Origin of the sequence: Bacillus cereus group sp. MYBK245-2 (genome assembly GCF_051916145.1) — a bacterium.
GTDB classification, from domain to species: domain Bacteria; phylum Bacillota; class Bacilli; order Bacillales; family Bacillaceae_G; genus Bacillus_A; species Bacillus_A pacificus.
In genome coordinates this window covers 1-100602 of sequence record NZ_JBQAGB010000018.1, presented here as the reverse complement: position 1 = coordinate 100602, position 100602 = coordinate 1, and the positions used below count along the sequence as shown (strand labels likewise).

Sequence of the window (100602 nt, the reverse complement as noted above, 5' to 3'; positions counted from 1 at the left end):
ATAAGAGCAAGCTCTTAATCCATTCGCTCGACTTGCATGTATTAGGCACGCCGCCAGCGTTCATCCTGAGCCAGGATCAAACTCTCCAATAAAGTTAGTTTGTCTAGCATCATAAAATAAAAATTGACGTTTCACGTTGTTTGTTTCGTTCAGTTTTCAAAGAACTACTTGGTCGCTCATTTGCGACTCCCTTATGTTAACATCTTCGTTTTTCGATGTCAACTAAGTTTTTCAATTTCTTTTTTGTCGTTTTCTGCGTTTCCGCATCAGCGACGGTTATTAATATATCATGGTGAAAAATGAAATGCAACACCTTTTATAAACTTTTTTCAAATTAACTACATTTCTTTTTTCATATCATATACTTAAACGAAATATCCCTTTCATTTCTAAGAGATTCCTACATATATTCTATATAAAGTCACTCTACCCAAAAACATTTCTTTCTATAATAAATGTTTTATTCATATACCATATCATACAAGGAGGAATACATATGGACTATACCGATTTATTAATTAAACTAGGTCTCTCGGCTATTTTAGGATTCGCCATCGGTTTAGAGCGCGAATTAAAACGGAAACCCCTTGGTTTAAAAACATGCTTAGTTATTTCTATCATTAGTTGCCTCCTGACGATTGTTTCTATTAAAGCAGCTTACAATTTACCACATACTGATCATATGAATATGGATCCACTTCGACTTGCCGCTCAAATTGTATCAGGGATTGGTTTTTTAGGTGCTGGTGTTATTTTAAGAAGAGGAAACGATAGCATTGCAGGACTAACGACTGCCGCTATGATCTGGGGCGCATCTGGTATTGGTATTGCTGTTGGAGCTGGATTTTATATCGAAGCAATTTTCGGAATGTGTTTCCTTATGATTAGCGTTGAACTTATACCGTTAACAATGAAATTTGTAGGGCCTAGGTCATTTCGTCAACGTGATATCGCAGTAAAACTTGTTGTGCGAAATATGGACAATATCCCGGTTGTAATTGAAGAAATAAAAGAAATGGATATAAAAGTGAAGAATATGAAACTTAAAACGTTAGAAAATGGTTCTCACTATTTGCATCTTAAATTATGTATCGATCAAAAAAGACATACTGCTGATGTTTACTATGCTCTCCAGCATCTTGAAAGTGTTCAACAAACTGAAGTGGAAAGTATGTAACGTAAAACAAACTCTCTTTTCAATTAGAGAGTTTTTCTTTTTTCTATAATGGTAACAATGAATGTAGTCTTGCAAAGTAAGGAGGAATAGGCAATTGAAATCCCGTCCAAATTTAGTAGATACATTTCGTGATTCCATTATTTTTCGTTTAATTTGCTTTATTATTGTACTTACTGCTTTTTCCGGCTTTCTTATACATAGATTAGAACCATCCCACTTCACTACGTGGTTTGATGGAGTTTGGTGGTCAATCGTTACCATTTTCACTGTTGGCTACGGTGACTTTGCCCCTCATACACTAATGGGCAAACTTATCGGTATAGGTATTATTTTATTAGGAACCGGATTTTGTTCTTATTATATGGTGCTGTTCGCTACTGAAATGATTAGTAAACAATATATGAAGATTAAAGGAGAAGAAGCTGCAACTTCTAACGGTCATATGATTATCGTCGGCTGGAACGAACGGGCAAAGCACGTTGTAAAACAAATGCACGTATTACAGCCGAACCTTGATATCGTTTTAATTGATGAAACACTTTCTTTACTTCCAAAACCATTTCATCATTTAGAATTTATAAAGGGGTGCCCCCATCACGATCAAACGCTATTAAAAGCTAATATTACAACGGCTCACACTATATTAATAACAGCTGATAAAGAAAAAAACGAAAGCTTAGCGGATACACAGTCCATTTTAAATATTTTAACTGCAAAAGGGCTCAACCCAAACATTCACTGCATCGCTGAACTTCTCACTTCTGAACAAATACAAAATGCAACGAGAGCTGGCGTGTCAGAAATTATAGAAGGAAATAAATTAACGAGCTATGTATTTACCGCTTCTCTTTTATTCCCTTCCATTTCAGGTGTACTATTTTCACTTTACGACGAAATCTCTGATAATAAATTACAACTGATGGAGCTTCCCCCATCCTGCACTGGACAAAGTTTTGCAAATTGTAGCTATACTCTTTTAAAGCAAAACATTCTCTTACTAGGTATAAAGCGCGACGAACAATATATGATTAACCCAGTTCATTCTTTTGTTCTCATTGAAAGCGACATACTCATTGTTATTCACCATTAGTAAAATGACGCTCTAGTTCCTGCATGAGCACTTTCCCAATATTGATATATTTTCTTTTTACATCTCCATCTGGATCTTTCGGCTCAGCAAATTGATCCAATCCACTCGTGCCGGCTGTTAACGTATTTACATGATCATCTAGTTCGTCTTGATATACGTGCGAAAGAATATACGGCGTTTCAAGACGGACTATTACGCCTGGCACATCTAATTCACCATTCACTGCTGTAAAGGGCACTCGCAGAAATTGATAGCCATCTTCTTCATCAATTTTATAATCAAAGCATCCTTTATCATAATCCCAATTGCCACCAATGCTATATCCGAGTGGCTTCATGATTTCTTCTAACTTATATAACGCATATGTACGTCCTTCTAAATTTGATTGAATCGGAATCAAGTCCATCCCTCCTAGACTTTTTCCTTAGCATACCCACTCTAGTTTGAATATACTGATGGACTTTTCGATGAAATAATAAAAAGCGGCCGGATCCGGCCGCTTTTTATTATTTTAAACGCTCTTCTAATTCTGCTTTTAATTCTTCAAATCCTGGTTTGCCAAGTAAAGCAAACATGTTTTTCTTGTATGCTTCTACTCCTGGTTGGTCAAATGGATTTACGCCTAATAAGTAGCCGCTCATCGCACATGCTTTTTCGAAGAAGTATACAAGGTAACCAAATGTGTACTCATTTAATTCAGGAATATTTACGATTAAGTTTGGTACTCCGCCATCGCTATGTGCAAGTAATGTACCTTCGTATGCTTTCGTGTTTACGAAGTCTACAGTTTCACCAGCAAGGTAATTTAATCCATCTAAATCGTTTTCTTCTGATTCGATTGTTAGTTCATGTGTAGGTTTACCTACTTTTAGAACTGTTTCAAATAAGTCACGACGACCTTCTTGAACGTATTGACCTAATGAGTGTAAGTCAGTTGAGAAGTTTGCTGAAGATGGGAAAATACCTTTTTGATCTTTTCCTTCACTTTCACCAAATAACTGTTTCCACCACTCAGCGAAGTATTGAAGTGCTGGCTCATAGTTAACAAGCATTTCAATTGTTTTTCCTTTATTGTATAAAGCGTTACGAACTACTGCATATTGGTAAGCTGGGTTTTCTTCTAGTTCTGATGTTCCGAAGTCATCATGACCAGCAGCTGCACCTTTCATCATCTCTTCAATATTTAAGCCACTCACTGCGATTGGTAATAAACCAACTGGCGTTAATACAGAGAAACGTCCTCCAACATCATCTGGAATAACGAATGTTTCGTAACCTTCATTATCAGCTAATGTTTTTAATGCACCACGCGCTTTATCTGTCGTTGCATAAATACGTTTGCGAGCTTCTTCTTTTCCATATTTTTCTTCTAACAACTTACGGAAAATACGGAATGCTAGTGCAGGCTCTGTTGTTGTACCTGATTTGGAAATAACGTTAATAGAGAAGTCTTTACCTTCTAATACATCCATTAAATCTTTCATGTAAGTGGAGCTAATGTTTTGTCCAACAAATAGCACTTGTGGAGTTTTACGTTGTTCTTTAGAAAGTGTGTTGTAGAAAGAATGGTTTAACATTTCAATTGCTGCACGTGCTCCTAGGTAAGAACCACCGATACCTACAACAAGTAAAATGTCAGAGTCATTTTTAATTTTTTCTGCGCATTTTTGAATGCGAGCAAATTCTTCTTTGTCATATTGAAGCGGAAGGTCTACCCACCCAAGGAAATCGTTCCCAGCTCCAGTTTTTTCGTGGATTGCGTGATGTGTTACTTTCACTGCATCACGTAAATAAGTGATTTCATGTTCACCGATGAAGGATAACGCTTTAGAATAGTCGAACGTTACATGTGTACTCATCTTTTTCCCTCCAATTATGGATATGTATTTCTGTATTCACTTTAGCGAAACTGAAGTTGTAAATCAAGCGATTAGCCAATTGTAAACGTAACCAATATATATTTTTTAAAAAAAGTTCATTTTTTGCATAAAAATTCGCATTTTTCGGTATAGATGTATATACATCCTGTTTCAAACATTTTTTATGTATAAAAACAACATAACTACACCATTCTATAAAAGAGTTAATTAACTCATCGCTTGCTCATGCTTCACAATTAAGGGGGGCTTTTTCATGAGTACACTGCAACGTATCGCATTAGTCTTTACTGTAATTGGCGCTGTGAACTGGGGATTAATCGGGTTCTTCCAGTTTGACTTAGTGGCAGCCATTTTCGGTGGACAAAACTCAGCTCTTGCACGTATTATTTACGGCATCGTCGGTATTTCTGGGCTGATCAATCTTGGTTTACTCTTTAAACCATCAGAAAATCTTGGTACTCACCCAGAAACGAACGAAATTCGCTAGTCAGTATGTCCTTACTCACCTTCGACATACGAATATGATTGCATGCAATCATATTTGCAAATATATATCATAAGAAAAAGTAAAAGAGGAACGCTCATATGCGCTCCTCTTTTACTTTGTTAACTCGGACTCTTCAATCCATTCTGTTAGCTTTTCTCGCAGCGTATTAAATCCGTCCTTAGATGGATTCGGTATAAGAATCCGTCCTTGTTTTCTTTTCGCCGCTTTTAACGATAAACTCATTTTTCTGTGTTCTTCATCAATTGAAAGTACTTTTACTTCTACTGTATCGCCGACTTTTAAAAAGTCATGAATATCCTTTACATATCCATTTGTAATTTCAGATATATGCACAAGTCCTTGTGTTTCTGCATCTAACGCTACAAATGCACCGTAATCTTGAATCCCAGTCACTTTCCCTGTTACAACCACTCCTGTTGTATATTGTTCTGACATATGAAACACTCCCATACGTTTACCATTTTCTCTACAATTGTAGATAGCAAAGCAGATGATTTATTGTTAAATATCCGATTAGTTAATACGTACCCTAAGTAAAGCAACTCAAGATACGCATACCTTATATTAGTAAATTATACCACTATGACAGAGCTCATTCAAAATTCATGAAAAAATTTCCTTAAGTAAGTATAATTCTCCAATATTAGGATAGAATACTAACACATGGCTTTCTAGTATTCCCCCCCTTTTATGGACAAAACGTATTGTGTTTTGTCCTTTTTTTATTCTCTATAAACCGCTCCATTCTCTTCATTGCTTCCATAAGCTGTTCAAGCGATGTTGCATACGAACAACGAATAAACCCTTCGCCACTTTCGCCAAATACACTTCCAGGTACAACAGCCACTTTTTCTTCTAATAATAACTGTTCTGCAAATTCCGCTGAAGATAGTCCGGTTGAAGAAATGGAAGGAAAGACATAAAATGCTCCGCCTGGCACATGACACGTTAATCCCATGTCATTAAAAGATGTCGTCATAAAATTACGGCGTTTCTTATAACTATCTCTCATCCGAATTACTTCATCATTCCCCGCACGTAACGCTTCAAGTGCTGCGAACTGAGACATCGTCGGTGCACACATCATAGAATATTGATGAATTTTGAGCATTAATTCTGAAAAATGAACAGGAGCTGCAATCATACCAAGACGCCATCCTGTCATTGCAAATCCTTTTGAAAATCCTGAGATTAAAATCGTATGCTCGCGCATATTTTTAATACTCGCGAAACTTGTATATGCTTCGTCGTATACAAGTTCTGCATAAATTTCATCAGATAATACGATTAAATTGTACTTCTCAACAATCACTGCTATTTCTTCAAGCTCGGACTTGTTTAACATTGCACCTGTTGGGTTATTTGGTGAACAAAGTAAAATTGCCTTTGTCTTCGCTGTAATAGCTGCTTCAATTTGTTCTGGTTGTACTTTAAATTCATTTTCTAAAGTAGTCGCCACAGGAACTGGAACGCCTCCAGCTAATGTCACAAGTGGGGCATAAGAAACGAAACTTGGCTCAATAATAAGTACTTCGTCATCAGGATTTATAATGGCGCGCATCGCTACATCTAACGCCTGACTTGCTCCAACTGTAACAATGATTTCATCGTTTGGATCATAAGAAACTGCAAATTGTTTTTTTAGATACTTTGCTATTTCTTGACGGAGCTCCAATAATCCTGCATTTGCTGTATATGACGTATATCCTTGTTCTAAAGAACGAATACATGCTTGCCTCACGTTCCAAGGTGTAACAAAGTCAGGCTCCCCTACCCCAAGAGATATAACACCTTTCATATTAGCTGCTAAATCGAAAAACTTTCGAATACCAGATGGTTGTAACGATTCTGCCGCTCTAGATAGTTCAAATTGCTTCATGGTGTCACCACAATTCGCTTATCATCATCGTTTTTTTCATAAATAATTCCCTCATGTTTATACTTCTTCAAAATGAAATGTGTTGTCGTAGAAACGACAGATTCAATTGTTGCTAATTTCTCAGAAACAAACATCGCTACTTCTCCCATTGTCTTTCCTTCTAACGTAATAGAAAGATCGTATGTCCCTGACATTAAATACACAGACTTTACTTCTGAATAACGATAAATTTGTTCCGCAACCGCATCGAACCCAACGCCGTGCTTTGGCGTAACTTTCACATCAATCATTGCCGTTAAACCTGTATGTTCTTTCACCTTCGTCCAATCGATATGTGTTACATAATCCACAATAATCTTTTCCGCTTCTAATTTTTCAACCATTTTCTTTACTTCTTCTACTTCTATATTTAACAGCTTCGCTAATGTATCTACAGATAATCGACTACTTTTTTCAAGACAAGCTAATAATTCTAATTCCTTTTCTGTCACCATATAAATCATCCTTCCTTTTCGTTTGTGTCTAAATTATACAAATAGCCTTTCCAGTTTGAAAAGAAGATTTTTTTAGTGAATTATGTCAAAATAAAGTGAAACTTTAATCAGTGGAATACTTCACCACGCTGATTATTAGCCCGCACCAATCGGGCTTTTACGAGCAGTTGATCTCCCACCTCGCTTCTTTGTCTCAACCTTCTTTTTAGGTGGGAGTCTTACTGCTCGTTAAAGCGGGGTAAAGTGAAACTTTAATCAGCGGATAAATGCGTGATAAAGCGAAAGGGGATGGAACCGTGAAACCAAAAGTTTATATTGCTGAACCAGTTCCAACATTTGTAGAAAACTATTTATCAGAACACTGTGATTATGAAAAATGGGAGCAAAATGAGAAGGTACCTCGTGATGTTCTACTAGAGAAAATACAAGATAAAGATGGTTTATTAAATTTCGGATCTGCTATTAATGAAGAATTATTGGAGGCGGCTCCTAACTTAAAAGTAGTAAGCAACATTTCTGTCGGTTACGATAATTTTGATTTACAAGCGATGGAAAAGCGCAATGTCCTCGGAACAAATACACCTTACGTACTAGATGATACAGTAGCTGACCTCGTTTTTGCTCTTATGTTATCTGCTGGTCGTCGTGTTTGTGAACTCGACTCCTACGTAAAAAATGGTAAATGGAATGCGGAAATTGGAAAAGAGCACTTTGGGCTAGATGTACACCATAGTACAATCGGCATTATCGGTATGGGCCGAATTGGTGAAGCTGTTGCAAAACGAGCGAAATTCGGATTTGATATGGATGTTCTTTATTATAACCGTCGCCGAAAAGAAGAAGCTGAACAAAAATTCGATGCTACATATTGTGATTTACAGACGCTACTCAAACAGTCTGACTTTATCGTTCTTCTTACTCCATTAACAGATGAAACGTACCATCTTATCGGAGAAAAGGAATTTTCATTCATGAAAGAAACAGCTATCTTCATTAATGCTTCTCGCGGGAAAACAGTAGATGAAGAAGCGTTAATTCATGCGTTAACAGAAAAGAAAATCTTTGCAGCAGGCATCGATACTTTTACACAAGAGCCGATTCAAAAAGATAATCCGCTCTTATCATTACAAAATGTTGTGACCTTACCACATATCGGATCTGCAACATTAAAAACTAGGCAACAAATGGCTATGACCGCCGCTGAAAATTTAGTTGCAGCGTTACAAGGAAAAACACCACCTAATATTGTTCGCGGGTAATACTGAATATACGAAAGGCAAGATGACATCGTCATCTTGCCTTTTTTTGTTAACATATTTTTTTCTGCCTTGGAAATGATATGAACAAAAATCAATGGAGTGACAAAAAATGAATCACGAATCTACTTGTCCTTATTTCACTTTTTCCACTCGCGGCACTACTGTTCATTACGAATTGTATGAACATGACAATAAAACAGAACGTCCTACTTTCGTACTCGTTCACGGTTTTTTATCTTCCTCATTCAGCTACCGCCGTCTTATTCCTTTATTATCGAAAGAAGGAACAGTCATTGCTCTTGATTTACCACCGTTCGGAAAGAGTGATAAGTCTCATCTATTTAAGTATTCTTATCATAATTTAGCAACGATTATAATCGATTTAATTGAACACTTATCTCTCTCAAACATTGTGTTAGTTGGACATTCTATGGGCGGCCAAATTTCACTTTACGTAAACCGTATACGTCCTGAATTAATTTCAAAGACAATTTTACTATGTAGCTCGAGCTATTTAGCACGCGCAACTTTACCTTTACTGTACTCTTCTTATTTACCGTTCTTTCATTTATACGTAAAGAATTGGATTATACGGCGCGGCATTGTTCATAACTTAATGAATGTCGTTCATGATCATTCATTAATTGACGATGAAATGAAGGCAGGTTACTCTGCTCCTTTTTATGACAACCGTATATTCCCCGCTTTAACTCGTATGATACGAGATCGTGAAGGTGACTTATCTTCAACTGAATTACAAAAAATCGAAACACCTACTCTACTCATTTGGGGTGAAAAAGATCGGGTCGTCCCTGTACATGTAGGTCATCGTCTGCACAAAGATTTACCGAATTCGAAATTTATTTCTTATGAAAATACAGGGCATTTACTACCTGAAGAAAAACCGGAACATGTTTATGAAGAAATTATCGCTTTTTCTGCGCAATAATATCAAAAAGGCTGTCGGAAATTCCGACAGCCTACAATGAACAACTTCCGCCTTCTTTTATTACAAGTAATTCCACAGCTAACTTCTCACATTTTTCAAGCGCAGGTACTTCCTCAAAAGACATAAAGTATATATGTTGAATCTTCTTTGCGATGTATTTTGAATCATCAAACACACTTGCGACGTTCACAACATCGCTCGCTTCTGTTTCATAAAACTCCGGTCCCATTTGAAACGGATCCCAATTCTTCACAACCTCTATCATCTTTTCATATGTACCCATTCGCTTCCCGCCTTTTCACTTTTTAATACTTTTCTTTATCCTATCACATCAGCTATTCTATAAGAAGAGAGAGAACTTTCATAACTTAACGGTTTTACAGAAGAAGGGAGCAAACTTATGCAACTATTTCATAAAGCAGTCAATCGCCGTGGAACTCATAGTACAAAATGGGATACATATAAAAACGAAGAACTTATCCACGCGTGGATTGCTGATATGGATTTTGAAGTACCTCAACCAATTCAAACTGCTTTAAAGCAACGTATCGAGCATCCTATTTTCGGCTATACACTTCCTCCCGAAAATATTGGCGATATTATTTGTAACTGGACAAAAAAACAGTACAACTGGGATATTCAAAAAGAATGGATTGTCTTTAGCGCCGGAATCGTTCCAGCTCTTAGTGCGAGCATACAGGCCTTCACAAAGGAAAACGAATCCGTTCTCGTACAACCACCTATTTATCCCCCATTTTTCGAAATGGTCACAACAAACAATAGACAATTATGCGTAAGTCCATTACAGAAACACAATGATACATATGCGATAGATTTCGAACATTTAGAAAAGCAATTTCAACAAGGCGTCAAACTTATGCTTCTTTGCAGTCCTCACAACCCGATAGGGCGTGTTTGGACGAAAGAGGAATTAACAAAGCTTGGATCTTTATGTACAAAATATAATGTAATCGTTGTCGCAGATGAAATTCATTCCGATATTATTTATGCAAATCATACACATACACCGTTCGCTTCTTTATCTGAAGAACTAGCAGCGCGCACGATAACTTGTATGGCTCCAAGTAAAACATTTAATATCGCTGGATTACAAGCATCGATTATTATCATTCCAAATGAAAAACTCCGTCAAGCTTTTACATCTATCCAATATAGACAAGGCTTTCACGGATTAAATACATTTGCCTATACAGCGATGGTAAGTGCCTATACAGAATGTAACGATTGGCTAAATGAAATTCGATTATATATAGAAGATAACGCTAAGTTCGCTTGTGAATATATGAAAGATCACATACCTGCTCTTTCCGTAACGAAGCCAGAAGGTAGCTTTTTATTATGGATTGATTGCTCTCGCCTACAGCTTTCTCAAGATGAGCGCACTACATTGCTTGAGGAAAAAGGAAAAATTATCGTTGAACCTGGTGAAAAATACGGATTAGGCGGCGAAGAACATATTCGAATTAACATCGGCTGTCCAAGGTCTGTTTTAGAAGAAATTTTAAATAGGCTGCGCCATACATTTTCATAATAAGAAAGGAGGCTATTTGGGACAGCCTCCTTTGTCATATTTTGTCGGTAAGTCGATATATTTTAAAAATCGCCGATATATTTTAAGTTACAGTCGATATATCCCAATAATCGCCGATATATTTTCACTTACAGTCGATATATCCCAATAATCGCCGATATATTTTGAGTTACGGTCGATATATCCCAATAATCGCCGATATATTTTCACTTACACTACACATAAAAGCTACCGCGCACGGTAGCTTTTATTTTTTCTTCATATCCGACGCTTTTTTTACAATAACACCACAAGCAATTCGATCACCTGATTTACCTGTCGGTTGTGTCATACCATCATCAGCATTTTCTGTAATAATAATAGACGCTCCATCTTTTCTATGAATCGTCGTTTTCCCTTCTTCAAGCGTTATATGTGGCGCATCAATTTCTGCTTTAATTTTCCCGGAACCGTCTGCAATTACGTTCGGTAAATCACCGTTTTCTGCACCCTTCGGATTAAGGAGTCCATGCTTTTTATTATCAGGGTTAAAATGATTCCCAGATGATTCAAAACGCGGTGCTTTACACTCACCAATTTCATGTACATGTATGCCGTGTGGGCCAGGTGTGAACCCTTCCCCTTTAATCTTAATTTTTACTCCGCTTGTTTGCTGCACTACTTTCGCAGTCCCCACTTCATCACCTGAAGCATTATGTAATTTCACGTCAATTTCTTTCGGCTTTCCTTGGTCACAACCTGCCATCAGAAATAGTAAACAACAACTGAAAAAAAGCCGTTTTTTCATTTTATTCCCTCCAAAATACATTCTGCCCTTAGATTGTCCGAGCATAGAGAGAAACATACAAAAATGAGTTACTGTTTCTTTTCAGCTAACAGCTTTTCTTCAACTTTCTGTAATCGATCTGCTTCTCGTTTTGATACACGAATGAACATACGCCACGTGGCAACCGCACCAATGATGAATAGAACGCAAACAATCCCTGGAATAATATATTCTGTTTTATCTTCCGGAAAATATAATGGCATCATATAAATCACTCCTTATTATAGGATTCGCAAAACATCAGAATTTTCTGTTATATTAACTTAAATTATAGTGGAACCTATCCACATTCTCAAGGGGGCATTCCGAACGCGAATGATTTCTTTGACTCCTTCTCCTACTTTCCTTACTATAAACTTGAGGTGAAAAATATGAGAGAAACATTTGAAATTGGCGAAATCGTTACTGGTATTTATAAAACGGGAAAATACATTGGCGAAGTTACAAATAGCCGCCCTGGCAGTTACGTCGTAAAAGTATTAGCTGTTTTAAAACATCCGGTGCAAGGTGACTTACATAACGTAAAACAAGCTGACGTACCATTTTTCCACGAAAGACGTGCTTTAGCTTTTCGTGAACAGACGAACATTCCAGAGCAAATGGTAAAGAAGTATGAAGGAGAAATTCCAGATTATACAGATTCACTCAAATTAGCATTAGAAACTCAAATGAATTCATTTTCTGAAGATGATTCACCTTTTGCAGTTCGTAGTCTAGAAACATTAGAGCAATTAAAAAAAGACTACAAACTTTAAAAAAACAAAACGACCAAATTACATACTGTGCAATTTGGTCGTTACTGTGTACTCACTTTCTTTAACACTTTTGAAAAATCAACGAGTTCCCCTAATGTTGGAGGTGCTGGTTTCACTAAATACTCTTTATCTTTTTCTACTAACTTAAAAATATTATACGTCGTCATCGCATCATCTAGCGCACAATGATGCTTACCCGTCCCTACTTTTCCATACGCCTCAATTGCTTTCCACAGTCCTGTTTGATTTCTCTCACCAAAAAACTTCTTATACTCAAGTGATAAATCACGACACTGTCCTTGGAAAGGAAAATCTACTCCCGCTTTTTCACAATTATGCTTCAACACTTTCATATCCATATTTCCCCACGTAACAATGGTCGGTTTACATCTCTTTTCATATTCTGCAAGTTTTTCAACGAGTTCTGGAAACGAAATTCCTTTATCTACGACTTCTTGTTTAATCCCTAAAAATTTCTTACATCGATCGGTTAAAGATGGAAAAGTTTTCGGCCTAACATGAGCTGAATACGTATCTTCTACCTTACAGCCAACAACCGAAACGAGTCCTACCTCAATAATCTCCGGGAAAAATCCTTTTGGTTTTTTTCTGTGCTGGGGCATCGTAAACTCAAAATCCAAAAATAAAAATTGTTGTTCATTCATACGATCCCTTCCTTATCATCTTTGTCATTCCTTTCTATTTGACACTCCTACACGAACAAGCTCGAATGCTAATTCCATTTTAAATATTCAGATTGGATGTATCTTATATATATGTCAAATGCCCGCAAATATTTTTAAAAATAAGAAAAAGTAACCTTTGCAGAAAATATAACAAAATAAGCCCTTTCATTTACATCCGACATTTTTCTACTTTATAATGACGTTATGTGTGTTTCATCTAGTTAATTTTTGACACACTAAGAAAAGTGAATGAAAGGAGATGAGAGTTTTGCACGAAACAACGCAAGAGCTCGCAAACTGGCAGTATTATTTTGCTATCGCAGTCTTTTTAATTACATATGCTATTATTATTTCTGAAAAAATTAATCGCGCTGTCATCGCACTTCTTGGTGCAGCACTCATGGTAATTATGGGGGTTGTTGATTTACACAATGCCTTTACGAAACATATTGAATGGGGAACGATTACACTACTCATCGGTATGATGATTTTGGTGAACATTACGAGTAAATCGGGCGTCTTCCAATACGTTGCCATTAAAGCAGCAAAAGGAGCGCAAGGAAATCCAATTAAAATTTTAATTTCACTTTCCTTACTTACTGCACTTGGTTCCGCGTTTTTAGATAACGTTACAACTGTACTTCTTGTTGTTCCAGTTACTTTATCTATTACGCGCATACTGCAAGTAAATCCTGTCCCCTATTTACTTTCTGAAATTATTTTTTCAAACATCGGGGGAACAGCAACATTAATTGGTGATCCACCTAACATTATGATTGGTTCTGCCAATAAGCATTTAGATTTCAATGCTTTCTTACTAAACTTAGCGCCAATCGTAATTATTATCATTGGTGTGACAGCGACAATACTTTACTTCATGTACCGCAAACAATTAATCGCTGATCCTGTACAAGTTAAAAAATTAATGAGTTTAGATGAAAAGCAATATATTAAAGATCCAGTATTAATGAAAAAATCTTTAACAGTACTTGGACTTACAATTGTAGGTTTCATGACTCATTCCATTTTCCACGTTGATGCAGCTATCATCGCTTTAACTGGTGCTACTGTACTTATGTTAATCGGTGTGAAAGAACATGAAATTGAAGAAGTATTCGCAAGTGTAGAATGGGTAACAATCTTCTTCTTCGCAGGACTATTCGTACTCGTTGGAGGACTTATCGATATCGGTCTTATTAAAATGTTAGCTCAAAAAGTAATTGGCATAACAGGCGGAGATATTTCTTACGCATCTATCCTTATTTTATGGGTATCTGGTATCGCCTCTGCAACAATTGATAACATTCCATTCGTTGCAACAATGATTCCTCTCATTAACGATATGGCTGTCGGATTAGGTTTATCACCTGCTGACGCACAAATCGACGTATTATGGTGGGCATTAGCATTAGGTGCTTGTCTAGGCGGAAACGGAACATTAATCGGCGCTTCTGCTAACGTAATCGTTGCAGGTATCGCAAGCCGAGAAGGACATAAATTTAGCTACATGGACTTCTTAAAAGTCGGTTTCCCAATTATGATCGTTTCATTAATCATTTCTCATATTTATATTTATGTACGCTACCTTATGTAGCACAAAAAGCGCCCTGCTTTCAGGGCGCTTTTTCTATCTCAAATATTACATATGCTACTCGTTATACCTCACCGGCTCATTTCGAATAATGAACAAGTGAATCGGCAAGAACACCGAAAATGTGATGACATGAATAATTGTAAATAATATAGAGTTCGTTCCATATCTGTCTAAGATAGCGTAGATGAGATAAATGGACAACACAATCGATACAGCTGTTGCTAGTATACTTATAATTGGTACGAAATTAAAAATGAAACACGCGACATATATGCCGAATACTTTCCATCCTGCTTCTTCTTTCAAGAAATCTGGTAATTTATCTTTTGCTAAATCGCCCCACGTTTTACTATTTATAAAAGGAATAAAAGCAAGAACCCCATCCGTTGCACCATCATTTTTCGCCATCGTATACAGTGCAAAAGCCGTTAACAAATACGAAATAATTGCCCAAATTATGATAACAAGAATAAACGCAAAACTAAGAGCAAAGAAACCTGCTAGTACGCCTTGATCTTCCATCTTATCCTCTCCTCTCTACTTTCAACATATTTCGTTACATGGCAAGTTATGTTTTAAAATTCAACCAAACTCTCTGTATAATGAAATAAGCAAGATAATAAGAGAGGAGAATGTACTTATGCACCCATTTGTAAAAACATTACAAGAGCACTTCATAGCAAATCAAAACCCAGAAAAAGCAGAACCGATGGCACGTTATATGAAAAATCACTTCCCGTTTCTTGGTATTCAAACTCCCGAGAGAAGACAATTATTGAAAGACGTCATTCAAATACATACTCTCCCAGACCAAAAAGACTTCCAAGTTATCGTACGTGAGCTTTGGGATTTACCAGAACGAGAATTTCAGGCAGCCGCACTCGATATGATGCAAAAATATAAAAAGCATATAAACGAAACGCATATCCCCTTCTTAGAAGAACTCATTGTAACAAAATCTTGGTGGGACACTGTCGATAGCATCGTCCCTACATTTTTAGGTAATATCTTTTTACAACATCCCGAATTGATTTCTGCCTATATTCCAAAATGGATTGCATCAGATAACATATGGTTACAACGCGCCGCTATTTTATTCCAGCTAAAATATAAACAAAAGATGGATGAAGAACTTCTTTTTTGGGTTATTGGACAACTACATTCTTCGAAAGAATTTTTCATTCAAAAAGCGATTGGATGGGTACTTCGCGAATATGCAAAAACAAAGCCCGATGTCGTTTGGGAATACGTGCAAAATAACGAACTTGCCCCGCTCAGCAGGCGTGAAGCAATTAAGCACATTAAAGAAAATTACGGAATAAATAACGAAAAAATAGGCGAGACTCTATCATAGATAGACGCGTTCCTCTATTGAGATTTAAAAAAGAACGTGTTAGAATATGTTCATTATTATTAATATAAGTAGCGATGACGGACTTATAAGTACTTGCACAAAAAGCGATTCAGGGATAGTGAAAGCCTGAAGCCGCAAGGAAACGGCAGTCTCGAGCAATACGTGATAAAGTGGATGCACCTTTTGTGTATCAACTAGGGTGGAACCGCGGGCAAACGCTCGTCCCTAGGCAATAAGGCCTTGGGATGAGCGTTTTTTTATGTTTTTTAAAGCATATACTGCTCGTTTCACAAGTTACCTGAGCACGTCATCGCCAATACGTTAACTTTCAAAAGGAGGATTTTATTATGTATTCAATGGAACAAGTAGTAAACTTAGCGAAACATCGCGGTTTCGTTTTCCCTGGTTCTGAAATTTACGGTGGTCTTGCAAACACTTGGGATTACGGTCCACTTGGAATCGAATTAAAAAATAACGTTAAAAAAGCTTGGTGGAAAAAATTCATTCAAGAATCTCCATACAACGTTGGTTTAGACGCAGCTATTTTAATGAACCCAAAAACTTGGATCGCTTCTGGTCACGTTGGTAACTTCAACGATCCAATGATCGACTGTAAAAAATGTAAAGCGCGTCATCGTGCTGACAAATTAATTGAAGATGCATTAGATGCAAAAGGCATCGAAATGGTTGTTGATGGTCTTACTTTCGACCAAATGGCTAACTTAATGAAAGAACATGAAGTAAAATGTCCTGATTGCGGTAGTGAAGAATTCACTGAAATCCGTCAGTTCAACTTAATGTTCAAAACATTCCAAGGTGTTACAGAGTCTAGCACAAACGAAATCTTCCTTCGTCCAGAAACAGCACAAGGTATTTTCGTAAACTTCAAAAACGTACAACGCTCTATGCGTAAAAAACTTCCATTTGGTATTGGCCAAATCGGTAAGAGCTTCCGTAACGAAATCACGCCTGGTAACTTCACATTCCGTACACGTGAATTCGAACAAATGGAACTTGAATTCTTCTGTAAGCCTGGTGAAGATTTAGAGTGGTTCGCATTCTGGCGTGAAACTTGTAAGAACTGGTTACTTTCACTTGGTATGACTGAAGAAAGCATGCGTCTTCGTGACCACGGTGAAGAGGAATTATCTCACTACAGTAACGCGACAACTGACATTGAATTCAAATTCCCATTCGGTTGGGGCGAACTATGGGGCGTTGCATCTCGTACAGACTTCGATTTAAAACGTCACATGGAACACTCTAACGAAGACTTTAACTATATCGATCCACAAACGAATGAGCGTTACGTACCATACTGCATCGAGCCATCTTTAGGTGCTGACCGCGTAACATTAGCATTCTTATGTGATGCATATGAAGAAGAGCAATTAGAGAACGACTCTCGTACAGTTCTTCGTTTCCACCCTGCTTTAGCACCATATAAAGCAGCAATCTTACCATTATCTAAAAAGCTATCTGAAGGTGCTACTGAAGTATTCGCAGAACTAGCTAAAGACTTCATGGTAGACTTTGACGAGACTGGTTCTATCGGTAAACGTTACCGTCGTCAAGACGAAATCGGTACTCCATTCTGTATCACATACGACTTCGACTCTGTTGAAGACAAAGCTGTTACAGTACGTGACCGTGACACAATGGAACAAGTTCGTATGCCAATTAGCGAACTAAAAGGTTTCTTAGAGAAGAAAATCCAGTTCTAATTATAAGAAAAAGAGGCTGCTCTAATGAGCGCCTCTTTTTTTACTTTTCACGTTTTTCTTTAATTGCTACTGTACATCTTGAAATACATAATAAATCGTCATTCTCATCAATGATACGTACATCCCAAACCATCGTTGAGTTTCCTCTATGTATCGGTGTTCCGATCGCTGTTACAATTCCATCTTTCTTTGAGCGAATATGATTTGCATTAATTTCTAGACCGAAACAGATGCATTTTTCTTGATCAATTAAATTGTATGAACCGACACTTGCTACTGTTTCCGCCAACGCAACAGAAGCACCACCATGTAAAAATCCAAATGGCTGATGCGTACGCTCATCTACGGGCATCGTAGCAACCACCTTATCTTCTGTCATCTCTAACAACTCAATTCCAAGTGAATCCATTAAAGTTTTTGCCATATCGTTTCCCCCTTCTCTTACTTTAATAAAATGTATAATTTTACCTATTTATTTTCAAACTACTTATAACACTTATATAAGGAGGTTTCACCTAAATGAAACAGAAATTTTGTATATTACTGCTTATGTGCTCCTTGCTGACTATTGTACCAAATTGTGCACTAGTAGCCAAAGCATCCAACCTGACAATCGATGTTCAGACTGTCACACAAAAAGGTAAGAAACCTTATATAGAATATCAAATTAACAGACCTTCTTTTCATAACTTTTCCGATTCTAAATTTCAAAATAAGCTCAATTTCTATTACAAAAAATCTACTGACAAATTTAAAACCAAATTAGAAAAAGACGCAAAAAAATATTATAAAGAAACAGAAGGATCAAGTACACCATTTCATCCGTACGTGGCGAATGTTGATTATAAAGTCTCTTTAAATAAACCACCTTTTCTTAGCCTATATTTGAATTACTATCAATATACAGGCGGAGCACATGGTCTTTATACGTGGAAGGCAAACACATTCGATTTAAACGAAAAAAAGTTACTACACTTAGACGATTTATTTCAACAAAAAGATGCATACAAAGAAGTAATTCGTGCTGAGATTGTAAGACAAATTAAACAAAATGAAAGTATTTATTTTCCTGATGCATCTGAAAAAGTCATGAGCACGAAAAAGTTCCACTTCTTTTTAGAACCGGACAATCTCGTCATTTATTTCCCTTTATATGAAATTGCCCCTTATTCAAGTGGAATTCCGCAATTTCGTATTCCTTATACGTTGTTAAGAGACTATTTGAAGCCTTCTTATCAAAATATTTTAATTGACAACAAGTAAATCTTTTCGCTACGATAATGTTAACCTAAAAACAACAGGAGGTTAACATTATGAGAAGATTTCATGTTTTAGATTTAGCATTAGCTGCCATGTTCGTTGCTCTTATGGCCATTGGTGCAAATATTGTATCTTGGGCACCATTCTTACAAATAGCGGGCGTCCCACTATCTATGCAACCATTTTTCGCAATTTTAGCAGGGCTTCTTCTTGGAAGTAGACTTGGTGCATTATCAATGACCGTTTACATGCTTGTTGGAGTAGCAGGTGCGCCAATCTTCGCTAACTTCAAAGCTGGATTTGGAGCACTTTTAGATCCTACTGGTGGCTTTATTATTGCATTTATTATCGTTGCTTACGTATCAGGAAAACTAGTAGAACAAAAAGAACGACCGACATTCAGTACATTTGCAATTGCTTCGTTCACAGGAATCATTTTAACGTATATTATCGGTACTACTTACATGTACGGAGCAGTCAATCTCTTCATGGGTGGTAATATGAGCTATAAAGCGGCTTGGATGATTATGATGTGGTTCGCAGTAAAAGATATTGCATTTACCATTATCGGTGCTATTATCGCACCTCGTATATACTATGCTGTACGTCGTTCCGCTTATCAGCATTCTCATTCGACGATTTCATAAGAAAAAGGAGTTGTTCCTACTGGAACAACTCCTTTTTTATATTAAGACTCTTGATTCGCTTGTTCTTCTAAAATTTTCTTCATCATCGTAACCATGTCATCACGTAATTCTGGGTGTTGCAGTGCCATTTCGATTGTTGTTTGAACAAATCCTAACTTTTCACCTACGTCGTAGCGCTTTCCTTCGAAGTCGTAAGCGAATACACGTTGAATTTCGTTTAAGCTTTGAATCGCATCTGTTAACTGAATTTCGCCACCAGCACCAATATGTTGCTGGTCTAAGAACATGAAGATTTCAGGTGTTAAAACGTAACGTCCCATAATTGCTAAGTTTGAAGGTGCTGTACCTGCTGCTGGTTTCTCAACGAAATTGCGAACTTGGTAACGACGTCCTTCCTGCTCTAACGGATCGATAATTCCGTAACGGTGTGTTTCATCTTCTGGAACCGTTTGTACACCAATAACAGAAGAAAGCGTTTTATCATATTCTTCAATTAATTGACGTAAACATGGTTTTTCAGCTTGAACGATATCATCACCTAATAAAACAGCGAATGGCTCATCACCAATGAATTTACGCGCACACCAAACAGCATGACCTAATCCTTTTGGTTCTTTTTGACGAATATAGTGAATATCCACCATTTTTGAAGAAGCCTGTACTTTTTCAAGTAACTCATACTTTTTCTTTTCTAATAAGTTTTGCTCTAACTCAAATGCATTATCAAAATGATCTTCAATAGAACGCTTCGTTTTACCAGTAACGATAATAATATCTTCGATTCCTGATTTTACTGCTTCTTCTACAATGTATTGGATAGTTGGTTTATCAACAATCGGTAACATTTCTTTCGGCATCGCTTTCGTTGCTGGTAAAAAACGTGTTCCTAATCCAGCTGCTGGGATTATCGCTTTTCTTACTTTTTTCATCACAAAATACCCTCTCTCCTGTCGGAATTCATAGCAATCATTTCCTACATAAAACAAAAGGGAGGTTTCGCTCCCTTTTGTTCCTTACTACTTAAAATTACTTTATATTATAAACGATTCATAATATCTTCTTTAATAGTAAGTAACTTTTGTTCACTATTTTGTAAAGAATTATCTTGAACACCGAAGTAGAACTTAATCTTCGGTTCAGTTCCAGATGGACGTAGGCAGAACCAAGAACCATCTTCTAATTGATATTTTAACACATTTGATTTCGGCAAGTGAATCTCTTCTTTATGTCCATCTTGTAAAGATGTAATCATGCTCGCTTTATAGTCTTCAACTGCTACAACTGTTAAGCCCGCTACTTCTTTCGGAGGATTTTCACGGAATGTTGCCATCATTTCTTGAATTTGTTCCGCTCCATCTTTTCCTTTTAGCGTTAACGATACAAGATCTTCACGGAAGAAACCGTACTTCTCAAACACTTCTAATAGACCATCGTATAACGTTTTACCTTGTGATTTGTAGTATGCAGCTACTTCACATGCAAATAGAACAGATTGTACTGCATCTTTATCACGGCAGAATGGACGGATTAAATAACCATAGCTTTCCTCATAACCGAATTGGAATTCGTATTGTCCGCTTTCTTCATACTGTTTAATTTTCTCACCGATAAATTTAAATCCAGTTAACGTATCAACTGTATCTAAACCGTATGCTTTCGCGATTGTACGACCAATTTCAGACGTTACGATTGTTTTTAATACAACACCGTTCTCTGGTAGTGTTCCGTTTTCTTTCTTTTGAGATAATAAGTAATCAAGCATTAATGCACCTGTTTGGTTACCAGTTAATACTTGGAACTCACCATCGTGATTACGAACTGCTACACCAAGGCGGTCTGCGTCAGGATCCGTTGCGATTAACACATCTGCGCCTACCTTCTCACCGTCACGAATTGCATATTCAAATGCTGCATGCTCTTCTGGGTTCGGTGATTTTACTGTAGAGAAGTTCGGATCTGGTAACTCTTGCTCTTTTACAACTGTTACATCTGTAAATCCAACTTCTTCTAAACCACGGCGTACAGAAATATTTGATGTTCCGTGTAGTGGTGTGAAGACGATTTTTAAGTCTTTCCCAACCTTTTGTACCATTTCTTTATTAATAATGACATTGTTCAATTCTGCAGCATATGCATCATCGACTTCTTGTCCAATAATATGTAATAAACCGTCAGCTTTTAATTGCTCCACATCAGCAACCTCAACTGTTAATTCATCTTCTACTGCGTTTACGTAGCTAATTAATTCATCAGCTTCTTTTGGAGGCAACTGCCCACCATCTTCACCGTATACTTTATAACCGTTATATTCAGGCGGATTATGACTTGCCGTAAGAACGATTCCACTCACTGTATGTAAATGACGAACTGCGAAAGAAAGCACTGGCGTTGGACGTAAGCTTTCAAACACATATGTTGTAATGCCGTGTGCACCTAGTGTAGCAGCAACTTCCATTGCGAACTCAGGTGATTTATGGCGAGAATCATACGCTACAACAACACCACGCTTCTTCGCTTCTTCACCTAACTTTTCAATAAACTTCGCTAATCCTTGTGTCGCTTTACGAACTGTGTATACGTTCAGACGGTTCGTACCAGCACCAAGTTCACCACGCATACCACCTGTGCCGAATTCTAGATTTTTATAAAAGCTGTCCTCGATTTTTTTCTCATCTTGCTTCATGTTTTCTAACTGTTCTTTTAGTTCTGCATCTAACTCTGCATATGAAAGCCAGCGACTAAATTCTTGTTTCCAGTTCATACCTCTATCCCCTCTCGCTTGTCATACCTTTATTATATGAAAAAAACAACCTGTATCTCAATATTTTTTACAATCTAACAGGATTTTACTAGGAATATTTGTATACACTATGATTAAATACTCCACTAAAGGGAATGAGGATTATGCAAGAATGGGGCTTGTCAGAAGAGCTCAAAATACAAACAAAGCAAATGATTGAAATTGCTGAAAAAGAATTATCAATTATGAGGCAAGCAATTGATAAAGAAGATGAATGTATTTTGTGCAAGATGGAAGATATTCATCATATGTTAGCAAATGTACAAACACTGGCAGCTACATACTATATTCAAGCGTATTTATCACCTTATACAGAAAGCTCACAGTTCATTACAACAGCTGTTCAACATTTAAGTGCCAGAAAACATGGTGCTCTTATTGTTGTGGAACGAAACGAGCCACTTGAATCTTGTATTCAAACTGGAACAACATTACATGCTCATTTAACCGCACCACTGCTCGAATCAATTTTTTATCCAGGGAACCCTCTTCATGACGGAGCCGTTCTCGTTAAAAATAACCATATCGTTTCTGCTGCTAATATTCTTCCATTAACGAAAAGTACAGAAGTTGATCCTGAACTCGGAACACGTCACAGAGCTGCAATTGGCTTATCAGAAAAAAGCGATGCACTTATTTTAGTTGTCTCTGAAGAAACGGGCCGCACTTCCTTTGCTTTAAACGGGACTTTATATACAATTTCTCTATAAAGTAAAGTTACATCGGCCGTAACACCATATATCAATAAAAAAGGCTGTTCCAAAATGTAGGAACAGCCTTCTCTTATTATCCTATTCTTCTCCGAAACGTTCAACAAGCGTTGCAAGTGTACGTACCATTGCACCTGTCGCTCCAGCTGGTCCTAAATCATGCGCTCCTGATGATTCAGATGTTCCAGCGATGTCTAAGTGTACCCAAGGTGTATCTTCAGCGAATTCACCTAGGAATGTACCTGCCATAACCGCATGTCCTTCGCGGCCTGGTGAGTTATTTAAATCAGCAAACTTACTGTTTCTCACGCGCTCTTTATCACGATCAAAAATCGGTAATTGCCAAATTGATTCATCTGTTTCCATAGATGCCTCTAGTACTTGCTCGAATAACTCTTCATTGTTTGTCATTGCACCTGTCGTATGATTTCCAAGTGCAACAATTACTCCACCTGTCAATGTCGCAACATCAATAAGGTAGTTTGCACCTAATTTTTTAGCATACGTAATACCGTCAGCTAATGCTAAGCGACCTTCTGCATCTGTATTTAATACTTCAATTGTTTTTCCGCTCATAGATGTGATTACATCGTCTGGCTTAAATGCTGTACCACTTACAACGTTATCTGTTGATGGAATAACAGCGATCACATTTTGCTCTGGGCGAAGTTCACCGATAATTTCCATCGCACCTAATACAGCAGCCGCACCGCCCATATCACCTTTCATACCGACCATGCCTTCACGTGGTTTTAAAGAATAACCGCCTGTATCGTATGTGATTCCTTTTCCAACGAATCCAATAACATCTGTCCACTCTTCTTTTCCTTTATAAATAAGAGCGATCATTTTTGGTGGCTCTACACTACCTTGGTTTACTGCAAGTAGCGCACCCATACCAAGCTCTTCCATCTCTTCTTTCTCAAGAACTTTATAATCCATATCATACTTCTCAGCTAACTCAACGGCATACTCAGCAAGCTTTGTCGCTGTTAATACGTTTGGCGGCATATTTACAAGTGTACGAGCTGAATTTGTTGCACGTCCATGTACGTAGCCAACTGTTAATGCGGCTTCAATTTCTTGTGTATCTTCCGCTGTAATAGCCGTGAACTTCTCTAGCTCCACACGATCCTTTTTATCTGATTTATACGTTTGTAACTCATATGTACCAAGGCCTTGTACTTCTGCTGCGATATGAGCGACATCAATCGCGTCTAATTTCTCTGTTACGAAAGAATCAAGCAAGACTGCTGCATCTTGTACTTTTGCTGCTTGCAATGTTTTAAATGCCTTACCAAGAGCTGCACGTAATGTTTCAGTCGTATAAGATTCTTTCTTACCTAAACCAACGAAATAATAGCGTTTCACATTTGTTTTTCCTAAACTATGTACTTTTGAAATAGCTTTCTTCTTCGTAGAAAGTTCTTTCTCTTCTAATAAAACTTGTAATTGTCCTTCAAACGCTTTGTCCAGTTCTTGTACAAAACTACTCGTTTTCTCTTCTTCAAATAAGGCAACAATCACCGCTTCATGGCTTCCTAATTCTTTTTGTACGTGAAACATGTTCAGACCCCCTAAATTTCTCTACTCTATCTTTATTATAACTTTATTTTCGATAAAATGCGACAATTCTAACTTCTGTTACATCCGATATAAAATTAAAAAAGTCTAGGGTAATTACCACTAGACTATCTTTGTTTTAAATATTGACCACGAAACACTTGCATCGTTTCGTCTTGATTTAACATCGTTAACTCTTCTTCTGAAAACTTACCATTTCCTAGCTTAACTATATACACATTTACTTTTTTCTTACCCCATTGGCTATAAACATCTTTCACCGTATCATAATACAAATCAAGACGGTTTCCTTTTATTGCACCGCCCTTATCAGCTACTACACCATACCCATAACCTGGTATGAATAAAATTGTTCCAATCGGGAATACGCGTAAGTCCGCTGCGATTGTGGAATATAAATCCCGTTTCGCCTTAACACCTGAATATGTAATACCATACTCCGGATGTCCCGGCCTCTTACCAGTTGACTCAATTCCCGATGTATAACCTGTTGCAGTCATTTCAATTGAACGATATTTAGACCAGTCATTTGCCTGCTCTAAAGCATTTATCACTTCTTTACTCGGAGCAACATTTCTCTTAACTTCTGCTGCATGTACTTCTTTTGCACTCGTTCCCTCATATTTCTTTACAATCTCTAATAAAGAAACTCCTGTGAAAGCATTCCATGTTACGCATAATGCGGATACAAGTAAACAAGTCATCATAATGCGAATACAATATCGTTTTAACATTTTTATATTCCACACTCCTTCATCGTTAATCATTCCCTATACGATGAAAGAATATGCAAAAAAATAATCTCCAATTGCATTGGAGATTAAAACATTTGATATCCGCTTTTCCGAAGTTTCTTAATGACGATTCCTGCTAAAACAGCACCAACCAATCCAGTAGATAAAATAAACAAATCTGCTTGTCCTAAATGCGATACACTTGTCCCAAATGAAGAGAATGTTTCTTTTGGCTTTGAAAAATAATCCCACACACTCGCCTTATTAATAATAAGCATACAAACAATCGGATATACAATAACCATTACCCATGTCGCTCGCAATATCATGTTGAGTAAAAATCCAATTCCAAAAAACAAAATGAAAAATAACATCATTGAAATAAGTAATACCGGTATACTCACTCTTTCTCCCTCTCCTTCGTACGTGCCGTAAATACGTGATAGGCTGTATAACCAAATTGCTCTCCTGGATTTAATGTTTTGTCCATTTCAAGATGTAATTCTGATTGTCTTTCTAACAAATATGTAATAAGCACAGACGTATTTGGATCGTCCGCAATCGTATCCGGATGTAGAAACGCTACTTCAGACAATTCCTTCTCCTGTACAATAATCTCTTCCCCTTCAGGCTCCAAAAGGAAAATAATCATATTATCACTAATCTCATTGCGAATCACGCCCGATCTAACACCAATGATCCCCTTCACATGAGCGACAATACCTGTCTCTTCTAACACTTCACGCTTCACAGCTTCATCAACGGTCTCACCTTCATTTACAAAACCAGCCGGCAAAGACCATTTCCCCTTTAATCCACTGTATTTCTTCTTAACGAATAGCCACCTGCCATCTTTTGTAGCTACTAGCCCACTGACAGCTAACCATACTTTTCCTCGCTTCTCCATGATGCAGTACCCTCCTCTATTAGAACGGACAGAATATTCTTTCTTTTCATACATTATACTATATTTTTAAAATGAAAAAAGCAGAAACAGCTCTTAGCCGTTTCTGCTTTTTCTACTATATATTAAAAGAACTTTAATTTACCTTTTTTAAGAACTAATAAAGGTCCACCTAATAAGAATAGGTAACGGTTATCGATAACTTTCTTCATGAAGGAAGCTTTCCAACCTGTTAACTTTTTGCCCATAACAACGCCCATTGCATCGTCATGACCTAAAGAACATACAGATCCTTTATTGTCGAATACGAATTTCTTCATTTCGCCTTTACCACGAACTAACACAGTTAAGTTGTGCGCAATGTTGTAACCTTGTTGAATTGCGATCTGTGCTGTTGGTGGGTATGGACGGTTAATTTCTTCGTTAATGATTAACGCTGCGTCACCAACCATGAATACATCTTCGTATCCTGGAGCGTGCATGTACTCATCAACTTTTACACGTCCGCGCATTGCTTCAAAACCAGACTCTTCCACAATACCGTTACCACGAACACCTGCAGCCCAAACTACTGTTTCAGACTTAATTAATTCAGTGTCATCGCCATTCGCAACGATAATACCTTCTTCAGTTGCTTCTTTAATTGCTGTACCGATGCGGAATTCTACACCTTTTTTCTCAAGTTGTTTCACAGCGTATTCTACTAACGCTGGATCGAAACCTGGAAGTGCTGTTGGAGCAGCTTCTACACAAATAATACGTGCTTTTTCACGTGGTACATTGTACTGTTTACAAAGTTCAGGAACGCGGTTTGCAAGCTCACCTACGTACTCGATACCAGTAAATCCAGCACCACCAACAACGATTGTTACTAACTCATCGCGCTTTTCATCTGCATATTTAGCGAAGCTAGCTTCCATATGCTCACGAATTTGACGAGTTGCATTAATGTTAGCGATTGAGAATGCGTGCTCTTTTAATCCTGTAATTCCGAATGTTTCTGATTCGAAACCAAGACCGATTACTAAGTAGTCATATTCTAACTCGCCGTCTTTTAAGATAATGCGTTTTTCAGCAGCTTTAATTTCTACTACTGTATCTTGTACAAAGTTCACTTTATTTGTATCAATAACGTCTTGAATATCTAGACAGATTTTTTCATCTTGTAATGTACCAGCTGCGCTCTCGTGTAACCAAGTCGCTTGGTAGTGATAGCTGTTGTTGTTTACTAACGTAATTTCAGCTTCATTTACAGATAATGCTTTTTGCAGACGAACAGTCGTAATCATCCCGCCATAACCTGCACCTAAAACTACGATTTTTGGAGTCTTCACCAAATCACAACCCTTTTCTTTATATAATAGTAATGAAAAATAATACCAAGTACTAAAAACTCTATTTGTCAAGAATGTGGAATTTATCACATTCTATATCATAACAAAACGCAGTCAAAAAATCGTACGAATTTTGTCATAGAAATTTAACATAATACTTCCCTATATTAGTCGGTTTTATTCCAGAATTCAAGCGTCTGGAGAATTATCAATATTTTAAAATAACATAGCGTTTTCAAGGGTTTTTCAGCCTTTTTTTCATGTATTTTCCTTTCTGTATATTTTATACAATGTAAAAAACATCTATGCGAAAACTTACACACAATTCAGTCGTTTTCAGAAGTATTATGAACTCAAATATGCTATCATTTATTTGAAAGTGTCATCATTTGCAGGATTTTCGTGTACATATGAACAATATATGAAATCAATATCAAAATTCCATCTATAGGGGGAATGAAAGTGGCAGAAAATCAAAAAGTTTACGACATAACAATTATTGGTGGTGGGCCAACAGGACTATTCACAGCATTTTATGGTGGTATGAGACAAGCAAGTGTAAAAATTATTGAAAGCTTACCTCAGCTTGGAGGACAATTATCCGCGCTCTACCCTGAAAAATACATTTATGATGTAGCCGGATTCCCGAAAGTGCGTGCACAAGAATTAGTTGATAACTTAAAAGAGCAAATGAAGAAATTTGATCCAACCGTTTGTTTAGAAGAAGCTGTTGATACGCTTGAGAAACAAGCTGACGGTATATTTAAACTTGTTACAAATAAGCAAACTCACTATTCTAAATCAGTAATTATTACTGCTGGCAATGGTGCTTTCCAACCACGCCGCTTAGAATTAGAAGGAACAGCAAAGTATGAAAAGAAAAACTTACATTATTTCGTTGATGATATGAATAAATTTGCTGGTAAGCGCGTCGTAGTATTTGGCGGCGGCGATTCAGCTGTTGATTGGACAATGATGTTAGAGCCAATCGCCGACAAAGTTACAATCGTTCATCGTCGTGATAAATTCCGTGCTCATGAACATAGCGTAGAAAGCTTAATGAACTCTCGTGCAGAAGTAAGCACACCATACGTTCCAGTAGAACTCATTGGTGATGACAAAATTGAACAAGTCGTTCTTCAGCATGTAAAAACGGAAGAAAAAATTATCATCGATGTTGATGATGTAATCGTAAACTACGGCTTCGTTTCTTCCCTTGGACCAATAAAAAACTGGGGCTTAGATATACAAAAAAACAGCATTCTCGTGAACTCGAAAATGGAAACAAATATTCCTGGCATTTACGCCGCTGGTGACATTTGTACATATGAAGGAAAAGTAAAACTCATTGCTTGCGGCTTCGGTGAAGCACCGACAGCAGTAAACAATGCAAAAGCTTACTTTGATCCAAACGCGAAACTTCAACCGATGCACAGCTCAAGTATGTTTTAATATAGAAATGAAAAGAACTCCTTTTATGCGAAGGAGTTCTTTTTTATTACGCTATCGTTCCCTTCCAAAATATGTTACAATAAATAAGAACAAACGTTCTATCTAATAAGGGGGATATTTTAAAATGAAAGAACCTACTATCGTAAAAAAAGAAGCTTTCCAAGCAATAGGCATTTCGATTACGACGACCAACGAAAAAGAGGCATCTACTGAAGGAAAAATTCCAGGGCTTTGGAATCGCTACTTCCACGAACAAATCATGCATCACATCCCAAATCAACAAACGAAAGAAACATTCGCTTTTTACTCAAACTACGAATCAGATGAAACTGGTACATATCAATTCACAATTGGTATGCCCGTTTCTTCATTAGAAGACGTTCCTGAAAATATGACAACTTTAACAATACCTGCCGCTACGTATGCGGTATTTACAACGAGAAAAGGACCAGTTGCTGAAGTCGTTTGCGAAGCTTGGGAATATATTTGGAAATGGTCAAAAGAAAACAAACGTGCTTTCACAATAGACTTCGAGCTATACGATGAAAAAGCAACAGATCCAAACAACGCACAATTGGATATTTATATTGCATTAGCCTAAACGACAAAAAAGAAGATACCAAATGGTATCTTCTTTTTTGTCGTTAAATAGCCACTGTGCAAATCCAACATAATTGTCTACAATGAGAAAGTGCAGTATAGAAATATTAGAAACTGTATAAAGTGAAACTATACTCAGTGGTGGGGGGGATTCATCCCCCACCACTGAGTATTAGTTGAACCAATCGGACATTTACGGGCAGTTAGTCTCCCACCTAGCTTCTTTGCTCGAGCCAAATTTTGAGGTGGGAGTTTTACTGCCCGTTAACGCGGGATAAAGTGATTGTTAACAAGTTTTTTAGTTTAAATTTGTCGCATAGAAAGGAAGCAATATGGAGGAACTACAACAAAATAAATCTGCTTTAGAAGGAAGCGGAAAACCGTTATTAAAAAATACGAATTTCCTTTTTCTTTGGGCAGCTACTCTTTTTTCAAGTTTCGCTTTAGCCTTTTTTACTTTTTCACAAACGTGGTACATAGCAAAAACATTAAACCTTGAGGCATCACTCGGTGTTGTTTTCGTAGCTCTTAGTGTTCCAAGGCTTATTTTTATGATTATCGGCGGCGCTGTAGCTGATAAATTCCCGAAAAAAAACATTATGTTTTATTCTAATATTGTTCGTGCTATTCTCGTCGCAACTATCCTTACATGGTTCATCGTAGGTGATGTAACACTATATACATTTGCTTTATTCGCTTTATTCTTTGGACTTGCTGATGCTTTTTTCTGGTCAGCTGATGGATCTATCTTGCCTGAACTTGTCGAAAAAAGCCGTTTAACACAAGCAAACTCACTTACACAAATGACGAACCAAGCATCGGTTATTTTAGGGCCTGTACTTGGCGGCATTCTTATTAAATTTACGAACTATGAAACGATTTTCTCGATTACAATTTTATTACTCATTGTCGCAGCTATACTCGTTCAAAAAATACAATTTACGATGCCAGAGCAGCAAAATACAGACAAAAGCATGTTCACTTCTATTAAAGAAGGAATTTTATATGTAAAGGAATCTCCATTCCTTTCAACTTTCCTTATTTGTAGCGCCTTTCTAAACTTATTTTTAATCGGTCCGATGCAAGTCGGTTTCCCGCTTTTCATTAAAAATGTTCTGCACGGTGATTCGCTTCAGTTTAGTTACTTAGAAGCGTCTGTAGGCGGCGGAATGGCAATAGGCGCTGTCATTGTCGGTTTAAAAAATATTAATCGTAGACGCGGTCTATTTTGCATTATCATGATGCTACTGTCTGGTGTCTTCTTCTTATCCATCAACTTTAGCACTGTACTATGGCAAGCATTATTAGCTGGCATGTTTTATGGTATTACAATCGCAATGGCTATCGTTCCACTGATGGCGATGATTCAATCGACAGTAAAAGAAGAAATGATGGGACGCGTAATGAGTTTGCTTATGCTATCATCAATGGGCTTTATCCCGCTTTCATATGCATTCACATCAATCGCACTTGCAATAGGAATTCCAATCGTAACCGTTATGAAGAGCGGTGCAATCGCCGTTATCGTCTTCGTACTATTTGTAGCGATTCGCGTTCCAGTTGTAAGAAAGTTTGATTAACTATTTGGAGTCATGTATTATACGCATGGCTCCTTTTTAAATGGATCAAATAACGGTATCCCCTTACTTCTTCTCACGGCTGCTCCCCATTCTAATCCAACCTCTAAAAATAAATCCCGCACTGTACTATATAAAAGAGCCTTCACATTTTTACGGATTTCTCCGTATTTATACGCTCTCACAACACTCTTTACTCGCCAAATGAAATTTCCATACACTTCTTCATCAGCTAATATTTGCTCCAGTAAAACACCTTGCTCTAATAATCCGCTCTTTTTATAAGCAAGCTCCACCTTACTCCAAAATATATTAATCTTCTTCGGATTACTCGTCATCGGCAGAAGTGCATATATAAAAGGCTTCGGTATATCGTGACGGCAATACGTCTCATCAAGTTCGTACGTTCCTTTTCTATTCTCTTTTATTTGTGGAAAGTTTTTAAAAAGAACTGTTTCCCCCTCATTTTTTTGCTCATTTTTACTACAGCCAGCTGCATAATCCTCACTTTTACAAGCGGACATTTTCATACGGTCATCCATACGGTCAATTGCAGATATAAGAAAAACATATAAGTTCGCACTATACCCGCCGCGCTTATGTCTTTCTTTTGTTGCGACACGCTTTATAATTCCTAATTCCTCTAACTTTGCAATAGAGCGGCGTACTGTACGAATGCTCTTTCCAACATTCGTCGCAATCGTCTCCATTAACGGACAAGCAACTCCTACTGTTTTCTGTTTCTCATTCACTGCATACTTTCCTAAAAAATGAATAATGGTAGCATCCGTTTTATTTAATTGAAATCGATAATATTTCAAAACTTGTTTTTGATATGTATTAAATTCTTCTTTACTTCGAAATTCACTATATGGTTTCATTAAGTTATATAAGCTTCCCATTTTTATCACCTCACTTATAAATAAGGAGCCGGAAGGGAATTTGGCTTGGTAATTAATATTTTTTATTGGAGATGAAAATATGATTGTAATTAGCGCTTGTTTAGGTGGTATTGCTTGTCGATATGATGGAAATGACAATCTCGTTTCAAAAATAGAGGAACTCCTGCAACAAGAAGATACAGTCCTCATTTGTCCTGAAGTATTAGGAGGATTGCCAACGCCTCGTCCTTCAGCTGAGATTATTGGCGGGAATGGCGATGACGTTTTAGATGGAAAAGCGAAAGTGATGACAAAAGACGGTGAAGATGTCACAGAATCTTTCGTAAGTGGGGCTTATAAAGCGCTAGAACAAATTAAAAATTTGCATCCAGAATATATTATTTTGAAAGAACGCAGTCCCTCTTGTGGTAGTTCTACCATTTACACGGGAGAATTTAACGGGAATAAACAAACTGGTTACGGGGTAACAACTGCTTTATTCAAAAGACACGGATTTACAGTCATTTCAGAAGATGATTTTGAAAATATAAAAAGGAATTGACCCTGTTCGTCAATTCCTTTTTTCTTTCTTATTTTGCACCTAATTTTTCTTTCACTTTCGCAGGAAGCTCGTCTTTCTTTACTTCTTCCCAAGCCGAAACACCTTTTTTATCTGAATGATATACGCGTAGGAATGCATCTTTACGTAAGTTTTTTTGAGCTGTGAATTCTAATTCTTTTTCTTTTCCATCTTTATCGAATCCTTTTAATTTATACTCAAAATATTTGTAAGGCTCTCCGCTATCAGACTTCTCATTTTTTTCAATTCCATCAGCTGTGATTTGAACATAGTACTGATCTTTCCCCATACGGTTAATATCACAACCAACTAACAGGCTTGCGAATACAACTAAAATACTAAACAGTGCAATATATCTTTTCATTTCCTTCACCTCATATGTTTTTTCTTATATTGTTATCTTAAAACCCAAAGCTTAAAGAAGAAATTCAAAAACATGACACGAACATTACACTTTTGTAAGATAATAATTATTTCTTCACTTTAGAAACCTTCATGCCGTCACCAATTGGACTTTTACGGCAAAAGAAAAGACCTCCTTAACGATTGCACTCCATCGCTAAAAAGGTCTTTCTCTATTTCAACTAAAAACTTAGCACTCTTCTGGCTTACCAGCATTCGTCGCTGTACGGAAAGATGATCCACATCCGCATGATGCGATTGCGTTTGGATTATCGATTGTGAATCCCCCGCCAAGCATAGATTGTTTATAATCAATTTTTACTCCTTTAACAATGGGAGCACTTTCTTTATCGATAACAAATTCAACACCGAAAAACTCAAGAACTGTGTCGTCTTCTTTTGGTTCTACTTCAAATCCTAAGCCGTAAGAAAGACCACTACATCCGCCGCCGTGTACAGCAAGGCGCACGTACTTCTCTCCATCTTCAGCATCTTTTAACATATCTTTAATTTGAAAAGCTGCTTGTTCTGTAACTTCAATCATGAAATACACCATCCTTTCTGTTCTCGTTCTATTATACATCTTTACGCTTCTATCTTGTACTCATACACTCCGCGGCAAATTACTTCTGCTGGTCCTTTCATTAACACGTTTCCTTCTTCTGTCCATGCAATCATTAAATCGCCGCCAGCTAAATGAACTGTAATTTCCTTACCACGTTCCATTTTTCCATTTAAAATAGAGGCTACAACTGCAGCACACGCCCCTGTTCCGCAAGCTTGTGTTACACCAGATCCACGTTCCCAAACGCGGAAGTTCATCTCTTCCTCATTTAAGATTTCGATGAATTCAACATTTACTCGTTCCGGGAACATTTCATGTGTCTCAAGGACTGGACCAAGCGTTGTAAGAGGTGCTTGGTCTACATCATCAACAAAAATAACTGCATGCGGATTTCCCATTGAAACAGCTGTAAATGCATAACGATGGTTATTGTATAAGAAGTTTTCACGAATAAATGGTGTTTCACCTTCACCAAGCATCGGTATTTCTGCACGGGTTAAACGAGGTGCTCCCATATCAATTTTCGCTAATGTAACTTTCCCTTCTTCTACCGTTACTTCCGCCGTTACAATGCCAGCTAACGTTTCAATTGTGAAAACTGTATCTTCTACTAGTTTATGCTCATACGCATATTTCGCTACGCAGCGTAAACCGTTACCACAGCTCTTTCCTTCTGATCCATCATTATTAAACATGCGCATTTTCACCGGCGCTACGTCAGATGGACAAATTAAAATCATTCCATCTGCTCCAATACCAGTATTAATATTTGAAACTTTTTCCGCCACAAGAGCTAAATCTTCTTCAGGAATTTGTTCTTCAAACATATTTACATATATATAACTATTGCCAAGACCATGCATTTTTGTAAAAGAAAATTGGCTCATTTGTATTCACTCCAAAAATAATTTGTTATGTTAAGTATAAAATGCACGCTTTTAGAACACAATATGAATGTCCCCCGTTTCTCATATTTGACAACATTTGGCGATGAGCCAGTCTTGCGCAAATTGTGTAAGAAAAAAGCCCTTCTAAAAGGGCCTTTTTTTATTTATATACAATATTATCTCCCTGCAAAAGAAGATTTTATCTCATAAGAAAAAGGTGCTGCCGATTGCAACACCTTAAAACATTGGATTTTCATCCAAATACTCATATACATTATTAACAAGTTCTTCTACTGTAGCACCTTGTACTACTTCACCATTTACAAGTGCAAACGGTCCTTCAAAACAAATGCCACAATATCCTAAACAACCATACTCCATTACATCTAAATTCGGATCTTTTTCTAATTTCTCTAAAGCTGCTTGTGAACCACTTGCAAGGTTACCTACACAAAATTCAATTAATGGTTTAATCAAAATTCTCCCCCCTGTACTACAAAACAAATTACTTTCTGACTTCATCTATAAGAAAAAAACTAAGCTGTTTCTTGTTGTTTTCATTACACCTTCTAAACTATTTAGTTACTTCATTATTTCACTTCAAAATAGATGATTCCTTCTATATAACATGCTATTTACGATGAAATGGTAACTAAATAATACAGATCGTTTACTCTACTTTTCTTCTTATTGTACAACAGAGTATTCATTCATGCATTGTTATTTGTTCACAAATTCGATATAATTTGATTGAGTAAAGTCAAAATATTTTATTAATATAAAATTTTATGATTAGGGGATATTTCAACAGAAAAGGGGTAATCCATCATGAAACACCTCGTAATATTAGGTGGCGGCTACGGTGGAATGAGAATTCTGCAACGGCTACTTCCAAGCAACCAACTTCCAGATGATGTACAAGTGACATTAATCGACAAAGTACCATATCATTGCTTCAAAACTGAATATTATGCATTAGTTGCGGGTACTATTTCAGAAACGCATATTCGTATACCGTTTCCTGAACACCCACGCCTCAATATTCAATACGGCACAGTAACAAATATTGATCTCGAAGAAAAAGCTGTTCATCTCGATGGCGGCGAAGCAATCCAATATGATGATTTAATTATTGGACTTGGCTGTGAGGATAAATACCATAACGTTCCTGGGGCGAAGGAATATACACATAGCCTACAATCGATTGAACAAACACGTAAGACATATGAACAATTAAATAGTCTAGAACCAAATGCAACGGTAGCTGTCGTTGGTGCTGGATTAAGTGGCGTTGAAGTTGCAAGTGAACTTCGCGAAAGCCGTTCTGATTTAAAAATCTACTTATTTGATCGAAAAGATAGAATTCTATTCCCATATCCAGAAAAATTAAGTAGATATGTAGAAGAATGGTTCGTAAAACATAAAGTTACTATTATACGAAACTCTAACATTACAAAAGTAGAGCCAAATATTGTGTACAACCACGATGAACCACTTGAATGTGATGCAATCGTCTGGACAGCTGGTATTCAAGCAAATGAAGTTGTTCGAAACCTTCCAGTTGAACAAGATGGTAGCGGACGGGTTGTTTTAACAAAATATCACAATATTCCAAATAACGAGCACGTATATGTTGTAGGAGATTGTGCAGCACTGCCACACGCACCATCTGCACAACTTGCTGAAGGTCAAGGGGAACAAATTGTCCAAATATTATTAAAACGTTGGAATAATGAACCACTTCCTGACGAACTACCTGTCATTAAATTAAAAGGTGTTCTCGGCTCTCTTGGTAAGAAGCATGGCTTTGGTTTGCTAGCAAACCAACCATTAATGGGACGTGTACCAAGGTTACTAAAATCCGGTATCCTCTGGATGTACAAATATCATAACGGTTAATACTTTACAGGCTGTCTCCTAATTAGGCAGCCTCTTATTCGTTAAAATATAATTATCAGACACATCTTTCTCAATATGAATCATGATTTATTTTTCATTTTCATATTAAAAACTACCAATAAACAGTGTATGCTATTGATAAGTTGTTTTATTTCCTTTAAGGCCGAATTCATTCGGTCTTATTTTTTGTGTTGTAAATACTTTTACAGGAGGCATTTCATTTCACTTATGAACGTAACGAAATTAAATGATCGCATAGAAGCGAAGAAGAAAGAATTGATCTATCTCGTTGAAAAGTACGGATTCACTCATCATAAAGTAATTTCTTTCAGCCAAGAATTAGATCGTTTACTTAACTTATTAATAGAAATCAAGACGAAGAAAAAACGTTGCTCTTTATAACCGTTACCTTCTCTTTTTTGATACGATAGAACTAGAATCAGAAAGGAGCCATCTATGTTTATATTAAAAGACGTTACATATAAAGATATACTGCACATTCCTTATTTACAGATTCAAAAAGAAAAAATCACATGTATTATCGGCGAGAGTGGGAGTGGAAAAAGCACATTGCTCCGTATGTTAAATGATCTACAATCTCCAACATCTGGAACAATTGAATATAACGGAAAATTGATTTCTGACTATCCCCCTATTCAATTACGACGTGACGTAGTCATGCTTGGGCAAACGCCACCTATTTTCGATGGAACCATTAAAAACAATCTATTAATGGGACTTCGTCTTTCTGAAAAACCATTTCCAAATGATGCTGCCTTGCGAAGTGCATTAACGACTGTTAGCTTGGAAAAAAATTTAGAAGACAACGCTGATTCATTATCAGGTGGCGAAAAACAACGACTTGCTTTTGCACGTATCGTACTTATGGATCCACCTGTCTATTTATTAGATGAACCAACTTCGGCGTTAGATAGCGATACAGAACGACGCGTTATGAAGCAATTCACTATGCTAGCAAAAGAAAAGAAAAAAACAGTCATCTTCATCACGCACTCACAACAGCTTCCAGAAGAAATTGCAGACGATATTATTGAGATTAGTAAAGCAAACGGTGCAACTAGAAAGGAAGTGCTCTCAGTTGAAGGGCGTGATTGAACTCCAAATTTGGCAACTTGCCGCTGCATATATTTTTATTCTTATTTTAATCGGGCTCGTGAAATTAAAAGGGATACCTCGCGAAAAACAAATCGCGCTCGCAACGTTCCGTATGACGATTCAGCTCGTACTCGTTGCCTATGTCCTTACATACGTATTTGAAAATAGTAATCCATTTTATACAATTGCTCTCATTACTTCTATTACTACCTTTGCAATTTTTAATATTTATAAACGAGTTAATATCCCAATGTCTAAAGAATTAAAACGAGTAGCCGCCCTTTCCATGGTAGCCGGATCAATTGGGCCACTTCTACTATTTATCTTTGTTATTATCGGACATGATCCGTGGTACGCCCCGCAATATATCGTTCCGATTACCGGAATGTTAGTTGGGAATGCGATGACAGGTGTTTCTCTCGGTGCAAATACGTTCTTAAACAATATGAAATCGCAAAGAGGTCAAATCGAGGGGGCACTTATGCTCGGTGCAACACCGAAAGAAGCCGCTGCCCCGCTCATACGCGACGGTTTTGACTCCGCTATTTTACCAACGATCAATTCTATGGTCGGAATGGGAATTATAAGCTTACCAGGCATGATGACAGGACAAATCTTATCTGGTGTATCACCATTTACAGCCATTCAATATCAAATCGCAATTATACTCGGTATTTCAGGAAGTACCGCTTTTGCGGTTATTATCTTCTTGCAGCTTGGATATAAAACTTTCTTTAATAAGCGGTGTCAGTTGAAGGAGATTGACTATGGCGGACGGTAATCTAGCTTTTTGCTCGGTAAATGATGCACCTTTCTCGGTGAGTGAAATTATATCGACGATTTTTCGAATATATCTATCATAACTCAAAATATATCAACGATTTTTGAAATATATCGACGATTCGACAAGGAATATCGACTTACCGACAAAAAATGACATAATAAAAAGAGGAGGCCTATACGCCTCCTCTTTTTATTTACTTACGCCTTCTTAACGAATTGTGATTTTAACTTCATAGCTCCGAAACCGTCGATTTTGCAATCAATATCGTGATCGCCATCAACTAGACGGATGCTCTTTACTTTCGTACCGATCTTCACAACTGAAGAAGTTCCTTTTACTTTTAAATCTTTAATGACAGTAACAGCATCGCCGTCTTGAAGAACGTTTCCGTTCGCATCTTTTACAACTTTTGCACCATCATTATTTTCAGCTTCTGCTTCTTGGCCCCACTCATGAGCACATTCTGGACATACGAAAAGAACGCCATCCTCATACGTATATTCTGAATTACATTTTGGACAATTTGGTAAAGTAGCCATAAATTCATTTCCTCCGTTCATTATTTATACGTAAAAATCAAAATTGATGTTTACATCTCGATAAATAAAATTTGTACAGCATTTCTTTATAGTGCCATAGTCTCACGTTATTGACAAGCCTACCTGGAATTCTCATTTTTTATTGTATTTTACAAAATTTCAATTCGTATGGTGTTTTACAATAAAAAAGAAGAACCCTCACAAGATTCTTCTTTTCAAAATGGACGAGTTCTCACTAGAACCCCCAACCATTTTCTTCAATGTAAAATTGATATTCTTCTAACTCTTCTTCACTTAACTTCTTATTATTTTCATGTACTTCTTGCCATTCAAAATAGTCTTCACTAAAATAAACAGCAAATTTAATTTTCACGTTCTTCTTCTCTGCATAATCATAACCAGTAAATTCTACTACATCATAATCTTGTTCTTTCTTCACAAACTTCCAAGTTGGATTATCCGTCATAATCTCTAAAGTCACACCTTCACTACTTGAACGAACGACATTTTTAATATTTGGCTCAGTTGGTAAAAGTGAGAGTCCGAACATAGCTCCACCAAACACGATTCCAACTATAACCTGGAAACCAACCATACCAGCAAAACTAGCGCCACCCTTTGATTGTAAGTAATACGCCTTCTCATAATCTGGCATATCTTCTCCCTTATGTAATACACGAACAGCATGCTTATAATATAAACGGTTTCCTTGCCATCCAGTAAATATCATCGTTCCTAACTGAAGAACTAAACTACATGTTAAATAAATCCCATCTGGAATATCTATAAAAGGAGTTACAATGATACTAGGTACCGCTAATAACGTAAGTATAATAAACAACTTATACATTTTACGATAAGCTAACCAAAAAGTTGGGAAGAAAAAGGCTACCCAATTCCACGTATTCCCTTGCGCTGGATTTTCTACTTTGCCCCACTTAAAGTCATAATAAGCTGTATTCTTTTGAACAACTTTATGCAACTCTTGCGGAGAAATTTTTTCTTGTAAAACAGTTTCCTTCACGTACATCATCCTTTTCTCATATCTACATACGTGTATTTTATAGAAATAAAAAGAAGGAATCTAACAAAAAGGACATATATTTCATAAAAATGAACAGAAATCGAATATATTCCTACAATTTACCGTTTATTATTCCATTTTACTTTTAAATATATTAGAATACTTATGAATGATATCTTTAATACACTAAGTTAATTATTTTATATATTCACTAAAAAGGATGCATCAAAATCATTTTATACATCTTTTTTAGTGAATATATACTACTATTTTAAAACAAACATCTCGATTTAAGAGAACTCACAAATTAGCTTTCTACTATTTCAAACATATTTCCACTTACGCAACTAATGAATAATGCATTATTAACTTCCTCAATTGATACAATAAAATCTATTGCTACAACATTTTTAGGCAGTTTAATTATATCTTTTACCTCGCCACATGCAGCATCAAGTATTATCAATTCTAAATTTGAAGTTGCAATATAAATTTCTCGATCTTTATATAACAGAACCTCTGTAATATCATGTAGAGTCGTATTGTTCCAAATCACTTTACCTGTTTGAATATTAATACCACAAATTCTTCCTTCTCCTAAGGACAATACCATCATCTCTCCGATAAGAAATGGAGGCAATTCAATTTCAAAAGGCATATTTACTTCATATAACTTTTGAGCGCTCTTATGGTCATAACATTGTATTTGTTTACTTACCTCTTCATAATCATACTCAGTTCTTGTTAATAATATTTTTGATTCCTGTGATGCAATGTAAGAGTACTGTACCTCATCAAAGGCTTTTTCAAAAATTAAGTTACAACCTTCTTTTCCATATTCCCACTTTTGTAATAAATCTATTGCTACACATATAAAATGTTCATTAGTTAAAGTAACTGGTTCATTTGGATTACAATCTTCCATCATTTGTTTCCATCGTGTAGAAGCATCTAATAATTGAATGGCAATTGCAACGTTACTATATGCATCAACTTCCGCATCTTCATCCAAAGGATTTCCTGCTAACACATAGTAATCTGAGCCAAAATGGCACTGCAACTTCTCTCCTCCAACTCGGACATTCTTTTCCCATACTTTCACTCCACTTTCAAGCTCTAATAAAACATTGTAGCCTTCCTGTGTAATAACTAATAAACGTGGTAATTCTTCCCTCGTAGTTTTTACATCTTGTATAATATGCCCTTCTATTTCTAAATTCCATAGAAACTCCCCAGAACTTGATGAAATAGCGTACAATTTCGCAATATTTTCTCCAAATCTATTCGCATGCCAAATAATTGTGACATCATTCACAGTTATGCAATTACAATATTCTACTAGTGGAAGATGACACTGCCAAACCTCTTCTTTCGTTTCACTATCGAGTTTACGAATTTCGTGGTTGTTTTCCTCCACATAAAAGATACTCTTCTCATTATGAGATAGTACCGGAGTAAATATCGGGTCAACCTCTATCCCCTTTAAATAATTCCAGTTTAATTCATACTTACCACTTGTAGAATGATATGTTCGGTACATAATTGCGTTATTTCCATTTACAAGTTCAGAAAGAAATGGCTCAATTTCTAAAATTCTATGATACGCATCTTTTATTCGGAAAGAATCAACTCCACTTATGTAAATCTGCTCTATCTCCTTTTTAAGAAACGAAAAGATTGCTCGTAAAAATTGCTCGCTATCAACACTAGCTAACTTTTTTCCTCTTTGATTAATAATGAGAAAGTCCCCATCCTTCTTCTTAAACTCTACCTTTTTTTCATATCCATCTAAAAAAATCACAGCACCATCATCTTTAAAACATTCACCCCATGCGTCAAACAACTGACAAATCGGGTCGATTATGTCTGTTTTTTCTTGCAACACAATTCTCTCATCTATACTAATTACTATTTCTCCGGCATTTTCTGTCGGCAGTTTATTTAGTTCGATTTGAAACTTTTTCATTATTTCCTCCCTCTATTGCTCGTTATTCAAACTAACTATAATATATGACATAAGATTCTTAAAACTATTATTTGAGGTGATCCAATATGAAGACTACAATTTGGACAGAAGATGATTATTTAAAACTAGCACCCATTAACGACGAACTAATCAAAAAAGCAGAAGAAGTACTGAACGTAAAGCTTCCGGAATCATACATAAACCTTCTAAAAGAACAAAATGGAGGAACACTGCGCCTTGATGCTCACCCTACTTCAGAGCCAAATTCTTGGGCAGACGATCACGTTAATGTTTCTGGCTTATATGGCATTTCTTTTGATGAAAATGAATCTAGTATTTTAGAGAGTCATTATTTCATTCAGGAATGGGAAATGCCTGAGAATCTCGTACTTTTATCGGGGGACGGGCATACGTGGATTGCATTAGACTATCGAAATGTAGCTGAAAATCCTCCAGTTATATTTATTGATAATGAAGTTGAGCAAATAATTGAATTAGCACCTAACTTTGAAAGTTTCTTACAAAACTTAACTACATATGAATATGACGAAGAGTAAGCCTTATTCTAAAGCGGTACAAAATTCCATTGCAAGTTTACATGCTGCTTTAAAACCGCTTGGATTTAAGAAAAAAAGACATACATTTTGCAAAGCTGAAAACGGATTTTATAAACTCATTAACATACAAAAAAGTCAATTTGGAGATGACTTCTATATACATATAGGAGTTCATCCTATCGGTCTCCCGCAGCTTATCACGGACCAATTACTAATTAAAGAAAACATCTCAATATTCGATTGCATTCTGCGAACGAGAATAGAGCCTATACATATGAAACAGAACCAGTTATTGCATAATGTTTCACATGAAACTATCGACATTCTGAATTATCTTTCTACTATTTTCGACTGGTTTCAAGTGTGGGCATCTTATGAGAATTTAGTAAAAACAAATATACATTCCGTTACTCCGGTACTAGCCGTCGTTCCAATATTACAGGAAAAAGCGTTTTTGCTTCTTACTTGTTTCTCTTTCTACAATTTAAAACAGTACGAGCAAGCTAATCACTACTTACAGCAATATTTGCAATGTGCTGTACATCTGAGTACCGAGGAAAAAGAGCTCGTATTCTTTCACGAAGTTGACATGTATATGAAAAAACTAGTAGAAAACGCAATGTAACTTCACATTGTGCTTTCTGCTAGTGCTTTATCACACTTTTATATCCCTTCCCCCTACAACGCCCAAGTAGTATTCATTTCTTCAAACGACTCTTTACTAACTTTCAGTCCTTCACTATCATCTGTTCCAATCATCGCTACCTCATCTTTAGACAATATAATTTCCTCATTTTCACTTTGGATTTTTCTCTCATACACGATTTGTAAAAGCTCTATTTGTTCCTCTGTTAGCTCATACTCTTCTTCCAATCTTTCCATCGCTGATTCCTTATCAAGTAATGGAATTTCTAATAAGAATCCGCCGTGCTCTTCCATCTCTTCAAATGAATCAATTGAATACGCACCGCTATCCTCAATCCAAAATGCAGTTGTAATAAAAGGAACTGTTTCACCTTCTACTTCTTCTAATACATATTGAAGTGCTTCTTCTTTCGCAATATCTATTACTTCCGAAGGTGCCCCTTCAAAATAATTTTTCGCATCAATCCACTCATCAATTCTCTCACTATTCACATCTTGAAGACATACGATCGTATAATCCGGATGAAACGTAATTGTCCCTCTTCCGCCTTGACTATCTTGCATACTATAGTTACATCCATCCCATGAACTTTCATGTGAGAGATCAGGATCATGTGCTACAGAAATTGCATTTGCAATCGAATTTAAGATGCAGCCTTTCCATAATTGTTCTCTATCTATATGTAATTTATATTTACTCATCGTCTTCCTCCACACACATATTGTTTCTATTATCTTTCCTCTACATAATACGAAAGACGCCCTTTCAAAAAGGCGTCTTTTTTACAGTTGAAAATTTACTAATATAAAAAATACATTGTTTAATACATGAATTCCAATTGGAACGAGTAAATTGTTTGTTTTCTTATAGGTGTAGGCTAAACTTATCCCTATACCCAAAATATATAAAACACTCCCTACTGTAAGGGGATGACCTAAAGTAAATATGAAAGCACTTATAACGGCACTACTAAGTGTAGAGAAACGCTGAGATAATTTCATAAAAAGCATACCTCGGAATACAAGCTCTTCCCAAATCGGTGCGAAAATCGTGAGTACAACTACATATACAATGATTTCATTTTTAGTAGGTTCTATTACTAGATTAGTTTCATCCACACGAAGCCCATGTGGTAAAACTAAATTTAATACCGCAAGATATATAAGCAGTACGATCATCGTCATTATTATTGTTACATAATGTTTTGAGTTATTGAATTGTATTGATTTTAGTAAATGCACACAGTAATTTCTTGCCGGTGCATACATTACAATAATCATACAAAACGTGAAGGGTGAAATGAGATGATTTACATACCACGGATATAATGAGAATTCATATAAAAAGTTCAAATAACCAATTCCATACATTACCCCAAAAATAATTACTATCATACTGATTACTTCGAGCATACTCATTTGTACATTCTTTTCTTTATATGTAACTAATTCCGTGTCCATTATATCCCCTCCAGTATAATTAAACCTTTTAAACCATTATATACCAAATTAAACGTAAAAAAAGACAATACATTCAACTGTATTGTCCATTTTCTTCCCTACCATTTCTCTCTGCATGTTTCAATTAAATGCAGTAAGTACCTCTTCGTCATATCTGCCCTTCTCCACCTTGAGAGCATTCGCTTTTCTTTTGGATTCTGCCGTATTCTTGCTACTTCTTTTAATAAAATCTCCCATTCTTCCCCTGAACGTTCTGACAAGTATTGTAATCCTCTATCTTTTGAAACGATTGTTTTATGATCTAGTGTATATAAAATACGCCCCATCGTAACGACCGCTGATTCTACCCATTCTTCTATAAAGAATAAATATGGCTGCTTCGCCTTCCCGCTCCAGTACTGTTCTACGTTGTATTTCATCGTATTTACTACATCATCCCACCTTACTTGGAACGAAAGGTCTTCTGCTTCTTTCCCGATCACTGTAATACCTTGATTTTTCAATGTCCACCATGTGACTGCATTAATATCCCAATGTCCTATATTCGCCTTACCATCTGCACAATACACGTACTCATTCATTTCATCATTGTATTTTCCTAAATCAGCAAGCGGAATATACATACCATCCATTCTTTTCCCTAACGTACTACCACTAAGTTTCTTATGAAGCTCTACAAGTTGCTGTTTTTCAGCTTCATTCACGGGATCACTTATTACCGTGACAAAATCAACATCGCTCGTTTCTGCATGAAATGCACCGAGTGCGATGGATCCGTAAATATATACCCCGACTATTTTTTCATCTAAAAAAATTTCTTTCAGTCCTCCTATGTACTGCTCCATCAACTGCTCTACTTCTTTCGGTAACGCATGCTTCACTACATTCTCCACATCTATCCCTCCAATAAAAAAAGCCTTTGCAAATTCGCAAAGGCTTCCTGCTTTATAAATATTTCTCGATTTCTTCGTAAACATCCTTCAAACGAGGATTTCCTTCTCCAACAATTTCTCCATTTACAAGAACGACCGGATAAAATAAATCTTCCTCCACTACGCGCTCTGCGAATGCTTTTTTATCTTCATCTTCTTGTTCTTCTTGAAAATCAATATACTCGAAATTAAATTTATTTTCTTGTCCTTCATATTTACGACCAATCGCCGCTTGTAACCACTCAAACGTTTCTGTTGAAGATGGCATTCCAACGCAGCTCGCACAAATTACTTTCGTCCCATACACTTGCACATTAACCATTTCTTCTCCCCCACTTCTTGTTCTAACAGTATATTCAGATACCTTATTACATAAGCACATCATTTTACAAACTCATTCCATACCCCTATACTGAAAAAACACGTTGTAAACATGATAAAAAATTTCGGCAATAAAACAAGAACAGAAAAAATAGATTTTCCCCTCTATCTTGATTATAATAAAACTGATGAAAGGAGTCGATAAAAATGGAAAACCCACATATGCAAGAACAAGTACTAGAAGTATTAGATAAATTACGTCCATTCTTACTTCGCGATGGCGGAGACGTTGAATTAGTAGACATTGAAGAAGGTATCGTAAAATTACGCCTTATGGGTGCATGCGGAAGCTGCCCAAGTTCTACAATCACACTAAAAGCTGGTATCGAACGCGCATTACTTGAAGAAGTACCAGGCGTTATCGAAGTAGAACAAGTATTTTAATTAAAAGCGAAAGCGGCTCGTTCAAAGCCACTTGCTAAAAGGAGACCAAATTTGGTCTCCTTTTTTTATACAAATCACATTTATCCGTTAACATCATAAAACAAAATTGGAAATCCTTCTCAAAAAATGCGATAATTGATACTATATAGTGAATCGTTCACACATATAAAGTAAAAAACATAGGGGGACGACACATGCCAAAAATGGGGAACACGTTTTTAACAATTCAAGAACTAGAAAGGAAAAAAGAGTATTTATTGGACCTTTCATCCGTTATACCGACATGGAATGCGAGCTATCAATTTTTATTTAAAGAAATCCAGCAAGAATTATTGAGTAAAGTAAATGAAAAAATCGAACAACATCAATTCATTTTAAATATATGTGCAGATCAACAGGTAGGGGCGTAATGTATTACATATAATTGTGGTATATAAAAAAGAGACCTCAATCGGTCTCTTTTTTATATTTTTAAGACAGCCAATCTAATTTTCTAATCCCGAGCTTATCAACTGGTAAACGAAGTGAGCCATAAAAATGTTTCATAAATTGCTCAGAGCGGTTCACATCGTGTAAAATGGCTTCTAAGCGATCTCTATATATGCTTTTTTGTTCTTCGTTTCCAGTTTGGTAATATCGTTCGACTGTTTCAAAATAGTGAAGCGGGAACAGAAGCCTTGCAAATAATAGGCGCCACCCAAATGAGGATAGCGAATAGTTCCGTTCATAATCTGTAACAAATTGAACGATTGTTTGCTCCCAGTCTTTCTTTTTTTCAATTATCATATAGCGGATTAATTCTGCTATATCTCGAGTTGGGTGATCATACACCCAATCAAAAGGGAGTTTGAGACGCTTCGTTTGATGCCATAATAAAGGTGTGAATCGTTCTTGGCAAATTGTTGCTGCATCCGTTAGTTGCGGCGTATCATCCATCTCTGTATCAACAACGTATTGAATGGCATTTTCCGCAACTCCTAAGTAATACGGGAAGGATTCAATAAACAATTGATCGAATACGTCTGTAGGGTGGTTCATCACTTGTGACTGCCAAAACTTTTCTAACTGATCGAGCCTTTTTTCCCATAACGCTTTCCATTCACCAATGCGGCTTAATTGCTCAATTTCTTCTGGAAAGAATGCACCTCGTTTATGGAATATAGAAAGCTCACTTCCTAATGACATAGCATGTCGTTCTAACGCGCGCATACCTTTTAATAAGCAGTAATTTTGTTCTTCTATCTCACTTACATAGTAGCCGTGTATAGTCGGAACGAAAGTCGCTACAGTTATATCCCCTTGCTGGTTCATATAATCACTGAGCTTTTTCATCTCTACAAGTACTTCTTCCTCCATTTCTCCAATTGGAACAAGTACATAAATTTTGTTGCGAATCCAAAAGCTTTTATAGGGGCCAAGGGGGATTAATTCTTTAACATGCATATGATAATGCTCATAAATATGATGAATCATCGCAGTCGCCACCTATGGTTTTTCTTTATATATATGAGCTTGTGCTCGCCTTTCATTCCTATGCACATGATAAAGCAACGAAACGTATACAAATACTAAAAAGAAAAAAAGGTGATAAACATGAAAGAATCAAATCAACTACAAGAAAGAGCATTGCAACTATTACAAGAACGCGGTGTAACAATTGATGATATTGCTGAGCTTGTTCATTTTCTTCAAAAAAAATATCATCCAAATTTAGAGATGTCAGAATGCCGTTATAACGTTGAGCGTGTATTATCAAAACGTGAAGTACAGAATGCACTAATTACTGGTATCGAACTCGATGTCCTTGCTGAAAAAGGAATGTTAAGTGAGCCGTTACAAGATATCGTAAAACGTGATGAAGGCTTATACGGAATTGATGAAGTGATCGCACTTTCTATCGTTAACGTGTACGGTTCTATCGGTTTCACAAACTTTGGATATATCGATAAATTAAAACCTGGTATTTTAGAATACTTAAATGATAAATCAACTGGAAAGGTGCATACATTCCTTGATGATATCGTTGGTGGAATCGCTGCCGCTGCTTCAAGCCGTTTAGCACATAGAGCTGAGCATTCGGAGTGAAATATGAAAGACCGTCAGTGTCATACTGACGGTCTTTCGTATTCCATGAGCATAAATTCTCTTCCACAGCTCAAAAAAATAGGACCTTGTTGAAAACCTATTTTTTTATATAGCGTAATCGCTCTTGTATTAAATGTCGCTACGCTAAGTCGAAACGTTTTCGGCTTATATTCTTTCGCTGCAAAGGCTATCCCAGCTTGAAAAAATATTTTCCCCAGCCCTTTCCCTGTTAACTCCGGCTTCATGCCAAGTCCGATATCCATTACATCTTCTCCACTATATAAATGAGCATCTCTTCCACCTGGCACTTGTGCATTTTCCCCAAAACAAAAATAGCCGATAAACTCTCCTTTATCGTCACAACAACCATAATACGTCCCATCTAGCAATTCTTCTATTACTTCTTCCTCGCCTGAAAAGCTATATAAATTATAGGGTTCTTCGTACGTCCACGTATTTATCTCATTTGCTTCTTCTACCGTCAGCTCATGTATTTCCACTTTCTCTTCCCCCTATTATATTTCTACTAACAATATTCGATACTCATCTTATAATTCATCTTTCTCAATATGTTTTTTTAATTTCTCGCTTTATTTTTATGGAAGATTTTTCTTATTATGTTACGATTAAACAGAATCATTTGAAATAAGGTGGTGACAATTTGAATTATTTTTCTTATCTCTCCTTAGAAGAACGTCAAAATTTTTTCTATAAAGAACCTCTTAGTTTTTCAAAAAATATAGAGAAAGAGCAATTAGCGTACGCATTAGGTGCTACACTATATACTCCTGGCACGAAAGAAACGATCGCGGAAGATATAATTAGAAAAAAACATGTGGAAGCTACCTCGATTATTTTTTGTCTAGAAGACTCTATCAGCGATAAGGAAGTAAAGTTTGCAGAGCAAAATATCGTCTTTCAAATACAGCAAATCGCCAACTTGGTCAGTGCTAACATACTAAATCAAGCAGACATCCCCCTTCTTTTTATTAGAGTTCGACAGCCAAGTCAAATGAGGACAATTGTTACTGAATTAGGTAGTGCGGTTCATTGCTTATGTGGTTTTGTCTTTCCAAAATTCACACCCGTTAATGGAAAGTCTTATATCGATCAGCTTGCTTATATAAACAAGCTATATTCATTATCCCTTTACGGAATGCCGATTTTAGAATCCCCAGAAATTATGTATAGAGAAACACGTGTAAAATCATTGTTACAAATAAAAGATCTACTAGATTCCTATCGTGATTACATCTTAAATGTACGCATTGGTGCTACTGATTTTTCAAGCATATTTGGTATTCGGCGTAATAAACACACCCCTATCTATCATATTACTGTTGTTCGTGATTGTATTTCCGACATTATTAATATTTTCTCCAGAGCAACAAATGGATATGTTATTTCAGGATGTGTATGGGAATATTTTTCTAATGATTACGAAGAAGGGCTCATTCAAGAGGTATCGCTTGACCATGCAAATGGATTAATTGGAAAGACAGTCATTCACCCATCTCATATTAAAGTTGTACAAGCAATGCACATTGTTACAATGGAAGATTATTTAGACGCAAGGTCAATTTTACAACATGCAAATACGTATAACGGAGTGCTAAAAAGCAGTTTTGCTAACAAAATGAATGAAGTAAAGCCCCATTATAACTGGGCTCGCAAAACCATTTTAAAATCTAATATTTACGGGGTGCTACATGAAAACAAACAATTCACCGATCTCCTTATTACAAACGCAAAACAACACGTATAACGTTTTGAATAATATAAAGGTTCATGTAGAAGTACGTGATAATCCATATAACTTAGAATTAGACAATCTTTTTCAAATGGCTGCGAGAATCAATAAGAAGCGGAGTTTTTTATTTGTAAGTACAATTCTTGGAAAGCATCTTCCTATTAAACCTGCAGTCTCTCTAGCAAGTGGATTTGCTCTCGCTGCAAGATATATGGAAATACTACATAATACTTTTCATCCATTTCAAAAAGAAATTTTAAATCTTATTTCATTAGAAGTTGATGAAATTCCAGAAGAAATATTTCATTATCAATATCCCTTGCCAGAAGAAGTTTTATTTATCGGATTCGCTGAAACAGCAACAGCACTTGGCCATTCTATGTTTCAATGCTTTCAAAATGCAAAGTATGTACATACAACTAGGGAATCGATACCCAATCTCGAATCTGTCATTACATTTGAGGAAGAACATTCCCATGCAACATCACACCGTTGTTATGTGGATAAAAGCTTTTTTCAAAACAACAATCCAATCATTCTCGTAGATGATGAGATGACAACTGGGAAAACCGCACTAAATATTATCAGGTCTATTCAACAGCAATTTCCACGAGAAGAGTATACCATCGCTTCTTTATTAGACTGGCGTTCTAATACTAATAGAAGACAATTTAAACAACTAGAAGAAGAACTTCAAATAAAAATTCATGTTATTTCTTTATTAGAAGGCCGCATTCACACAACTGGCCAGCCATTGAATATTACAAAAACAGATACTCATATTGAAGAAACAAAACCTTATTTCAAAAAACATACGATTATTTGTCCAGCATTATCCTATACATCAAATTATATAAAATATACTGGACGCTTTGGCATTTCATCATATGAACAAAAGCACATTCATTCTTTTGCTCAAGAAGCAGGAAAAATGTTACAAAGAAAAAGAATTGGAAAACGAACACTCTGCCTCGGAACGGGTGAGTTTATGTATATTCCAATGAAAATTGCTGCTGAAATGGGTGAAAATATTTTATATCAATCTACAACACGAAGCCCTATCCACCCTGTTTCAAATGATGTGAACTACGCCATTCATAATCATTTCTCTTATCCAAATCCCGAAGATTCTACTATTACAAATTACTTTTATAATATTTCACCCCATGAATACGATGAAGTATTTGTGTTTATGGAACGTGATGTAGGAGAAGAAGCCTTATCACCTCTTCTACAGCAGTTACAAACAGTTATTCCTTGTATTCATATCGTCTCATTTTCAAATAGCATAGAAAAGGAAGGTTGATAATTATGGTAAAGGTAAATTCCCATATTAGTAGTTACGATCCAAATGATGCTATTTTTCTATTAAAAGATATTAGTGATTTAATGAAAGAAAGTTCCACAGAAACGAGAGAACAAGCCATTCAAGCTGGCATACATTATTCTGAAATGTTACCAACGGAATATAAACCATCTAAAGCATATATGGATTTATTCTTTTCTTCCCTGCAACATTACAAACACAAACTAGCCATCGCTGTCGGAGTTGTCGCTGAACAAATTATACAGACTAAAGGAACGAATCTCGTCCTCGTCTCATTAGCGCGTGCTGGTACACCTATTGGTATTCTTATAAAACGCTACATACGCTATCAATATAACCTTGATGTACCTCACTATTGTATTTCTATTATTCGTGGACGCGGCATCGATGAAAATGCACTTCACTATATTTTAGAACATCATCCTACAGAAACAATTCAATTCATTGATGGCTGGACTGGAAAGGGTGCAATAAAAAAGGAATTGGAACAGGCAGTACATACATTTAACGAGAGAAATAATACACACCTTTCTCATTGTATGGCTGTACTTGCTGATCCCGGTTACTGTACTTCAATTTACGGTACACGCGAAGATTTTCTTATCCCTAGTGCTTGCTTAAATGCGACCGTCTCTGGACTAATTAGCCGCACTGTACTAAATGACACCTATATTGGCCCAAATGATTTTCATGGTGTTAAATATTATAAAGAGCTAGAACAAGAAGATTTATCAAATTTCTTTATCGATGAGATAACAGATTTATTCCCTTCTGTTCATTCTCATATAGATAATCAATTACATTATATTGCTTCAACATACACCGATCCATCTTGGCAAGGATTAAAAGATATACAATCTATCCAAACTCACTTTGAAATTGATGATATTAATCTAATTAAACCAGGAGTCGGTGAAACAACTCGCGTATTACTCCGGAGAATACCGTGGAAAATTTTAATACGAAAGCAAGACACTCCTGATTTAAAGCATATTTTACTTCTTGCTAAAGAAAAGAATGTCCCTGTTGAAATATATGAGAATATGACTTATTCATGTTGCGGACTCATTAAGCCTCTTAGGGGGAATACGATATGATTTTCGCCAGTGATCTTGATCAGACACTTATTTATTCCCGTAAATCATTTCGTGCTCATATAGAAGATAATTCAATTCAGCTCATTGAAACTTTAGATGGAAAAGAAATTTCTTTCATAACATATAAAACCATTACACTACTAATAAAATTGCAACTGCATTCATATTTTATCCCAGTTACAACAAGAACGATTGAACAATTTCAACGTATTACTTTATTCCAAAATGAAATCATTCCTGAATATGCCATTACAAGTAACGGCGGTAATATCCTTCATAACGGTAAGCAAGATGTTACTTGGAACAAAGAAATAAAAAAAAGAATTTCAGTAGAATGTATAGAGAGGAACGATATACTAAAGGAATTTGAACAAATCGCTCATAAAGATTGGGTTATATCACAAAAAACGGCTGATGATTTATTCCACTATTGCATCATTAAACGAGAGAACATTCCTTATGATGAATTATCATCCTTCACTTCCTGGTTAGACAAACAGGGCTGGAATCATTCACTTCAAGGTAGGAAACTATACTTTGTACCAAAACCAATTAACAAATGGGACGCCGTGCAATATATACAAGAAATACTACAAATGGATACTATTATTACAGCTGGGGATTCTTTACTTGATTTATGCATGCTTGAAAAGGCGAGCTATGCCTTCGCACCACTTCATGGTGAATTAGGGGCAACATATAATCATTTACAACCCCATATTGTAAAAACAGATGCAATCGGCATATATGCCGCAGAAGAAATCGTAAGTAAATCACTTCAAATCATTCACAGTTCATCACCTACCTCATAATTGAAATATGCACAATTGCATACGCACGCCCATGGAACAAATGGTACAATTTATTCGAATCGCTGTTGCTACACTTCTTGATCAAAGAAAAGGCGTTAAAACGGATATTAGCGCCTTATCAAACTCAAGCAATTGGCACATTTTGTCATCTTGAAAGACACTCGAAAGAGTGTCTTTTTTTCTATACCTTACAAGGACTTACTCATTTCAAAGCATAAACACATAAAATAATGTAACTCTTTACACGCATGAATCCCTTTCTAAAAGTTGCGAAGTAGACTCAAAATAAAGAAGCACTCTTGGCTAGAGTGCTTTTTACTTTCAAACAAGGAGGTTACATAATATGGATAGTACTCTCGTATTTAACTTCGGCATTGGTATTGTTATCATTTTATTTGTTTTCTTTGTTCTTTGTATGAGCGGAGTGTAGAAAGACGATTTGAGGCGTCTTTTTATACATATGTATTACTTGACTTTCGTAAAAGAAGTAACAATAATGGTTACAGCGAAACCATTCACATATCCACAAATAGGAGGAAGAACAATGAAACATGTAATCGTTTATGCACACCCAAATACAGAAAGCTTCAACCATGCGATTTTAGAAACGGTAAAAAAGGAATTAGAAGAAAAAGGTCATGAGGTACGCGTTCGCGATCTATACGAATTAAACTTCAACCCAGTATTAGACGCTTCCGATTTCATCTCATTTTCTCAAGGAAACACACCAGCAGATATTAAAGAAGAGCAAGAGCATATCTCTTGGGCTGATAGCATTACATTTATTTATCCGGTTTGGTGGGCGGGACTTCCTGCTATTTTAAAAGGATACGTTGATCGTGTATTTAGCCACGGCTTCGCTTATGCTTACGGTGAAAATGGCATAGAGAAGTTATTAAGCGGTAAAAAAGGATTATTATTATCTACAATGGGAAATACGAAAGAGGCATACACAGCAGGCGGTATGTTTGAAGCAATGAAAAAAACAGCTGATGTTGGTATTTTTGAATTTACAGGCATTGAAACAATTGAGCATACATTCTATACAAGTGTCCCTTCTGTGGATGACAGTGTGCGTAAACAATATCTTGAAGAGGTTAAAGATGTTGTGAATCGTGCGTTTTAAATAACATTATATCAGCGATTTTTTTAATATATCAGCGCAACTCAAATTATATCGGCGATTTTCTAAATATATCGACTTATCGACAAAAAACGACACTAATTACAACTGAATATTAGCCCACACCAATCGGGCTACCCGCAAATATTAGAAAAAAGCTGCTCCAAAGTTTGGAACAGCTTTTTTCATTACATCTTCTCAATCCACTCCGTCAAGTTATGCACAACTTGCGTCGGTTGTACTTCATATTCTGTTAACTTCTCCACAGTTGTGACTCCAGTGTGGACAAGAAGCGTATGCATACCAGCATTTATTCCTGCTAAAATGTCTGTATCGTAGTTATCCCCAACCATTAATGCTTCATTCTTTTCTATGCCAAGCACTTTCAAGGCTTGTTCCATAATGATTGATTCTGGTTTTCCGATAAAGATTGGATCCACACCTGTTGATACTGCTACAACTGATGTTAATGAACCGTTACCTGGTAATAATCCGCGCTCAGTCGGAATGGCAATGTCACCATTTGTAGAAATAAACGTTGCGCCGTTACGCACAGCAAGACAAGCTTTTGCTAATTTTTCATATGTGATGTCACGATCTAAACCAACAACAACGAAATCAGGATTTTCATCTACAAGTTCAAATCCTTTTTCCACAAGCGCATCGTGTAAACCTTCTTCACCAATCATATATACAGTTGCGTCTTGTTTACGTTCATAAATGAAGTTTGCTGTTGCCATACTCGTTGTGAATACTTGCTCTGCTTTCGCTGGAATATCGAAACGAACAAGTTTTTCTGCCACTTGTTCTGGTTTACGAGTTGAGTTATTCGTAACGAATAAATACGGAATGCCGCGCTCTCCTAACGCTTTGACGAAGTCGCTTGCTTCTTCAATTTGTTCTTCTCCGCGATACATTGTACCGTCTAAGTCAATTAAGTAACCTTTATACATCGATTATGTCTCTCCTTCTATGCTAACGTTCTCACCTTATCATACCACTCTTATATTACCCGCTTTTCCAAAAGAAAAAAACGCTTTACCTTAAAGCGCCCCATAACGTTCATTTTTTCTCTTTTATTTGGTAAGAACAACTACAATCGCCCTCGCACATGTTTGCTAGCGTTTTCACATCTGCGTTCGCAAATAAACGATTATACATCTCTTTTTCATCTTCACACACTTGCGGGAATCTCTCTGCAATTTCCTTTAACGGACAGTTTTGTTTTTCAATTACGAAAGAGTTCTCTCCATCTCTCTTGATTTGAACCATATAACCATTTTTCTCTTGCATAGCTGCTATCTCTTGCACTTTATATGCTAAATTCTTTTGATTACTCACTCGCTTTTGCAACTGTTCTTCCATACGCTTCGTTCTCTCTTTTAAAACGTAACGAAGTATTTTTTCATCGCCCATTCGAGCTAAATCTTCTAGCATATCAATCGCAAATTGCTTATACTCTTTCGGAAATGTATCTTCTCCCTTTTCGCTTAATCCATACAAATAAGTTGGTCTTCCGACATGTTGCCTTACCATCTTGGAATAGATGAAACCATCTTTCTCAAGATTACTTAAATGTCTTCGAATTGCCATTTCTGTAATCTCTAAAATTTCAGCTAGTTCCGCTACGGTGTGCTCTCCCTTTACTTTCAACAACTGCACAATTTCATCTTTCGTCGTACGTGCTTCCCCCATGCTTCACCCTTCTCCCTCACATACAATATAAGACCCCCAAAAGGCATTCCCTGGGGATCTTATAAGCATAATTATTCTGGTACAAATGCAGATACAGGTCCTAATTCCTTCTCTAAATAACTGCGAATATTTGCTGGGTATTTCTCTACCACTGCAATATGTTTTTGAATCGTCTTATATAATTCATCATGATTCATTTGAATATAATCTTGCGTAAGCATTTTTCGAAGAAGGATAATTTCTTTCATCCCTTGTCCATCTTCTGTACTTATCACTCGCTCGTCCATTAAAATATCGATAATATCTTCATAACTTCCTGGATCGCGCATAATAAATCCATCAATCATCGCATTCCCTACATCTAATACACAATCAATCATTAGATGAGCTATGCGTTCTAATGCGTAAAATTCAAACTCGGTTTCATATATCTTTTTCTCTTGAAATGTACTTGTTGCTCGTTCTAAACATACTAGCATTTGTTCTATTTTCTTTCTGTCTACAAAATACATGAATGTCACCTACCTGGAAATTAAAGCATTTACATTTTAATTGTAACGCTTTCTTCTGAAAAAATCGACAATTTTTCGAATTCACCTTTTCTCCGTTATTTGTTATAGTTATATTTGTATGATTTTTGAAATTGGAGGAATGGAACCTTGGAACGTGAACTCGCACTAGAAATTGTCCGTGTAACAGAAGCAGCAGCATTAGCATCCGCACAGTGGATGGGCCGCGGAAAGAAAAATGAAGCAGATGATGCAGCAACTACAGCAATGCGTGATATGTTCGATTCAGTAAACATGGCAGGTACAGTTGTAATTGGTGAAGGAGAACTTGATGAAGCACCGATGTTATATATTGGTGAAGAACTAGGAACAGGTAACGGTCCAGAAGTAGATATCGCCGTTGACCCATTAGAAGGTACAAACATCGTTGCAAAAGGTCTTGCAAATGCAATGGCAGTTATCGCAATCGCAGATAAAGGAAACCTTCTTCATGCTCCTGATATGTACATGGAAAAAATCGCGGTTGGTCCAAAAGCAGCTGGTAAAATTAGCTTAGATGATCCAATTGAAAAAACAATTGAAATTGTAGCAGAAGCTAACAATAAAAAGATTCGCGATCTAACAGTTATCGTTCAAGAACGTGAACGTCATCAAGATATTATCGATCGTGTTCGTGCAAAAGGTGCACGCGTAAAATTATTTGGTGACGGTGATGTTGGTGCGTCAATCGCAACAGCACTACCTGGAACTGGTATTGATTTATTCGTAGGTATTGGCGGAGCTCCAGAAGGCGTTATTTCTGCAGCAGCATTAAAATGCCTTGAAGGTGAAATGCAAGCTCGCTTAGTTCCAATGAACGAAGAAGAAGAAGCTCGTTGTCGTGAAATGGGATTAGAAGATCCTCGTCAACTTCTTATGTTAGACGATTTAGTATCTGGTGATGATGCAATCTTCTCAGCAACTGGTGTATCTGCTGGTGAGTTATTAGACGGCGTGAAATTCCTAGGCGGAGATTTAGCTGAAACATACTCTATCGTAATGCGTTACAAAACAAGAACGGTACGATTCATTAAAACGCATCACCATTTAGATCATAAGCCACACTTAAACTTAGATATTTAATAAAAGGAGCCATGTGTATGGAAGAACGTTTCTTTCTGTACGACGACACTGTCGCTACAAAAACTCGTTTCGTTAGCTTTATGGGAGAAAATGAGCGTCATGATTTAGCGCTACTATACTCCGATCGTCATTACGGTAAAACAATTGTCCTTGATATGCAGCGTAATAAATTTGCAATCATCGGCGCCGACGATTTAAACGAACCAGGCTACTTAGAGCACGCATTTTCTATGACTGAAGAAATTGCAGAAGAATTACGCTCATTTTTATTTGAACTTATATAATTTATCGTAGGCACCAGCTTTTTAGCTGGTGCTTTTTCATCATAAGAGTTTTGAATTTTCAATCTTCTATGTTATAATGAAAAACAAATCTATTTGGATAGAAAGGACGTTATCTACGTATGCCAACATTTACTTTGTAATGGACCAGCAATTGGATAGCATTACTCTCAAAAAAGCACCGTGCTTTTTCAAGGGAGTAGTCTGCCCATTCCCATTACAAAGGAACGTATTGCATCTGTAGTATGATGTTTACGGAGGTTCCTAAGGGAACCTCCTTTTATTTTTGTCTTTTCCTCATGTCTTCATACTACAAGACATCCAAATAGCTGTATTACGTTTCTTTGCCACTACTATAAGAGGTGAAGAAAAATGCAGAAAGTACAACTTTCTTGGAGTTTATATGAAAATCAGCAAAACACAATCGAAAAATATTGTAAAAATTGCAGACGCACTACCCTATTTACCGACACAAATATTCGTAGGCATAACGCCAACGGAAAAAACATATATCGCTTTGCTATTTATAAATGTCCGAAAGATCATACGTGGAATCAAAAACTTCGGATTTATAAATCATTTACTGACCACGTTGAAACAGTTGATATGACGCAGCAAGATCAAACGGAAACAACTACTATTTCCATTACACAGCATAAAGAAAGTGGCATAGCTGAAATTACGATTGTATTAGACCTCGTTTTCGGTTCCCACCGGATGGATAAAGCTTTATCCACATATATTTCAGATTGGAGCCGTACACTCATTGTGGATAAAATTAAAAACGGGGATATTCAATTGAACGGGCAACAAATGAAGCCAAATACAATACTTTCTGAAGGCGATCATATCTCGATTTGTTTATAATGCAAAAAAATCCTCTTACGATTGTAAGAGGATTTTTTTATTTCTTCACTTTTCGTAATACGAAATGTGCACAACCAAAGTTGCAGTACTCGTATAAATACTCCGATAACGTACTAATTTTCGTATCATATGTCGCACGCTGGTTACTATCATCAAAGAAGCCGCGCAATCTAAGTTGCTCATAACCCCAGTCCCCAACGATGTAATCATATTTATTTAAAATTTCTGCATAGCGCTCTTTAAATGCTTCTTCACTAAAACCGTCACGAAAGTTTTTAATTACTTCGTACTGCACATTATTAATGCTCACCGTAGCATGAATCTCTTGCTTTTGCTCCATCATTAACTTCCTCTCTAAGCATTCTTCTTTTTATCGTATCACAAAGCATACCAACCAACAATTTCAAATACAAAAAATTGAAAATTAGTGCATGCTATGGAGAAGGAGGTGATACATCGTGAAAAAACAAATTATACTTTCTCTTCTCACTCTTTCCTTATTTGCAGGATGCCAATCAACGAATAAAGCCGAAATGGAACGTGAAGAAGGAAGTCGTGTTCTTGTTTCCAATAAAAACGACATGTATCATACGGAAAATACAAATACACGATTAACGAGAGTCGGCTATTCATCTAAACAAAAGCATGAAGTATCTAATAAACAAGTAGGAACCATTAACCGTGAGAAAGTTGCTGAAATGATTACAAGCATGACAGTCAAACTTCCTGACGTTACAAACGCTGCTACGCTCGTTACAGACGATGAAGTATTTGTTGTATACCGTGCAAACACAACGGATCCGAAACTCGTAGCGGATCAAGTATATAGAGCTGCTTTGTCCATCGTCCCTCGCTATTATAAAGCATATGTATCAACAGACCAAAAGTTGATTTCTCAAATTCAAGGGCTTCAATCTGGCGCATTAAATGATACAGAATATACGCAAAGCCTCGATATGTTAAAACGTGAAATGAGTAAAAATCCTCATTTGAACAATACAGGGGATCAGACTTTGAATGATATGATAAAAAAATAAAGAAGGTGGAGAAAACCTCCATCTTCTTTATTTTTTACTATTTCTTACGATTTGCGTAAACCTCCATCGCATCACACATAAACTGAGCTAATCCTTCACCAAACTTATCGATATTTTTCGTAAAGCGCTCATCAGCGACGTACATTTGACCAAGTCCTTTAAAAGCATCTAATGAATATTCACCGAATTTTTGCAAGTAATTGTACCATACTCCAATTGCTTCTTGTGCCTCTTTAGAATCTGGTGCTCCGTGTCTAAGCGCCGCTAAGTTTCTGTAAATCGTATTAAACTCTTCTTGGTTTTCTTTAGACATGCCTTTCGCATATTCATTCGCTTTATCTACAGCTGCGTCTCCCCATCTTTCACGCGCTTCTTCTTCGTACGGATTATGGCTGAAATCGAAGCCTTCAAATTTCTCTTTATTCGTCATTTCAATCTCTCCTTTTGTATGCTGAATTGTTTTATCAATCGTCGCAATCACTTTATCTAACCTAGCCCGCTTTTCAAGAAGCATTTTCTTATGAAGCTGCAGTGCTTCTTCCCGGTCAAATGATGGACTCATGATAATTTCTTTAATTTTCTTCAAAGGGAAGCCTAATTCTTTAAAAAATAAAATTTGCTGCAATGTCTCTAAATTTTCATTGGAATACAGACGATATCCAGACTCTGTCGTCTCATCTGGGGTTAACAACCCAATTTCATCGTAATGATGCAGTGTGCGCACACTAATTCCAACTAAATTAGCTACTTCTTTTACCTTCATTGCCATGTGTATCTCCCCCTTAATACATACGATAAAGTATGACGCAACGTTAGAGTCAATAAGTAAATTCATTTTCTTTATAAAATATTTCATGCATAATAGATATGTACATATATTAGAAAGCGGTGAAAATATGGTTTCAAATACTGTAATTGCCAGCATCATCTTTCAACTCATTGTCTCGATTCTGGTCCCAATTATTGTACTCGTTTATTTCCGTAAAAAATATAATATAAATTGGAAAGTAGTCGGTGTTGGTGTTCTTATCTTTATCGGATTTACCCAAATTCTCGAAACACCATTCCACCTATTTATGCGCGGTAATCCAGCAATCGCTCCAATTTTAGAAAATCCATTTGTTTTCGCACTTTATGGTGGACTCACTGCTGGTATTTTTGAAGAATTAGGACGCTTCGTTGCCTTCTTCTTCCTACTAAAAAAATATCAAGAATATAAAGATGGCTTTGCTTACGGAATCGGTCACGGCGGAATTGAATCCATTTTAGTTGGCGGATTCTCTGCATTCCAAGCACTTATATTTGCGAATTCAATTAACAACGGTAGCTTCGCCCAGATGGTCGAAAAAATGCCAGAACTAAGCCGCCTACAAGACATGTTAATTCAGCAACCTGCCTACTTATACTTCCTTGGTAGCTTAGAAAGAATTATGGCACTCGTGCTTCAAATCGCCTTTACAATGCTTGTCTTATACGCAGTGAAGCAGAAGAAATATATCTTCCTTGTGTACGCTATACTATTCCACGCACTTGTAGACTTCTTCGCGGCACTTTACCAAACGAAAACAATTAACATCTTTGTTGCAGAAGGAATCACCCTTCTCTTCACAATTGGCGCTATCATTCTTATTCGTAAAATGAAAGAGAAATTAATGAGTGTGCCAAAGTAAAAATAACCCGCCTGTTGGTGGGTTATTTTTTATAAAGATTATCATAGCGATGATAACTTTTACCGCTTTGCAGCTCCTTCTTTGTTTCTGCATCTATAACGATGTACTTGTGTAACTCTTCTACTTCATTTTGAGAAAAGGAAGCGAAAAAATAAACTTGGCGATCAGGGTGAATAAAAGAATCTTGAAGCACCACTTCACCCCGACAACCCGCGGCTGTTTTTTGTAGAAAGGAAAATTCTTCGTCGGGTACTTCTTTAAATAAAATCTTTTTCCGAACACTATACGCTGCATTTTTGTATTCTTTATACATTTTCTTATCTAACTGTTCGTAAAACACATCCCCACTTACAAATGACTTATTTCGATTGCTCGGATAATCTAACTTTTGATTGGATTGTGCATATGTTGTGGACATTTGCGTAAGAAAACAAATCATGAATACGAGACATATCATTTTTTTCATACTGGCACCTCAATTTTCATTATCCACATTACTTTTCCACATATTTAGATCAATATGCCGTTTCCAATAAAGTGAAACTTTAATCAGCCCTCACCAATCGGACTTTAATGGGCAGCCCGACCCCCACCTAACTTCTTTGCTTGCGCTGAATTTTGAGGTGGGGGTCTTACTGCCCATTAAAGCGGGATAAAAAGGAATTTTTTCCGCATTTGTCGAAGTATATAGCGTCAACTTGAAAGATGGGGATGAATTATGAAGAAAATCATTGTAATACGACATTGTTCAGCCGCTGGACAAGAACGTCATGCCGAATTAACGACCGATGGAAAAAAACAAGCAAACACCCTTGCTACATTCCTCTTAGAAAATCATCTACAAATAGATCATATTATTTCAAGCCCATTTGTGCGGGCTATCGATTCTATTCGGCCCTATGCACTCCAAGCTAATTTGTCTATCCAAGAAGATGAACGATTAGCTGAACGCATATTAAGCGACGTTCCAATGGACGATTGGATGCAAAAACTAGAATCTACTTTTATAAATATAGATATTGCCTTTTCAGGCGGAGAGTCAACAAAACAAGCAACGGACCGTGCTATATCGATTATCGAAGACGTTTTAAAATTAAACCATACTACAATATTACTCGTTACACATGGAAACTTACTTACGCTCATTTTAAAGCACTTTGATCATACGATCGGCTTTCATGAATGGAAAGCTTTAACGAATCCTGATATGTACGAAATTACAATTGATGAACAATGTAGCCTAAAACGATTATGGAAAGCACCGTCCAAGTAATATCTCTTTCCAACACATTCAGTTGACGCCACGAGAAGAAACTGTACTAATAATAGAAAGGGGTATCACTCCATATGTACGAAGATGTACTTGCTTTACTACATAAAACAAATATTTCTTATGAAAAGTTTGAACATGAACCGGTACTCGATTATGAGACAGATCGGATCGTACGCGAGAGGCTTGGCTTACAAGGCACTCCAAGTAAAAGCTTATTTTTAAAATCAAAGGCTGGAGATTATTACGTATTTTTCACGTTAGAGGGCACAAGGCTTAACCGCGGAGAGATGAAAGAACTAACGGGAGAACGCTTATCTCTCTGTTCTCCTGATGAACTGCGAGACAAAACTGGTTGTACGCCGGGATGTGTAGCTCCTTTCGGGTATTCACACGATGTAACAATTATTGTGGATAACGCTATTTATACGTACGATAAAATTTTAATTACACCTGGTGTACCTGAATTTACAATTGAATTATCCACAGAAGAATTAAAAAAGATTTTATTAACATGTTCAAATACTGTTTTGGAGTACAAACAAAAAGAGAGCTAATCATTAGCTCCCTTTTTTCATTATTTTGCTTCTGCTGTGTTTTCTTTTGCAGAACGAACTTGCTCGTCCGCATGGTAAGAAGAACGCACAAGTGGGCCAGCTTCACAGTGGCTAAAGCCTTTGCTAAGTGCAATTTCTTTCAGCTCTGCAAATTCTGCTGGTGGGTAATATTTAAGAACTGGTAAATGCTTCTTAGATGGTTGTAGGTATTGTCCAAGAGTTAAAATATCTACATTGTTTGCACGTAAGTCATCCATTGCTTCAATTAAATCTTCTCTCGTTTCACCTAAGCCCACCATAATGCTCGATTTAGTTGGAATATCAGGCTGCATTTCTTTTGCTCGACGTAAAAACTCTAATGAACGATCATATTTTGCTCTAGCGCGAACTCGGTCAGATAATCGACGTACTGTTTCAATGTTATGGTTTAAAATATCTGGTTTTGCATCCATTAACATTTTTAAGTTTTCTTCTACTCCACCCATATCAGATGGTAATACTTCGATTGACGTAAATGGATTTTTACGACGTACAGCGCGTACTGTTTCAGCAAAAACAGCTGCTCCACCATCTTTTAAATCATCACGTGCAACCGCTGTTATAACAACGTGCTTTAAGCCCATTTGTACTACAGAATCTGCTACGCGTTCTGGCTCTTGTAAATCAAGCTCAGTTGGTAAGCCTGTTTTAACCGCACAAAAACGACAAGCACGTGTACAAACCGCACCTAAAATCATAAATGTTGCTGTTTTTCTTACAGCCCAGCATTCATGAATATTCGGACATTTTGCTTCCTCACAAACTGTATGAAGATTTTTAGAACGCATCATTTTCTTTAAGCCTGTATAGTTTTCATTCGTGTTTAACTTAATTTTCAACCATTCGGGCTTGCGCTTATATTCTGTTTGTTTTGTCATGGTTATCAACTCCGCACAATATGAAATAGTTTACCGTGTTCGCTTCTTTCAATGTAACATATCTATTCTAACGTATGAAAGCGATTTGCTCAAATGAAGATTCTAAGATTTTTTCCAATCGTTCCCTATAATGAAATACTCCGTATATCCCACACTAAAAAGAGTGATGATGTGAAAGGAGTCTATTTCATGCTTCGAAAAATTTCTCTTTTGCTTTCGATTTGCTTTCTTCTCCACCAGAACATCGCTTACGGTGAAGATAATCAGCAAAGCATATACGAAAAGCGCATGGCACTATATAAAGAAACCGAGCAATCTTCAGGCATTCCGTGGTATTACTTAGCTGCAATGGATCAATACGAAAGAAATATACGGAGCGTAAGAAAAGATATTCCGAAAAAACCAGATGCCATCATTTCCCTTTATTTCAAACCAGAAATATGGGCTGGACCTGTTAATGGTAACGACACTCTCCCCCATACAATTGCTCTATTTGGCGGGTTAGGTTTAGATGGTGACAAAGATGGATTTGCAAATGCAAATAACGACCGTGATCTTTTGCATACAGCAGCAACGATTTTAAAGAAACAAGGAACGTCAGAAGAACGTATTAAAATCATGCTCTGGGAATATTATAGACGTGCGAAAACAGTTGAATTAATTACCGAATACGCCCAAATTTATAAGCATTATGGACGTATTAATTTAGAAGGAAATGCGTTTCCTCTCCCTATTCGCAGTGACCATAGCTACCGTAGTACATTCGGCGCTGGAAGAAGCTTTGGAGGAAGAAGAGTTCATGAAGGAACTGATATTTTTGCAGGCTATGGCGTACCAGTAAGATCCACTTGCTATGGCATTATTGAAACAAAAGGCTGGAACCGCCTTGGCGGATGGCGCATCGGCATTCGCGACCTTCATAATAATTACCATTATTACGCTCATTTAGGCGGATTCTCAAAAGAAATACAGCTTGGGCAAATTGTCGAGCCTGGAAAAGTAATCGGATTTGTTGGTAGCACCGGTTACGGACCTCCCGGCACAGCTGGAAAATTCCCGCCCCACCTACATTTCGGTATGTATAAAGACAATGGTTATACAGAATGGGCTTTCGATCCATACATGCATTTAAGTCTTTGGGAGCGAAAAGAACGCACGAATACAAAACGATAACCGTAGCACATTGCTACGGTTATTTTTTATATTCGACTAACTATCCGTTTTCTTTTTATCAGGTACAACAACACTTCCGCTTCCATAATACGTAGGCACTTCCCCTTGAACGATACGCGTCGCAATCGGAACATCTTGTTTTACTTTTATTTCTTTCGTATGAAATGGAATAATGACTTGCAACGTCACTTCCATCTCCATAATAATTTGAATCGCTGTCGTATTGATTCCGTGCGGCTCAATTTTTTGTTTAATATCCGTATTTACATGACCAATCGTTGTGAAATCAATTGGAATGTCGGGTCCGATATTTCCAAGAAGTGCATTATTTGTTACACGCCCAAACGGAACTGCCATCGTTGCCCCATTTTTTTCAGAAATACCTAGCCCCTTCAAATTCCCTTGTTCTACTTGCTGTAAATATTTTTCTATGTATGTGGTCGTTGACGTTACGATTTCATTTACTTGCTTCGTATTTAAATTAATTGTGGATACTTTCCCGTTTTTATCATTTTGTACTTTCATTAATGAATCGACATCGAATCCCTCATCGATCCTATCTTTTACCGCCTTCGTCATAACCGCTGTCGCCATTTTATGTGTCTCTACTTCTCCATATTTCATTAATGTCGGCTGAATGCTGCTATTCACAATCCATAATCCTTGCACGAGTAATATGACAAAAAGAATAAACGACATAAGCAGTATATGCCGAAAGGAAATAGGTCCCCTTCGAAACCGCGAATTTTTCGAACGAAATATACTCATACAAAACCCTCCTTCTTATATCATTTCTATGCAAGAAGGAGGGACGATATATGCTTATCTCATTTTTAATAATGCTTCTTTTCCGATTGTACCAGCCGTAATACCTAAAGCTTCGGCTTCAATCGTTACTGATTCTAGCGGCGCTTCAAGAAGTTGTTCAATCGTTCTTACACCAACCGCGCGGCCAGCAATAATACCTCGATCCCCTAACTTCTCATTTAAAAGACCTACATCTAATGCACCGCACATAATATATCCTTTATCGCTCATTACAGCTAGCAAATTTGTCTTTGGAAGTTTGACGCTAACCGCAATAAACGTATAATTATCGATTATAATTGGCTCTACATTAACCATAGTTCACACTCCTCTCTTTCTTATCTGTATGACAAGAGAAAAATGAGTGTTACAAGTTAACTAGCCTATAGTTTGACGGAAGATGTATAAGTTATTAACATGTCTGCTAACACATCTCTAAGTAGTTCTGGCATATAATATTGTTTGTCAGAAAGTGTGGATAGCTCTGGGTATAAGTATCCAAATGTGAACATATCGATCGTTCCCACTGTATATATACGATCTAACTCAAGCGATTCTCCGTTAATTAATACATCTTCGAGTAAAATTTTATTCCCGGGAATCGTATCTGGAATGACTTCTACACCAGCGTAAATCATTTTTCCCATTACCTTCCCGCGGAATCCGAATCCTTTTACCTCAAGGTTCTCCATATTCGGGCGGCGTGCTTTCAAGATCACTTCTCGTAACGTTTTCCCCGGCACTTTCAATAAACATGGATTAATGGGATGTGGACAAATTCTGTGAAGATCTCCGCGCGTCACAACTCCTTCTTCTAATCCTTCAAGAAGTACACCAGCGTTCACCATGCCAATCTCTGCACCACACCAGTTTTTCAGCGCATTTGCTAACATGTGCGAAAATGCTGTCTCATGAAACCAATTAACCGGTAATGATTCCTTTAAATGAACGACAGGCTCTTCCATAATATGTTCACTTTCTTCCTGCAGCGCTTCAATTGTGGATAACGGTTTGCTATAAGCACCTAAACGTTCAGTCTTAATCGCTCTACCATCCTTTTTCAACAACTTCTTCGTCTCTTTATCCACAGTAAGTTGAACGTGCCCAACGTAACGTCCCCACTTCTCACAACAGCATAGTAACGTATTATTCATAAGAACACCACGCTCAAATAAATGATGCGTATGTGCCCCTAAAATAACATCTATATCATAATGCTCCGCCATATGCTCATCCATGCTTTTTCCAAGGTGAGAAAGGACAACCGTTATATGAGCCTCATCTCTCACTTCTTCTAAAATAGACTCTAAATGCTCGATTGGATCTTCAATATGCCAATCTAACATTTGATAAAACTCTGGATACGCAACCGTTAATCCGATAAAAGCAATCGTAATCCCATCTGTCGTTGTATGTAATTTATAAGGCTTTGCCCACTCTGGACGTACCCCTTCTTTTTCAAATAAATTCGCGACAAGCACCTCAAATCCAGCGTCATCATATAGACGATTCAAATGCTCCTTCGCTAACGTAATTCCTTCATTGTTTCCGATCGTTACATAATCATATAACGCCTCATTTAAAAGCTTCGTATTGCCAAGCCCATTCGTCGCTTCCGAAATACTATGAAAACGATCCACATGATCGCCGATATCTACAGTCAAAACGGTCTCTCCCGCTTCCTGTCTTCGCTTTTTCTCTCCTTGTACAAACCGAGAAATTTGCGGCCAATTCTCAAAATGACTATGTATATCGTTTGTATGATAAAGGTGGATAATTGTTTCTTTATTTATATTCAGAGAAAAAACCTCCTCTCAGTTCCTTACTGCCATTTACGCTATGCGTACGCAATAATCCTGTAAATACTTTTCGTCTTTTCTTGCTATTTTACATTGTACTCGCATTGTGAGAAAAAGCAAAAGATTGCCCTTTTTATATGAAAAACTTTCTTTTTTAGTTGTTGGATTCGTTGAGAGAACGGAGGGGGGATTTGTCAGAAAGTTTGTTGAGTGGTTTTACGAGGTGTTTGGTGGATTTCCTTGTGTGGGTCCTTGTGGGGGTTCCTTGTGGGGGTTTGTCAATATCTTAGCCTCAACTACTTCCATTCGGCCACTTCATGCATATCATCTAAATATTGAGGGGTATACGCCCGCTCTGCTATGTCGTAATTTGTTGATAAGTCGATATTCCTTGTCGAATCGTCGATATATTGAAATAATCGCTGATATATTGAAATAATCGTCGATATATTTGAAAAATCGCTGATATATTGAAATGTATACTAGCAGGGGTATACTCATGCACATATACCTTGTAACACGACATATGTCGTATTACAATCTCATTATAAGGTGGTGAACCATAAAATGGATAAAGAGATATTAAAAGGAAGTATTGATATTTTACTTCTCTCCATCATTAAACAGCACGATACGTACGGATATGAAATTATTCAAAAGCTAAAAGAAAACAGCAATGATTTATACACAATGAGCCAAGGTACACTCTATCCAGCACTCAAACGTCTGGAACAAAAGGATTTAATAAATTCCTACTGGGGTGAATCTGAAACGGGTATGAAACGAAAATTTTATCGCATTACTACGAACGGAAAGAAAATTTTAGAAGAAAAACTAACAGCGTGGGATTCAGTTACAGCTCTTATTAAAACTTGTCAGAAAGGAGCTTTAAATTAATGACGATTGAAGAATATATAAAGAGTATCGTTCAAAAAACAAACCTATCCCAATCTGATAAAAGCGAACTATACTTCGAAATTTATGATCATCTCATAAGCTTAAAACAAGAATTTCTCGATCAAGGAAAATCTGAAAAAGAAGCTACTGCATTAGCCATTCAAAACTTTGGAGAAGCCTCTACTTTAGGAACTGAAATTGAAAAAGCGATGCAATCTTCTACACAAAAATATGTACAGTGGATTGGCTGGGGATTGTTTTTACCGTATTCGTTTGTTTTGTTATTTAAACTATTGCTCGGGAGGTCAGCCTTTTACTTTGGTAATCTGAAGTACTTCTTTGAAACAGGTGACTGGCATGCTATACACGGTGGGTTAATAAACTTAATTCCTTTCAGAAGTACAATCAACTATTTAAGTGGATTCGATCCTACTCATTTACTAGATCCTTATAATATAGAAATCGTACTTATGAACACATTAGGAAACGTCATCATATTCATCCCATTCGGATTCCTGCTACCTTTATTATTTAAACAAATTAACAATGTAAAAATGGCATCCAAAATTTTTATTAAGTTCATTTTATTAATTGAATCGTTACAACTCCTTACCTTTACTGGTGTTTTCGATATTGATGACATCATACTCAATATGCTAGGAGCTTTAATTGGGTACGGTTCTTTTGTTGGGATAAAGTATATTTTGGAACGTGTTAAATCTGTGGATAAGGTGGATACGATTTAGGTTCGGGGTATACGACCTGTTCTTCCTGTCGTAATTTGTTGATAAGTCGATATCCCTTGTCGAATCGCCGATATATTCGGAGTTATCGTCGATATATTTAGCCAGAAACCCACCTGGGTATCTCGGCTAACCCCACCCCAAGCCAAGCTCACACAATAAAAAAAGCGCCCTGCACAGCAGGGCGCTTTCTTCATACATATATTAACCGATAGAACCTTCCATCTCAAACTTGATTAGGCGGTTCATTTCAACTGCGTATTCCATTGGAAGTTCGCGAGTGAATGGCTCGATGAAGCCCATTACGATCATTTCTGTAGCTTCTTGCTCAGAAATACCGCGGCTCATTAGGTAGAATAATTGTTCTTCTGATACTTTCGATACTTTCGCTTCGTGCTCAAGTGAAACGTAATCGTTTTTGATTTCGTTGTAAGGAATTGTATCAGATGTAGATTGATTATCCATGATTAACGTGTCACATTCGATGTTAGAGCGAGAGTTTTTCGCTTTTGGTCCGAAGTGTACGATACCACGGTAAGTTACTTTACCACCATGCTTCGCAATCGATTTAGAAACGATTGTTGAAGACGTGTTTGGTGCTAAGTGAATCATTTTTGCACCAGCATCTTGGTGTTGGCCTTTACCAGCAATCGCGATAGATAATGTTAAACCACGAGCGCCTTCGCCTTTTAAGATAACTGCTGGGTATTTCATCGTTAATTTAGATCCGATGTTACCGTCAATCCATTCCATCGTTGCGTTTTCTTCACAAACCGCACGTTTTGTAACTAGGTTGTATACGTTGTTCGCCCAGTTTTGGATTGTTGTATAACGGCAATATGCATCTTTCTTAATGATGATTTCTACTACCGCACTGTGAAGTGAGTTAGTCGTGTAAACAGGTGCTGTACAACCTTCTACGTAGTGTACGTGTGCGCCTTCGTCTACGATGATAAGCGTACGCTCGAATTGTCCCATATTTTCAGAGTTAATACGGAAATACGCTTGAAGTGGTGTATCAACTTTCACACCTTTTGGAACGTAGATGAATGATCCACCAGACCAAACTGCAGAGTTTAATGCTGCGAATTTGTTGTCTGTTGGTGGGATTACTTTTCCGAAATGCTCACGGAAAATATCTTCGTTCTCTTTTAATGCGCTATCTGTATCTTTAAAGACGATTCCTAGAGCTTCTAGGTCTTCTTTCATGTTGTGGTATACAACTTCAGATTCGTACTGTGCAGATACACCAGCTAAATATTTTTGCTCAGCTTCTGGAATACCTAATTTATCAAATGTCGCTTTAATTTCATCAGGTACTTCATCCCAAGACTTCTCAGATTTCTCAGATGGTTTTACGTAGTACGTAATTTCATCGAAATCTAAGTCGTTTAAGTCGCCGCCCCATTGTGGCATTGGCATTTCATAGAACTTATCCAGTGATTTTAAACGGAAGTCTAACATCCACTGTGGTTCTTCTTTCATACGTGAAATCTCTTCAACGATCTCTTTTGTTAAACCGCGTCCAGCACGGAAAATCGAAACGTCTTTGTCTTTGAAACCATATTTATAATCGCCGATATCTGGCAGTTGCTTCGCCATGTTGGTGTGTCCCTCCTTAGATAACCTCGTTTTTAGGAACCTTTAACATTACTTATCTTCGTTTAAGCCCTTTTCTAACGCTTTCCACGCTAATGTTGCACATTTAATACGTGCAGGGAACTTGCATACGCCTTGTAATGCTTCAATATCTCCTAAATCGATGCTGTCATCGTACTCTTTTCCTAGCATCATGTCAGAGAAAATTTTAGAAAGCTGAAGCGCCTCTTCAATTTTCTTACCTTTTACTGCTTGTGTCATCATGGAAGCTGAAGACATTGAGATAGAACATCCTTCTCCTTCAAACTTCGCTTCTTGCACAATACCTTCTTCTACTTTCATCGTAAGTTGAATACGATCGCCGCAAGTTGGATTGTTCAAGTTAACTGTAACACTATCTTCTAGCACGCCATGGTTACGAGGATTTTTGTAATGATCCATAATAACTTGACGATATAACGTATCTAAATTATTAAATGACATTTGTGAAATACTCCTTTGTCTTGATTAGCGATTCAACAAATGTATCAATTTCTTCTTTTGTATTATATAAATAGAAGCTCGCACGTGCTGTTGAAGAAGCTTTCAGCCACTTCATAAGCGGTTGTGCACAGTGGTGTCCTGCGCGAACTGCAATGCCTTCTACATCTAATACTGTCGCTACATCGTGAGGATGTACGTCTTCAATATTAAATGTAACAAGACCAGCGCGATGCTTTGGACCATAAATTGTAACGCCATCTACTTCTGATAGTCTTTCTAAAGCGTATTGCGCTAATTCATGCTCATGCTTTTCAATATTATCAAGACCGATTTCTTCTAGAAAATCAATTGCCGCACCAAGTCCGATTGCATTACCGATAATCGGTGTACCTGCTTCAAACTTCCACGGAAGCTCTTTCCAAGTAGATTCTTGTAAATCTACGAAATCAATCATTTCACCGCCAAATTCAATTGGCTCCATATTGTTTAGCAATTCTTTCTTACCATATAATACGCCGATACCTGTAGGTCCGCACATCTTATGAGCAGATAATGCGTAGAAATCACAGTTTAAATCTTGTACATCTACTTTCATATGAGGTGTACTTTGTGCACCGTCAACGACCATAATTGCGCCATTCTCATGTGCGATTGCTCCGATTTCTTTTACAGGGTTAATCGTTCCAAGTACATTAGAAACATACATGATAGAAACGATTTTTGTATTCGGTGTAATTGTTTGACGAGCATCTTCTATTGAAATTGTCCCATCTGGTTGAAGCGGAAGATATTTTAAAGTTGCACCAGTTTTCTTCGCAACTTGTTGCCACGGAATGATGTTACTATGGTGCTCCATGTAAGAAATAACGATTTCATCGCCTTCTTTTACATTTTCAAGACCATAGCTAGCCGCTACTGTATTTAATGCAGTTGTCGTTCCGCGCGTGAAAATAATCTCTTCCATTGATTTCGCATTAATAAACTTGCGAACTTTCTCCCGTGCACCTTCATACGCGTCGGTAGCTTTCGTACCGAGCGTATGAACACCGCGATGCACGTTAGAATTGTATTCTTTATAGTAACGTTCTAACGTTTCAATGACTTGAATTGGTTTTTGAGAAGTTGCTGCACTATCGAAATAAACAAGTTGTTTGCCGTTCACTTTTTGATCAAGAATTGGAAACTGTTTGCGTATTTCATGAATATTCATTAGCGAACTTTCCTTTCAATTACCTCAACAAGCTGTGCTTTTACTCCTTCAATTGGAAGCTCATTAACTACAGGTGCTAAGAATCCATGGATGACTAAACGTTCTGCTTCGCGTTTTGGAATACCACGGCTCATTAAGTAGTATAGTTGAGTTGGATCTACGCGACCTACTGAAGCTGCGTGACCTGCCATAACATCATCTTCGTCAATTAAAAGAATTGGGTTTGCATCACCGCGTGCTTTCTCATCTAACATAAGAACGCGAGAAGATTGTTGTGCATTTGACTTAGATGCACCGTGTTCAATCTTACCAATTCCGTTAAAGATAGATGTTGCACTATCTTTCTGTACACCGTGTTTTAAAATCCAACCTTCAGAATGTTTACCGAAGTGAACAACTTTAGTTGTAAAGTTTTGTGTTTGGTTACCACGGCCAATTGTTACTGTTTTCGTATCAGCATATGAACCGTCGCCCATTAAGTTTGTAACGTTCTCTGAAATTGTGTTTCCGTCATTCATAAGGCCTAGAGCCCAATCAACGCGGCCGTCGCGTCCAACAATACCGCGGCGGTTAACGTAAGTTGTTACGTCTTTTGCTAATAAATCAACCGCACCGAATTTCACTTGTGCGCCTTGTTCCACGATTACTTCTGCTACGATATTTGCAATACCTTTAGCATTTTCATTTGCAACGTAGTTTTCTACATAAGTTGCAGTACTGTTCGCATCAGCTACGAATAATACGTGGTTATATACGTTAGCTTCTTCGCCGTCTACTAAGAATACAGCTTGAAGTGGAGTTTCAAGAACAACGTTTTTCGGAACATATACGAATGCACCACCGTTGATTAATGCAGCATGAAGTGCAGTTAGACGATGCTCGTCTACCTTCACGCCGTCTTTCATTAAGTACTTTTGTACTAGTTCAGCATGCTCTGTTGCAGCTGTTACGATGTCTGTGAAAATAACACCTTTTTCTTTTGCTTCGTCTGCTAAAGAAACGAATGCAGTTGTACCAGTACGTTGCACTAATACGCTGTTATTTTCATCGATTAAGTTTTTCACTGCTTCTGGAAGCTCTGTTAAAGAACTTACAGGCTCTTGCTTAGCAGCGTCGCCTTTTCCGATAAAGTCCCATTTGTCAATTTTCGTTTTATCAGGAGTTGGCATTGGAAGTTCAGTTGCTTGTGCAAGAGCTTGTAAGCGGAACTCAGTCAACCAAGCTGCTTCGTTTACTTCGCTTGCGCGTTGACGGATTGTTTCTTGATCGAAAGGTAATGTACCGATTGTCATGTTTATGCTCCTCTCTTACGCTTCTTGCTCTGTTGTTTCGTCTTCAATACCTAATTCTTTTTTAATCCAGTCGTAACCTTCAGCTTCTAGACGTTGTGCAAGCTCAGGGCCACCAGATTTAACGATACGACCGTTCATCATAACGTGAACGAAGTCTGGAGTGATGTAGTTTAATAAACGTTGGTAATGCGTAATCATTAGGCAACCGAAGTCTTCGCCGCGCATTTCGTTAATACCTTTAGATACAACTTTTAATGCATCGATATCAAGACCTGAGTCAATTTCGTCTAAGATTGCGATTTTTGGCTCAATCATCATTAATTGAAGAATTTCGTTACGTTTTTTCTCACCGCCAGAGAAACCTTCGTTTAAGTAACGTTGTGCCATTTCTGGATCCATTTCTAGGAATTCCATGTTTTTATCTAATTTACGGATAAATTTCATAAGAGAAATTTCATCGCCTTCTTCACGACGTGCGTTAATTGCAGAACGTAAGAAGTCAGCGTTTGTTACTCCGCTAATTTCACTTGGATATTGCATTGCTAGGAATAGACCTGCTTGCGCGCGCTCGTCTACTTCCATTTCTAATACATCTTCACCGTCGATGATGATGCTACCTTCTGTTACTTCATATTTTGGGTGACCCATAATTGCAGAAGATAAAGTTGATTTACCTGTTCCGTTAGGTCCCATAATTGCGTGGATTTCTCCACCTTTTACTTCAAGGTTTACACCTTTTAAAATTTCTTTGCCATCAATTGATACGTGTAAGTCTTTAACCGTTAATGTAGAACCAGCCATCTCAATACCTCCATTAATCCTATATATACATTTTAAAAATTCCTAAAACGTTCATATTCTCATTTTATTCTCATTCTAATTTTATATCAAATAAAATGATATCGCAAACGATGAAAAAAAGTAACAATTTTTTCACAAATGTATATAAGTATTTCACTTGCATCCTTATATGATACACCTTTCTTCTTATTTATATAAAGAAAAAAGGACTGGTAAATTTCCAGCCCTTTCCTTATATTTATTCACTTACCGGAAGTACAGCACCTTTATATTCTTTATTAATAAAATCTTGAATTTCTTTTGAATGCAGTACTTCTACTAGCTCCTTAATTTCTTTTTTCTTCTCGTCACCTTTACGAACTGCAATAATATTTGCATACGGAGAGTCTGATCCTTCAATCGCAATCGCATCCTTTGTTGGATTTAATTTTGCATCAATTGCATAGTTTGAATTAATAAATAATGCATCACCTTCATTATTTTCATATAACTTCGGTGAAAGACCAGGCTCTACATCTGTTTTAAACTTTAAGTTTTTCGGATTTTCTACAACATCTTTTACTGTTGCTTTCACAACATCTACTCCATCTTTTAATTTAATAACGCCACCTTTTTGTAACAGCGCTAGCATACGGCCACGCTCCGCTACGTTATTACTCATAATCACTGTCCCGCCATCTGGTAAGTCTTTTAAGCTTTTATATTTCTTAGAATAAATGCCCATTGGCTCTAAATGAATTTTTCCTGCGTTTACAATTTTATATCCTTTTTCTTGAATTTCTTTATCTAAGTAAGGAATGTGCTGGAAGTAGTTTGCATCAATTTCCTTATCCGCTAACGCTTTATTCGGCAGCACATAATCTTGGAATTTTTTAATTTCTAATTTAATACCCTTTTTCTCTAATATCGGCTGTGCCTTTTCTAAAATAACAGCGTGCGGTACGTTAGAAGCTCCCACAACAAGCTTATTCTCCTCTTTTCCTCCGCAAGCAGCTAATGTAAATACAGACAGCGCTGTAACAACTGACAATAGAATCTTTTTCATATGATGTCCCCTTCTCCCGTATAATTATGTAGTTATAAAAAAGGCTGGCATACACCAGCCCTTTTACAGCAATTATTCTTTTACAGGAACAACTGCCCCTTTATATTCTTTATTAATGAAGTCTTCGATTTCTTTAGAATGTAATACTTCTACAAGAGCTTTAATCTCTTTCTTATCTTTATCACCTTTACGAACAGCTACTACGTTTGCGTATGGTGAATCATTACTTTCAATTGCAATTGCATCTTTTTCTGGGTTTAACTTCGCATCAATTGCATAGTTCGAGTTAATTAGAACCGCGTCGCCTTCTTTATTGTTATACACTTGTGGCAATAAACCAGGCTCAATATCTGTTTTGAATTTCAAGTTTTTCGGGTTATCCGCAATATCTTTTGGAGTTGCTTTAACTGGATCTACCCCGTCTTTAATTTTTAAAATACCTTCTTTTTGTAAAATTGCTAGACCACGTCCATGGTCAGCAACTGAATTACTCATAATAATTGTCGCTCCATCTGGAAGTTCTTTTAAGCTCTTATATTTTTGAGAATATACACCAATCGGTTCTAAATGAATCTTTCCTGCTACTTCAAAATCATATTTTTTATCTTTCATTTCTTTTTCTAAATACGGAATGTGCTGGAAGTAGTTTGCATCTAAATCCTTATCCGCTAACGATTTATTTGGTAATACGTAGTCTTGGAATTTTTTCACTTCTAACTCAATTCCTTTTTTCTCTAATAAAGGTTTAGCCTTTTCTAAAATAACCGCATGCGGCACGTTAGAAGCCCCCACAACTAGTTTCTTTTCATCTTTATCTTTCCCGCCACAAGCAGCTAACCCAAAAATTGAAGTTGAAATCAGTGCTGTCAGTAATAGTTTTTTCATTTGAAACATCCTCCCGTTTTTTATTATCGTTTATCTATTCGAGTCGTTACACGATCACCAATCCACTGAATGAAAAATACAACTAATAATACACAAATTGTCGCAACGATTGTTACGTCGTTATTTCCTCGTTGGAATCCTTCTAAATAAGCAAGTGTTCCAAGACCACCAGCACCAACAACTCCCGCCATTGCTGTATAGCCCACTAAAGCAATTGTCGTAACCGTAATACCAGATACTAACGCTGGTAACGATTCTGGAATTAACACTTTCAAAATAATTGTGCTTGTTTTTGCTCCCATCGCTTTTGAAGCTTCAATTACACCTTTATCAATTTCGCGAAGTGCAATTTCAACCATTCTTGCATAAAATGGTGCCGCTCCAATAATTAAAGCTGGAAGTGCTGCACTCGCTCCAAGAATTGTTCCAAGCAAAATCTTTGTGAATGGAATTAATAAAATGATTAAAATAATGAACGGTATCGAGCGGAAAATGTTTACGAAAGCTCCAATCGCTGTGTTAACCGCTTTGTTTTCCCATAAATTATCTTTCGCTGTCATAAAGAGTAACAATCCTAAAATGAGTCCTAAAACAAATGTGGCAAGAGCGGCGATTGCCGTCATATATAACGTTTCACCAGTTGCTTCCAACATTTGATTCCAATCAACATTTGTGAGTAACTTATCCATGTGCAATCACCTCCAGCTCTACTTGATCTTGATGTATTCCCTCTATTGCTTGCTGAATCGCTGTTTCCTCACCATTTAAATGAACAACTAAACTACCGTAAGAGCCGTTATTCGTTTGTGCGATATTTCCTTGCAAAATGCTAACTTCTATATCACTGCGTTGCATTAATCTTTGAAGTACTGGTCTTTCTACCGCTTCACCGATAAACTGCAAACGAACTACTTTTCCATCTGGATATTTTTCAATTAAACTTTCAATCGTTTCATTTGTATCTTCAGAATCCGTTAACTGCTGTACAAATCGTTTCGTAATGTCTTGCTGCGGATTACGGAACACATCAAGTACTGGACCTGTTTCTACAATCTTCCCTTTTTCCATTACTGCAACACGATTACAAATCTTTCGAATTACGTGCATCTCATGTGTAATGAGTACAATCGTTAAACCGAGACGTTTATTAATATCTAATAATAGATCTAAAATTTGATCTGTCGTTTCTGGATCAAGAGCTGACGTTGCTTCATCACATAAAAGTACTTGCGGATTGTTAGCTAACGCTCTCGCAATACCAACACGTTGCTTTTGTCCTCCGCTCAGCTGAGATGGGTACGCGTCTCCTCTTCCTTCTAATCCAACAAGATGGATTAACTCATCCACGCGTTTTCTTCTCTTCGCCTTATCAACACCTGCAATTTCAAGTGGGAACTCAATATTTTCACGTACAGTTCGTGACCAAAGTAAGTTGAAGTGTTGAAAAATCATTCCGATTTCTTGCCTTGCCTTACGAAGTTCGCTTCCTGTAATCGCTGAAATCACGCGATTTGCAATTGTAATTTGGCCTGAAGTTGGTTTCTCCAACTGATTGAATAATCGAATTAAAGAACTTTTTCCAGCGCCACTATATCCGATAACACCAAATATCTCACCTTTCTCTATTTTTAAATTGGCATTATCTACAGCAGTGACATCACCGCTTTTTGCTTTATATATTTTCTTTACATTCTCTAATAGAATCATGGTGTATCACCCCTTTTTTGTTTGGATCGACTCCGCAATTTTTTATGTTTAATGCGTGTAGTCCACCATTATCATTACTTTCATTATTTGAATGTCCTCCACATTCAAACAACAAAAAAACCTTTCCGCTTTAGAGAAGCAGAAAGGTTTATGTGCGTATATAACAACATTATCCCTCTCTCTCATCTCTCAAAGCATTTGCTTTGCAGGAATTGGCACCATTTCAACATAAAGTTGACGGTTGCCGGGCTTCACAGGGCACAGTCCCTCCACCTCTCTTGATAAGAGAAATCAGATTACATTTTCGTCTGATTTGTAATTTATGAAATTATCTATATTTTATGAATTGAATTGTATCAATATCCACACACCATGTCAACAGAAATTTTCGCAAAAAATGAAACTTCAGAATTTTAAGCACCTACTGACATCGGTTTACATATATGAAACATCGATTCAACTAATAGCATCGTTCGATACGTTCCCGAATATTGTACACGTCCATCGTTCATTAACATTTGCAATCGTACATTGCCGTTCACCAATTCTTTTACATCTTCTTCATCTACACACACAATTTGCTCTGTTCCTCTTTCTTCTTTCAACAGCTCTATATAATCTCTTGAAATTTGTAACGAACAACTTTCATCTCCAAAGCGGAAATTAACAGTTTTTTCTCCTTGTCTTAAAAGCGGTTCTAAATGATATTGACCATTAGCGTAATTTACAAATGATTGCAGCAAAGAATATAATTTCACTCTAAATCACATCCTTCATATCACTTTCTATTACACATACCATTCCCTCTCACTAAAGAGCAATCCTGTTATTTTCGCTCGACAAATACTGTAACCACCCTGCATCTCGACATATTTCCCGAGAAATATGTCGAGGCGGCAAAAACTTTGCCGCCTACTTTAATTCCGTATATAAATATTCAACCGAATGAAATGCGTATATCTTCTTCATCAGTGTCCCATTTTCAAAAACAAGTAAACAAGGTACACTTTCGATCCCATACTCTTTCGCGAAATGCGGAGCATAATTTAAATCTAACATTCCAATTTTCAAACCTTCAATTGTCATCTCAACGACAGTTAACATCTTTTTTGCTAATTGGCATGTTCCACACATTGGAGTATATACATATAACACTGTTTTTTCTTCATTCTCTATTAGAGCTATAGCTTCGGCTCCTGTCCAGTCAATCACTTCTATCATTCCTTACCGTAAATATTCTGTATAAACGTCAATGTCAGCTCCCCATAATACATTTGCTAAGTGTGAAGATGGCGCAGTTGCCACTTCTCGGTACGAGCGATCAATATAAATATGCTCTGCTTGCGGGAATTCTTTTCGAAATTGTTTCCTTAACTTTTCTCCAGCATCATCAGCATCCACTAGTACATACACTTCCTTATCAAAAAACTGATCAACGAGCTCATCCATTTTCGACAAACCAATTGTACCATTTGTACAAACAATTTCCACCGGTTCCCGAATAATAGATTCAATCTTTCTTCTATCTGATGTACCTTCTACAATAATGACTTTTTCTACATAAACCATATGTCATCACCCGATCACCATATACTATACAACCTTTAACTTAGTATATAGTATATTCGTTATTTTCATGTTGTTTCCTGTTTATTTTTGCAAAAGAAAAGCGCAAGCGGCTCGTTCAGATTGCGAGGGGGATGGAGCTTCTGACGTAAAGGCGCTTTTTGCCTTGCAAGAAGAAGCGAAAACAGCTAGAACTATATAAAGCTTAAAACAAAAAAGTTTTTCCAAAAAACGTTCTCCCACACGATAATTAGTATATGATTCTACGTTCATTATTTTACATAAAATAAAAAAGGACAGCACAAAGGCTGTCCTTCAGTCGACTATAATTAGTCTTGGTTTGTCATTTCTGCATATTTTTCAGCAGTTAATAACTTCTCAACTTGGCTTGCATCAGAAAGTTCAACTTTAACCATCCATGCACCCTCGTATGGAGATTCGTTAACAAGTTCTGGTTGGTCACTTAATTCTTCGTTTACTGCTACAACTTTACCGCTTACAGGTGCGTATAATTCAGAAACTGTTTTAACAGATTCTACGCTTCCGAATGGCTCGTCAGCTTCGATTGTTGCACCTACTTCTGGAAGTTCAACGAATACGATATCGCCTAGCTCACTTTGTGCAAAGTGAGTAATACCGATAACAACTTCATTACCTTCAGTTTTTACCCATTCGTGTTCTTCAGAGTAACGTAAATTATTTGGAATGCTCATGACTGTACCTCCAGTGAATGTATTAATTATGTAAAAATACCTTATTGGTACTTTTTCCACACACTTTCAAACTGCTCTTCGTTAAAACCAAGTGTTACCTTCGTTCCATCTGTTACAATTGGACGTTTAATCAACATGCCATCAGATGCTAAAAGCTCGTACATTTCGTCTTCACTTGCATCTTTTAACTTATCTTTCAGACCAAGTTCACGGTAACGCATTCCACTTGTATTAAAGAATTTTTTTAATGGTAATTCACTTTTTTCATGTAAATTACGTAAATCTTCTTTTGATGGTGGATTTTCAACAATATGAATCATCTCATATGCTACATCGTTTGCCTCAAACCATTTCTTTGCTTTTTGACATGTGCCACACTTTGGATATGAATAAAATGTTACTGTCATAAATTCACCTACTTTTTTACTAACCTTTACCTTTATCATATAGAAAACGTTTTATTATTTCAAACGATTATTCGCTAAACTTTTACTTATTTCGTGATAATTTTTAATAATCCTGCAAATTTTTCTTATTTTTCCGCCATTTGTTAAGAAAAAATAACTATATAAATTTTTTTAGATTCTTCTCTTATCACTCGCCGAACATATATCTTAAACAAACGTTTGATTAACTCCCCTTTTTTCTTTGTTAACCCTTGAGCTGTATCGCTTTCTTCCTACCGAACATACTTCTTAAACAAACGTTTGATTACATTCCTATTTTTCCTTGTTCCCCCTGAGCTCCATCAGTTTCTTCCTACCGAACATACTTCTTAAACAAACGTTTGATTAATCCCCCTTTTTTCTTTGTTCACCCCCTGAGCTCCATCAGTTTCTTCCTACCGAACATACTTCTTAAACAAACGTTTATTTAAAAAATAAGAAGCCTAGTTTACAGGCTCCTTCATTATCGACTTAAATAATCTGCAATTGTTTGAAATACGACGATATACATATTATGAATGCTTTCTTCAGTATTTCCGCCATTCGATAAACCAACTGCCCATTGTTGCCCTTCACCACTTCCAATATTTGCAAACCCTTGCGTATACATCGCATTTACATCTTTTCGGGCACTGTTATACTCTATCCCTTTTGTAATAAAAATCGAATATGATTTATCTTGTAAACCGATAAAAAATACTGGTTTCTTTAGTGATGAAAATACATTTTTATATTGCTCTGTTGAGGCTTCTTGAAAGTGATCTTTCATTATGAGAAAACCATCTACTTCCTTAGATTTCTTTTCCAGTTCCTCTAACTTCATTTCCTCAAACTTTACATTCCTAAACGTATCTTTCGGTTTTTCTCCAACAACTCCAATTACGAGTGCTCTTCCGTTATATTCTAATTTCTCTCCTTCTTTATCCTTTGCACACCCAGCACTCGCTAGGCATATCAATATAAAAACTAAGAAATACGATAAACGCTTCATTTAGCACCCTCCCCTTCTTTTCAGTCAAGTGACAAAAACGTAAGGTTCATTCAAGAAAATGTAAGCAAAATCGATAGCCCAAATTACGTTTCTATATTATAATCAATTGAATTTACTTACATTACTAAACATAGGAGATTATCATGAAGAAATTTAAACTTTCATCTTTTCTTCCGTTAAGTTATATACTTCTACTCGTACTCGTAAGTCCCCTTTACGATGTATTAAATAAATCGACTGTACACGCAGTAGATGTCACAACTGTAGTAGATGATTGGATTCCATTTGTGAAAGCATTTATTATTCCTTATTTACTTTGGTTTCCTTACTTATACGGCGCACTTATTTATTACTGCTTTGCAGATCGAAAACAATATTATGTCACTTTAAGTAGTATCATTCTTGGAAAACTTGCTTGTTTTTCTATTTATTATTTTTGGCAGACAACTGTACCACGTCCAACAGTAGTTGGATCCGACGTATTTTCCGAACTAGTCCGCTATATTTATAGTATCGATCAACCGGTGAACTGTTTCCCTAGCATTCACGTTCTTACTACCTTTATCATTATGTTAGCTGCCTTTAGACGTAGAGAACAACATGCTTTTGAATATTACATTCTTACCTTCTTCGGTACGCTTATTATTTTATCAACGCTATTTACGAAGCAACATGCCTTTGTAGACGCCATTTCTGGAATGACGCTTGCAAGCATACTTTACTTCGGCGTTCAGCTGTTATTAGCAAAAGAAACGGTACGTGTTCCAGTAAAACAGAATTATAAAATGTAAAAAGCAGACTGTGGCTTCTCAGTCTGCTTTTCTCTATATAAAAGGAGATGTTCAAGTTAAGATTGCGGTACAGTCATATCACCAGAGTGAATACGACCTGCTTTTTTAAGAGCAATGTAAAGTATATAAGAAACAGCTACTGGAATGACGATATAAGTGATTACCATCGCTGGGACAACTTCCCATCCTTCGCTGGAAATTAAATTAATTGGTGCGATAAGAGAACTTAATCCAAGACCTGCAATTTCTTTTCCTGCTTCCAGTTGGAAAATTAATGCTGATACTGGACCAACTATTGCACTGGCGACGACAGTTGGGACGAGAATCATTGGATTTTTAGTGATATTTGGCAACTGTACTTTCGGAGTACACAGAGCTTGAGCTAATATACCACCTAAATTATTTTCTTTCGCTGAGATGACAGAGAATCCGATAAACTGAGCAACGCAGCCTGCAAGAGCAGCACCACCTGCAACACCGTCTAAGCTAAGTGCAATCGCTAACGCAGCTGATGAAGCTGGAGAGATAAGTAATAGTCCCCAAACGACTGCAATAACGATAGAAGCGATGAACGGGCTACCAGCTGAACTATCTTTAATGAATGCTCCAACTGTATTTAAAACGGGAGTAATATTATGAGATAACCAAATGCCGACTAAACCAGAACCTAATATTTCCGCAAATGGAACGAGCATCATATCTAACGCAGTTTTTCCACTTAAACGTTTACCAATATATACAGCTAAAGTCGCTGTTAATAATGCACCGATTGGCTCACCTGTTTTAATAATTAGACCTGCTTCAGTAATTGAAATGGATCCGGCACCAATTGCTCCAGCTACCATAGCCGAGAAAATTACAAGTCCATTTGCACCAAGCATAAAAGCAATTCCGGCACCAATGGCTGGTGCCATAAGTGATTTTGCAACAACTCCGATTGTAATAAGCAACGGAATATCAACAATTCTTCCTATATTTTCGATTAGTAAACCAATTCCAAGGGATACGAAAATACCTTGTGCGATTCCAGCTGATGCTTTAAATACACGAGACATTATATATTCCTTCATTTGTTTCACCTTCTCCTATAAGTTAGTAACCAATTGTTTTCATATAATCACGTAAAATATCGTTTGATTTTGCGAATCGAGATTCTTCATCCTCTGTTAAATTTAGTTCTACAATTTCTCTTATACCATCTCTAGTAATAATAGCTGGTACTCCTGTACAAATATCATATTCACCATACTCACCATCTAAAATGGCTGATACAGCAATTACACGGTGATCATCGTTAAAGATTGAGTTTGCAATATATGCTAGAGAGTTTCCGATTCCGTAATAAGTTGTTCCTTTACGTTTATAAATTTCCCATCCAGCTTTTGCAGTCTTCTCAACAATTTCATCTAAATCTATTTCACCAAATTGATCTTTTTTCTCTTCTAAAATTTGCAGAATTGGTTTTCCACCAACAGTTACGTGTGACCAAGCAACCATTTGAGAATCACCATGCTCCCCTAATGAATACCCGTGAATACTACGAGGATCTACATGTAACATTTCAGATAAAATTGTTCGTAAGCGAGAAGAATCTAGTGATGTACCAGTACCGATTACACGATTTCTAGGTAATCCAGACAATTTCCACACTTGATATGTAATAATATCAACTGGGTTCGATGCAAGTAAGAAAATACCGTCAAATCCACTTTCCATTACGCCACCAACAACACTTTCCATAATCTTCGCACTCGCTCCTAAAGTATCTAAGCGACTTTGCCCTGGCTTTGGTGCTGGTCCTGCTGTAATAATAACAATATCCATATCTTTGCAGTCTTCATAGCTTCCTGCATATACTTTTGTTCTTGTATTTGTAAAGTTAATGCAGTGTGATAAATCCATTGCTTCCCCAACTGCACGTTCATGATTTATATCAATTAATAATAGCTCTTCGCAAATGCCTTGATTGACAATGGAATATGCACAACTTGATCCAACTAATCCAGTACCGATAATCGCAATTTTTCTTGTATGTCTTTTCATAGCAATCTCTCCTAATTGATCATATAATCTATTTCTTTTGTTCCTTACACTCCTAATTATAGAGGTTCCCACGATAGAAACCATGGATACTTTGTGAAATATTGAACAAAGTTTTGTCCTTTTTGTGAATTGTTATATTACATTTTCGTCATATTTGTTACAACTGGAAAAATATTTATTATGTATTTATTGACATATACAAAAAGAAAACGAGCGAATAGATTCGCTCGTTTTCTTTTTCCTGTTATTCCGCACTTAATTGGCTTTTTAATTGTTGTACAATCATCGGATTTGCAGGTGCTGCCGGTTTGTAATAACTCTTTTGCTTTGCGTACTCATACATATTACGTTGGCGCATTTCATCTTGATTACGAATTTGAATTAACGTTTGGTGTAACTGTTCATTATCAGACTGAGCAATATAATTTGCATAACTTGTTAAACTTGCATTTAATCCTGCTAAATAATCATTTACCATATCTTTTTCATTCATCTTTCGCTTCCTCCTATCCTAAGAAAGTCATTAATTGTTGTTTCGTATTTCGTGCATCTTGCGCATCTTTTTGTAGCATTTGTTTCAGTTGTGGATCTGTACATGTCTGTGCATACTGCTCCAACTTGTTAATAATTGTTGCGTGTCCACCAATTAAATGACGTAAGTTTTCTACTTCAAGCTCTGTTAAATTTTGCATAGAATACTCCTACCTTTCTTTATTCGTTCACTGTTAGTATTTAGCTATTTTTTGATTGTATACATAAATTAACTTTTTCACGTGCATACAAAATAAAAGATGAATAGCTAAGCCATTCATCTTTTATACTGGTTATGTATTTATTTTTATAGAGATACAATCATACTTATACTCACAAGTAAGTTCCATACAATATGTAAAATAATACTAGGTATAATAGATTGCGTCTTTTTATATAACATTGCAAATACCATTCCCATAATCGTTGCCGTAATTAGAAGACCTCCATGAAGAATTCCAAAAACGAAGGAAGAAATCATGATACTAACTAAAAAATTATATCTCTTTTCTAAAAATCGATATAAAATACCTCGAAATAGAATTTCTTCTTTAACCGGTGTAATGATAGCAACACTTAACACATATATAATACTTTGTATGCTATTTTGAAGCCCTAAACTCCCTAATTGTTCCTTTTGTTCTACTGCACTTTCAAAACTAAATACATGTAACATTAAATATTGTGATACTGCAATGATAATAAAACCAATTAATAGATATAAATATGTCTTCCCACTCTTCAAAACGGATAAATCCCAAATAGATTTAATAAAATGAAGAACCGGTTTATAAGCTAATAAAACGATAGCAACAACAGATGCATCAAATAAGAGCAAATAATATCCTTCTAATTTAGTACTTAATGCTTCTTCTCCATAAATCCCAAAGGCTAAACCAAGGAATAATCCTCCTAGGAGTGAAATCCCTATAATCATTGCTATCATTACAAATAGATTTTTATATGTTATATTCTCTATTTTTCTTTCTGCACTATACGCTTCTAACACTGTTTTACTCACAGTATCCCTCCAGTTATTCTCATTTATATCATTAAAATCCTTTAATTTAAATATAAAGATAATATAACAAATTTTACAAAAAGAATAATATGCAATTTTACATATTATAAAAACTTTATATTTTATAGTTTTAGGAATAGAATTGCTATGCAATAATTATTATATGAAATTTCAAAAAACACTTCCTATTCACCATAACCCTCGCATCATATAAAACTTATTAGTTAAAGGAGCAATGAACATGAAAACACATGACTTCCTTACAGAAATCCAGAAGGGCTCTGAGCCTAGTCCATATCAAGATCCCTTCGTATTCGGCTTCGTTTGCTTTTTCTTAGCAATATATACATTTTTCAAACCTGCAAAATAATATCATTTAACAAGAAAAAGCCTCTAAACCACTAGAGGCTCTTTCTCATCTAATCTTTTGGACTCATACGCACTAAAAAACCTTAGAATCGCTTCTAAGGTTCCCAGTTATCCATATTCAAGACACTATACTGATAAGCAACGAAAGAATTAATACTCCAACTACCAATCCGCCAGTTAATCGTGCTATAAACTTCTTTTGTGCGCCCGCACTTGAAACGATAAAACGGAAGTATAATATACCTCCTATCGCAATAAGAATACATTCCAATATGATACTAATAGCCGGAAATCTCCACAATCCAAAACCAAGCATAGGTAAATCCCCGTAATTGCCCGGAAGTAACGGCAAATCAGCACGGTGCACAAGTAAATCTAAAATCCAATGACTAAAAACTACAGCCCCTATAACAAAACCACTCCGCTTTCCCCAAAACCTTTTCCCCACTATTCCTGCAACAAAAGCAATAAACAGTGCTCCTATTAAAGAATGTGTGTAATCCGCATGAATGATTGCCTCACCATAACTATTCCTATTAATAGGTTCAATTGTCTCTACTTCTAAAATATACAGCGGCAAAAAAATGATATCCAACAATTGTGAGCTTACCATAAGAGCCCAAAGTGGTAGTTTAGGTGATTTGGCTTTTACTACTGCCGCTAAGCCAAAATGTCCTGCAAACATTTCACTTCACATCCTTTTGTCATTGTCCCTCCAGCAAATCAAAGCCCTACTATATAAAAAGCATGCTCAGCGACAAATTCATGTTTTTCTCCTCTTATTCACTCTCTCATTCCACGTAATCCTTTAATAAACATTTCCAACAATACATGTAAACTTATATCCAAATCTAACGGCAAACCAAATCCGCCCTGCTGTTCAATCGACGCAAACCCGTGACAAATACTTCTGAATCCACGTGTCGCATGAAGTGCATTTTCCCCTTCTAAGCCGTACTGTTGTAAAACTTGAAGACAAAGCTTTACAATCCCATCACCTGCTTTTCTTACTTCTTCATCTCGTAAAAAGGTTGCTTCATATAGTCCAGGGTGTTTGCGTACGAATGCTACATATGCTTCTCCTAAAGCATGAATTGCTTCATCCATCCGTTTACCCTCGGCCGCTTCTTCCAGTTTGTTATACAGCTGCTTGATTCCGTAAATACCAAGATGTTTCCGTACATCTTGTAAGCCTTTCACATGATTGTATAGCGAAGGTGAACGTACCCCTAATGTTTGCGCTAATGAAGCTAACGTTACTTCTTGTATTCCATTTGTATCTGCAATTTCTGCTGCTGTTTCTACAATTTTCTGTAATGTAAGTCCGATTCTTGGTGACATAAATTAACCCTCTTTTCTACTTTCTATATTTCGCTTAGCTTCCTTAATAGCAAGCTCTATGACAGCCCCTGGATCGTTTATCATTTTCCCATGCCCTGCCGCAAGCAAGGACGGCTCATATTCTCTTAGCTTCTCTGCACTTTGTAATGATATTTCTTTACTCCACGTTGCTATCGCTGGAAACGGAAACCAAAATTTCATTTGTCCCGAAACAGCCGTACCTCCTCTCGTTTGGAATGCATCCCCAACAATAAGAGCTTTATTTCGTACATCAAGAAACGACATGGAGCCTGGCGTATGTCCCGGTGTCATAATCGCAAGAAGCGATCCAACTCGGTCGCCATCTTCCAATAAAACATCAGGTACCGTTTTTACTTTTTTAGGTACACCGCCTTTTATCGGTATATTCGGTTCATCCTTTTGTAACGTCGTATCTCCTTCTAACAGCTTTGCGTCCCTCTTAGAAATATAGACTGGAACATGAGGAAGTACTTCCTTTAATGCATCTAATGCACCGATGTGATCATCATGCGCATGTGTTAATACAATCTTAGTAATTGGTTTTCCTATTTTCTCAGCCGCCTGTAAAATACCTTTTGCGCTATATGGCAAAGCTGCATCAATTAAAGTTAAACCAGCTTCTTCCTCCACAAAGTAACAATTCACAGGAAACACTCTTGGCAAAAATGACAATTGATATACTGTTTTTTCATGTATCATCCTCATAGTCCCATCTCCCTTTTCACGAAAACTAATACTATTAGTTTTATTATACTAATGGTATTAGTTTTATTATACTAATGGTATTAGTTTTATTATACTAATGGTATTAGTTTTATGTCACTAAAAATTTCTTTTTTTTCAAAAAAAAAAGAACAGTAGTCGTTTATACGACTACTGTTCTTTAAAGATATTAAACTGTGTAACGCTCATCTTCTAAAATTTTCGCAGCAATTTCACGTTTCTTCGGAATTACGTTAAGTGGTGTGTGGCGAGTTAATTTACGTAATGATGATAACATCACGCGCAGCATGTCGCCGTTTTCAACTGCGATAAGTGTTTCTTTCGCATCTGCTTCAATTTCGTTGAATGCTTCTTGGCAGAATACTTCAGTGTATAACACTTTTTGTTTATTCTTTTCAAGACCAGTTGTTTTAATTGCTTTTTCTGTACGAAGAACAGCTGACTCCATTGCGTATAGGTTGCTTACGATGTCAGCGATATTCACAAGAATTTCTTGTTCTTTATCTAATGCTTTACCGTATTTTTGAGCAGCTAATCCAGCTACCATTAAGCCGATTTTCTTCGCGTTATTTACTAAATATTTTTGAAGTGCTAATGGCTCATCACCTACTTCTTCTGGCATCATCATCATTAACTCTTCTTGTAATTTTTGTGCTTTTTGAAGAAGTGGTAATTCACCTTTCATCGCTTTACGTAAGAACGTACCTGGTACGATTAGGCGGTTAATTTCATTCGTTCCTTCAAAAATACGGTTAATACGAGAATCGCGGTACATTCTTTCAATCTCGTACTCTGCCATAAATCCGTAACCACCGTGAATTTGAACACCTTCATCTACTGTATAGTCTAGTACTTCAGAACCGAATACTTTGTTTAAAGAACACTCGATTGCATATTCAGCGATAGAAGCTGCTACTGCTTTACCGTCTTTTACTTCTTCTTCAGATAATGTGCTCATGCGGCTTTCGAATAAGCCTACTGTACGATATACAGAGCTTTCAGCTGCATATGTTTTTGCTGCCATATTCGCAAGTTTCTCTTGAATTAATGGGAAGCGAGCGATTGGTTGTTTGAACTGTTGACGTTGGTTTGCATATTGTGCTGAAATTTCTACTGCACGTTTCGCAGATCCAACTGTACCAACACCTAATTTATAACGACCGATATTTAAAATGTTGAATGCGATAATATGACCTTTACCGATTTCGCCAAGTAAGTTTTCTTTCGGTACTAACGCATCTTCTAAAATTAACGTACGAGTTGAAGAACATTTAATACCCATTTTCTTTTCTTCTGGGCTTGTAGATACACCAGCATAGTCTTTCTCTACGATAAATGCTGAGAAGTGCTCTCCATCAATTTTTGCATATACGATAAATACGTCAGCGAATGCAGAGTTTGTAATCCACTGTTTTTCACCATTTAATACGTAATGTGTACCTTCTGCATTTAAACGTGCCGTTGTTTTTGCACCTAATGCGTCCGATCCTGAACCTGGCTCTGTTAATGCGTATGCCGCTAATTTTTCACCAGTTGCAAGTAATGGTAAATACTTTTTCTTTTGCTCTTCATTACCGAATAATACGATTGGTAAAGATCCGATACCTACGTGAGCACCGTGAGTAATTGCAAAGCCACCAGCACGAGAGAATTTCTCTGCGATTAACGCTGAGCTTACTTTATCAAGGCCAATTCCGCCATACTCTTCTGGTACATCAGCGCCTAATAAACCAAGTTCCCCAGCTTCTTTTAAAAGACGAACAGAACGATCAAACTCATGTTGCTCTAAATATTCAAGCTCTGGAAGAACTTCATTTACGATAAAGTCCTCTGTCGTTTTTGCAATCATTTTATGCTCAGATGAAAAATCTTCTGGCGTAAACACTTGATCAATTGTAATCTCATCTACTAAAAAGCTACCGCCTTTAACTGCACTTCCTACTGTTTTTTCCATGAAAATTTCCTCCTTCATATTTTCATAAGCCGCTTCTCTCATTTTGAAAGAAGCTGGCTCTCCCTTTTGTTTTTATAAACCTTTGTTGCTTCCATTCTTTGCATTGGTGACGTCTCGTTCTGAACGGGCCACCTGCACTTTTTTTATAATCCAGTTCCGGTGGCTAGAACAGTCGGTCGTTTCACCCCTTCCTGTGAGGCAAAAAGCGCCTCTTCGTCAGGGCTTCCAACGCCCTCCTGTTCTGAGCAAGCCACCTGCACTTTTTTTATAGTAATTCAAACACTCCCGCAGCTCCCATTCCGCCGCCGATACACATTGTTACGATACCGAATTGTTCGTTGCGGCGTTTCATTTCGTGAATAAGAGATAGTGTTAGTTTTGCTCCTGTACAGCCAAGTGGATGTCCAAGTGCGATTGCACCGCCGTTTACGTTTACTTTTTCTTCATCTAAACCAAGTTCACGAATAACTTGGATCGATTGTGAAGCGAATGCTTCATTTAGTTCGAATAGGCCGATATCAGATAACTCTAAGCCAGCTAGTTTTAATGCTTTCGGAATTGCTGCGATTGGGCCAATTCCCATTACTTCTGGTGGTACACCCGCTACTGCAAATGAACGGAATTTCGCAAGTGGCTTCATACCATCGCTTACTGCTTTTTCACGGTCCATTAATAATACAGATGCTGCACCATCACTCATTTGTGAAGAGTTACCAGCCGTTACAGAACCGCGAACGTTAAATGCTGGACGTAATTTACCTAAAATGTCTAGCGTCGTTTCTGCTCTTACACCTTCGTCTTGCGTGAAAGTGATTGTTTCTTCTTGCAGTTTGTTATTTGATCCAACAGTACGTAACGTTACATCTACAGGTACTGTTTCATCAGCAAAGTTTCCTGCAGCTAATGCTTTCGCAGCACGTTGATGACTTCGTACTGCAAATGCATCTTGCTCTTCACGAGAAATTCCATATTTCACAGCAACTTGCTCTGCTGTATGTCCCATACCCATATAATATTCTGGAGCTGCTTCTACAAGGCGACTATTTGGACGAACAACGTGTCCCATCATTGGAACTAAACTCATTGATTCCGCTCCGCCTGATAATACAGCTTCCGAGTGCCCAAGCATAATGCGCTCTGCTCCGTAAGCGATACTTTGTAAACCTGAAGAACAGTAACGGTTAATTGTAATAGCTGGAACATCGTAAGAAAGTCCTGCTAATCCGCCGATATTACGAGCCATATTTAAACCTTGCTCTGCTTCTGGCATCGCACAACCGAAAATTAAATCATCGATTGGTCCTTCATAATTCGCACGCTTTAACGTTTCCTTTACTACTAACGCCCCTAGATCGTCAGGACGAACTGTTTTTAATGAACCCCTCTTTGCTTTTCCAATTGGTGTTCTTGCTCCCGCAACAATGACAGCTTCTCTCATGAACGATATCTCCCCTCGTTATTAGTTACGTAATGGCTTTCCTTTTACAAGCATGTGCTGCATTCTTGCTTGTGATTTCATCTCACTTACTAAGCTAATAAATGCTTCACGTTCTACATCTAATAAATACTGCTCATCAACTTCTGTTCCATACGGCACTTTTCCGCCCGCGATGACATATGCAAGTTTCTTCGCAATGTGAAGATCGTACTCTGAAATATAACCAGATAAATGCATTGCTTCTGCACCAAGTGCAAGAGTTGCATATCCTGTTTCACCAACAACCGGTATCTTTTTACGAATCGGCGCTTTATAACCAGCTTCATATAAAGCAAGTGCTTTCTGTTTCGCATCGTATAGTAAGTGATCACCATTCACACTAATACCATCTTTATCACCTAAGAAGTTATGAGAAATCGCTTCTTGTCCTGAAGTTGAAACTTTCGCCATTGCGACTGTTTCAAACACTTTATTTGCAACTTTTTGTAGATCGAACTCTACGCCATTTGCCATTTTATTTAAGTGTTTAATGTATAGCTCTTTATTACCGCCTCCGCCAGGGATTAAGCCAACACCAACTTCTACTAAGCCCATATACGTTTCACTAGAAGCTTGAATGCTCGCTGCTGGTAAGCAAACTTCTGTACCTCCGCCAAGCGTCATACCATATGGTGCTGCTACAACTGGCTTAGAAGAGTATTTAATTTTCATCATTGCATCTTGGAAGTTTTTCACAACTAACTCAATTTCAAAGTAGTTGTCGTCTTGTGCTTCCATTAAGATCATTGCTAAGTTCGCACCAACGCAGAAGTTCTTCGATTGGTTACCGATAACAAGACCTTTATAATTCTTTTCTACTTCATCAACAGCGTAGTTAATCATTTGCGTAATATCCATACCGATTGCATTGCTCTTCGAATGGAATTCTAAACAAAGGATGCCGTCTCCTAAATCAATTAAGCTCGCTCCGCTATTTTTCTTTAATACGCCATTTTTCGCTTTTAATTGCTTAAGAGAAATTGCTTTTTTATTACGTTCGATTAGCTTATATTCGCCATTATCGTAATAGTAGCTATCTCCGTTATCATGTTTGTAGAAAGTAGTGAAACCTTTCTCTAACATTTCTTTCACCCAAGCAGGAACAACTACGCCGTTTTCTTCCATCTTTTGAACGGACTTTTCAACGCCGATTGCATCCCAAACTTCAAACGGTCCTTGCTCCCAGCCGAAGCCCCACTTCATCGCTTGGTCAATTGCAACGATATCGTCAGCAATTTCTTTATGAAGTTTTGCAGAGTATAAAAGAGTCGGTGTGATGATATTCCATAACAACTCTCCTGCGCGGTCTTTCGCATATACAAGCGCTTTCAATTTATTCGATAAACCTTTTTCTTGTTTACTTAACTCGATCGATGCAGCTTTTAATTTTTTACGAGCTTCGTACTCCATCGTTTCAGGATTTAATTCTAAAATTTCTTTTCCTTGTTTTAAGAAGAATCCTTGACCAGTTTTGCTTCCAAGCCATTTTTTATCAAGCATGTCATGCATGAAAGCTGGTACTTTAAATACATCGCGCTCTTCTTCTTGTACATTTTCATATACGTTATTTGCAACGTGTACGAATGTATCTAAACCAACAACATCTAATGTACGGAACGTTGCGCTCTTCGGACGACCAATAAGCGGGCCTGTTACAGAATCAACTTCCCCAATGCTATAGCCGCGTTTTACCATCTCTTGAAGAGTTACTAATAAACCGTACGTACCGATGCGGTTTCCAATAAAGTTTGGTGTGTCTTTTGCGATAACAACGCCTTTTCCAAGAACGTCTTCGCCAAATAGTTTCATGAAGCTTAATACTTGTGGATCAGTTTCTTTCGTCGGTATTACCTCTAGAAGTTTTAAATATCGTGGTGGGTTAAAAAAGTGTGTGCCTAAGAAGTGTTTCTGGAAGTCATCTGAACGACCTTCTGCCATTTTTTCAACTGAAATGCCTGACGTATTCGAGCTCACGATAGAACCCGGTTTACGAACAGCATCTACTTTTTCAAATAGTTTCTTTTTAATATCTAAGTTTTCAACTACTACTTCAATAATCCAATCTACATCAGCTAGACGCTCAAGGTCATCTTCTAAGTTACCTGCTTCAATCAGTGCTAAATTTCCTTTCACTGTCAGAGGAGCTGGTTTTTGCTTTAATAGTTTTTGTAGTGCCGTATTACTAAAACGATTTCTCACACTTTTATGTTCTAATGTAAGTCCCTTCGCTTCTTCTTCTTTCGTAAGCGCAGGTGGTACAATATCAAGCAATAATGTCGGAATACCAATATTAGCTAAGTGTGCCGCAATTCCTGAACCCATTACGCCTGACCCTAGAACAGCAGCCTTTTTAATTTGGAACATCCAATTCTCCCCCTATTCTTGAATGAATGCTCATTCAATTTTTCGACATAAGTCGCAATCAATGAGTGAGCCTCTACTAATAAATATATGATACTGTTTAAATTTTCGCAATATATTTATTGATAAAATTTTCTGAAATAATTTTTTTTCTTTTATTTGCCCATACTATATATGTATTTTCTTCACTAAAATACACTTTCCCTTTTTATAATCTGACGAAACTGGAGGAATATATATGGCAAAACTTAAGAAGAACCCTTCAAAGGCTGGAATTAGCGCAGCAAGTGTGACAGGAAACGCTGGCCCAACTGATCGAGGCGTAGAAAAAGGACGTCAAGGTAATAACCAACAATATAAGAAGCATAATATGGGCGAAAAATAACGCTATATTTTTGGGCAGAGAACGTGGCATAATGGGTAATGGCTGCTTTTTCTGCCCAATTTATTTGTAACAAATGAGGGAATTATAATGAAACGAACAATAGTTATGATTGTAATGATTGCCACACTATTTACAGGGATGATTTTCTTCTCTTACGCACAAAGGCAACAATCTGTAAGAGCTGATCAACCTAACATTACTGGGCAATACGGAGTTACAATCGATGCAGACACAGGTGAAATTTTGTATGGAAAAAGAGAGGACGAACGCTCTTATCCGGCTAGTATAGCCAAAATGATGACAACCCTTCTTTTACTAGAGAATGTAAAAGAAGATGAAGAAATTACAGTTACAGAAAACGCAATTAAAACAGAAAGCCAAAGTAAGAAAATTAAACTTCGTGCTGGGGAAAAGTTAAAACGTGATGAGGCATTAAAACTGATGCTTATCATTAGTGCAGACCCAATAGCTGAATCCATTGCAGAACATATTGCAGGATCAAAAAATGAATTTGTAAAAATGATGAATGCTAGAGCGAAGGAACTTGGTACAAAGCATGCGACTTTCAAAAACGCAAGTGGTGCTGATGCACTAGGAAACAAAGTATCACCATATGACATTGCTATAATTACGAAAGAAGCATTAAAGTACCCAGTTGTTTTAGAATATATGAATTCAACGCGTACAACTCTACATACTTCAGAACGCTCTCCAAAGATTGCAAACTATGGACGAGAAGAACTATATGACGATCCATATGCAATTGGAAGTAAAAGCGGTCTATCAGCACTCGGAAAATATACAGTCGTAACAGTGGATGAGAAAGATGGTAAACGCGTCATTAATGTTGTATTATCTTCTACTCGCAAGCAACTGTATCCTGATACAAAGAAAATGGCACATTACGCATTTCAGCAATTAAAATAACCAAGGAGTATTTTCTCCTTGGTTATTTTTTAACCATACCTTTTAATACGAACGCAACGTTTGCTGGACGCTCTGCTAGACGACGCATGAAGTAACCATACCAGTCGTTTCCATAAGGTACGTAAACACGCATTTTGTAACCTTCTTTTACTAGCTCAAGTTGACGCTCATTACGAATACCGTATAACATCTGGAATTCAAATTGATCCCTTGGAATGTTGTGTTCTTCGGCAAGTTTTTTTGTATATTCAATAATCGCTTCGTCATGTGAAGCAATTGCAGTATAATTTCCATTTAATAAGTGCATTTTAATAATCTTTTTATAATTGTCATCTACATCTTTCTTGTCCGGGAACGCCACTTCTTCAGGTTCTTTATAAGCCCCTTTTACAAGACGTAAATTAGGATTATAAGCATTTAAGTCCTCAATATCTTTTTCTGTACGATATAGGTAAGCTTGAATAACAGTACCAATATTATCGTACTCAGACTTTAACTGTTTAAAGATATCAATTGTTTTTCCACAGCGTGTATAATCTTCCATATCAATTGTAACGAACACACCATTTTCTTTTGCAGCTTCTAAAATGCGGCGCATATTGTTCATTACGATTTCATCAGAGATATCTAGCCCCATAGAAGTCATCTTTAAAGAAAGTTGCGAATCAAGACCTTCTCTTCCAATTGCACGGATTGCTTCAATCGATTGGTTAGCCATTTCATTTGCTTCCGCTTCATTATCAACGAATTCCCCTAAATAATCGATTGTTACGCAAAGTCCTTGCTTGTTTAATTGTTTAATAGCTGCTGTCGCTAATTCAATTGTCTCCCCTGCGACAAAGCGACCTGCACCAAAGCGTAAACCGTACTTTTTAGCCAGTTTTGTTAGCGCTTTATTTTTAGATAAGAAAAGAAACGAATTTCGCATTAATTGTTCCATGTAATTCACCCCTATGACTTAATTTATCTGTTTTTTACCCCTCTTCGAAATTATATCATTGTTTAAAATTATTGGATACAAATAATTATTTAGATAATTTATAAAATACTATAAAAACATTTAAAAACCTATATTCTCGCTTATAAATATGACTGAAATATTTTTCGACATTTAGAAAAATAGAGTTTAATAGGCACAAAATAGGCATGCCGAAAATATTCGACATGCCTATAAAACCCTTTATATTCCATGTAAATTATATGAGGATATTAATACAGAAAACTTGAGATTATATTTACCTCGAGTTTTTTTATTGCTCATTTCTCTTCTCTTCATTCAGCCTTTTAATATGTGTAATTAACTGCACCATCTCTTCTTTCGCATCGGGATACGTCTCGTTCCAATGCTTCACTAAAGCCGGCATCGTCTTCGCTATGTAAGAATACAGTGCCCACTTCTGCACCTGTTCTTTTCTCTCTTCATTGCTCTCTCCAAGTAATAGTTCCGTGTATTTCTCTAACAACCCGTCAAATTGTTCGTTAAACTTTTCACTCATCTTATCTACCTCCTATATGAAAAAAGCAGCGAAGATCGCTGCTTTTCTTTATAATTTTGATCGAACAGAGTTTAATTTCTTCTCCATTGTGCTTACTTTATCACGACGATCATCGATACGAATTGTTGTTGCAACGCGCTGTGCACCTTTCGTATAGGGAACTTCATGCATTTGTTGAATTACTTCTAGAATGACAGGAAGATCTCCTTCAATAATTGTATTCATTGGTGTTAATTGATATTTCACACGATCTGAGTTTTTCTCTAGCACCTTTTGTACTTCTGCTACATATTCACTCACACTTGGATTACTTGTTCCTACTGGAATAATCGATACGTCAACAATTGCCATAGTAGTCTTCCTCCTATACTTGCTTCTTATATATCCATTGTCTATTTTACCGAAATACGCATCATTTTACTAATTTGTTATTCCTCTATTTTAAACTGCTCAACTAATCTTTCTAAGTCTCTCATATGCTCCGTCAAGCTTTCCATCGTATGAGCTACCTTTTCTAGATGGTTCACTTGTGATTCAGTTGCAGCATTTACTTCTTCCGAAACAGCTGCGCTTTCTTGACTCGTACCAGCGATTGTATGCATGACCGCTGTAATTTCTCCTTGCTCGTGACCGATGTTATGTACCTCTTCTACAATTTGTTCCACTGAAGTACTAATTGTATTTACAACTGACATAATGGTACGGAATTCCGCCTCTGCTTCTGTCGTAACATTATTTTGTATATCCGCAATGTCTTTCAATTTACTTACAACTTCTACAACTCGTCTTACCTCTACTTGTACATCACCAATCATCGTCGCAATTTCTACTGTTGCTTCTTTTGATTGTTCCGCTAATTTCCGAACCTCTTCCGCAACAACAGCAAAGCCCTTACCTTGTTCACCCGCACGTGCCGCCTCGATTGAAGCATTTAAAGCAAGTAAATTCGTTTGATCTGAAATACCTTTTATAAGCTCTACAACATTTTGAATCGATCCAACCCTTTGCTCTAACTTTCCAGATGCTTCCTCTGTATGAACAACAATCGAAGAGGATTGGCCCCTCGTACGAACTAAATTACGCATCGTATTTAATCCTTGCTTAGATGCCTCTTCAGCTTTGCCAGCCACACCTTTTATTTCACTAACAGAATTATTCATTTGTTCCACTGACTGCGCCATATTCTCGAGCTGCTCTGAAACTTCATCTACACTATTAGCAAGCGTAGAAGCTCCTCCGCTCACGTCATCCATTGCACCTGACACTTCTCTACTAGCTGCTACAGTCTCATTCGTTAAATAATGTAGATTATTCGTTGATTGTTGCACGGTTGATACACTATTTTTAATTTTGCTTACCATTTCATTCATTTGCTCAACCATATGATTAAAATGGTTCGTCAGTTCTCCAACTTCATCCTTACTTGTCACTTTCATTTGCAACGTTAAATCACCTTCTGCTACTTTTTGAACGTGATTCGTTAATAGTTGCAGCGGTCTTGCTAACCTTCTTGAGAACAAGTATGAAGCTGCAATTCCAACGAATAAGCTAATACATGCCATTATAATGACTGTATTTCTCGTACTATTTAATAGCCCATCAATCGTGTCCTTCGGATAAACAATCCCAATTTTCCATTTCATCTTATCAAACAGTTGACTATAGGCTACTACATCGTTCCCTCCTAATGTCGTCACTGCAAATTTTGTTTCATCTTTATTCAAACTTTTTACAAGTGATTCTTTTGAAACATCTTTTCCTACTTTCTCTGGATATACAATAGCAATATTTTTATCATTTACGATAAACATTTCTCCGCCATTATTATATTGAATATTATGGAGTAGCTTTTGGATTGTTCCTAGTGATACATCCATTGCTACTACCCCTAATACTGAACCATCTTGTCCGACAATAGCTTTTGAAACCCCAATACTTAACTTACCTGTCGCAATTTCATATTGTGGTTGCCCCCAAATAATCGATTTTGTATCGGATTCTGATGCTTTATACCACTGACGACTCGTTGGATCATACCCTTCTGGTACTTTTCCTCCGTCAGCAAGATTTGCACTCAACGTTTTTTTATCTTTTGTCCCAATGTATACATCTAAAATATCAGGATGGTTCTTTTTAAACCTTGAAAATTCTTTTAAAATAAAGCTCTCTTCTTCTGGAGTCACTCCATCTTGTAACATGTTTTGAATATCATCATGACTCCCATAATGACCCATATCTTCTTCAATTCGCTGCATAAATGCAGTTAACTGCTCTGTCACAAGATCCATCGTATTTTGAGAATACTGGTCTAAGGAGCGCACTTCCTTCTCTTTCTGTAATTGATACATAGCTGTACCTAATATTACGAACATCATAGAAATAAGTACCGAAAATACTACCGCAATTTTTAAACGTAAACTTCTTAACATCTTCCCCCAAGCATCCGATACGATAAACTTAACTAAATCTATACAATTCAATCAAATTTACACAAGTTAGTGCTTCATCGTGTTCTCGCAACCCCGAAGGGACGAGGGGTATAACACTCCACACG

General features: G+C 36.8%; 116 protein-coding genes, 1 rRNA gene, 1 pseudogene and 1 riboswitch. Of the genes and pseudogenes, 44 read left to right on the top strand and 74 right to left on the bottom strand.

Annotated features, from left to right (window positions below):
* Positions 1 to 92 (bottom strand): 16S ribosomal RNA (locus ACTFRN_RS23755); the annotation flags it as partial.
* 404 nt (positions 93 to 496) lie between these two features.
* Between ACTFRN_RS23755 and ACTFRN_RS23750 the strand changes: the two genes are divergently transcribed.
* Positions 497 to 1177 carry an MgtC/SapB family protein gene (locus ACTFRN_RS23750; protein ID WP_000386681.1) on the top strand — a complete coding sequence of 227 codons (681 nt, stop codon included), beginning with the start codon at positions 497 to 499 and terminating at the stop codon, positions 1175 to 1177.
* Between the two features lie 94 nt (positions 1178 to 1271).
* Positions 1272 to 2267, top strand: coding sequence for a potassium channel family protein (locus ACTFRN_RS23745; RefSeq protein ID WP_014893447.1), 996 nt, complete (start codon positions 1272 to 1274; stop codon positions 2265 to 2267).
* On the opposite strand, the gene ACTFRN_RS23740 is transcribed toward ACTFRN_RS23745, so the two are convergent.
* Both ACTFRN_RS23740 and ACTFRN_RS23735 read right to left on the bottom strand, forming a co-directional pair.
* Complete coding sequence (locus ACTFRN_RS23740; RefSeq protein WP_000612336.1) at positions 2254 to 2667, bottom strand: YugN-like family protein; 414 nt, start codon at positions 2665 to 2667, stop codon at positions 2254 to 2256. The two genes, ACTFRN_RS23745 and ACTFRN_RS23740, sit on opposite strands and share 14 nt — an antisense overlap.
* Positions 2668 to 2773: 106 nt before the next feature.
* Positions 2774 to 4126, bottom strand: coding sequence for a glucose-6-phosphate isomerase (locus tag ACTFRN_RS23735; protein ID WP_000103652.1), 1353 nt, complete (start codon positions 4124 to 4126; stop codon positions 2774 to 2776).
* Positions 4127 to 4400: 274 nt separating this feature from the next.
* Here ACTFRN_RS23735 and ACTFRN_RS23730 point away from each other — a divergent pair, with 274 nt between their 5' ends.
* Entirely contained in the window at positions 4401 to 4634 is a 234-nt protein-coding gene (locus ACTFRN_RS23730; RefSeq protein ID WP_000105788.1) for a DUF378 domain-containing protein, read from the top strand.
* A gap of 111 nt (positions 4635 to 4745) precedes the next feature.
* On the opposite strand, the gene yugI is transcribed toward ACTFRN_RS23730, so the two are convergent.
* The 3 genes from yugI to ACTFRN_RS23715 form a co-directional block, all read right to left on the bottom strand.
* Positions 4746 to 5090 carry a S1 domain-containing post-transcriptional regulator GSP13 gene (gene yugI / locus ACTFRN_RS23725; RefSeq protein WP_000003767.1) on the bottom strand — a complete coding sequence of 115 codons (345 nt, stop codon included), beginning with the start codon at positions 5088 to 5090 and terminating at the stop codon, positions 4746 to 4748.
* 253 nt (positions 5091 to 5343) lie between these two features.
* A complete protein-coding gene (locus ACTFRN_RS23720) occupies positions 5344 to 6534 on the bottom strand; it encodes an aminotransferase (protein WP_016718788.1) in 1191 nt (396 codons plus the stop codon).
* A complete protein-coding gene (locus tag ACTFRN_RS23715; protein ID WP_000255699.1) occupies positions 6531 to 7028 on the bottom strand; it encodes an Lrp/AsnC family transcriptional regulator in 498 nt (165 codons plus the stop codon). The genes ACTFRN_RS23720 and ACTFRN_RS23715 overlap by 4 nt, the downstream gene beginning before the upstream one ends.
* A 266-nt stretch (positions 7029 to 7294) precedes the next feature.
* Here ACTFRN_RS23715 and ACTFRN_RS23710 point away from each other — a divergent pair, with 266 nt between their 5' ends.
* Positions 7295 to 8287, top strand: coding sequence for a 2-hydroxyacid dehydrogenase (locus ACTFRN_RS23710; RefSeq protein ID WP_014893446.1), 993 nt, complete (start codon positions 7295 to 7297; stop codon positions 8285 to 8287).
* A gap of 109 nt (positions 8288 to 8396) precedes the next feature.
* Positions 8397 to 9236 (top strand): alpha/beta fold hydrolase, encoded by an 840-nt coding sequence (locus ACTFRN_RS23705; RefSeq protein ID WP_049111697.1) that lies wholly within the window; start codon positions 8397 to 8399, stop codon positions 9234 to 9236.
* 31 nt (positions 9237 to 9267) lie between these two features.
* Here ACTFRN_RS23705 and ACTFRN_RS23700 read toward each other — a convergent pair whose 3' ends face one another.
* The gene (locus tag ACTFRN_RS23700; RefSeq protein WP_000537636.1) at positions 9268 to 9519 is read right to left on the bottom strand and encodes a YugE family protein; all 252 of its coding nucleotides are present in this window, start codon (positions 9517 to 9519) and stop codon (positions 9268 to 9270) included.
* Between the two features lie 117 nt (positions 9520 to 9636).
* Between ACTFRN_RS23700 and ACTFRN_RS23695 the strand changes: the two genes are divergently transcribed.
* Entirely contained in the window at positions 9637 to 10788 is a 1152-nt protein-coding gene (locus ACTFRN_RS23695) for a MalY/PatB family protein (RefSeq protein WP_049111695.1), read from the top strand.
* Between the two features lie 247 nt (positions 10789 to 11035).
* Here the strand turns inward: ACTFRN_RS23695 and sodC are convergent, their stop codons facing one another.
* Both sodC and ACTFRN_RS23685 read right to left on the bottom strand, forming a co-directional pair.
* On the bottom strand, positions 11036 to 11575 hold the full coding sequence (gene sodC / locus ACTFRN_RS23690) for a superoxide dismutase [Cu-Zn] (RefSeq protein WP_000746511.1): 540 nt from the start codon (positions 11573 to 11575) through the stop codon (positions 11036 to 11038).
* Positions 11576 to 11643: 68 nt separating this feature from the next.
* The gene (locus tag ACTFRN_RS23685; protein WP_000982762.1) at positions 11644 to 11820 is read right to left on the bottom strand and encodes a hypothetical protein; all 177 of its coding nucleotides are present in this window, start codon (positions 11818 to 11820) and stop codon (positions 11644 to 11646) included.
* Between the two features lie 165 nt (positions 11821 to 11985).
* On the opposite strand from ACTFRN_RS23685, the gene ACTFRN_RS23680 reads away from it, so the two are divergent.
* The gene (locus ACTFRN_RS23680) at positions 11986 to 12369 is read left to right on the top strand and encodes a kinase-associated lipoprotein B (RefSeq protein ID WP_001209341.1); all 384 of its coding nucleotides are present in this window, start codon (positions 11986 to 11988) and stop codon (positions 12367 to 12369) included.
* 41 nt (positions 12370 to 12410) lie between these two features.
* On the opposite strand, the gene kapD is transcribed toward ACTFRN_RS23680, so the two are convergent.
* On the bottom strand, positions 12411 to 13034 hold the full coding sequence (gene kapD / locus ACTFRN_RS23675) for a 3'-5' exonuclease KapD (RefSeq protein ID WP_001005369.1): 624 nt from the start codon (positions 13032 to 13034) through the stop codon (positions 12411 to 12413).
* A gap of 289 nt (positions 13035 to 13323) precedes the next feature.
* Between kapD and ACTFRN_RS23670 the strand changes: the two genes are divergently transcribed.
* Positions 13324 to 14649 (top strand): ArsB/NhaD family transporter, encoded by a 1326-nt coding sequence (locus ACTFRN_RS23670; RefSeq protein WP_000545225.1) that lies wholly within the window; start codon positions 13324 to 13326, stop codon positions 14647 to 14649.
* 54 nt (positions 14650 to 14703) lie between these two features.
* Here the strand turns inward: ACTFRN_RS23670 and ACTFRN_RS23665 are convergent, their stop codons facing one another.
* Entirely contained in the window at positions 14704 to 15171 is a 468-nt protein-coding gene (locus ACTFRN_RS23665; RefSeq protein WP_000390059.1) for a hypothetical protein, read from the bottom strand.
* A 118-nt stretch (positions 15172 to 15289) separates the two neighbouring features.
* Here ACTFRN_RS23665 and ACTFRN_RS23660 point away from each other — a divergent pair, with 118 nt between their 5' ends.
* Positions 15290 to 16003: a DNA alkylation repair protein gene (locus ACTFRN_RS23660; RefSeq protein WP_014893445.1), complete on the top strand. Its 714-nt coding sequence runs from the start codon at positions 15290 to 15292 to the stop codon at positions 16001 to 16003.
* Between the two features lie 347 nt (positions 16004 to 16350).
* The gene (locus tag ACTFRN_RS23655) at positions 16351 to 17727 is read left to right on the top strand and encodes a glycine--tRNA ligase (protein WP_049111694.1); all 1377 of its coding nucleotides are present in this window, start codon (positions 16351 to 16353) and stop codon (positions 17725 to 17727) included.
* 40 nt (positions 17728 to 17767) lie between these two features.
* On the opposite strand, the gene ACTFRN_RS23650 is transcribed toward ACTFRN_RS23655, so the two are convergent.
* Positions 17768 to 18151, bottom strand: coding sequence for a hotdog fold thioesterase (locus ACTFRN_RS23650; RefSeq protein WP_001140611.1), 384 nt, complete (start codon positions 18149 to 18151; stop codon positions 17768 to 17770).
* A 95-nt stretch (positions 18152 to 18246) separates the two neighbouring features.
* On the opposite strand from ACTFRN_RS23650, the gene ACTFRN_RS23645 reads away from it, so the two are divergent.
* Both ACTFRN_RS23645 and ACTFRN_RS23640 read left to right on the top strand, forming a co-directional pair.
* Positions 18247 to 18990 carry a DUF3298 and DUF4163 domain-containing protein gene (locus tag ACTFRN_RS23645; RefSeq protein ID WP_014893444.1) on the top strand — a complete coding sequence of 248 codons (744 nt, stop codon included), beginning with the start codon at positions 18247 to 18249 and terminating at the stop codon, positions 18988 to 18990.
* 50 nt (positions 18991 to 19040) lie between these two features.
* Complete coding sequence (locus ACTFRN_RS23640) at positions 19041 to 19634, top strand: biotin transporter BioY (protein ID WP_016718792.1); 594 nt, start codon at positions 19041 to 19043, stop codon at positions 19632 to 19634.
* A 41-nt stretch (positions 19635 to 19675) separates the two neighbouring features.
* On the opposite strand, the gene galU is transcribed toward ACTFRN_RS23640, so the two are convergent.
* Positions 19676 to 20563, bottom strand: a complete 888-nt coding sequence (gene galU, locus ACTFRN_RS23635) for a UTP--glucose-1-phosphate uridylyltransferase GalU (protein WP_049111699.1) — start codon at positions 20561 to 20563, stop codon at positions 19676 to 19678.
* 107 nt (positions 20564 to 20670) lie between these two features.
* A complete protein-coding gene (locus ACTFRN_RS23630) occupies positions 20671 to 22395 on the bottom strand; it encodes a phospho-sugar mutase (protein ID WP_001104185.1) in 1725 nt (574 codons plus the stop codon).
* Between the two features lie 143 nt (positions 22396 to 22538).
* On the opposite strand from ACTFRN_RS23630, the gene cdaS reads away from it, so the two are divergent.
* Complete coding sequence (gene cdaS, locus ACTFRN_RS23625) at positions 22539 to 23144, top strand: sporulation-specific diadenylate cyclase CdaS (RefSeq protein ID WP_001158738.1); 606 nt, start codon at positions 22539 to 22541, stop codon at positions 23142 to 23144.
* Positions 23145 to 23225: 81 nt separating this feature from the next.
* Here cdaS and pepA read toward each other — a convergent pair whose 3' ends face one another.
* The 5 genes from pepA to ACTFRN_RS23600 all read right to left on the bottom strand — a co-directional run bounded on the left by pepA (position 23226) and on the right by ACTFRN_RS23600 (position 27700).
* The gene (gene pepA, locus ACTFRN_RS23620; protein ID WP_074567890.1) at positions 23226 to 24710 is read right to left on the bottom strand and encodes a cytosol aminopeptidase; all 1485 of its coding nucleotides are present in this window, start codon (positions 24708 to 24710) and stop codon (positions 23226 to 23228) included.
* A 125-nt stretch (positions 24711 to 24835) separates the two neighbouring features.
* Positions 24836 to 25462: a 3D domain-containing protein gene (locus ACTFRN_RS23615; RefSeq protein WP_000920108.1), complete on the bottom strand. Its 627-nt coding sequence runs from the start codon at positions 25460 to 25462 to the stop codon at positions 24836 to 24838.
* Between the two features lie 86 nt (positions 25463 to 25548).
* Complete coding sequence (locus tag ACTFRN_RS23610; RefSeq protein ID WP_016718797.1) at positions 25549 to 25866, bottom strand: YuiB family protein; 318 nt, start codon at positions 25864 to 25866, stop codon at positions 25549 to 25551.
* Positions 25863 to 26369 carry an NUDIX hydrolase gene (locus ACTFRN_RS23605; protein WP_000415312.1) on the bottom strand — a complete coding sequence of 169 codons (507 nt, stop codon included), beginning with the start codon at positions 26367 to 26369 and terminating at the stop codon, positions 25863 to 25865. The genes ACTFRN_RS23610 and ACTFRN_RS23605 overlap by 4 nt, the downstream gene beginning before the upstream one ends.
* Before the next feature lie 122 nt (positions 26370 to 26491).
* Positions 26492 to 27700 carry an NAD(P)/FAD-dependent oxidoreductase gene (locus ACTFRN_RS23600; protein ID WP_000856615.1) on the bottom strand — a complete coding sequence of 403 codons (1209 nt, stop codon included), beginning with the start codon at positions 27698 to 27700 and terminating at the stop codon, positions 26492 to 26494.
* Between the two features lie 462 nt (positions 27701 to 28162).
* Between ACTFRN_RS23600 and ACTFRN_RS23595 the strand changes: the two genes are divergently transcribed.
* From ACTFRN_RS23595 to ACTFRN_RS23585, 3 genes are all read left to right on the top strand, one after another.
* Entirely contained in the window at positions 28163 to 29152 is a 990-nt protein-coding gene (locus ACTFRN_RS23595) for an NAD(P)/FAD-dependent oxidoreductase (protein ID WP_000829779.1), read from the top strand.
* A 124-nt stretch (positions 29153 to 29276) separates the two neighbouring features.
* Entirely contained in the window at positions 29277 to 29753 is a 477-nt protein-coding gene (locus tag ACTFRN_RS23590; RefSeq protein WP_049122506.1) for a GyrI-like domain-containing protein, read from the top strand.
* Between the two features lie 331 nt (positions 29754 to 30084).
* On the top strand, positions 30085 to 31332 hold the full coding sequence (locus tag ACTFRN_RS23585) for an MFS transporter (RefSeq protein WP_000391922.1): 1248 nt from the start codon (positions 30085 to 30087) through the stop codon (positions 31330 to 31332).
* A gap of 17 nt (positions 31333 to 31349) precedes the next feature.
* Here the strand turns inward: ACTFRN_RS23585 and ACTFRN_RS23580 are convergent, their stop codons facing one another.
* Positions 31350 to 32231: a helix-turn-helix domain-containing protein gene (locus tag ACTFRN_RS23580; protein ID WP_000535279.1), complete on the bottom strand. Its 882-nt coding sequence runs from the start codon at positions 32229 to 32231 to the stop codon at positions 31350 to 31352.
* A gap of 79 nt (positions 32232 to 32310) precedes the next feature.
* Between ACTFRN_RS23580 and ACTFRN_RS23575 the strand changes: the two genes are divergently transcribed.
* Positions 32311 to 32772, top strand: a complete 462-nt coding sequence (locus ACTFRN_RS23575; protein WP_014893440.1) for a DUF523 domain-containing protein — start codon at positions 32311 to 32313, stop codon at positions 32770 to 32772.
* A gap of 28 nt (positions 32773 to 32800) precedes the next feature.
* Here the strand turns inward: ACTFRN_RS23575 and ACTFRN_RS23570 are convergent, their stop codons facing one another.
* The 4 genes from ACTFRN_RS23570 to ACTFRN_RS23555 all read right to left on the bottom strand — a co-directional run bounded on the left by ACTFRN_RS23570 (position 32801) and on the right by ACTFRN_RS23555 (position 35121).
* The gene (locus ACTFRN_RS23570; RefSeq protein ID WP_000833137.1) at positions 32801 to 33154 is read right to left on the bottom strand and encodes a YxeA family protein; all 354 of its coding nucleotides are present in this window, start codon (positions 33152 to 33154) and stop codon (positions 32801 to 32803) included.
* Positions 33155 to 33382: 228 nt separating this feature from the next.
* Entirely contained in the window at positions 33383 to 33736 is a 354-nt protein-coding gene (locus ACTFRN_RS23565) for a HesB/IscA family protein (RefSeq protein ID WP_000573822.1), read from the bottom strand.
* Between the two features lie 41 nt (positions 33737 to 33777).
* The gene (dapF, locus tag ACTFRN_RS23560) at positions 33778 to 34644 is read right to left on the bottom strand and encodes a diaminopimelate epimerase (RefSeq protein WP_000077382.1); all 867 of its coding nucleotides are present in this window, start codon (positions 34642 to 34644) and stop codon (positions 33778 to 33780) included.
* 237 nt (positions 34645 to 34881) lie between these two features.
* Complete coding sequence (locus ACTFRN_RS23555) at positions 34882 to 35121, bottom strand: YuzB family protein (protein WP_000595026.1); 240 nt, start codon at positions 35119 to 35121, stop codon at positions 34882 to 34884.
* A gap of 351 nt (positions 35122 to 35472) precedes the next feature.
* Between ACTFRN_RS23555 and ACTFRN_RS23550 the strand changes: the two genes are divergently transcribed.
* The 4 genes from ACTFRN_RS23550 (at position 35473) to ACTFRN_RS23535 (ending at position 38440) form a co-directional block, all read left to right on the top strand.
* Entirely contained in the window at positions 35473 to 36543 is a 1071-nt protein-coding gene (locus ACTFRN_RS23550) for an NAD(P)/FAD-dependent oxidoreductase (protein ID WP_000682074.1), read from the top strand.
* 228 nt (positions 36544 to 36771) lie between these two features.
* Positions 36772 to 36945 (top strand): aspartyl-phosphate phosphatase Spo0E family protein, encoded by a 174-nt coding sequence (locus ACTFRN_RS23545; protein ID WP_001103328.1) that lies wholly within the window; start codon positions 36772 to 36774, stop codon positions 36943 to 36945.
* A 54-nt stretch (positions 36946 to 36999) separates the two neighbouring features.
* A complete protein-coding gene (locus ACTFRN_RS23540; RefSeq protein ID WP_074615112.1) occupies positions 37000 to 37659 on the top strand; it encodes an ABC transporter ATP-binding protein in 660 nt (219 codons plus the stop codon).
* Positions 37643 to 38440 carry an ABC transporter permease gene (locus ACTFRN_RS23535; RefSeq protein WP_074615113.1) on the top strand — a complete coding sequence of 266 codons (798 nt, stop codon included), beginning with the start codon at positions 37643 to 37645 and terminating at the stop codon, positions 38438 to 38440. Before ACTFRN_RS23540 ends, ACTFRN_RS23535 begins: the two co-directional genes overlap by 17 nt.
* 200 nt (positions 38441 to 38640) lie before the next feature.
* Here ACTFRN_RS23535 and phnA read toward each other — a convergent pair whose 3' ends face one another.
* The 3 genes from phnA to ACTFRN_RS23520 form a co-directional block, all read right to left on the bottom strand.
* The gene (gene phnA / locus ACTFRN_RS23530; protein WP_000212737.1) at positions 38641 to 38982 is read right to left on the bottom strand and encodes an alkylphosphonate utilization operon protein PhnA; all 342 of its coding nucleotides are present in this window, start codon (positions 38980 to 38982) and stop codon (positions 38641 to 38643) included.
* 235 nt (positions 38983 to 39217) lie between these two features.
* Positions 39218 to 40012 carry a DUF2628 domain-containing protein gene (locus ACTFRN_RS23525; RefSeq protein ID WP_088106290.1) on the bottom strand — a complete coding sequence of 265 codons (795 nt, stop codon included), beginning with the start codon at positions 40010 to 40012 and terminating at the stop codon, positions 39218 to 39220.
* A 301-nt stretch (positions 40013 to 40313) separates the two neighbouring features.
* Positions 40314 to 41972: an outer membrane protein assembly factor BamB family protein gene (locus ACTFRN_RS23520; RefSeq protein WP_088106289.1), complete on the bottom strand. Its 1659-nt coding sequence runs from the start codon at positions 41970 to 41972 to the stop codon at positions 40314 to 40316.
* 86 nt (positions 41973 to 42058) lie between these two features.
* Here ACTFRN_RS23520 and ACTFRN_RS23515 point away from each other — a divergent pair, with 86 nt between their 5' ends.
* Entirely contained in the window at positions 42059 to 42529 is a 471-nt protein-coding gene (locus ACTFRN_RS23515; protein WP_002028779.1) for an SMI1/KNR4 family protein, read from the top strand.
* Positions 42516 to 43154: a DUF4304 domain-containing protein gene (locus tag ACTFRN_RS23510; RefSeq protein WP_140383328.1), complete on the top strand. Its 639-nt coding sequence runs from the start codon at positions 42516 to 42518 to the stop codon at positions 43152 to 43154. The genes ACTFRN_RS23515 and ACTFRN_RS23510 overlap by 14 nt, the downstream gene beginning before the upstream one ends.
* A gap of 53 nt (positions 43155 to 43207) precedes the next feature.
* On the opposite strand, the gene ACTFRN_RS23505 is transcribed toward ACTFRN_RS23510, so the two are convergent.
* The 4 genes from ACTFRN_RS23505 to ACTFRN_RS23490 form a co-directional block, all read right to left on the bottom strand.
* Positions 43208 to 43876: a hypothetical protein gene (locus ACTFRN_RS23505; protein WP_088106287.1), complete on the bottom strand. Its 669-nt coding sequence runs from the start codon at positions 43874 to 43876 to the stop codon at positions 43208 to 43210.
* Positions 43877 to 43957: 81 nt separating this feature from the next.
* Positions 43958 to 44635, bottom strand: coding sequence for a CPBP family intramembrane glutamic endopeptidase (locus tag ACTFRN_RS23500; protein ID WP_088106286.1), 678 nt, complete (start codon positions 44633 to 44635; stop codon positions 43958 to 43960).
* A 98-nt stretch (positions 44636 to 44733) separates the two neighbouring features.
* Positions 44734 to 45528, bottom strand: coding sequence for a nucleotidyltransferase domain-containing protein (locus ACTFRN_RS23495; protein ID WP_049111501.1), 795 nt, complete (start codon positions 45526 to 45528; stop codon positions 44734 to 44736).
* Positions 45529 to 45580: 52 nt separating this feature from the next.
* The gene (locus ACTFRN_RS23490) at positions 45581 to 45889 is read right to left on the bottom strand and encodes a YuzD family protein (RefSeq protein ID WP_000248590.1); all 309 of its coding nucleotides are present in this window, start codon (positions 45887 to 45889) and stop codon (positions 45581 to 45583) included.
* A 206-nt stretch (positions 45890 to 46095) separates the two neighbouring features.
* Here ACTFRN_RS23490 and ACTFRN_RS23485 point away from each other — a divergent pair, with 206 nt between their 5' ends.
* Both ACTFRN_RS23485 and ACTFRN_RS23480 read left to right on the top strand, forming a co-directional pair.
* Positions 46096 to 46332 (top strand): NifU family protein, encoded by a 237-nt coding sequence (locus ACTFRN_RS23485; RefSeq protein WP_000431159.1) that lies wholly within the window; start codon positions 46096 to 46098, stop codon positions 46330 to 46332.
* Positions 46333 to 46526: 194 nt separating this feature from the next.
* Positions 46527 to 46742, top strand: coding sequence for a hypothetical protein (locus ACTFRN_RS23480; RefSeq protein WP_014893439.1), 216 nt, complete (start codon positions 46527 to 46529; stop codon positions 46740 to 46742).
* A gap of 61 nt (positions 46743 to 46803) precedes the next feature.
* On the opposite strand, the gene yutH is transcribed toward ACTFRN_RS23480, so the two are convergent.
* Positions 46804 to 47805, bottom strand: a complete 1002-nt coding sequence (gene yutH / locus ACTFRN_RS23475) for a spore coat putative kinase YutH (RefSeq protein WP_000581269.1) — start codon at positions 47803 to 47805, stop codon at positions 46804 to 46806.
* Between the two features lie 120 nt (positions 47806 to 47925).
* Here yutH and ACTFRN_RS23470 point away from each other — a divergent pair, with 120 nt between their 5' ends.
* On the top strand, positions 47926 to 48417 hold the full coding sequence (locus ACTFRN_RS23470) for a phosphatidylglycerophosphatase A family protein (RefSeq protein ID WP_000665103.1): 492 nt from the start codon (positions 47926 to 47928) through the stop codon (positions 48415 to 48417).
* 20 nt (positions 48418 to 48437) lie between these two features.
* On the opposite strand, the gene ACTFRN_RS23465 is transcribed toward ACTFRN_RS23470, so the two are convergent.
* Complete coding sequence (locus tag ACTFRN_RS23465) at positions 48438 to 48917, bottom strand: GNAT family N-acetyltransferase (RefSeq protein WP_074567892.1); 480 nt, start codon at positions 48915 to 48917, stop codon at positions 48438 to 48440.
* A gap of 161 nt (positions 48918 to 49078) precedes the next feature.
* On the opposite strand from ACTFRN_RS23465, the gene ACTFRN_RS23460 reads away from it, so the two are divergent.
* From ACTFRN_RS23460 to ACTFRN_RS23440, 5 genes are all read left to right on the top strand, one after another.
* Positions 49079 to 50182 (top strand): HpcH/HpaI aldolase/citrate lyase family protein, encoded by a 1104-nt coding sequence (locus ACTFRN_RS23460; RefSeq protein ID WP_001106073.1) that lies wholly within the window; start codon positions 49079 to 49081, stop codon positions 50180 to 50182.
* A complete protein-coding gene (locus tag ACTFRN_RS23455) occupies positions 50127 to 51473 on the top strand; it encodes a phosphoribosyltransferase family protein (RefSeq protein ID WP_074567893.1) in 1347 nt (448 codons plus the stop codon). Before ACTFRN_RS23460 ends, ACTFRN_RS23455 begins: the two co-directional genes overlap by 56 nt.
* A gap of 5 nt (positions 51474 to 51478) precedes the next feature.
* A complete protein-coding gene (locus ACTFRN_RS23450; protein WP_014893436.1) occupies positions 51479 to 52591 on the top strand; it encodes a cysteine protease StiP family protein in 1113 nt (370 codons plus the stop codon).
* Positions 52588 to 53403 (top strand): HAD family hydrolase, encoded by an 816-nt coding sequence (locus ACTFRN_RS23445; RefSeq protein ID WP_014893435.1) that lies wholly within the window; start codon positions 52588 to 52590, stop codon positions 53401 to 53403. Before ACTFRN_RS23450 ends, ACTFRN_RS23445 begins: the two co-directional genes overlap by 4 nt.
* A gap of 544 nt (positions 53404 to 53947) precedes the next feature.
* Positions 53948 to 54529: an NAD(P)H-dependent oxidoreductase gene (locus tag ACTFRN_RS23440; protein WP_000683406.1), complete on the top strand. Its 582-nt coding sequence runs from the start codon at positions 53948 to 53950 to the stop codon at positions 54527 to 54529.
* Positions 54530 to 54714: 185 nt separating this feature from the next.
* Here the strand turns inward: ACTFRN_RS23440 and ACTFRN_RS23435 are convergent, their stop codons facing one another.
* The 3 genes from ACTFRN_RS23435 to ACTFRN_RS23425 all read right to left on the bottom strand — a co-directional run bounded on the left by ACTFRN_RS23435 (position 54715) and on the right by ACTFRN_RS23425 (position 56733).
* Positions 54715 to 55479 (bottom strand): TIGR01457 family HAD-type hydrolase, encoded by a 765-nt coding sequence (locus ACTFRN_RS23435; RefSeq protein WP_000276467.1) that lies wholly within the window; start codon positions 55477 to 55479, stop codon positions 54715 to 54717.
* Between the two features lie 109 nt (positions 55480 to 55588).
* The gene (locus ACTFRN_RS23430; protein ID WP_000503352.1) at positions 55589 to 56221 is read right to left on the bottom strand and encodes a helix-turn-helix transcriptional regulator; all 633 of its coding nucleotides are present in this window, start codon (positions 56219 to 56221) and stop codon (positions 55589 to 55591) included.
* Between the two features lie 71 nt (positions 56222 to 56292).
* Positions 56293 to 56733 (bottom strand): DUF86 domain-containing protein, encoded by a 441-nt coding sequence (locus ACTFRN_RS23425; RefSeq protein WP_000274011.1) that lies wholly within the window; start codon positions 56731 to 56733, stop codon positions 56293 to 56295.
* 147 nt (positions 56734 to 56880) lie between these two features.
* Here ACTFRN_RS23425 and glpX point away from each other — a divergent pair, with 147 nt between their 5' ends.
* From glpX to ACTFRN_RS23410, 3 genes are all read left to right on the top strand, one after another.
* Entirely contained in the window at positions 56881 to 57852 is a 972-nt protein-coding gene (gene glpX / locus ACTFRN_RS23420; protein ID WP_000439090.1) for a class II fructose-bisphosphatase, read from the top strand.
* A 17-nt stretch (positions 57853 to 57869) separates the two neighbouring features.
* Positions 57870 to 58136 (top strand): DUF3055 domain-containing protein, encoded by a 267-nt coding sequence (locus ACTFRN_RS23415; RefSeq protein WP_000392606.1) that lies wholly within the window; start codon positions 57870 to 57872, stop codon positions 58134 to 58136.
* A gap of 369 nt (positions 58137 to 58505) precedes the next feature.
* Positions 58506 to 59000, top strand: a complete 495-nt coding sequence (locus ACTFRN_RS23410) for a hypothetical protein (RefSeq protein ID WP_014893433.1) — start codon at positions 58506 to 58508, stop codon at positions 58998 to 59000.
* 37 nt (positions 59001 to 59037) lie between these two features.
* Here ACTFRN_RS23410 and ACTFRN_RS23405 read toward each other — a convergent pair whose 3' ends face one another.
* Entirely contained in the window at positions 59038 to 59340 is a 303-nt protein-coding gene (locus tag ACTFRN_RS23405; protein WP_000435941.1) for a YutD family protein, read from the bottom strand.
* Between the two features lie 118 nt (positions 59341 to 59458).
* Here ACTFRN_RS23405 and ACTFRN_RS23400 point away from each other — a divergent pair, with 118 nt between their 5' ends.
* On the top strand, positions 59459 to 60037 hold the full coding sequence (locus ACTFRN_RS23400; protein ID WP_014893432.1) for a YhcN/YlaJ family sporulation lipoprotein: 579 nt from the start codon (positions 59459 to 59461) through the stop codon (positions 60035 to 60037).
* Between the two features lie 37 nt (positions 60038 to 60074).
* On the opposite strand, the gene ACTFRN_RS23395 is transcribed toward ACTFRN_RS23400, so the two are convergent.
* Entirely contained in the window at positions 60075 to 60806 is a 732-nt protein-coding gene (locus tag ACTFRN_RS23395) for a MerR family transcriptional regulator (RefSeq protein WP_001241001.1), read from the bottom strand.
* Between the two features lie 85 nt (positions 60807 to 60891).
* Here ACTFRN_RS23395 and ACTFRN_RS23390 point away from each other — a divergent pair, with 85 nt between their 5' ends.
* Positions 60892 to 61707, top strand: a complete 816-nt coding sequence (locus ACTFRN_RS23390; protein WP_002163480.1) for a YhfC family intramembrane metalloprotease — start codon at positions 60892 to 60894, stop codon at positions 61705 to 61707.
* A 22-nt stretch (positions 61708 to 61729) separates the two neighbouring features.
* On the opposite strand, the gene ACTFRN_RS23385 is transcribed toward ACTFRN_RS23390, so the two are convergent.
* Complete coding sequence (locus ACTFRN_RS23385; RefSeq protein ID WP_088106284.1) at positions 61730 to 62173, bottom strand: hypothetical protein; 444 nt, start codon at positions 62171 to 62173, stop codon at positions 61730 to 61732.
* Between the two features lie 252 nt (positions 62174 to 62425).
* Between ACTFRN_RS23385 and ACTFRN_RS23380 the strand changes: the two genes are divergently transcribed.
* Entirely contained in the window at positions 62426 to 62980 is a 555-nt protein-coding gene (locus ACTFRN_RS23380) for a histidine phosphatase family protein (protein WP_000721017.1), read from the top strand.
* A gap of 74 nt (positions 62981 to 63054) precedes the next feature.
* Positions 63055 to 63534, top strand: coding sequence for a YbaK/EbsC family protein (locus ACTFRN_RS23375; protein WP_088106283.1), 480 nt, complete (start codon positions 63055 to 63057; stop codon positions 63532 to 63534).
* A gap of 20 nt (positions 63535 to 63554) precedes the next feature.
* Here ACTFRN_RS23375 and lipA read toward each other — a convergent pair whose 3' ends face one another.
* On the bottom strand, positions 63555 to 64451 hold the full coding sequence (gene lipA / locus ACTFRN_RS23370; RefSeq protein WP_000166370.1) for a lipoyl synthase: 897 nt from the start codon (positions 64449 to 64451) through the stop codon (positions 63555 to 63557).
* 189 nt (positions 64452 to 64640) lie between these two features.
* Between lipA and ACTFRN_RS23365 the strand changes: the two genes are divergently transcribed.
* A complete protein-coding gene (locus ACTFRN_RS23365; RefSeq protein ID WP_000944675.1) occupies positions 64641 to 65624 on the top strand; it encodes a M23 family metallopeptidase in 984 nt (327 codons plus the stop codon).
* Positions 65625 to 65660: 36 nt separating this feature from the next.
* Here the strand turns inward: ACTFRN_RS23365 and yunB are convergent, their stop codons facing one another.
* The 3 genes from yunB to ACTFRN_RS23350 form a co-directional block, all read right to left on the bottom strand.
* On the bottom strand, positions 65661 to 66392 hold the full coding sequence (gene yunB, locus ACTFRN_RS23360; protein WP_000021810.1) for a sporulation protein YunB: 732 nt from the start codon (positions 66390 to 66392) through the stop codon (positions 65661 to 65663).
* Positions 66393 to 66446: 54 nt separating this feature from the next.
* Positions 66447 to 66749: a YunC family protein gene (locus ACTFRN_RS23355; protein WP_000248463.1), complete on the bottom strand. Its 303-nt coding sequence runs from the start codon at positions 66747 to 66749 to the stop codon at positions 66447 to 66449.
* A 65-nt stretch (positions 66750 to 66814) separates the two neighbouring features.
* A complete protein-coding gene (locus ACTFRN_RS23350) occupies positions 66815 to 68206 on the bottom strand; it encodes a bifunctional metallophosphatase/5'-nucleotidase (RefSeq protein ID WP_088106282.1) in 1392 nt (463 codons plus the stop codon).
* Between the two features lie 591 nt (positions 68207 to 68797).
* Between ACTFRN_RS23350 and ACTFRN_RS23345 the strand changes: the two genes are divergently transcribed.
* A complete protein-coding gene (locus ACTFRN_RS23345) occupies positions 68798 to 69127 on the top strand; it encodes a PadR family transcriptional regulator (RefSeq protein ID WP_000356633.1) in 330 nt (109 codons plus the stop codon).
* Positions 69127 to 69873: a VanZ family protein gene (locus ACTFRN_RS23340; protein WP_049111945.1), complete on the top strand. Its 747-nt coding sequence runs from the start codon at positions 69127 to 69129 to the stop codon at positions 69871 to 69873. The genes ACTFRN_RS23345 and ACTFRN_RS23340 overlap by 1 nt, the downstream gene beginning before the upstream one ends.
* Before the next feature lie 201 nt (positions 69874 to 70074).
* On the opposite strand, the gene sufB is transcribed toward ACTFRN_RS23340, so the two are convergent.
* From sufB to ACTFRN_RS23265, 15 genes are all read right to left on the bottom strand, one after another.
* On the bottom strand, positions 70075 to 71472 hold the full coding sequence (gene sufB / locus ACTFRN_RS23335; RefSeq protein ID WP_001118823.1) for a Fe-S cluster assembly protein SufB: 1398 nt from the start codon (positions 71470 to 71472) through the stop codon (positions 70075 to 70077).
* A gap of 48 nt (positions 71473 to 71520) precedes the next feature.
* On the bottom strand, positions 71521 to 71952 hold the full coding sequence (sufU, locus tag ACTFRN_RS23330) for a Fe-S cluster assembly sulfur transfer protein SufU (protein WP_000009523.1): 432 nt from the start codon (positions 71950 to 71952) through the stop codon (positions 71521 to 71523).
* Complete coding sequence (gene sufS, locus ACTFRN_RS23325; protein ID WP_001020761.1) at positions 71942 to 73162, bottom strand: cysteine desulfurase SufS; 1221 nt, start codon at positions 73160 to 73162, stop codon at positions 71942 to 71944. The genes sufU and sufS overlap by 11 nt, the downstream gene beginning before the upstream one ends.
* Complete coding sequence (gene sufD / locus ACTFRN_RS23320; protein WP_000152165.1) at positions 73162 to 74454, bottom strand: Fe-S cluster assembly protein SufD; 1293 nt, start codon at positions 74452 to 74454, stop codon at positions 73162 to 73164. The genes sufS and sufD overlap by 1 nt, the downstream gene beginning before the upstream one ends.
* 15 nt (positions 74455 to 74469) lie before the next feature.
* Positions 74470 to 75255: a Fe-S cluster assembly ATPase SufC gene (sufC, locus tag ACTFRN_RS23315; protein ID WP_000929157.1), complete on the bottom strand. Its 786-nt coding sequence runs from the start codon at positions 75253 to 75255 to the stop codon at positions 74470 to 74472.
* Between the two features lie 238 nt (positions 75256 to 75493).
* Entirely contained in the window at positions 75494 to 76300 is an 807-nt protein-coding gene (gene metQ, locus ACTFRN_RS23310; RefSeq protein ID WP_000722401.1) for a methionine ABC transporter substrate-binding lipoprotein MetQ, read from the bottom strand.
* Between the two features lie 72 nt (positions 76301 to 76372).
* Positions 76373 to 77185 (bottom strand): methionine ABC transporter substrate-binding lipoprotein MetQ, encoded by an 813-nt coding sequence (gene metQ, locus ACTFRN_RS23305; protein WP_000735105.1) that lies wholly within the window; start codon positions 77183 to 77185, stop codon positions 76373 to 76375.
* A 23-nt stretch (positions 77186 to 77208) separates the two neighbouring features.
* Positions 77209 to 77874, bottom strand: coding sequence for a methionine ABC transporter permease (locus ACTFRN_RS23300; protein ID WP_000359556.1), 666 nt, complete (start codon positions 77872 to 77874; stop codon positions 77209 to 77211).
* Positions 77867 to 78892, bottom strand: coding sequence for a methionine ABC transporter ATP-binding protein (locus ACTFRN_RS23295; RefSeq protein WP_000601777.1), 1026 nt, complete (start codon positions 78890 to 78892; stop codon positions 77867 to 77869). Before ACTFRN_RS23295 ends, ACTFRN_RS23300 begins: the two co-directional genes overlap by 8 nt.
* Before the next feature lie 179 nt (positions 78893 to 79071).
* Positions 79072 to 79180: riboswitch (SAM riboswitch) on the bottom strand.
* Positions 79181 to 79305: 125 nt separating this feature from the next.
* Positions 79306 to 79650 (bottom strand): hypothetical protein, encoded by a 345-nt coding sequence (locus tag ACTFRN_RS23290; RefSeq protein ID WP_000781222.1) that lies wholly within the window; start codon positions 79648 to 79650, stop codon positions 79306 to 79308.
* A gap of 154 nt (positions 79651 to 79804) precedes the next feature.
* Positions 79805 to 80113: a thioredoxin family protein gene (locus ACTFRN_RS23285; protein WP_014893428.1), complete on the bottom strand. Its 309-nt coding sequence runs from the start codon at positions 80111 to 80113 to the stop codon at positions 79805 to 79807.
* A 3-nt stretch (positions 80114 to 80116) separates the two neighbouring features.
* Entirely contained in the window at positions 80117 to 80461 is a 345-nt protein-coding gene (locus ACTFRN_RS23280; protein ID WP_000263237.1) for a toprim domain-containing protein, read from the bottom strand.
* Between the two features lie 326 nt (positions 80462 to 80787).
* Complete coding sequence (gene gcvH / locus ACTFRN_RS23275; RefSeq protein ID WP_000026900.1) at positions 80788 to 81171, bottom strand: glycine cleavage system protein GcvH; 384 nt, start codon at positions 81169 to 81171, stop codon at positions 80788 to 80790.
* 41 nt (positions 81172 to 81212) lie between these two features.
* On the bottom strand, positions 81213 to 81578 hold the full coding sequence (locus tag ACTFRN_RS23270) for an arsenate reductase family protein (protein ID WP_000218967.1): 366 nt from the start codon (positions 81576 to 81578) through the stop codon (positions 81213 to 81215).
* A gap of 502 nt (positions 81579 to 82080) precedes the next feature.
* On the bottom strand, positions 82081 to 82608 hold the full coding sequence (locus tag ACTFRN_RS23265; protein ID WP_000826900.1) for a hypothetical protein: 528 nt from the start codon (positions 82606 to 82608) through the stop codon (positions 82081 to 82083).
* Between the two features lie 143 nt (positions 82609 to 82751).
* Here ACTFRN_RS23265 and ACTFRN_RS23260 point away from each other — a divergent pair, with 143 nt between their 5' ends.
* Positions 82752 to 83399 carry a phosphatase PAP2 family protein gene (locus ACTFRN_RS23260; RefSeq protein ID WP_088106281.1) on the top strand — a complete coding sequence of 216 codons (648 nt, stop codon included), beginning with the start codon at positions 82752 to 82754 and terminating at the stop codon, positions 83397 to 83399.
* A 56-nt stretch (positions 83400 to 83455) separates the two neighbouring features.
* Here ACTFRN_RS23260 and ACTFRN_RS23255 read toward each other — a convergent pair whose 3' ends face one another.
* From ACTFRN_RS23255 to ACTFRN_RS23205, 11 genes are all read right to left on the bottom strand, one after another.
* Complete coding sequence (locus ACTFRN_RS23255; protein WP_088106280.1) at positions 83456 to 84469, bottom strand: PTS transporter subunit IIC; 1014 nt, start codon at positions 84467 to 84469, stop codon at positions 83456 to 83458.
* A 22-nt stretch (positions 84470 to 84491) separates the two neighbouring features.
* On the bottom strand, positions 84492 to 85442 hold the full coding sequence (locus ACTFRN_RS23250; RefSeq protein ID WP_088106279.1) for an L-lactate dehydrogenase: 951 nt from the start codon (positions 85440 to 85442) through the stop codon (positions 84492 to 84494).
* Positions 85443 to 85686: 244 nt separating this feature from the next.
* Positions 85687 to 85935, bottom strand: coding sequence for a spore coat protein (locus ACTFRN_RS23245; RefSeq protein ID WP_001002987.1), 249 nt, complete (start codon positions 85933 to 85935; stop codon positions 85687 to 85689).
* A 13-nt stretch (positions 85936 to 85948) separates the two neighbouring features.
* Entirely contained in the window at positions 85949 to 86134 is a 186-nt protein-coding gene (locus tag ACTFRN_RS23240) for a hypothetical protein (RefSeq protein WP_001180555.1), read from the bottom strand.
* Between the two features lie 146 nt (positions 86135 to 86280).
* Positions 86281 to 86994, bottom strand: coding sequence for a CPBP family intramembrane glutamic endopeptidase (locus ACTFRN_RS23235; RefSeq protein WP_049110975.1), 714 nt, complete (start codon positions 86992 to 86994; stop codon positions 86281 to 86283).
* 487 nt (positions 86995 to 87481) lie between these two features.
* Positions 87482 to 88048: a metal-dependent hydrolase gene (locus tag ACTFRN_RS23230; RefSeq protein ID WP_049110972.1), complete on the bottom strand. Its 567-nt coding sequence runs from the start codon at positions 88046 to 88048 to the stop codon at positions 87482 to 87484.
* Between the two features lie 98 nt (positions 88049 to 88146).
* Positions 88147 to 88704, bottom strand: a complete 558-nt coding sequence (locus tag ACTFRN_RS23225; protein WP_049110970.1) for a TetR/AcrR family transcriptional regulator — start codon at positions 88702 to 88704, stop codon at positions 88147 to 88149.
* Between the two features lie 3 nt (positions 88705 to 88707).
* Entirely contained in the window at positions 88708 to 89430 is a 723-nt protein-coding gene (locus ACTFRN_RS23220; protein ID WP_049110968.1) for an MBL fold metallo-hydrolase, read from the bottom strand.
* Positions 89431 to 89617: 187 nt separating this feature from the next.
* On the bottom strand, positions 89618 to 91402 hold the full coding sequence (locus ACTFRN_RS23215; RefSeq protein ID WP_088106278.1) for an acyl-CoA dehydrogenase family protein: 1785 nt from the start codon (positions 91400 to 91402) through the stop codon (positions 89618 to 89620).
* A gap of 265 nt (positions 91403 to 91667) precedes the next feature.
* Positions 91668 to 92840 carry an acetyl-CoA C-acetyltransferase gene (locus tag ACTFRN_RS23210; RefSeq protein WP_001206328.1) on the bottom strand — a complete coding sequence of 391 codons (1173 nt, stop codon included), beginning with the start codon at positions 92838 to 92840 and terminating at the stop codon, positions 91668 to 91670.
* A 21-nt stretch (positions 92841 to 92861) separates the two neighbouring features.
* A complete protein-coding gene (locus tag ACTFRN_RS23205) occupies positions 92862 to 95243 on the bottom strand; it encodes a 3-hydroxyacyl-CoA dehydrogenase/enoyl-CoA hydratase family protein (protein WP_000486341.1) in 2382 nt (793 codons plus the stop codon).
* 235 nt (positions 95244 to 95478) lie between these two features.
* Between ACTFRN_RS23205 and ACTFRN_RS23200 the strand changes: the two genes are divergently transcribed.
* Together ACTFRN_RS23200 and ACTFRN_RS23195 are read left to right on the top strand one after the other, a co-directional pair.
* Entirely contained in the window at positions 95479 to 95625 is a 147-nt protein-coding gene (locus ACTFRN_RS23200) for a YuzL family protein (RefSeq protein WP_001096347.1), read from the top strand.
* 87 nt (positions 95626 to 95712) lie between these two features.
* On the top strand, positions 95713 to 96552 hold the full coding sequence (locus tag ACTFRN_RS23195) for a D-alanyl-D-alanine carboxypeptidase family protein (protein ID WP_074567899.1): 840 nt from the start codon (positions 95713 to 95715) through the stop codon (positions 96550 to 96552).
* Positions 96553 to 96574: 22 nt separating this feature from the next.
* Here the strand turns inward: ACTFRN_RS23195 and ACTFRN_RS23190 are convergent, their stop codons facing one another.
* The 5 genes and pseudogenes from ACTFRN_RS23190 to ACTFRN_RS23170 all read right to left on the bottom strand — a co-directional run.
* Positions 96575 to 97492 carry a proline dehydrogenase family protein gene (locus ACTFRN_RS23190; protein ID WP_000436772.1) on the bottom strand — a complete coding sequence of 306 codons (918 nt, stop codon included), beginning with the start codon at positions 97490 to 97492 and terminating at the stop codon, positions 96575 to 96577.
* Between the two features lie 310 nt (positions 97493 to 97802).
* Positions 97803 to 98048 (bottom strand): YusU family protein, encoded by a 246-nt coding sequence (locus ACTFRN_RS23185; protein WP_001290596.1) that lies wholly within the window; start codon positions 98046 to 98048, stop codon positions 97803 to 97805.
* Positions 98049 to 98096: 48 nt separating this feature from the next.
* Positions 98097 to 98399 carry an MTH1187 family thiamine-binding protein gene (locus ACTFRN_RS23180; protein ID WP_001018869.1) on the bottom strand — a complete coding sequence of 101 codons (303 nt, stop codon included), beginning with the start codon at positions 98397 to 98399 and terminating at the stop codon, positions 98097 to 98099.
* Positions 98400 to 98476: 77 nt separating this feature from the next.
* On the bottom strand, positions 98477 to 99301 hold the full coding sequence (locus tag ACTFRN_RS23175) for a methyl-accepting chemotaxis protein (protein ID WP_407654680.1): 825 nt from the start codon (positions 99299 to 99301) through the stop codon (positions 98477 to 98479).
* Between the two features lie 171 nt (positions 99302 to 99472).
* Positions 99473 to 100336: pseudogene (locus tag ACTFRN_RS23170) on the bottom strand (cache domain-containing protein); the annotation flags it as partial.
* Between the last annotated feature and the right edge of the window lie 266 nt (positions 100337 to 100602).

What these genes read in the sequence shown, in the direction of transcription:
- ACTFRN_RS23750 (WP_000386681.1), top strand. Translation starts at nt 497, where the DNA reads ATGGACTATACCGATTTATTAATTAAACTAGGTCTCTCGGCTATTTTA.
- ACTFRN_RS23735 (WP_000103652.1), bottom strand. Translation starts at nt 4,126, where the DNA reads ATGAGTACACATGTAACGTTCGACTATTCTAAAGCGTTATCCTTCATC.
- ACTFRN_RS23730 (WP_000105788.1), top strand. Translation starts at nt 4,401, where the DNA reads ATGAGTACACTGCAACGTATCGCATTAGTCTTTACTGTAATTGGCGCT.
- yugI (WP_000003767.1), bottom strand. Translation starts at nt 5,090, where the DNA reads ATGTCAGAACAATATACAACAGGAGTGGTTGTAACAGGGAAAGTGACT.
- ACTFRN_RS23720 (WP_016718788.1), bottom strand. Translation starts at nt 6,534, where the DNA reads ATGAAGCAATTTGAACTATCTAGAGCGGCAGAATCGTTACAACCATCT.
- ACTFRN_RS23715 (WP_000255699.1), bottom strand. Translation starts at nt 7,028, where the DNA reads ATGGTGACAGAAAAGGAATTAGAATTATTAGCTTGTCTTGAAAAAAGT.
- ACTFRN_RS23710 (WP_014893446.1), top strand. Translation starts at nt 7,295, where the DNA reads ATGCGTGATAAAGCGAAAGGGGATGGAACCGTGAAACCAAAAGTTTAT.
- ACTFRN_RS23705 (WP_049111697.1), top strand. Translation starts at nt 8,397, where the DNA reads ATGAATCACGAATCTACTTGTCCTTATTTCACTTTTTCCACTCGCGGC.
- ACTFRN_RS23700 (WP_000537636.1), bottom strand. Translation starts at nt 9,519, where the DNA reads ATGGGTACATATGAAAAGATGATAGAGGTTGTGAAGAATTGGGATCCG.
- ACTFRN_RS23695 (WP_049111695.1), top strand. Translation starts at nt 9,637, where the DNA reads ATGCAACTATTTCATAAAGCAGTCAATCGCCGTGGAACTCATAGTACA.
- sodC (WP_000746511.1), bottom strand. Translation starts at nt 11,575, where the DNA reads ATGAAAAAACGGCTTTTTTTCAGTTGTTGTTTACTATTTCTGATGGCA.
- ACTFRN_RS23685 (WP_000982762.1), bottom strand. Translation starts at nt 11,820, where the DNA reads ATGATGCCATTATATTTTCCGGAAGATAAAACAGAATATATTATTCCA.
- ACTFRN_RS23680 (WP_001209341.1), top strand. Translation starts at nt 11,986, where the DNA reads ATGAGAGAAACATTTGAAATTGGCGAAATCGTTACTGGTATTTATAAA.
- kapD (WP_001005369.1), bottom strand. Translation starts at nt 13,034, where the DNA reads ATGAATGAACAACAATTTTTATTTTTGGATTTTGAGTTTACGATGCCC.
- ACTFRN_RS23665 (WP_000390059.1), bottom strand. Translation starts at nt 15,171, where the DNA reads ATGGAAGATCAAGGCGTACTAGCAGGTTTCTTTGCTCTTAGTTTTGCG.
- ACTFRN_RS23660 (WP_014893445.1), top strand. Translation starts at nt 15,290, where the DNA reads ATGCACCCATTTGTAAAAACATTACAAGAGCACTTCATAGCAAATCAA.
- ACTFRN_RS23655 (WP_049111694.1), top strand. Translation starts at nt 16,351, where the DNA reads ATGTATTCAATGGAACAAGTAGTAAACTTAGCGAAACATCGCGGTTTC.
- ACTFRN_RS23650 (WP_001140611.1), bottom strand. Translation starts at nt 18,151, where the DNA reads ATGGCAAAAACTTTAATGGATTCACTTGGAATTGAGTTGTTAGAGATG.
- ACTFRN_RS23645 (WP_014893444.1), top strand. Translation starts at nt 18,247, where the DNA reads ATGAAACAGAAATTTTGTATATTACTGCTTATGTGCTCCTTGCTGACT.
- ACTFRN_RS23640 (WP_016718792.1), top strand. Translation starts at nt 19,041, where the DNA reads ATGAGAAGATTTCATGTTTTAGATTTAGCATTAGCTGCCATGTTCGTT.
- galU (WP_049111699.1), bottom strand. Translation starts at nt 20,563, where the DNA reads ATGAAAAAAGTAAGAAAAGCGATAATCCCAGCAGCTGGATTAGGAACA.
- ACTFRN_RS23630 (WP_001104185.1), bottom strand. Translation starts at nt 22,395, where the DNA reads ATGAACTGGAAACAAGAATTTAGTCGCTGGCTTTCATATGCAGAGTTA.
- cdaS (WP_001158738.1), top strand. Translation starts at nt 22,539, where the DNA reads ATGCAAGAATGGGGCTTGTCAGAAGAGCTCAAAATACAAACAAAGCAA.
- pepA (WP_074567890.1), bottom strand. Translation starts at nt 24,710, where the DNA reads ATGTTTCACGTACAAAAAGAATTAGGAAGCCATGAAGCGGTGATTGTT.
- ACTFRN_RS23615 (WP_000920108.1), bottom strand. Translation starts at nt 25,462, where the DNA reads ATGTTAAAACGATATTGTATTCGCATTATGATGACTTGTTTACTTGTA.
- ACTFRN_RS23605 (WP_000415312.1), bottom strand. Translation starts at nt 26,369, where the DNA reads ATGGAGAAGCGAGGAAAAGTATGGTTAGCTGTCAGTGGGCTAGTAGCT.
- ACTFRN_RS23590 (WP_049122506.1), top strand. Translation starts at nt 29,277, where the DNA reads ATGAAAGAACCTACTATCGTAAAAAAAGAAGCTTTCCAAGCAATAGGC.
- ACTFRN_RS23585 (WP_000391922.1), top strand. Translation starts at nt 30,085, where the DNA reads ATGGAGGAACTACAACAAAATAAATCTGCTTTAGAAGGAAGCGGAAAA.
- ACTFRN_RS23580 (WP_000535279.1), bottom strand. Translation starts at nt 32,231, where the DNA reads ATGGGAAGCTTATATAACTTAATGAAACCATATAGTGAATTTCGAAGT.
- ACTFRN_RS23575 (WP_014893440.1), top strand. Translation starts at nt 32,311, where the DNA reads ATGATTGTAATTAGCGCTTGTTTAGGTGGTATTGCTTGTCGATATGAT.
- ACTFRN_RS23570 (WP_000833137.1), bottom strand. Translation starts at nt 33,154, where the DNA reads ATGAAAAGATATATTGCACTGTTTAGTATTTTAGTTGTATTCGCAAGC.
- ACTFRN_RS23565 (WP_000573822.1), bottom strand. Translation starts at nt 33,736, where the DNA reads ATGATTGAAGTTACAGAACAAGCAGCTTTTCAAATTAAAGATATGTTA.
- dapF (WP_000077382.1), bottom strand. Translation starts at nt 34,644, where the DNA reads ATGAGCCAATTTTCTTTTACAAAAATGCATGGTCTTGGCAATAGTTAT.
- ACTFRN_RS23550 (WP_000682074.1), top strand. Translation starts at nt 35,473, where the DNA reads ATGAAACACCTCGTAATATTAGGTGGCGGCTACGGTGGAATGAGAATT.
- ACTFRN_RS23545 (WP_001103328.1), top strand. Translation starts at nt 36,772, where the DNA reads ATGAACGTAACGAAATTAAATGATCGCATAGAAGCGAAGAAGAAAGAA.
- ACTFRN_RS23540 (WP_074615112.1), top strand. Translation starts at nt 37,000, where the DNA reads ATGTTTATATTAAAAGACGTTACATATAAAGATATACTGCACATTCCT.
- phnA (WP_000212737.1), bottom strand. Translation starts at nt 38,982, where the DNA reads ATGGCTACTTTACCAAATTGTCCAAAATGTAATTCAGAATATACGTAT.
- ACTFRN_RS23525 (WP_088106290.1), bottom strand. Translation starts at nt 40,012, where the DNA reads ATGTACGTGAAGGAAACTGTTTTACAAGAAAAAATTTCTCCGCAAGAG.
- ACTFRN_RS23520 (WP_088106289.1), bottom strand. Translation starts at nt 41,972, where the DNA reads ATGAAAAAGTTTCAAATCGAACTAAATAAACTGCCGACAGAAAATGCC.
- ACTFRN_RS23515 (WP_002028779.1), top strand. Translation starts at nt 42,059, where the DNA reads ATGAAGACTACAATTTGGACAGAAGATGATTATTTAAAACTAGCACCC.
- ACTFRN_RS23510 (WP_140383328.1), top strand. Translation starts at nt 42,516, where the DNA reads ATGACGAAGAGTAAGCCTTATTCTAAAGCGGTACAAAATTCCATTGCA.
- ACTFRN_RS23505 (WP_088106287.1), bottom strand. Translation starts at nt 43,876, where the DNA reads ATGAGTAAATATAAATTACATATAGATAGAGAACAATTATGGAAAGGC.
- ACTFRN_RS23500 (WP_088106286.1), bottom strand. Translation starts at nt 44,635, where the DNA reads ATGGACACGGAATTAGTTACATATAAAGAAAAGAATGTACAAATGAGT.
- ACTFRN_RS23490 (WP_000248590.1), bottom strand. Translation starts at nt 45,889, where the DNA reads ATGGTTAATGTGCAAGTGTATGGGACGAAAGTAATTTGTGCGAGCTGC.
- ACTFRN_RS23485 (WP_000431159.1), top strand. Translation starts at nt 46,096, where the DNA reads ATGGAAAACCCACATATGCAAGAACAAGTACTAGAAGTATTAGATAAA.
- ACTFRN_RS23480 (WP_014893439.1), top strand. Translation starts at nt 46,527, where the DNA reads ATGCCAAAAATGGGGAACACGTTTTTAACAATTCAAGAACTAGAAAGG.
- yutH (WP_000581269.1), bottom strand. Translation starts at nt 47,805, where the DNA reads ATGATTCATCATATTTATGAGCATTATCATATGCATGTTAAAGAATTA.
- ACTFRN_RS23470 (WP_000665103.1), top strand. Translation starts at nt 47,926, where the DNA reads ATGAAAGAATCAAATCAACTACAAGAAAGAGCATTGCAACTATTACAA.
- ACTFRN_RS23455 (WP_074567893.1), top strand. Translation starts at nt 50,127, where the DNA reads ATGAAAACAAACAATTCACCGATCTCCTTATTACAAACGCAAAACAAC.
- ACTFRN_RS23450 (WP_014893436.1), top strand. Translation starts at nt 51,479, where the DNA reads ATGGTAAAGGTAAATTCCCATATTAGTAGTTACGATCCAAATGATGCT.
- ACTFRN_RS23445 (WP_014893435.1), top strand. Translation starts at nt 52,588, where the DNA reads ATGATTTTCGCCAGTGATCTTGATCAGACACTTATTTATTCCCGTAAA.
- ACTFRN_RS23440 (WP_000683406.1), top strand. Translation starts at nt 53,948, where the DNA reads ATGAAACATGTAATCGTTTATGCACACCCAAATACAGAAAGCTTCAAC.
- ACTFRN_RS23435 (WP_000276467.1), bottom strand. Translation starts at nt 55,479, where the DNA reads ATGTATAAAGGTTACTTAATTGACTTAGACGGTACAATGTATCGCGGA.
- ACTFRN_RS23430 (WP_000503352.1), bottom strand. Translation starts at nt 56,221, where the DNA reads ATGGGGGAAGCACGTACGACGAAAGATGAAATTGTGCAGTTGTTGAAA.
- ACTFRN_RS23425 (WP_000274011.1), bottom strand. Translation starts at nt 56,733, where the DNA reads ATGTATTTTGTAGACAGAAAGAAAATAGAACAAATGCTAGTATGTTTA.
- ACTFRN_RS23415 (WP_000392606.1), top strand. Translation starts at nt 57,870, where the DNA reads ATGGAAGAACGTTTCTTTCTGTACGACGACACTGTCGCTACAAAAACT.
- ACTFRN_RS23410 (WP_014893433.1), top strand. Translation starts at nt 58,506, where the DNA reads ATGCAGAAAGTACAACTTTCTTGGAGTTTATATGAAAATCAGCAAAAC.
- ACTFRN_RS23405 (WP_000435941.1), bottom strand. Translation starts at nt 59,340, where the DNA reads ATGGAGCAAAAGCAAGAGATTCATGCTACGGTGAGCATTAATAATGTG.
- ACTFRN_RS23395 (WP_001241001.1), bottom strand. Translation starts at nt 60,806, where the DNA reads ATGGCAATGAAGGTAAAAGAAGTAGCTAATTTAGTTGGAATTAGTGTG.
- ACTFRN_RS23390 (WP_002163480.1), top strand. Translation starts at nt 60,892, where the DNA reads ATGCATAATAGATATGTACATATATTAGAAAGCGGTGAAAATATGGTT.
- ACTFRN_RS23385 (WP_088106284.1), bottom strand. Translation starts at nt 62,173, where the DNA reads ATGAAAAAAATGATATGTCTCGTATTCATGATTTGTTTTCTTACGCAA.
- ACTFRN_RS23380 (WP_000721017.1), top strand. Translation starts at nt 62,426, where the DNA reads ATGAAGAAAATCATTGTAATACGACATTGTTCAGCCGCTGGACAAGAA.
- ACTFRN_RS23375 (WP_088106283.1), top strand. Translation starts at nt 63,055, where the DNA reads ATGTACGAAGATGTACTTGCTTTACTACATAAAACAAATATTTCTTAT.
- lipA (WP_000166370.1), bottom strand. Translation starts at nt 64,451, where the DNA reads ATGACAAAACAAACAGAATATAAGCGCAAGCCCGAATGGTTGAAAATT.
- ACTFRN_RS23365 (WP_000944675.1), top strand. Translation starts at nt 64,641, where the DNA reads ATGCTTCGAAAAATTTCTCTTTTGCTTTCGATTTGCTTTCTTCTCCAC.
- yunB (WP_000021810.1), bottom strand. Translation starts at nt 66,392, where the DNA reads ATGAGTATATTTCGTTCGAAAAATTCGCGGTTTCGAAGGGGACCTATT.
- ACTFRN_RS23355 (WP_000248463.1), bottom strand. Translation starts at nt 66,749, where the DNA reads ATGGTTAATGTAGAGCCAATTATAATCGATAATTATACGTTTATTGCG.
- ACTFRN_RS23345 (WP_000356633.1), top strand. Translation starts at nt 68,798, where the DNA reads ATGGATAAAGAGATATTAAAAGGAAGTATTGATATTTTACTTCTCTCC.
- ACTFRN_RS23340 (WP_049111945.1), top strand. Translation starts at nt 69,127, where the DNA reads ATGACGATTGAAGAATATATAAAGAGTATCGTTCAAAAAACAAACCTA.
- sufB (WP_001118823.1), bottom strand. Translation starts at nt 71,472, where the DNA reads ATGGCGAAGCAACTGCCAGATATCGGCGATTATAAATATGGTTTCAAA.
- sufU (WP_000009523.1), bottom strand. Translation starts at nt 71,952, where the DNA reads ATGTCATTTAATAATTTAGATACGTTATATCGTCAAGTTATTATGGAT.
- sufS (WP_001020761.1), bottom strand. Translation starts at nt 73,162, where the DNA reads ATGAATATTCATGAAATACGCAAACAGTTTCCAATTCTTGATCAAAAA.
- sufD (WP_000152165.1), bottom strand. Translation starts at nt 74,454, where the DNA reads ATGACAATCGGTACATTACCTTTCGATCAAGAAACAATCCGTCAACGC.
- sufC (WP_000929157.1), bottom strand. Translation starts at nt 75,255, where the DNA reads ATGGCTGGTTCTACATTAACGGTTAAAGACTTACACGTATCAATTGAT.
- metQ (WP_000722401.1), bottom strand. Translation starts at nt 76,300, where the DNA reads ATGAAAAAGATTCTATTGTCAGTTGTTACAGCGCTGTCTGTATTTACA.
- metQ (WP_000735105.1), bottom strand. Translation starts at nt 77,185, where the DNA reads ATGAAAAAACTATTACTGACAGCACTGATTTCAACTTCAATTTTTGGG.
- ACTFRN_RS23300 (WP_000359556.1), bottom strand. Translation starts at nt 77,874, where the DNA reads ATGGATAAGTTACTCACAAATGTTGATTGGAATCAAATGTTGGAAGCA.
- ACTFRN_RS23295 (WP_000601777.1), bottom strand. Translation starts at nt 78,892, where the DNA reads ATGATTCTATTAGAGAATGTAAAGAAAATATATAAAGCAAAAAGCGGT.
- ACTFRN_RS23285 (WP_014893428.1), bottom strand. Translation starts at nt 80,113, where the DNA reads ATGATAGAAGTGATTGACTGGACAGGAGCCGAAGCTATAGCTCTAATA.
- ACTFRN_RS23280 (WP_000263237.1), bottom strand. Translation starts at nt 80,461, where the DNA reads ATGGTTTATGTAGAAAAAGTCATTATTGTAGAAGGTACATCAGATAGA.
- gcvH (WP_000026900.1), bottom strand. Translation starts at nt 81,171, where the DNA reads ATGAGCATTCCAAATAATTTACGTTACTCTGAAGAACACGAATGGGTA.
- ACTFRN_RS23270 (WP_000218967.1), bottom strand. Translation starts at nt 81,578, where the DNA reads ATGACAGTAACATTTTATTCATATCCAAAGTGTGGCACATGTCAAAAA.
- ACTFRN_RS23265 (WP_000826900.1), bottom strand. Translation starts at nt 82,608, where the DNA reads ATGAAGCGTTTATCGTATTTCTTAGTTTTTATATTGATATGCCTAGCG.
- ACTFRN_RS23260 (WP_088106281.1), top strand. Translation starts at nt 82,752, where the DNA reads ATGAAGAAATTTAAACTTTCATCTTTTCTTCCGTTAAGTTATATACTT.
- ACTFRN_RS23255 (WP_088106280.1), bottom strand. Translation starts at nt 84,469, where the DNA reads ATGAAGGAATATATAATGTCTCGTGTATTTAAAGCATCAGCTGGAATC.
- ACTFRN_RS23250 (WP_088106279.1), bottom strand. Translation starts at nt 85,442, where the DNA reads ATGAAAAGACATACAAGAAAAATTGCGATTATCGGTACTGGATTAGTT.
- ACTFRN_RS23245 (WP_001002987.1), bottom strand. Translation starts at nt 85,935, where the DNA reads ATGAATGAAAAAGATATGGTAAATGATTATTTAGCAGGATTAAATGCA.
- ACTFRN_RS23240 (WP_001180555.1), bottom strand. Translation starts at nt 86,134, where the DNA reads ATGCAAAATTTAACAGAGCTTGAAGTAGAAAACTTACGTCATTTAATT.
- ACTFRN_RS23230 (WP_049110972.1), bottom strand. Translation starts at nt 88,048, where the DNA reads ATGTTTGCAGGACATTTTGGCTTAGCGGCAGTAGTAAAAGCCAAATCA.
- ACTFRN_RS23225 (WP_049110970.1), bottom strand. Translation starts at nt 88,704, where the DNA reads ATGTCACCAAGAATCGGACTTACATTACAGAAAATTGTAGAAACAGCA.
- ACTFRN_RS23220 (WP_049110968.1), bottom strand. Translation starts at nt 89,430, where the DNA reads ATGAGGATGATACATGAAAAAACAGTATATCAATTGTCATTTTTGCCA.
- ACTFRN_RS23215 (WP_088106278.1), bottom strand. Translation starts at nt 91,402, where the DNA reads ATGGAAAAAACAGTAGGAAGTGCAGTTAAAGGCGGTAGCTTTTTAGTA.
- ACTFRN_RS23210 (WP_001206328.1), bottom strand. Translation starts at nt 92,840, where the DNA reads ATGAGAGAAGCTGTCATTGTTGCGGGAGCAAGAACACCAATTGGAAAA.
- ACTFRN_RS23205 (WP_000486341.1), bottom strand. Translation starts at nt 95,243, where the DNA reads ATGTTCCAAATTAAAAAGGCTGCTGTTCTAGGGTCAGGCGTAATGGGT.
- ACTFRN_RS23200 (WP_001096347.1), top strand. Translation starts at nt 95,479, where the DNA reads ATGGCAAAACTTAAGAAGAACCCTTCAAAGGCTGGAATTAGCGCAGCA.
- ACTFRN_RS23195 (WP_074567899.1), top strand. Translation starts at nt 95,713, where the DNA reads ATGAAACGAACAATAGTTATGATTGTAATGATTGCCACACTATTTACA.
- ACTFRN_RS23190 (WP_000436772.1), bottom strand. Translation starts at nt 97,492, where the DNA reads ATGGAACAATTAATGCGAAATTCGTTTCTTTTCTTATCTAAAAATAAA.
- ACTFRN_RS23185 (WP_001290596.1), bottom strand. Translation starts at nt 98,048, where the DNA reads ATGAGTGAAAAGTTTAACGAACAATTTGACGGGTTGTTAGAGAAATAC.
- ACTFRN_RS23180 (WP_001018869.1), bottom strand. Translation starts at nt 98,399, where the DNA reads ATGGCAATTGTTGACGTATCGATTATTCCAGTAGGAACAAGTAATCCA.
- ACTFRN_RS23175 (WP_407654680.1), bottom strand. Translation starts at nt 99,301, where the DNA reads ATGGATGACGTGAGCGGAGGAGCTTCTACGCTTGCTAATAGTGTAGAT.